Below are 89,719 nucleotides of genomic sequence, written 5' to 3'. Positions count from 1 at the left end.
ACTTTCTAATAAAATGAAAAGGGCTGCCAAATAACTGGCAGCCCTTTTCATGACATTTTTTAAAAGTCGCGTGTGTTATCAAAACGAGTGTTGGCAGGGTTGTCCGAAGTAAGCGGTGCATCAACTGGATTGCGAGTCCTTGTGCCGTCTAAACCAACTGTTGTTGCGTCATCATTCAATCCAACTCTGTTTTCGTCGCGCTCGACAACAACTAGAATCTTGCCTTCTTTTACATAGCCTTCATAGCGATCAGCTTCATCTTCCGGAATACCCATTCCGATCAGTGCTCCAGCTAAACCGCCAGCACCTGCGCCTACTGCCGCGCCGGTAAGTGTCGCAGCGATTGGCCCTGCAGCGACAATCGGTCCAATTCCAGGAATCGCTAGTGCTCCGATGCCTGCCAATAAGCCAGTTAGGCCGCCTAATACGCCGCCTGTTGCCGCTCCTGCAGCAAGACCTTCCTCAGTCTTTGTACCGGTAGCTTCGTTGACATCGTGAACCTCATCTTTGTTTTTACTGATAACAGAAATATCATCGGTTGAGTATCCCTGTCTCTTCAGGTCCTCAACAGCCTGGATTGCGTCTTGCTCATTATCATATACTCCAACAAGATGTTTCTCATGTTCAAACATAATAAAAGCCTCCTTTAGACGAGTAGTCCTTTTAAAAATACCCGTATACAGGAGGTGTAAACCTTATTTAGAAAAATTACTCGCCGTTGTAGTAAACGGAGACAGTTTATTGAAAACGGAGGACACTTCAGTCATAGCTCAAATTATTTGCCTGCCGCTGCAAGTGCGGCTGCAAATTGCTCGATAATGTCATCTGCATTTTCAATACCAACTGAAATCCTGACCAAACCATATGTAATGCCAAGCTCTGCCTGTGCCTCTGGAGGCAGTGCTCGATGGGAGGTTTTCAGGGGATGGGAGACTGTCGTTTCGACTCCCGCAAGTGTCGGCACAATTTTAATCCATCCGAGTGACTTGAAAAACTGGTCCGTATCCACGTGTTCTGCCAATTCAATCGTCACGATCGCACCAAAGCCTTTTTCACCTTCAGCAAAGGGGTAATATACTTTCGAGACATTTTGGTGTTCACTCAGACTGTTAGCGAGCAACCTTGCATTTTCAGATTGAGCCTTCATTCTTAACGCCAGAGTCTTCAATCCCCTGCAAGTCAGCCAAGCTTCAAATGGGCTGAGGTTCGCCCCAAGATTCACGATTCTGGCCCGTGCTTCTGCGATTAGTTCTTTTTTGCCAACGATGACACCTGAAGTGACATCACTGTGGCCGCCGATGTATTTCGTCGCGCTGTGGACAACCAGGTCGGCTCCGAGTAAAAACGGACGGACATGAAGCGGAGTAGCGAACGTATTATCAACCAGAACGGTGAGTTTTCTTTTTTTAGCCAGCGCGATAACTTCCTCTAACTTTTCAACACGGAGAAGCGGATTCGTGATGGACTCCGTGTAAAGAATCTTCGTATTGTGTTTGATTGCCTGTTCGACTTTGTCCAGGTCAGAAAACGATACAAATGTCGTCTCGACTCCAAAGCGTTCAATCTCGGCTTTCAGCATATGGAAGCTCCCGCCATATACATCGTCGGCTGCAACGATATGATCGCCATTCTTCACCAATGCCAGGACCCCCGCTAAAATGGCAGCCAGGCCTGAGGAAGCTGCTACTCCATCTTCCGCATGTTCAAGTGCCGCTACGGATTGACCCAGTTCATCCGTATTCGGGTTCCCAACCCTTGAATATAAATAGTTTCCTTCTCCCTGATAAAAGCCCTCAAGCTCATCAAGATCATTAAAAGTAAATGCAGACGTCTGATAAATTGGTGTCGCCTTGCTTTTGATTCCCTTTTGCTTCGTATGTATTGAATGAAGTACTTCTGTTTCAAATTTTTTTGCCATTTTGTCACCTGCTTTTAAAATATTAAAAAACCCCTCCACATCAGGAGAGGTTCTGTCGCATAGCCTCTCTTATCTTCAGAATACAATCTTAAGGACTTAGCGCTTTTCATTATGAACATGAAGGTTGCCGGGCTTCACTGGGCCTGTCCCTCCGCCGCTCTGGATAAGAGTTATTTCGGATTTAAAAATAGTTTTAATAGCTGCAGTATATCAATTTAGCCATGATATCGTCAATGAACTATTCGTGTATAAACTGCTCGAGCTCTTGTGTGTCAATCTTCGGGATCGCCGGCTTTTCGTCAATAACAGTTCACACGCCGGGAACTCAATCTTCCGGATCACTGTCAAGTAAGTCCCATGCGTAATTACGCCGATTGGCTTTCCGTGGCGGTCCCCCGTTTCCGTGATGATGACCGCCTGCAGTTTCTTGCCTCTTGTATGGTAGCGTTCAAATAATTCTTCAATATGATACAGAGACGCATCTTCATCAACAAAGGTCACAAAGTAATTTTTCCCTTTCGTTAACAGCTCTTTTACACGGACATCCTCAAAATGGACCACACTGTCGGTAAAATGCTTCGCCATCCACTGGATAATCTCCGTTGAAGTCAGTAAGGCAATATACTTATCATCTGTCATAAACAGGGAATCTTGTAAAATCGAACTTATTGATGACCTTTAGAACATCTTTAAGATACGCATCTTCGTAATAGTAGAACACCGGGCTAGTCGCAATCGATAAAGCTGTCTGCGGCTTTTCAAACTCCTTGCATATCTCCTCAATTCGTTCGACCACCTCAATGTGAGGCTCAGCAATATAATAATCCGCATTCACACGCTCATGGACAATCGCATTCCGAAGCTTCGCAAACTGGTGCAGCTCACTTTTATACTTGCGCACCAATGAATGATTTTTATAGCCGGAGTACAGAAGCTCGACAAAGGCATCGCTGTCTGTCCCCTTCACCATTTCTTTCAAAGCCTTATGAATCCTGTTAAAAGCTGTCTCAAATTTTCCGGACTGCTCCTTATGCTTTACGTCGTGCTTTTCTGAAGCTTTTGCGCCTGATTCCTGATTTTGATTGGTTGAATTCTTACCGCCATCATTCTTGCGATTTTTCCCGTTGCCGTTTTTGGATTGGTTAGAAAATGATTTGTCATTGCTGTTCCAATTTTTGGATGAGTTGCCATTTCCATTGCCAGCCTGTTGGAAAGATGACTTGCTTTTATGGTTTTTAGAAGAAAAATTAACTTTTTCTTTTTTTAATTGGTTGGACGGCTTCCCATTTCCGCTTCCTTTATTGCCATCATGTTTTTGATTATATTCATCAACCCGCATCAATCTGTCATCTTCTATCTCTTGCGGCTTAGAATTGGTTCTCCTATATGACTTTCTGTTATTTTTACCAGTCTGATGATTCTTCTTGTTTGTTGAACCAGACTGATTATTGGATTTATGTTTAACCTGGTTAGCCAAAATAGCCCCTCCGTAATTTCAAATAACTTCCCCTTCTCATTACCCCAATTACCGCTTTTATTAATCATGGATATATAATGTAAAAATACCAGATATACTTTATTTTTGATACAATAAGTATAGTACATACATTACTAATTCATAGAAGTTATTATTAATAGAAAAGGGTTGGATATTTGGTGCCTGCAAAGAAGAAAAAAAGAGTGGTCAAAGAAATCAAAAAACTTATGACGATAACGATCGGGGCAATTATCGCGGCATTCGGTCTTGATATGTTCCTTGTTCCTAATGCGATTCTTGACGGAGGGGTCATCGGGCTTTCGATCATCGCGGCGGAGCTTACTGACATCTCGATGAGTATTTACCTGATTTTGTTCAACTTGCCTTTCCTTTATATCGGGTATAAGAGGATGGGCTTGAAATTCACGCTTCGCACTTTATATGGAGTCATTATTTTATCCGGTGCGACTGCTTATTTACACCACTTTGAACCTGTGACGGATGATTTATTTTTAGCAACCATCATCGGAGCGGTTATCCTTGGTACAGGTGTTGGTTTGGTCATCCGGTCAGGCGGCGCACTGGATGGAACCGAGATCATCGCCATCCTTGTCAGCAAAAAGCGCCCAGTTTCTGTCGGGCAGATCGTCATGGTCATGAACTTGTTCATCTTCATCCTGGCAGCTCTGCTCGTGTTCAGCTGGGAAACGGCCATGTACTCCATCATCACCTATTTCATCGCCTTCAAGATGATTGACATTGTCGTCGAAGGGATGGAAGAGCTAAAATCAGTCACAATCATTTCCGACGTTCCTGAGGAAATCGCTGAAGCCTTGCTCAAGCAATTGGGCCGTGGCATGACCTATATCCAGGGCCAGGGTGTTTTTTCGAACGAACCAAAGAAAATCATCTACACCATCGTCAGCCGGATTGAATTATCCACACTCCGCTCAGTTGTCGATGATATCGATCCGAACGCGCTGGTCGCGATTGAGAATGTCGCCGACGTTTCGGGGAGTAACTTTGATAAGAGCGGCGGGCATTGATAAAGGGATAGAAACCTTGTGAATTAGCAGTTGGCCGAATAATCCTTGAATGTGGTCGAAAAAAATAAAAATCCGCCAATATATTTCTAAATGTGGTCGAAAAAACTTCAAATATGGTCGAATTATTCTAAAATATGGTCGATTATTTAATTTTTCGCCAATAAATTTTTGAATAGGCTCAATCTATGATTGATTTCATAGGAATTTATCCTGTTTTTGATATAAACAGCTATAAAAAGTGCCCTGGCGAAGAATCGCCGGGGCACTTTGCTGTAGTTTAATCAATCGGATTGTTGAATTTCTTTTCTTTCTGGCCGGTTGTGAATTCGACTAGTTCTTCGGGTGTGTTGTTGCCTTTTTTCTTGTTGTTGTTGCGCTGGGCGTTTCCGTTGCCGAGCTTTTGTCTACCCATTCTACCTCGCTCCTTTTGATGGATTCATGAAGTAGTATGGATTTTTTCCCCGGCGTTTATTCTTAGTTCAGGCGCTCGGCGCACCCTGGTTGCCTGCTCGTATGCATAGGCAAGCCTGATCAGCAAGGGTTCGCTGAAGGCAGAACCCGTGAAAGTGATACCGACTGGCTCTCCTTCTTTTGTAAAAGCAGTTGGGACCGTAACGGATGGATATCCTGCTTTTGAGCCGATTGTAGAGCCATCCATCGGGAATAGTACCGCATCGGCACCATACTCCTTCAACGCATAGTCAATTCCCTTCTCCCTCGCCATGTAAAGGTTATACTCCAGTTCTTCGAGGTACTCAGCTTCATTCAATGTTCCGCTTGTGGCTTCAGATTCCAACAGCACTTCCTGCCCGTACTTCAGCATTTTCTCTCCATGCTCATAATTGAATGCAATCACGTCAGCAAGCGTCCTGACAGGAACATTTGTGCCAACCCATTTAAATAAGCATTCAAATCAGCTTTGAATTCATAACTCAGAACCTTATAGCCCCATGTCGCCTTCGCTGCCGGGATTGCTGCTTCAACTACCTCGGCGCCAAGCTCTTCTAATTTTTCAACCGCTTTTTGAAAAATTTGCTCCTGTTCCTGAGTCCATTTTCCAATATACTCTTCCCTGGCAACAGCAATTTTCGTTCCTTTAAGTGCTTGACTATCGAAAAGAGAATCATGGTCGAATTCAGGTAAAGTTACCATCGTTGCCGGGTCTTGTGGATCTTTGCCAGCAATCGCTTCTAAAAGGTAAACCGCGTCTTTTACTGTTCTCGCCATCGGTCCAGCCGTGTCCTGCGTGTGGGCAATTGGAATGATGCCGCTGCGGCTGACCAGGCCAACTGTCGCTTGATGCCAACCAGTGAATTTTGTGAAGCAGGATTTAAAATCGAACCATCTGTTTCTGTTCCGACCGCTACTGCAGACAAATTGGCAGCAATTGCTGCGCCGGAACCTGCACTTGAGCCGCCGACATCAAATTTCCCTGGACCGTACGGATTCAGCACCTGGCCACCGCGGGAACTGTAGCCAATCTTCATGCCATTTGCCATGAAATTTGCCCACTCCGTCATATTCGTTTTGCCAAGAATGACCGCGCCTGCTTCCCTCAGCTTCGCAGCAACAAAGGAATCCTTCCGGGCAAAGGAGTCTTTCAATGCGAGCGATCCAGCACTTGTATGCATTTTATCGTTTGTATCAATATTGTCTTTTACAAGGACCGGAATGCCGTGTAAAGGGCCTCTTGGACCTTTCTGTTTTCGTTCTGCATCCAGGGCGGCCGCAATCTGCAGGGCATCTGGATTCAACTCAAGCACTGAATTCGTTATTTTATCAAAGGCAGCAATACGGGCCTGGTACATCAGGACAAGATCGTGCGAAGACAGCTCGGCCTTCTCCATTTTTTCCTGCATCAGATCAATTGTCGCTTCAGGCAGCCACTCTTCCATCAATTTATTTAGACGTGGATTTTTCAAGTTCAACAATTCCTTTCAAAAAGGCTATGTAATTTCGGCTGTTGATTTCAACAGCTGTAACAGAGCCTTCAAAAATAATCTACGGAATATATTCTGATTTTCATCCTAAAAAACCTTTAAATGCAGTAAAAAAGCTATAGGAAAAAGTCCTATAGCTTCGAAACAATTATTCTGGGTCAACAATTTTACCACCATAAAATTCTTTTTGCACTGGTGTAATATTAAGTGCATTGCAGAATCTTTTCAAATCGCGTTCTTCACGTTCGTTGACGATTGAGATGACGGTCCCTTCCGCGCCAAATCGGCCTGTGCGTCCGGAGCGGTGGACATATTGGTCCTGCTCTCTCGGGAAATCATAGTGGACAACGTGAGTAACACCTTTAATATCCAAGCCACGTGCTGCGACTTCGGTGACAAGCAGCATTTCGCTGTTGCCGTCCCGGAACTTGTTCAAATAACGCTGACGGTCCTGCTTGTCCAAATCACTGTGCAGCTGGCCGACGTTGATGTCCTTGAACTTCAGTTTTTCAGCAGCGATGGTCAGGTTTGCGATATCCTTGATGAAAACGAGTGACTTCGTTCCATCCAGGCGTGCAATCTTCTCAAGGACTTTGATTTTGTCACGCTGCTCGCTGACAAAGTAAATATGCTCTACTTTGGCAGCATCAATTGTTTCGTCCTTTTTCACATTGATAATCTCTGGATCTTTCGCCAATCTCTTGATTGACTTTTCAACCGTCTCCGGGAGAGTTGCTGAAAATAGCAGTAGCTGTCTTTGGTCAGCAAGTGTCGACTTTACAATACTTTTTACCGTTTCATTATGCTCCTGGGTTAGAAGCTGATCGCCTTCATCAAGGACGACTGTATGGACTTTGTGCATTTTCAGCTTTTTCTGCTTGATCAGTTCATTCGTCCGTCCGGGAGTTCCTACAATGATATGCGGGCTCTTTTTCAGCTTGTCAATCTGACGCTTTAGGTTCGCTCCGCCGATAAGGCTCGCCGATTTGATACCGCTGCCTTCTCCCCACTTCTGGATTTCGGAGAGGATCTGCATGACAAGCTCCTGTGACGAAGCGAGGATGACTGCCTGTGTATTCTGCATATTAGCGTCGATTTTATTTAAAACAGGAAGCAAGTACGCTAAAGTTTTTCCAGTACCTGTCGGAGATTCCCCTACGACATCTTTTCCTTCTATTATTAATGGAATCGCCGTCGTCTGGACAGAAGTCATTGCTTTGAATCCAGCCTTCTCCCAGGCTTGCTGCAGGAACGGTTTCAATTGTGCGATAATTAGTTGAGTTTCTGACATGATTTTCTCCTTCAGTTAAACATTCTAGTATTGATACTAGCTAAAACACGATTATAAGTCCAGTATTCCCCTGAAAAATGGAGTTTTGCACCTTTTATTATAGATTGTTTTTTGCCTGATTTGATTTTATTGGCGATTTTTATTTTTTTAATGGCGAAAATTTAATTTTATTGGCGGTTTTCACAACTTTATTGGCGAAAATTTTAATATATTGGCGATAATCCATTTTTATTGGCGAATTGGAAAAAAACACTGATTTTTACCAATTACAAAAAGACATCGAGCGAGAAACCGCCCGATGTCTTTAAATTCATTCTTATTTATGGATCCAAACTGCACCAGCAGAGTTATCTTTCGCTTCGCCGATGACCCGGAACTTCAATCCGTAGTTAGGCAGCTTTTTACCTGCATCCGGAATCAGTTCGTTGATGTACTTATTAGAGTCATCAAATGTTGTCACACCAGGAAGTCCTTCGTAGTCAAACACTCCGCGTGATGGAGAATCCACTGTCCAGGCAGGTGCCTTATCCAGTGAGAATGCTGCGTCAGAAATTTGATAACGCGTGCTGCTCTTTACAGAATCCTGGCCATTCAGCGTGCCCACGATTGCTTCTGGATGAGAGTCAACAACCCCGATGAAGCCTTCGCCCGGGTGGACGCCAACCCAGTTGTCTGTAAAGCTGTCGTCACCGTACCAAACAACCATACCAGTGTTGTACTTCACGCCGCGGCCGGCAATCAAGCTTTATCAGAGCCAGCGTAGTTCCTCCACTCAAGGTAGTAGTAGTGATCTTTGTCAAACAAGCCGTTTGTTGAGATAAAGCCATCAAGAGTCACTTGTTCAGCGCCTTCTGCATCGTCAGAGAAAGCAACTTCTCCGTCAACAGTCAAGCTTAGGTTGTCCATTGCAAAACCTTCTGGAGCAAGACCGCCGTCAGTTACATAATCAAAAGTCAGTTTCACTTTCTGTCCTGCGAACTGGCTTAGGTCATAAGACTTGTCTTCCCATTCGCCTTGAGTCGTTTCCATGCCGCCAGCAGTGTTTTCGTCTCCGATTACATCCAACTCAACTTCTGTACCATCTTCTGTTACTGCATTTACAAATACATAGTCATAATCGAATTCTACTTCGTACCATGCTTTGTAGTCGAAAGTAGCTGAAGTTGCCGCTGTCAGATCGAATACAGGTGTTTCCAATGCAGTGTGCAGGTCATCACCTTTTGTGCTGTAGTAGTACTTCTCACCGAAAGCTGGCTCAATGCTTGAACCTTTTTAGATGGTAGGTTCACTTTTACAATACCGTTATTCTTTGACTTCGTAACGCTCTGGTCGATGACTGCTGTCAGACCATTTTCGTCGATGTCTTCATAATCTACTTCCGTAATGTTAGCCCAGTTGCCGCCCATGATCTTCTGGAAGTATTCTTTGTTCTGTGGAGAGAAGCTCGTAGGCTCTGTCCCTGCTACTGCTCCATTCCAGCTGCCGCCGCTCATGATTGACCATGATGCAACTGGCTCGCCTTGTCCAGTGTACTGTGTGTCGTACTCATCTGGAAGGCCTAAGTCATGACCGAATTCGTGTGCAAATACGCCAACCGCTCCATCTTCAGGCTCGATTGTGTAGTCAAATGCTGCCATTTTGCCGCCCCAGTAATTAACCTCTGCAGTTGTATTGTCTACTGCATGAACTCCATCCAAGACCCAGCGGTGTGACCAGATTGCATCGTCACCTAAAGCTCCGCCGCCAGCTTCCTGGCCGACACCTGCATGAAGGACCATCAAGTGATCAACAAGACCGTCCGGCTCGTTTTGATCTCCATCGCCATCCAGATCATAAAGATCGAACTGGTCGAACTCGGAAAGATCTGTGCCATTAGCTACTGCTGCTGCTAATGCATCTTTTACAAAATCACGCGGTCCATCTTCACCATTATTATCATGACCGCCTTCAGGATTGTCATCACCGTAGTCAGCAGCATTGCCAGGTACAGTGACCCAATCAGTAACATGTCCGTCAACTGTGTAGCTGCCGCCAGACTGTTCTTCATAATACTGCTTGAATGTCTGTACCTTTTCGCCATTGAATATTGTAAACTCTTCGTCACCGAACAGAATTTTTTCATAATGCTCACGGCTGAAGTCATCTGAGTACATATAGCCTTCTTCTTGCTCAATGCTATTGTGCTTGAAGTCTGCGAATTCAGCCAAAAGAACAAGAACTTTGTCTTCCCTGACTGTACCATTGTAAGCAGCCTGTTTCGCAGGATCTACTTTCGCGTAGCCTGTTGGCTTGCCTGCTTTGAAGTTGTCATGCCCTTTTTCAAGCTGTTTAGTCAGCTTGTCCTTTTGCTTTGTCAAAAAGTCCTTTGACTTCTTGGCCATCTCATCCTCAGCAGTGTGCTTATCCGTCTTGCCCGCTTTAGTACCCTGCTTCTTCTTGATATATTCTGTTACCGCTTTGTTGACTTCTTCCGGAGAAGCGCCTTTCGCAATCAGGCCTCGCTCCTGTAGAGCCTTTGCCAGGCGATCCTGGTCAACGATGTGTAAATCGATTGGTGCAGACTCAGGAGCTGTTGCAGCTGCTACACTCTTAGGAGCTGCAGTTGGTCCAGCAAACGAACCTGCAAATAAAGTAGAAGCGAAGACAGCACTAGCTGCCACGCTAGAAAGAACCTTTAACGAACTTTTCTTCTTCAAAAAGATAACCCCCTGCTATTTTCCAAGTTTCGAATTTTCATATTTTCTGAAGACTCTGATTTGAATTGTAGCAACCTTTTAAAATATTGTAAATTTTTAAAATATAGTAATATTTATCTATAAAGTCAGCTGTTTTACGCCTGAAAAACTTAATTTTAAAAAGAAACTGCATCATTCATCCTGTTTTCATCTCAAATGTAAGAGTAAATGAAACTATTTTAATAAAGTTTTATATTGGGAAATTTTCTTCGTGTCTCTAAATTTGATTCGAATGGACTAGCAACAAATTAGTGATTTCTTAAAAATAATTAAGGAATTAATCTACGTTAATTGGTACTATTTACATTAAAGATTGAATTCCACTGCCTGTGGTAATGTACTATAGAACCTTTTCAAGGAGTGTTTGGACTATGAAAGAATTATTGAAAGAATTAATCCTGATTGACAGCTCCACGAAAGAAGGTGCCAATCAGGCGGTAGAGTTCTGCAAGCAATGGCTCATTGAGCATGAATTAAAACCGAATTTGATTGAAAACAATGGCTATAAAATGCTGGTCTGCGAGATTGGCGAGGGTGATAAAACAATCGTATTCAATGGACATGTTGATGTGGTCAGTGGTAAAAAAGAACAATTCATTCCTGTTGAAAAGAATGGCCGGATCTACGCGAGGGGCGCAGCTGATATGAAAGCGGGCGTTGCCGCGATGATGGTGGCGATGAAAAAATTGAAGAATCAAAAACTCGGAGTGAAAATCCAGCTTCAGATTGTTTCGGACGAAGAGATTGGCGGGATGAATTGTACCGGATACCTAGTCGAAAATGGCAACCGCGGTGATTTCGTCATCTGTTCTGAGCCGACGCAGCTAGGAATCGCACTACAGGCAAGGGGTGTTTTAAGAATCGAAGTCGAGGTTAGCGGAAAGTCGGCTCACGGCAGCAGGCCTTGGGAAGGTGAAAACGCGATCGTCAAAGCCTATCAAATTTATGAAAAGCTGCTTCAATTACCTTTTACAAAGGAAAGCTCGGATTTCTATCAATCACCATCTATCAATCTAGCGATCATCTCGGGCGGTGAAGTTTTCAACAAGGTACCTGATCATTGTGTCATGTCCCTTGATATCCGTTATCTTCCTGGACAAGATGCCGATGTGATTGTGAAGCAAATCGAAAGCATCTCGGATGGTAAAGTTACCGTCAGTCTTAAAGGAATCCCCGTAGCGACAAAGCGGGATGATCCATTCATCACCCAGCTGAAACCCGTTTTGGAAAAGCATATTGCTGGTGAAGCAGTGATTTTCGGCCAGCACGGTGCAGCAGACACCCAGTATTACGCAGCACACGGAATACCGGCAATCGAGTTCGGGCCAAGCGGGGCAAACTGGCATGGAGATGACGAATTCGTCGAACTGGAATCGCTGGAAAAGTATAAAGAGATTTTGATAGATTACGTTAAATCTTATTAAAAATTAAAAGACAGCCACTCGGCTGTCTTTTTAACTGCTAAAACGATATTTCTTTGTCCATGAGTAAATCAATAAACCTAAAACTAACAATATTTGCAGCAAAAAGACAACCGAATCCCAAAAACGGATGCTGGTGATTGGTTCAAAGAATCCCGGCAGCATGATTTGATTAATAGCAAATATCATTTGCGGGATGTAGTAGTAAGCAGTGATGATTAATGTAAGTAAAATGCCTGAAAGATAAAAACTGGCATATGTGCGAACGAATTTCTCTTCTCCGGCGAATGTTTCCGTTTCTGGCACCCTGAGAAAAGGCAGCCATTTCGCTAAGAAGTTACGCCCATTTTCCATCAGATTGTAGCAGCCAGTTTGGTTTTCAATGACATAGTACAGGTCGGTCTTCATGAACACAGCAGCCTGAAAGATTAGGCGGATGAATGTGTTCAGCACGACCAGCTTCAATATACCCATTGTCAGGCTATTTTCGGTCACAGAAATCTGGGATGCCAATGCCAGGAACAAAACGACGATATCAAAATACATCCCACCAAGGAATAGCTTATTTCTCTTTTCAGCAGGCAGTTTCCAAACCTGGGACATATCCGTTTCCAACACCACAAAAAACAGACGGTTCCCCACCTCTATTTTTGCAGGCAACCCTTCGGACCGGACGGCAAGCACATGGCCGAATTCGTGGAGGATTACAAGGACAAAGCTAATTACAAGCAAGGCCAGGACATTTTGGAACATCAGGTCAAATACAAAAATATCCGAGTAGCGCGGGAATAAATCTGGATTAAACAGGATTAACCCTGTACTTGCTATGAGTAAAAGAAAGTACAGCTTTGAACTGATTGAGTTGAAAAAGTAGTGGCCTAGGCTTTTTGGAATCCTGGTAAAGGTAGAGTTAGAATGATTCACATAACTTCTTTGGATAGGTATACCATCAATTTCTTTCACCAATTCAAGTTCTAAGAGTTGATTAATAAATCCCATCACGTCAATATCTTCATTCGGATACCAGTCATTCAAGGACTTTTCAATTTCCATGAGAGGAATTGCTTCGTTCAATAGCTCTATAGCCGTAATACAAACCTCTGGCATTTCGTAGAAATCTCCTGTAGCTTCATCCTCCACAATATAATGATGTTTATCTTTTCTCACTTTTAGGGGAAGCAATGATATTTCTGAAGCATAGGTAATTCCCATATAAGCCTCCAGTTTAAAGAAAGGAATCAGGCTATAAAGCTGATCCCTTTCTAATACTATTATAAAAGAATGCACCACCAGCAAGTAGTCTTTACTTTTTTTAGTTTGCGAATCTTCATCCTGTTACCTCCTCTCTATATTTATAATCTTCACTTGAAAGGGTAGTAGACCAATCGTAACTCTGATGATATTGAACCCATTTAGGGAAGATCTTTTTAAACAATTCTACTAATTGAGGATCAAATTGAGATCCCTGTCCATCTATTATTCTAGTGTATGCCTCATCAACAGTGAGTGCGTTCCGATAGGACCTTGATGATGTCATTGCATCAAAAGCATCTGCAATAGAAACAACCCGTGCTAAAAATGGTATTGAATCTCCCTTAAGACTTTCTGGATATCCCTTACCATCCACCTTTCATGATGGGACATTATAACAGCTATACTACTTTCTAGACCCTTCACTTTAAGGATTGCATCCGCACCAACCGAAGGATGTGTTTTGATTACATCAAACTCACTTTTCGAGAGCTTTCCTGGCTTCATTAAAATAGAGTCAGGTATATTAACCTTTCCAATATCATGCAATAAACAAGCGTAGTTAAATGCACTTAGTTCTTCTTGAGAGAACCTACCCGTCTCTCTGGCTAAAGTTTGAGCATAATGTGCTACCCGCTCACTATGTCCCCTCGTATATGGATCCTTTAATTCAATAGTAGCTATTACTCCCTTAACAATACCTTGCAACTGATAATCAAAGGATTCTTTAATGGCTTTTAGATAGCTTTGAAAGCGAATTAAAATTAAGTAAGCTATCCCACTCAATATTAATACCAACACGATAGGCCCAATTGTATTTTCGGAATCTAGATAAAATCCAAAAAAAGCATATTTAAAAATTAAAGTGCCGGTTACTACCCTAAAAAAACGTGTGTTAACAAAAAATGGAGTAAATAATACAGCTATGACTTCTACGGCGTTTCCACTTTGATATTCGAGATTACTTCTTGAATAAATGAAAATTTCACTTAATATTGATGTAAGAAAGTATCCAATTATAAAAACGTATTTAAATATGTAAATTTCTTCTTTCCTTTTCAATAAAATGTAAATCGGTAAAACAATAATTAGCCAAATATAGACCCAATAATTTCTTTCTCGTGGTAAGTTTAAGTCTATGTTCTTATAAAAGCTATGATAAAACACTTCATATATTAGATAGACTGTATAAAATAAAACCAAGAACCACTTCAATGCTCTTTGCTCTTCATAAATGAATGTTTGATTAAATTTCTCGTTATACATATTGGTACCTCTCGTTCGTTCAACTATGCTACCCTTGTTATCGCCCAATTTAATGCTAAATTAATAGCCTATAAACTCCTAATCAAAAAGATGAGTATTTATACCTATTAAACTTTCTACTAAAAGTGACATTTTACCCCATTATAAACCAAAAGGACTATTCAAAGAATAGTCCTTTTGGTTTATTTATTAGGTTTAAAGGTAGACTGGGAGTTTTACCTCCACAGTCGTACCCTTGTTTAGTTCGCTCTTTATCTCAAATTGTCCATTATGTTCTTCAATTATCTTCTTAGTCACCATCAAACCCAGACCATTACCGTTTTCCTTAGTTGTATAGAATGGTTCACCGACCTTCTGTAATTTGTCGGGTTCAATGCCACAACCTTCGTCCCGAATGGATACCGTGGCAATTCCATCTTTAACTTGAGATGTAATTTTTACTGTTCCTCCATCTGGCATTGATTCCATCGCATTCTTGATTAAATTAATGAATACCTGCTTTAATTGATTTTCGTCACATATTAAACCAGGACTATCGGCAAGATCCAACTCAATATTAATATTCATTCTATCGGCATGAGGTTCAATTACCACAAGAACATACTCAATTATTTCTCTCGAATTTTTCGTACTTTTCTCGGCGGTATTAGGCTTACCTAAAATCAAGAGGTTTGTGACGATCGAGTTTATCCTGTCAATTTCACTTAGCATAATAGGATAATAGTGATCGTCATCTTTGTCTTTCTCCTGCTGGAGCTGTGTGAAGCCCTTTAATGAGGATAACGGATTCTTTATCTCATGTGCAATAGCTGTTGCCATTTGGCCAATAACAGCTAATTTCTCCTTCTGCCTCAAGTCATCATGAATGGATGTTATTGCTGTTATATAGGATTGGAATCTTGATAACAGCACCCATGTTATTGATGAGATAAAAATAATAAGAGCAATTGGAAAAATTACATTATTGGAGTTGAACAAGATTCCATCCAGAAGATATTTAACAAAAAATCCAATTGACGTCACCAGGAAAAATCGTTTATTAACAAATATTGGCGAGAACAAAATAAAGTAGATCTCGAGAATATGCCCGCCTGTAAATTCCTTATCATTATCCCAGAAAATCATGGCATTATTAATAATATCGAGGAGCATGAAACTAAAAATATACATATATTTGATTTTTTCCGGTGTGCCTTTTCTTATGAAATAAATTGCAACAGGGAGCAATAACAAGAGAAGAAAGTGCATAACGAATCCCATACCGCCTTCAGGAAAACCAACCCTAGAGCCATTGTAATAAGGTAACAGGAAATAGTAAGCCATATCATATGCAAATAAAATAATATAAAAAGTCCACAAAAAGAACTTAACTGCTTTTACTTCTTCATATACTAAAACCGAATTTTTTTTGAGTGGATTCATTTGAATCTCCTTAAATCTTAAACTTGATAGCCTTATTATATCAGGATGTGTCATATCTTGTTACTTTTTGTCTCATAGTGCGGTAAATTTTCAATAAATATTTTTTATGTTGTTAAAGGAATTTTTTATGGAATGGGAAAGGACCAGGCTTCATCCGCCTGGTCCTTTGTTGTTAAGCTGTTTCGCTTAGATTGTATTCATTGAGGATTCCTTCGAGTTTGAGTGCGAGTCCCATGCTGCCTTGGATTTTAAGTTTTCCTGTCATGAAGGCGGCTGTTCCGTTGAGTTTGCCCATGATCATCTTCTTGAAGTTTTTGTCTGAAAGCTTCAGGGTGCAATCTGGAGTGCCTTCCATTCCTTCAACCACACGGACAGTTCCGTCAGAAATGAATAGCTGGAACGTACCGGTGTCGTCGCCTGAGATATCATACTGATAAACAACATTCATGCCTTGAATCGGCTCTGGCCTTTCTTTCATGACCCTTTCGATTTCCTGCCATACTTCTCTGACCGACTTGTTTTCCATTATCATGGCCCCCTATCAACCTATTTATTTCCATCATACCCGACAGAAGTCCCAGGGGCAATCAGAAAACGAACGTATTATCTGATAATCCCCTATATTTTACGGGTTGCTTTTTGCTTAACTGCCCGTACTCGCGAAAGCCTTCAAGCCTCTATTCCAAAATGCATAGGCAAGCACGCAGCAGACAATGAAAACCATCAGAAGAACGCAGTCAACATTGGAGCGGTCTTCGGGCAGCGGACGCAGCTGTTATTCCTTACGGTTTCACCGCATTCTATCCGGCGGCCTATTTTATTGACAAGTCAGGCTACAAGGAATTCGCGCTCTGGACGCCAGTTGCAGCGATTTGGCAACAGTATTGTAAAAAAAACACGGAACCTGATTTTACTCAGGCTCCCTGAACTAGGTTGTTATTAAACTTTAAATACGTGATTAATTCTTCTTGGGTTTCAAAGTGTCCGGTTGTGCCAAATTCATGGAATATATTCATCTTCCGCAGGATCCCGCCAAGGTCAAGGTCGTTGCCGACAAGGTAAAGATTCTGATCTCTCTCTTTCAGTTGTTCCTTTAGCTGCAGCAGAGGCAGTGCAGCGGAAGCATCAACAACCGTTACTTTTTCTATATCTATAACTATATCAGGACTGCTATCCGAACTAATTGTCTTGGTTATTAGCTCTGTAGCCCCAAAGTAAAGTGGTCCTTCCAGGCTATATACCTTTAAACCATTATCCGTTTTATTATTAATCTTGAAGCCTTCCTCACTCATCCGCTTCATGAAAATCAACGCGCTCATTACGATTCCGACACCAACCGCAACCATAAGGTCAATGGCCACTGTTAAAATCATTGTCACCAGCATGACTGCTGCATCCGTGCGAGGCTCATCCTTAAGGATTTTCAAGCTGTCATAATCGAACATTGTAATTCCTGTCATGATTAAAATCCCTGCTAGCACTGCAAGTGGAATTTCTTCTGCTAGCGGGCCAAAAACAAGCATGAACAGCAGCAAAGCTATACTGTGAACCATTGCTGATAAAGCAGTCTGGCCCCCGCTTCGTAAATTGACTACTGACCTGACTGTCGCCCCGGCACCCGGCATAGCACCGAATAATCCAGCCAGGTTGTTACCTAATCCCTGTCCAATTAACTCTTTATTGCTCTTGTGCTTAGTACCTGTCATATTATCCATGACAACCGATGTCAGCAAAGAGTCAATTGATCCAAGAACCGCAATGCTTAACGCTGCTGGAATCAACTGGATGATGACACCCAAATCAGCAATCGGCAGGTGAAGTTGCGGCAGGCCTTTCGGAATCTCCCCAATCCTTTTTGCGCTGTCAAAGAAAATAAAATCATTGATAAATGACAGTGTAAAATGAACGGCAGGAACCACTTTTCCCAAAAGGATTAACGTCACTGTTCCTAAAATCAGTGCCATCAAGCTTGGAGGGATAATCTTAATACATTTCATCGCAACCAGCATAAAGACAATCGTCAACAGCACGACTAAAAAGCTGCCCGTCACATACTGCAGCTGCCCCATGATAATGATGATGGCAATCCCGTTCATAAAACCGCTGACCACCGGCAAGGGAATAAATTTTAAATAATTGCCTGCATTAAGTAGCCCAAATACAATCTGAAATATCCCACCCATAATCGCGGCAATGAACGCATACTCCAGCCCCTGAGTCGCCACAATTCCAGTAAAGATTATTGTGATCGGACCAGTCGGACCCGTAACCTGCCCCTTCGTCCCGCCAAACAAAGCCGCAAAAAACCAGTGATGATGGCACCATACAAACCAATGATGGCCCCATCCGAATTACCCGTCGCCTGCATCCCAAAAGCCAACGCAAGCGGCAGCGCAACAACCGAAACCGTAATCCCGGCCAGCAACTCACGCTTCAGGGTTTAAAACATGTTTGATACGCCTTCTTTCTTATTAATATAAGAAATTATACGCCTGTTAAAATTGTTTCTGAATATGAAAATAGTAAAAAGAAATGAACTTTTTTCGAGGGGGTATAAAGAGGCTGACTGGTCACACACTCTGGACCAGCCAGAAACCATGCAAGCAAATGACTGTGGTATAACTTGCAGCTGCAAACAGTGTTATACCTTTAACCAACCTTGACTGTGGGACTTTTTTATACATTATAAACAACAATAAAGTAACAGATAGATAAAGCTTAAGTATTATGAATAGTCTAAGGTCTATTGAATAGATTCTCTCCATCAATGGGTTGGCTTCAGTAATTATTGAACGTTCGATCCCGGCAACGGTAAGGGCTGCGTCGACAAGGTTGAGAAGGGAAAGATAATAGAATAACAGGACCAAGTGTGCTTCACCTTCCTTTTTCATATTATTATTCCCACTCAACTCAACTCATAACACTATTTCTTGACCGGAAGAATCGTTGCAAGTATTTCCTTCATTGTATGACTTGCAGTGTCATAACTAAAATATTGATAGTCAATGTAATCTGTATATTTCTTGTAAAAGCTGCTTTCATTCTTTTTATGACTAAACTCCAAGTACTTCCTGTCTGACTTGTAAGGGAAAGGCTTGTTACAATCTAGAAAAGGAAACTCTTGATATACTGACGAGAGCGTCCGGATAACCCTTTTTTTGGTTTGGTGCTTTTCCGCTATGTTTATCAATAGATGAAAGTCTATATCATCCTTTAAAAAATGAATCAACTGAATAATATCGAGATGGTATTTTAAAGAGTCGAGATTATGACGCCATCCATGCAGAATAATCATGTAAAAGACATGAAGACTAGATAGCTCTTTAACAAACAGGTATTGAGCTGATGGCTTCGATGCCTGCCAGAATTCTTCAATATTGAATTGCGCCGTGGACTCCTTCAGTAAATACCAATGCAGTTCAACCACCAAAGGAATCTCTGATCCTGGAAGCTGTTTGCTATAACTGCAATGAAAATGTCCAGGAATTCTTTCCTCTTCAACTGTAAATCCTAGTTGTTTTACTAATTCCACAGCTGCTTCAATGTCATAATCCTTAACCAGTAGATCGATATCTGACGTCTTCCTTGCACCCAAGTTTCCGAAATAGGATTCAGCAAAGCCAACACCCTTTAGAGGAATGACTTCCATACCTCGCTCTTCGAATGCATTTAGAATCTGAGAGGTTTCGTGCTTAACAAATAAGTTAAGCTGCATGGTTTGAAAGTACTGCTCTTTTAGATATTGACAGAAAAAGTCTGGTACTTGTTCGAGCTTACCTTTGCTTTTCAATAGATGATAGACCTGAGGGGCGATTGAGTCTATATCCTGATTTTTTAAAAGCTGCTCATAATAGGCTTCATCACTTGGCAACTCGATTTTATTCTTATATAGTGCTGATACCAATTGATTCATCATTTTTCAAAACTCCATTCACTTAGATACCAAGTATAGATGTTCAGACTTTTTAGGCTTCAGTACAGATGAATTCAACTTTCTGTAAAGACCATTTTCTGAAATCAACTCCTCATGAGTGCCCGTCTGTACTAGTTCCCCTTCATCCAGCACAATAATTTGGTCAGCATTCTGGATTGTGGATAGCCTGTGGGCAATCACGATTGTCGTCTTTCCGCTCATTAAATGCTCGAGTGCTTGTTTTACCTCAGATTCAGTATGACTATCCAAAGCAGATGTCGCTTCATCCAGCAGCAGGATTGGTGCATCCTTTAAAATGGCCCTTGCAATGGCGATACGCTGCTTTTGACCGCCTGACAGTTTAACCCCCCGTTCACCGATCCCCGAATCATATCCTTGAGGGAGTCCCATTATGAAGTCATGGATGCAGGCCTGTCTTGCCGCCTCTATCATTTCTACCTCTGAAATACCTTCTCTAGCCAATGACAGGTTTTCACGAATGGAACCGGCAAATAGAAATGTCTCCTGTGGCACATGGGCAATGGAGCTTCTTAACTCAGATAGTGTCATTTCTTCAGTAGGAATTCCATCAATCAAAATTTTTCCTGATTGCGGCTGGTAAAAACCTTGAAGCAGATTGAACAACGTCGTCTTCCCGGCACCGCTTGGACCTACGAGAGCAATCATTTTCCCTGGTGGCATTTTCAAACTTAAGTTTGAAAAATCATTTTATTTTCATCGTAACTGAAAGTAATATTCTTAAACTCTAAAGATTTCATGTTTGATTTTACAGGCGAGTAAGCTGCTAGTTCTAAAGAAGCGACAGGTTTTTCGACCAATTCAATGATTCTCTCAATGGCAGTGATTGATCTCTGGAAACCTGCCCATTGTCCCGCCAGGCCAGTCAGCGGATAAACAAGATAGCCAACGAGATTGGTAAAAGTCAATAAAGAACCAACCGACATTTCTTTTTGGTAGACAAAATAAGCACCGAGCGACAGACAAGTCAGGAAAACAACAGAACTAATCAGGTACTCCGGAATAATACCAGCCTGCAGCTTCGCATTCTCAAGCTCTAATTTAAAATAATCATCGTTTTCACGAGTGAATTTTTCAAAGACCTTCTTTTCAAGAGTAAAAGATCGTATGACTTGGAAGCCCTGAAAAGTTTCACTTAAAGTATTATTGATCTGAGCAATCAAACTATGTAGCTTGCGCCCATTCCGTTTTAGCAGCAAGCCAAATCCCGCGCCCGCGACAATCGCTATCGGAGCGATCAGGATACTTATCATGGATAAAACCCAGTTTATTTGGAAGAGATAAATGAGGACAGCAATATAGGTTAGCGGCAGACGAATTAGATTAATCAAGCTGCTGCCAGTGACACCATCAATGCTATGAATGTCATTGGTAAAATACGAAAGTAGATCCCCGGAACGAAGATTAGAGGCAACACCTGCAGGCAGGTTGAGAATATGCTTAAATAAATATTCCTTCAAATCCTTTTTTAAGCCATTAGAAGCAATCGTTTCAAAATAAATATCACAGAAATTCGAAATGATATTCAGAACAGTTAGTCCAATCCCGATCGGAATCAGCCTCTTCAACTCCTCAAAATCACTGCGAATCGCCGCATCGGTAATGTTCCCGAAAAACCAGGCAAAAGCAATTGTAAAGAAAATATCGAAACCTAATAAAAAAAGGAGTGCCGAATAAGCCTTCCAATGTTTGAGAAAAAACGGCTTCAACATCGAAAAGGTTTTACGGATATCCTTCATTGAAAAGTATTGATTCGCAATCGTTATAAGCTGTTTAACTTTCGCCATAGCGTACTCCACATTTCTGCATAATGAGTTTTCCAGTTAAGATATTTTCGAAGGATTCCTGACAGGACAGGCAGGGCCATGATTAGATTTCCCCATAGTCTGGCAGAGGAGTTTTGCATGGAGATATCATGTCTTTCCTTTTTAATAGAAGAAAGCTTTCCAATGATTTGTTCAGGTGTAGCAGGCAAGTCATATCCCAGATTAGTGTCCCCTTTGAAAATGTAAAGGTTTGCTTCCTTGCGGATAAACCGATGAGCAATCAATTGTCCTTCACCTGTGTTGAATAATACAATATCTCCCTTCACCAAAGAACCAGGGCTGCATGGCACGAATATGCATACATCCCCTCTCTGGATCAGTGGAAACATACTGTTCCCATGGGCAGGCAGTTCAAGGTAGCCGTCCTTTTCAATCGCAACCTTTAAAAAGCGGATCGTTTCCTGATCAAACAGCATGACGAATCAGTCCGCACTTCTTCAAATCAACTAAGAATTTATCAATAGCATCTTTCTCACATTCCGCCCCGTACTCCTGATCAATAGCCATGTGCAAACTATCCACCGTCTGAGCCTCACCAAGCTTCAGCCAGCAGAATCCTCCAAGATCGTTCAGCCTCGTGACCGTATACTGATCAGTATCCAGAATAATCCACTCATCCTCAATCTGGGTAGCCTCAAAACTATTTTTTTGAATAAATTGAACCATTATGAAATCAGCTCCCAAAATGTAGGATCTTTACGAAAATACAGCTCATATACCGGGACCCTCTCAACCAAAGTCCGCAACAACCCCATTATCCGTTGCGTCTCAGCCGGATCATGGCTCCAGTAGAACACCTTATCCATTAGCGATAAAAGTGCATCAGGTTTCCGCACCTTTTCCAGTATGTTTCTATCTGCCTGGTGCAGGAGCTGGATGCCTGATAATGGTCTTGGCTGTTGATAACCTGTGGATTGTAATTCACTGCGGAAAGGTGAGTCGTAAATAGTAATCTCACCCTCAGAGATTTTAACTATTGTTGCTTCGTCCGATAAAAGATTACGAGGTTCGGACAGCCTCGCCGCCGTCGACTTCCCCGCTCCCGAATGGCCGGCAAAGATATGCGCCCTGCCATCCTCGATTACGCAGGATGAATGAATTAACAAGCCCCAGTTGTGATAGACGATGTAGGAGCTGTAGAGATTCATTAGGGCATGCTTTAAGGCTAGTTCGTCGTGGACGTGGATAGTAGCTGATGTGTAGTCTGGGGTGGATTCTATTAGGTAGTCGGATCTTCGGAAGGTGATTTTGTTCGCGTCCTTTTTGATAGAGACCTGATAATCGGTAAATGACTCACCATAACCAAATTTGATTTTCACTTTTATATTGGTTAATTGGTTTGTACTATTTATACTATTAAAAAGCTTTTGGATTTTTATATACTTAGCACTGGGAACCGAAATTTGGATGGTTTGTTCTCCTATCATACTTAGATATTTAATCATAACAATCTCCATTTTTATTAGTAAAACCTTTTTGGCGGATGAGAGACCTTAAGGCTTGTTTTTATGTTTCTTTTTTGGATCATAAGGATCATGTGGATATTTTTTTCCATCACTTTTGCCTTTATCATCTGCTACAGGGCCACGTCCTCTATTCCAGCTTTGCGACGTTTCAAATTGAATAGGCTGGTGGCTTAATACTACGGGGCGGATTTCTAATTTTTCATTTGACATATACTATCCCTCTCTTGTTCATTATATAGAACAATGAAATTAAAATAAAAGAGCAAAAAAACTGCCCACTTTTAGAAACTACTATTAGTTAGAATTATAAAACAGCATTTGTTCTTTTTAAAGAAAATCATTTCGACAAATTCCTCAAATCATTTTTAATTTAAGTTTCCCTTCTTAACCAGCGACCTATCTTTGAACTTTTATTATACAAATAACACCGGTGCACCACCCACCAGAATACAATAACTCCAATTGTATCTTTCAATAGATCCCCTATAGAAAATGATCGAAACGGTACATACAGTTGGTGTATTTCATCTGCTATTCCATAGGACAGAGCTATGACTGCTGCAGTAACCTCTTGCCATTTTTGCAACCTTCCAAAACTGAGGAAGACAATGACTATGCATAGGTACAAGACGCCAAATTGAAAAAGGTGGGCAAACTCCAAGCCAGCACCTATAATTAGAAAAACAGAATGGCTTAAGGAACTTGTAAAACCAACTAAACTCTCCGGATCAAAATAGCTTGATTGAATCCAGATAAAGGCCATATAGCCAATTGTTAAAAATATAAAAAACAATCTTTTAAGAATTAACAGCATGTGCACCTTCCTTTTACTTGGTTACTGCTCTTTTATTGTACAATTAAACCTCTCTAATATAAGCATTCTTTAAAACCTTAATCATAAACTCTTTGTTGGGATAGTCTATGACACGAAACTGATCAATTACCTTTTCAACATCATAATCAACTCTAATAATTACTGTTTGATAATTATTACTATGTAGTTCAACCATTGCATAAGATGCTTTATTTAATCCATCAAAAGGAAGACCCACGCTGCCTGTGTTGATAATACACTTCCCATTTGTATACCTAATATATGGCTTATGAATATGGGCGTATATATAGATTTCCGCCTCTTGAACCATTTGAGACTCTATAAGAGTCTCTTCAGATTCATCGGGGAGGACAACATCAAACAAACTTTGTGGAGTAGCATGATAAGCATGGATTCTCACACCTTCCAGCTCGATCTTCGATTCTGAGGGCAAGCTTTTAAGATAATCTATACTCTCTGTATCCAACTGAGTTATAGTCCAGTCTCTTTCCTTATTCATCATTTCGAGTGCCTGAGCAGGTACCTCTCCCTGTTGGACACCCCGAACGACCCACTCATCTGCATTTCCTTTAATAACCTCTGCATTTAGCTCTCTCACCAAATCAAGTGAACGCTGTGGCTCAGGTCCTCTGTAGCAAATATCCCCCAACACATAAACTTTATCGGCATTCCGCGCCTTTATATTCTGCAGTACAGCTTCAAGCGCCACCGCATTTCCGTGGATATCAGATATGAATGCAATTTTCATAGACATCTCCTCTCACACTTTTAAATTTTTCCACTAACGTTTTTCATATGGTATACGACCGCTTTTGTTCAGAATTAAAGACGTAAAATTTTTGACCCAAATAGTTTGTAATTGTGTAAAACCCGGAGCCAATCAAAACAGAAACTCCGTCTTTATAATGTAGAAACTTTAACAGTTCTTCTGATAAATATATTCCTAACCAATACGAAACGAAATAACAAATAAAGGTCACTCCAAAAAACTTGATAATACTGCTAGATACCATCCTCTTATCTCTAAAAGTGTAATTTTTATTCAAAAATAACTAAGTACCATCGCAAACGCGTTTCCAAAGAAGGTTGCTGGCCAGTATCCTATAGCGACGATATTTAATAGAAAATAAATACTTGTTAGCCCAACAATCGTATTAATTACTCCAACACAAACAAAAGTAAGGATTTCCCTTTTTTCTTTTACCATATTCATATCAAACACTAATGGATCTCATTGATTTTTTTCTGATAGCTTGAACTCCTGGCAAAATACCGACAGTGCAGACACTAAAATAATTAGATATTGAGTAATAAAGTAACGGTCCACTTCCCCACTCGGAAAAATGATAAAATAGCCAGCCATCCCTAGGATTGATATTAGAATCAGGTGATTGAAAACAGAAAAACCTTTTTCGACTTTTGAAATTAACAAAGCAATAAATCCTATTACAATAAAATATATTATATGGGTATTTAATAACTTTAAACCATTACCTACCAGTACCTTAATGTAATTTTCAAAACTGATACTTACAACTGTTTCAGCAGGTTTTTCGATAAATTGAATAAAACTTACTGTAAATAGCATTTTCCAACCATATCCACCGGCTAATTGATTAACAGTAAAATACACTAAAGCACTTATAAGTAAAAATCCAACAGCTTGATAGAACTTAAATCGAAATTCCTTTTGAGCAAACATACCAAAATAAATAATAAATAATGATGATAGGATCAGATTATCAGGTCTTACTAGTATCGATAAAATGAACAAGATCCCCGGCAAAATCCTTAAATTAGTTTTTAACAGAAAATAAAGCGCTAACGTTATCATAAATGCCGATAAGGCATCAGGCGTATTCCTTGCAGCCATAAAAATAAGTGGCTGGCATACCATTAATAGAGTTAGAAGGATTAAACCCATAGCCCCTGACCTTAACTTATAAAGAAAAAGAAATAATAATATTGATATTCCTAAAAAAGAAAGTACTGAAATTAAATTTATAGCTTTAACAATATCAATTCCCAATTCGTGAAGAGAATAAATTAATGCTATATAAAGAGGTTTTACCTTATAAAAGTTGAGCTGCTGTGTAAATGAGGAATAATCCTCAAACATCTTTCTACCAAATTCCCCACTGGTCAAATTATGAAATACTTCTTTAGGTAATGCCTTTTCAATTATGTCATATGTCTTCGCATGTACTTTTTGCGGATCATCCTCACTTAAGGAAAGTGTGACGGCTGTATATGGTATAAGATCGTAACTATAGTAGGGTTTTATGAAACTATATACCGACAAACAAATTATGAAGAAAAAATAAAAAAATGTGATTGCTATTTTTATATATGGTTTCCCTATGTTCATTTGGGTCCTCCTAGTGCCAATCAGGCTAATATTTTCTCTTTTTCTCTATTATCCTCACTGAAATCTCTTTCTACCTTTTTCCCATTGTATTCATCAACAAAATACACAGGTCTTCCTTTGGTTTCATTAAATACTTTTCCTAAATACTCACCTATAATTCCTAATGATAATAGTTGAATTCCACCTAGAAATAAAATAACAGTCATAAGGGAGGGATAACCAGCGACTATCTCACCATATAAAACTGTTTTTAAAATAATCCAAGCCATATAAAAAAAGGCACCAACCGAAACCATGAATCCCAAGATTGTGGATAGCCTTAAAGGGGCAATGGTAAAGGAGGTAATACCTTCAATTGCTAAATCTATCAATTTTAAATAGGTCACGGTCAAATAAGATTTCTTTTTTATTGAAACCAATCCAACTGAACATGCCTTTTGTATATCTGTGCGTTTCTCTAATTTGTTTAAGGGCTTCTATACATCTTCTATCCAGCAGACGGAAATCACCGGTATTTTCTTGCACTGGGATTTTCGTCACTTTGCCAAGCAGGTTATAATATGACTTTGAGGTCCATTTCTTCAACCAGGTTTCTCCTGTTCTACTTCTTCTCTTTGCATATACATCATCATATCCTTCTTCCCAAAATCTAACCATATCTTCTATGATCTCAGGAGGATCTTGAAGGTCAGCATCAATTATTACAACCGCTTGCCCTTTTGCATAATCAAGTCCAGCCAGCATCGCAGCTTCTTTCCCAAAGTTTCGGGAGAGGCTTATATAAGAAATTCTGTTATCTATTTCAGCAATACACTGTAATATTTGAAGCGTATTATCCGTGCTGCCATCATTGATAAATAGAAACTCAAATTGATATCGATGAATAGAATTTGCAACCTCATTTAAGCGTTCGTAAAGCTTATACAGTACCTCCTCTTCGTTATAGGAAGGTATTAGGATAGTTATTAGACCGTTCATCATTTCATCTCCAATTTTCAAATTTTACGACTTAACAATTGCTGACTTTCATTTCAATTTCCGAGGGGTAATCCAACCAGAACTGAACAATATAAAAAAGATAGCCAATAGTGGCCATCTTAGATTTTTAGAGCGTTTATTAAGTCTTTTTTACGAATTTCTTTTAAAATTAAGTACCCAATGACCGATAAAATTGTTACTAGACTAATTAATGTACTTATTTTTTGTAATAGAGTTCCATTGTAGTCTACAATTATTGTACCCTTCTGATAGTTTTTAAGATCTATTCTTAAAATATTATTTTCACCATCAGAAACATTTAAATTATCATGTTGATCTTGATATTCATACTTTGCAATATATCCCAAATAATTTATTAATGGTACTTCAATATAGGTATTCTCTTTATTGTTATTAGAAAAGTCAACTTCAATATGTGTACCTTCTTTGGTGAATGTTACTTTCATGTCAGTATTGTTAGAAGTGATAATTTCGCCTCTTTTATAAATTTCGTCTTTGTTTATGCCAGCAGGAAGATATTCACCAAGACCAATACTGTATTTATTAAGGTTTAATTCATATAAACCTTTAGCAACATAATAGCCATAAGCACCATAGGAAGCGAACATATTCAACCCACATGCAAGAATCGATAATACCATTACTATAATATAACCTTTAATCTTAGCTCTTTTAATAAGAAGAAATCTATTCAAGATAATTCCACTACCTATGGATAAAAAGGCAGTTGCAAATAGAAACAATCTCCAAGCAAACTGAATAGCACCTAATTGAGGAATAAAGTTCATAAGTGTTTCCCATGGAAAAAAACTAGTGGACGCTATTAGACAAAGAACGCCAACAAGCAGGCTAATATCAGCCATTTTAAAGAATTCTGTATCTAATCCTTTTACTTGCATTCGCAATAATAACAGACCTAAAAATACAATACCAATCCCTGAGGGACCTCCTAACCGAAATACCATATTAGGAAATTCAAAAAATAACTTGTGTATAGGAACCGTTGATTCCCAAATCCTAGAGGTAATTGTTTGGGTATTAACAATAAATGAAGTATTTGTGAGTTGTTGTATCATCGGCAATAGAAAAAAGGATACCGATAGAAATGTAATTATTGTCGCTAACCCCAGATATAAAAATCTGATAGGGCTCTTAAAAAATCTTCTATAGCTTATTAAAAAAATCAGCGCAGTTATACCAGTCATTAAAACAGTGCTGATTATATGAGATAAAAATAAGCCCGAAAAACCCAAACTCAATATATACCATTGTTTATAGTCATCAAAAATAATTCTAAAAATCCCTAAGACAATTATAGGAATAAAAATAAAAGCCAACACTTCACCAAGAGCAGCTCTTTCATATAAATCCAAGATTCTATAAGAAGATAAGGTGTAGAGTGTTGTTGATACCATTGCCGCATAATTGGATTTTGATATCTCTTTTACACACCAGTACATCGTCAAGAAAGTGCAGATAGTGCATATGAATAAAAAAACTTTGTATGAAGTTAACAACTTTAACCCTAGCAACGTCATTACTGCAGGAATATACAAAAACAAATCTGGGTAAAGTAGCCCATTAGCGTAGCCGTAACCATCAATATAGCCCGGATAAATTTTCACTGGGAACTCGCCTGTAACTAACCCATCCTTAATGGCTAATATTCTTGATAAATGAAATGTAAGATCATGGCCACGCGGCATTCCAGGAAGGAGCATAAGTATGGTACTGTAAATGCACACAAACGTCATAATTGTTAAAAATAAAGAAATTTTAGAGTGATTGTCTATATAATTTTCTATTTTTTGAATGATAGCCACCTGCGACCTCCTACCAATAGTAAGGTTTTCTAACCTGCAAAAGGCAAATGATTCTTTATTTTTGGAACAACTCTATTTATAGTTTCATGAATATATTTAAATTCCTTAGTTTTATAAAATAACGATAAATATATAATGCTTGGAACAATGATACTTATAATACCTTTTCCAATTAAAACGAAAAAGCTTCCTCCCACAAAAAGAAGATCAGATATTAAGGATGTCACGAAGCAGCCGACAACCGTTAGCAGCAAACATAAACTGTACATTTTAAAATAAGTCCTAACCGAAACTTTAAATACATTTTTATATACAATCTTGGGCTGGGTCCAAAAAATTGTCAGTAAAGTACTTAAAGTAGTTCCCATAAATATTCCTGCTAGCCCATAAAACTTAACTAAGATCAATGAGGAAATCAAATTAATCAACCCCTCAATTACTGGCGCATATTTATCTTGTGTAAACAAACCAGCTTTATTTTTGAAGGTAGCGATTGCTGTACGCATTCCAGTTAAGTAAAAGTTAATTAAAATAAAAATAAAAGATAGGCGATTCAAAATAAACTCCTCACCCAACCACCAACTTATAAACGGTTCTAATAAGTTATACAGAAATATTACACACAAGGAAATAAGCCAGAAATTAACTAGAAAAGAGACTTTGAAGATTGAATAGTTCTTATCTCTATCTTCAGTAGCAATCAAATTCCCCACACTCGCTCCAATGCCTCCTAGTATAGGAGTAACTAGAGAGGAAAGCTGTGAGGTAATCATTATATAGTTCGAATAAAGACCTACTGTAGCTAAACTAATAAATGAGGAAATCAATAGATTATCTGTACCAAATACCAAAAATCCCCCAATATTATGCAAGAACATAGCTTTTACATTTTTAATTAAATTTTCTTTAGTTTTTATATCCAAAGAATACTTTTCTTTTGTTTTAATATACGGATATCTTTTGTTTACTATCTTCCCGTTATAAATGGTTTGTATTATATGCAACGCTAATTCTATTACCAAATATAGTATAAAACTGTCTGTTACTATTAATATTCCAATCCTTGCAATCATTGTGATCACCTGGAACAAAAGATTTACTTTTGCAAGGATATACCCCCGTTGATCAGCATTAATCAACGACCATTTATGTGCATTCAAATAAGAAACGACATTTTTGGATACAAATAGGAAATAAATTAATCCCAAATTCTCAATATTTCCGCCATCCTTCATGAGTACACCTAAAAAGGGGAATAAACAAACACTCAAGATTATTACTATTAACGCAAGGAATCCATATGCTTTCTTGTACGCCTGGACTAGTGCTATGATTTTTGTCCTGTCACCATCCGCGAGAGGCTTATACAGATTATAAACAATACTTATCCCTATCCCACTCTCCACCAATGCCATTATCGATAGTACATTTGTCAATAAACCATTTATCCCAAGATATTCAATACCTAAGCTATCAATAAAAACCTTGCGAGATATAAAGCCTAATAAAACCAAAACTATTTGAGACAGGATTCCTATGGAAATATTTTTTATAGAATGTTCTGTTCTCATCTTTTAACTACCATCTCGCTCACACTACTTCCATAAATTTTGTGAAGTATAGCTTTCACACCTGCAATCTCCTCGATAACTTATTGATTAAAAGTTTATAAAAGATTGGATGACACTTAGCAACTGTCAATAAAATTTTTACATTCCTTGGAAACTCTTTTAACCTAATTAAGCTACTATAATAGGAATTCAATATATTGGTTACCGTTTTAAACTGTTTTCTGTATTTATTAAATTCAACATGACTTGAAATGTCATACATAATGACCAGTGCGCTATTTGCAAGTTTTAAACTAACTAACGATGTCAAATCCGGATAATATTTCTTCATGAACTTAAACATTTCATCGTATATCAAAACCGCATCGATTTTTATATTCTTCTTTGCACGGTCCATGGTACTTTCCTCTCTTTTTATATAATGATATTTAGGAGCACCAATACTGCAGACCTTTTTACTCTTATGGATCACTTTATAAGTAAAAGCAGTATCCTCGTAAACAATGCCTACAGGAAAACGTATATCTTCAAGCAGAGTTCTCTTAATCAATTTTGTCCAAACAACCTCATCATATAGTTCTCCCATCAGCATGGCTTTCATTGCTTCTGGCCGCGATTGTACGATCAGCGAATGAAAGCCATTTTTTTGTATTCTGTTTTTAAAATAAATAATACTGCTAATATTTGAAATATCACAGTCATTTTCCGTGCATATTTTATATAGTAGTTCATACATATCTGGCTCTATCCAATCATCACTATCCACAAATCCTATAAATTCGCCCTTTGCAAGATCAATCCCCATATTACGAGCAGATGCCTGCCCTCCATTCTCCTTATGGATGACAGAAACTCTTGAGTCCTTCCTAGCATATTCATCACAGATTCTCCCACAATTATCCGGTGAACCATCGTCAATTAATATCAATTCAAAGTCAGTGAATGTTTGAGCCAGGATAGAGTCTATACATTTATGTAAGTACTTCTCAACCTTATATACTGGAACAATGATACTTATTTTTGGATTCATATTTATTATCCCTTTCTGCTAATAAGAAAATTGTGTTACCTCTCTTTTTTGTATATCCTTTGATAAAACATCACTTAAGTAATCTCTAATTTCTTTATTTTCTAATAAAAGTTTAACCTTTGAATAAATTTCATCTTCATGTACATTGACGATATATCCATTCTCTCCATCAATAATTTGTTCAATTGCACCAATAAAATTAGTAGTCACAATGGGCTTAGACAAACATTTTGCTTCGGCTAACGTCAAGCAAAACCCTTCATGCCTGGATGTTTGTACATATATATCTGCTTGAGCCATATAAGGATAAGGGTTGTTTTTTGAACCTAGTAGGATAAAGTTTTCTTCGACTCCAAACTCTTTAATTAAACTCTCTAGGTTATCCCTGTATTTCCCTTCCCCTATGCAGTACCATCTAACATTGTAACCATTCTCTCTAAGCTTCGATAAAACCCTCACAGCTAAATCTTGCCCTTTCTCTTCAGACAGCCTGCCAACTGTTAAAATCTTCAAACCTTTATAGTTCGGATCAAAAGTTATTGCTTCTTTTGACATCTCTATAATCAATTCATCATCGATAATATTAGGAACGATTCTGGTCTTCCCTTCTGCAGATGGGATAAGTCTAACTAGCTGTTTTCTTGCTTCCTCTGATACCACTACTAATTCGTGGAATTTGCGGTATAATCTTTCATATAAATTCTTATTTATTTTATGATTGGATACATCAAAATGAATCCATGATATTTTTTTTTCCTGCTTGGACTTTGTTAGAAATATAATAATCAATAATGTCAGTAGGTCCCTGATAGCTATTGCCAAATCATATTTTGTGGATTCTGGAGGAATATTCTTCAAGACATGTTTATAGTAAAGATATCGATCATCAAGTTTCTTTGAAATAAAATAGGTAGTGATGAAACCGGGAATTCTTTGATACTCGCCTTTTACAAAATATTCATGAACCGTCTTTTTTGGTGGCTGCAAAATAACCGGCTTAACTGCACCGAACCAGGATGCTTCTTTAACCTTTATCCAGTCTGGTAAAAACGAAAGAAACTCTCCTTTTTTTTCTAATAGGAGGAGGGTTACGTCAAACTTTTCTTTGTCCAGAGTTGATAATAAAGAGAGGAAAGACTTCTCAACTCCCCCAATATTCATGCTACTTAACATGAAGAGAATCTTCTTCATCAGCTCACTCCTATATCCTCAAGTAGAATTTTATCCGTGGGTTAAATATCTAAATTCTGCGAGTTTGAACCGCTAACATTTTTCATTTTCAGATTATATATCAGTTCATTTTTTAATCTGGAATCCTTTAATATATCTTTTACGGCGTTGTAAATGCTGTTTGAATTAGCTTTCACAATTAAACCAGTTTCCCGATCGGTAATGTGTTCACTCACCCCTGCGAATTTAGTACTCACAATAGGAATATGGAAGCATTTAGCCTCTGCCAATGTTAAGCAGTATCCTTCATGCCTTGATGGCTGAACGTATAAGTCAGACTGCTGCATGAAAGTGTAAGGGTTGGATTCCGACCCCAATAATAGAAAGTCATCCTCAATACCATATTCCTTTATCATTTCTTCATACTCTTTTCTGGCACTTCCTTCCCCAATGCAGTACCAACGAATATGAAAGCCCTCACTTTTAAGTTGGGCTAAAACTGGTATTAATAAATCCTGCCCTTTTTCTTTACTAAGTCGTCCTACTGTTAAGATTCTAACCCCATTGAAATTATCCCGATATCCATTCCCTTCTTTTGCTAGAGCCACTATTTTTTCGGGATTCGTAACATTAGTAAACACTGCTGTTTTACTTTTTAGAGAAGGTACTAATGTTAGTAATTGATTTTTTCCTTCTTTTGAAACAGCATATACTTTATCAAATTTTTTATAATATTTAGAGGCAAATTTGATATTGAACCCAATTTTACTAACATCAAAATGAATCCATTGATACTTTTTACCTGCCTTAATTTTATTTACAATAACATAGCTTATGAATCCATAGGACCTGCATAAGCTATAGCGATATCGTACTCTTTTTTAGAAATCTCCCTATCATGTAAAAGGCTATCGAAAAGGAAGCTCCTCTCTTTGTTAATTGCTGAAATCAAAAAAAGCCACATTAAATGGATAGCCTTTAGGAAGTTCCAACTATTTAATAAATTCATTATTACCCTCTTGGGTGGATTATTAAGAATCTCTTTCATTTCACTGTAACCATCAAGGTACTCCACATTAACCTTGGGGGGATAGCATTTAAGAAGCCACCGAACTTCTCTAACATTAAAATTGTTATTTCGTACTTATCTTCTGGCATTACATCAATCATATTTAAAAGAGCTTTCTCAGTTCCACCTACATTCATGTTAATTACCATAAACAATACTTTTTTTCTTCATTTTTTCACCTACATCAACTGATAAGTCGATAAAATTTTTCTATTTCTTCCACATTTCCCTTCTTCTCTGTGGATAGGTATTCTTTTATTCCTTCTCTTAAATCCTGATTCTCAACTAACTTCATAATGCCTTCACATACTGCATCAGGATTCATTTCAACCACCAGACCGTTTTTTTGATCAATCATTTGGTTAAAAACAGCATCAAATTCAGTAGTAACAACTGGAGTATTGAGCATTCTTGCTTCTGCAATTGCTAACCCAAACCCTTCAAATCTGGAAGTTTGCACATAGATATCTGCCTCTTTTATATAAGGATACGGGTTTGCTTTTACACCCAATAATTTAAAGTCTTCACTTAGACCCTTTTGATGAATTAACTCTTTTACCTCTTCTTCTAACGGCCCTTTCCCTAAAGCATACCACCGGAAATTAATACCTTTATCCTTTAGCAGTTTGCAAGCTTCAATGGCAACATCATATCCTTTTTGATGCGCAAGCCTTCCAATGGTAAGAATTCTTATTCCCTTAAAACCATCCCTGTAAATATTCTGTTCCAGATTGGCCATTTTAGTTATAAGGTAAGGATTATTAATATCGTAAATCACCTTCATTTTGTTGGTGAACGTAGGAAAGGTTTCTAAAAAGATTTCTTTAGTTGAATCTGAAACTGCAACAATGCGGTCATATTGCTGATAATATTCTTTTTGAAACTCCTTTTCTTGTTCGTTTAATCTATAACTTACGTTCACCCACGCAAACTTTTTAACAGCTTTTACTTTTTCAGCAACATAAAACGTAGGAATACCTTGCGCATAACTGATTGCAATATCATATGATTTAGGATTTTCCTCGATTACCTGTGAAGCACTTTGCCAATATACTCTTGCTTTTTGAGCATTACTAAATTTTCTTCTCCTAATTTCATAAGTGTATCTTAACCTTGAAGATAACATGTCATATTTATAGTTTTTGGCTGAATACCAAATTGCTTTATTAAGGGGCATGCCTGTAAATTTTGTGTAATGCAATGGTTCCAGTATATTTACGTATGAAGGGACTAACTGTTGTAAAGCTCCTCCATGCCCGAATAACATTAAATCGATATTATATTTAGTTTGATCGATTAGTGACAATAAAGTTACCAGGCTCTTTTCTGCACCTGCACACTCAAGAGAATCAATTACAAAAAGCAAATCTTTTTTCACTTTTTCAATCACATCACTTCTCTTATTTTTTGAGGTTTTAGATTACTTTTTCTTTAACCTGTATTTGATGCTTTAGTTCTGTTGTTGATACACCTTTTGTATAGGGAAAATAGACAATCTCGACGCCTACTTGCTTGAATCTTTTCTCAACTTCACTGAACAAAGGGCTGCCCTTCCAGTCATCACCGACAAACATGGCATCAAATTCAAGGTTCTCCCAGGCCGAAAATTTATCGCGATTCACTTGGGGAACCACCATGTCTACATATTTAATTCCTTCTATAATTTCTGCACGATCTGCATATGGAATAACAGGTTTCCTATTCTTGTACTCCATTACCAGCTCATCTGTACTGACACCAACTATTAAGAATTCACATTGCTCTTTTGCTCTCTTTAAAATATTTAAATGACCTACATGAAACAGGTCGAAAACTCCTGTTGTATAACCGATTTTATGCTGCTTCATTCATTACTCTCCTTTCTTTGCCAAAACAGATTTCTTCCAAACGGGCAGCCAGTTTCTTTGCTGCATAGCCATCTTCATAGGATCCGATTTCTGATAAGAAGCTCTCAAGTTCTTTTCTAAAAACTGTCTCGTCAAAACTTTCGATTTTTCGCAAAAGATCTTGGTTGCTAAGAGCTTTAATAAACGGCAAATCCTCCAAGTCAAAATATAATCCCCGTTCATTCTGAATGTAATTTTCCAAATCAGGGACATATAAGAAGCAAGGTTTTTTAGTGACTGAGTAGTCGAATACCAAAGACGAATAATCTGAAATCAGGAAATCGGTGATAAGTAATAGTTCCTGGATGTCATCAAATTGGGTAACATCTATGACTTGATCATTAACTGTTATTTGATTTGACACTGACATAAGGTGAGGATGCAGTTTCACTAAGATTATCCACTCTCCTCCAAACCTTTTAGCCAATGTTTCCTTTACTTTTGTAAAATCGAGATTATAGACATCAATGTTTTTATCTTTTCTGAACGTTGGTGCATAGAGGGCAATATTGCAGGCTGCCGAAATATTAAGTTTGGAAAGTATGGATGATTTCAAGTCGTTATTTGCATAAGCAAGGATATCGTTTCTAGGTGTCCCATGCTTAAAAATCTCTCCATCATACCAAAAGGCTCGCTTAAAGATTTCGGTACTGTAATCACAGCCAGATAGCAATAGATCACATTTTTCCGAATCCTTTTTTGCCATTTGTACATAGTTAGAAGGAAGATTTTCCTCGGCATCTTTTTCGATCTGCTTTAAACGCAGTGAACTATGCCATGTCTGTATGTAGTATTGCTCTTTCCTTTTAATAAACAAGTCAGTAGTTCTGAAGTTTGTTATTAACACCTTGGATGTACAAAGCTCATAAAAATAGCGAAGCGACATAGTTTTCACTTTTCTTATCCCTTCAATATCCACCTTGGAATCTGGGTCATTGAACGCCCAAACCAGGTCGAAGTAGTCTTTCGGATAAGTTTTTAGGATATATTCCGTAATATACTTTGGATTGCAGCCATATTGGCTTCCGTAGTAACTAAACAGAAAAATTTTATTCTTCTTAATAGGTAAGTAGTTAAAAAGATAGATAATTACCAGTGAGATATACTTTTTAAGGACTTCCATAAAAATCTCCTAATTATGCATAGTAAAAAACCTTCTTTAAATTTGAAGAAGGTTTTTAAAATTCTTTTTGGGTTATTGGTACTGTCTGTAGTCCCGACGGTTCAGAAATGATTTCCAGTTGTCTCAGGACTTTCTTTACTGCAGAAAAAACAATATTCAATAAGGGGTGCACCAGAAACATTGTTAACTGCGTTTTAAGGAATTTATCATGATCTACAGCCTTTTTGAATTTTGTTGAATTCTTTCTGATATAATCCCTTATCTCTTTCCGATACGTCCCTCTTTTATCTTTTCTCCAGTTCATAATCAACAAGTTATAGTGAATCAAACTGGTTCTAAAAATTACCTTATAAGATTCATTAACCAGGTCTTGATACCTTTCTTCTATAAAATTGTGCCTTTCCTTTAAACCTTTCAGGATATCCAGGTTCCTCGGTGTATATGAAGCAACAATACTGTCGCTTCTTTGCAAATAGAAATACAATGGCTGATTTATAAGGACGAATTTTTTGACACGGTCCATCACTTGATGTGCCCAAAACACATCTTCAAATAAAACACCTTTTTTAAAAGGAATGCCTTGTAAGATACTGGATTTATAGAGCTTTCCCCAGGCAAAATTCTTAACTCGTTCATTCTTCACTAATTCATACATTGATGACTCTCTATTAAATATTACAGGTGTTCCCTTCGGACTGTACTGCTTGTGATCAAAGAGTAAATAGTCTTCATAGGCATAATAAAAGCAGATTGAACTACATCCGCTTTGTGTCTTTTACAGGTTGTAATTAACATCTCAATTGCATTTGCTTCTAACCAATCGTCACTATCCACAAACATCGTATAATTACCCGTAACATGTTGCATTCCTGTATTCCTTGCATCTGATAAACCGCCATTTTCTTTATGGATTACTTTGATTCGCGGGTCAGCAGCTGCATATTCTTCTGCGATACTTCCGCAGCGATCTGGGGAACCATCATTAACTAAAATAACTTCAATATTTTTATAAGTTTGTTTCAATATACTATCAATACATCTTTTCAGATATTTTTCTACTTTATAAATAGGAACGACTATACTTACTTTATCAGGCATTCTCTTTCCGCCTACCTTCGCATTTTTTATAGGAGTTGGACGAAAGTCGGCTGATTGACCACTCCTTATTTATTTGGATACTTTCTCATTCTGCCACTTGATAAATTCTATAAGCTGTTTATATTCCTGGATATTATCCTTTTTAATACCTGTTTTTTTCAGTTCTTCTGCAAATTCATAAAGTTCTTTATCATGGCGACCCTTTTCTGTACTATGACCGTTTATCAACAATGCTTTAAGGTCTACATCTAAAACATCCGATATCTTCTCCAGAATTTGTATGGAAGGATTTTTATGTACATCCCGTTCTATATTGCTTAAATATGACTTGGAAATCCCGGATCGATCAGCTAATTCAGAAAGGCTCAGCCCCTTTCTTCTTCTAAGTTCAGATAAATTTTTTCCAATCATGTGGGTTACCTCATTATTCTTGGATATTAAACTATTTTTCTTTCAACCTCTTTTACGTTAATAAAGTTTTTAATACAATTAATGACTCGTGACTGGTCTATTTCCTCCATATTGGATCCTGAAGGCAGGCAAATCCCGTTGGCGAATAATTGTTCTGAGACACTTTCTTTATCGCCATGTGTAAAATACTTGGCACCTTTGAACAAGGGCTGCATATGAAGCGGTTTCCAAACAGGCCTTGCTTCAATGTTTTCTGCAGCTAATTCCTCTATTAGTTCACTTACTTTAACATCTGCTTCTATTTCATCAATCGTCATTGCTGTCAGCCAGCGATTTGAATAGGTTTCATTTAACTCTGGCATGAATTGAATGCCAGGTAATGTTGATAACTCTTGTTGATACCTTTCAAAAACAGCTCTTCTAGCTTCGACTCTTTCTTCCAGAACCTCCAGCTGCGCTCTGCCAATTCCAGCTAAAATATTGCTCATTCGATAGTTATAACCGATTTTGCTGTGCTGATAATGAGGTGCTGGATCTCTTGCCTGTGTTGCCAGGAACCGAGCCTTATGGATTGCTTCGGCATCGTTTGACACGAGCATGCCACCACCAGAAGTGGTGATGATTTTATTGCCGTTAAAAGAAAATATTCCAAAGCATCCGAACGAGCCGCTCGGCTTTCCTTTGTAGGATGAACCGAGAGATTCTGCAGCATCTTCAATCATTGGTACCTCATATTGATCGCACAACAAAGTCAGCTCATCCATCTTGGCACTCTGACCATATAGATTAACAACAATCACTGCTTTAGGAAGCTTTCCGTTCAATGCTGCATCCATGAATGCTTTTTCTAAAGCCTGCGGAGACATATTCCATGTCTCTGGTTCCGAGTCGATAAACACTGGCTCGGCACCCAAGTACAAAATTGGGTTAGCACTTGCAATAAAAGTTAATGTCGAACAAAATACTGTATCTCCTTTTTCCACCCCTAATAAAGAAAGAGCCAGATGAATCGCTGCCGTTCCAGAACTGACAGCTGCAGCTTCATTGACTCCTGTATATGCGGCTATTTCCTTTTCAAACGTATCAACATTTGGACCAAGCGGGGCAATCCAATTTGTTATAAATGCTTCATTAATATACTTTATTTCATTCCCGCTCATATGAGGGGAGGAAAGGAAGATCCTTTTTTGAACAGTTGTATTAGCCATTTATACACCCCCAGTTACTTCTTTTATTTTTACGATCGCTGGTACACCAACTGCGGTACTGTTTGCTGGAATATAATGAATCACTGTCGCACCTGCTCCAACCATTGCCCACTCTCCAATTTCCATACCCGGGATGACAGTTGCACTCGCCCCAATCTGCGCTCCTTCTCTGACTGTGACATTCCCCGTCAAAGTGGCGTTCGGAGAGATATGGACGAAATTCTCAATTTTGCTATCATGCTCGACAACTGCGCATGTATTAATGATCGCGTGTGCTCCCAGTTGAGCATCTGAATTCACAACTGCACATGGCATTACCACACTTCCATGTCCAATCATGGATTGTCCGCTTACTTGTGCAGTCGGATGGATCAAAGTTGCATAGAACTCTTCGGGAAATCCCAGACTCTCTACAATTTTCTTTCTCACTGTGTTATTTCCAATTGCAACAAAAAATTTCACCTCTGGGAAATCCACAGCGATACTTTTGGCAGAACTCACTGGACCATACATGATCTGTTCATGAAAAAAATCAGCTTTAAATTTATCATCGAGGCAGCTAACTATTTCTGCATCTTCCATGGCTTTAATGACATCTCTAACGACTTTGCTATGTCCTCCCTGACCAATAATGGCAATTTTCATCCATGCCCCTCTTTTACAATAGATTTCGATCCTTTAAACGGCTCCATTGTCACATTGCCAGGCTGTGTGACTCCTTCGGATTGAATAACTTTATAGAACGTTCTCCATAATATTTTCAAATCCAGAAGGAAGGAACGATTTTCAACGTACCAAACATCTAATTTGAACTTTTCTTCCCAGGATAAGGTGTTTCGGCCGCTGATTTGAGCTAACCCGGTAATTCCTGGTCTAACAAGATGACGTTTTGCCTGTTCCTGAGTATAAAGCGGAAGGTATTCCATCAATAATGGCCTCGGCCCCACCAGACTAAGATCCCCTTTTAACACATTGATCAGCTGTGGCAATTCATCCAGGCTGTATTTTCTTAAAAATTGTCCTGCTGGAGTCAATCGAATTTTATCTGGAAGTAGCTTTCCTTTACGGTCCCGCATATCCGCCATTGTCCTGAATTTGTAGAGAAAAAAGGGCTTCTCCTTTAATCCTGGCCTCTTCTGTTTAAAAATGACTGGTGTTCCCAGTTTCATTTTTACAAATACAGCCGTGAACAAAATAATGGGTGATAATAAAACAAGGAGTAATATTGAACAACTTAAATCTAAGAGTCTTTTCATTTTTGCAACCCCTAGCAACGGTTAAGAATAATGTTTATTTTCTAAAACTAATGTGAGCTTCTCTTGGATTTCTGAAATCAATTCTTCAGTTTTGATGTCCTCAACTAATTGACCCCTAATATAAATTTCTTGCAACAATTCCTTAAAGCGTTGTTGCTGCGTTTCCTGTACACTCATTGCTTAATCCTCTTCTCATTCTTTTTTCGCATAAAAAGAATCCCCACTTATAGTTAAGTGCGGATTTCCTGGTACTGTTTGTGTTAAATTTTCTTCATACCCATTTGGATTTTTTGATTGCCATCTCCATGAATCTTCACACATTTCATGAAGGCCTTTTTCTGCTGCCCACCCCAATTCTTGCTTTGCTTTCGTTGGATCAGCGAAACAGATAGCAGCATCTCCTGCTCTTGGCTCGACAATTTTATAAGGAATAGGAACGCCAGCAGAACATTCAAAAGCTTCTACCATTTGTAGTACACTATATCCCTTTCCGGTACCAAGATTAAAAGACTCGACTCCAGTACTTGTAGATACTTTTTCAAGCGCCTTCAAGTGTCCTTTTGCAAGATCGACTACGTGAATGTAATCCCTAACACCGGTTCCATCAGCTGTTGGATAATGATTGCCAAAAACACTGAGTTCTGGCAGTTTACCAACTGCAACTTGAGTAATAAATGGCATTAAATTATTGGGAATTCCATTTGGATCCTCACCAATCATTCCGGATTCATGGGCTCCAATTGGGTTGAAATACCGCAATAAGGCGATGCTCCAGTTATGGTCAGATAGATATAAATCTGTTAATATTTCCTCAATCATTAACTTCGTCCGGCCATATGGGTTAAGAGCACTTAAAGGAAAGTCTTCTGAAATTGGAACTTTCTCTGGCATTCCATATACTGTTGCTGATGAACTGAAGACCAGTTTATTCACATCGTATTTTTTCATGATGTTCAATAGGTTGATTGTGCCGGTGATATTATTGTGGTAATACCTGAGCGGCAATCGAACAGACTCTCCAACAGCCTTAAGACCAGCGAAGTGGATGACAGCATCAATCTCATTTTCAATAAAAACCTTTTCAAGCTCTTGCTCATTCAATAAATCAACTTGGTAGAACTGAAAGCTTTTTCCGGTAATTTCACTGATTCTGTTTAAAGATTCTTTTTTGCTATTCATAAGGTTATCGACAACGATGATTTCATAGCCTGCATTTAGCAGTTCAACACAGGTATGGCTACCTATGTAGCCTGCACCGCCTGTTACAAGAATTGGCATAGCTTCACCTCCGTTTATGCATTTATTAAGCTGTAAACCTTTTGGACCTCATTTTCATTTCCATAATCCATTGACGTTGTATTTTTGATTAGCTCTTCTCTTAAAGTAGGATTATCGAGTAACTTTTGGAGTCCTTCAACAATGCCTTCAATTTTCATTGGAGTAATAAGTCCATCTACCCCATCCTTCACCTGACTTTTTGCCGTTGGAAAGTTGGTTATGACAACTGGTTTCCCAAGTATCTGTGCTTCTCGAATGGTTACTGCTTTCCCCTCATATCTTGAAGGCTGAACATATATATCGCATGCTTTTATATAAGGATAGGGATTCATTTTTTTTACCGAGTAGGAAAAAATGATTTTCCAGCCCTAACTCGGATATCAGCTTACGCAGCTCATTTTCCAGTGAGCCATATCCTACAACAAACCAGGCAATATCATATCCTTTATCGACTAATTGCTTACATGCCCTAATTGCATTGTCAAACCCTTTTGCATGAGAAAGCCGGCCAACAGACACTATAATGGTTTTGCCTAGTTTTTTTTTGATCTCATGCGCATTCTGAATTTCAGATTGCTGTCTTACAAAATCCTGAGAGAGGATATTTTCTATGACAATTGTCTTTTCTTTTAAATGTGGAAACTGGTTTACAAATGTGTTCGAACATTCCTCTGAAACTGCGACTATTTGATCAAGATTTTTCCACATTTTCATTTCCGTCTTTTTATCAATAAAAATATTCGAATAATCCGTATGGATCCATCCGACTTTTCTTTTCGCCTTTACTTTTTCCCCGATGAAATGATGCGGCCATAAGAAACCAATCGCAAGATCATACTCCTTTGATAATTCAGGCAAAAATGGACGTGTAAGTTCCCAGCCATATTGAATCGTTAAATAGCCCGGTTCCTCGACCTTCATCATTTTTCCTTTGATGCCACTTATATACTTAGCAAATATCCTTGAAACCGCAATAGAATATCGGCCATCTCGGATAATCTGTGAAATCGATTTTCTGAATGTACTATAAGCTGGATTCTCAGGAAGCAAATTAGGTCCTTCAGGCAATAACGAAAAGAACTCTCCTTCATGCTTAAAGAGCATTAAATCTACCGCGTATTCTTGATAGTCAATGCTATTCAACAACCCAATCAGACTTCGTTCTACCCCGCCAATTGCTAAATCAAATGAAGCAATCAATACCTTCTTCTTCATTTACCACTCCGCCCCAACAGTAAATTGCTATCCAACTCTGTAAAGCTTCATCCACTCTTCAATATTCTGTTGAATACTAAAGCCTTTTTCAGACAGCGCTTTAACTAAAGCTTCTTTTTCCGGCTTATGCAAATTGATCGCATTTCCTACTTCTTCTCCCCATTTCTCAGGATGCTCTTTCAGACTTAAATACCTTACTAAGCCAAGCCCCATATCTGTGCTAATCGGAACCGAATCAGACATGATACATGGAGTTCCGCTTATCTGGGCCTCAACTGTAACAATCCCGAAGCCCTCAAATATGGAAGGGAAAAGAAAAACATCGAAAGCCTTCATCAGTCTCGGAATATCAGAGCGTACTCCTAAAAAGCGAACATGTTTGGAAAGGCCCATATTCTCTGCTTCGTGTTCAATCTTCTCTTTTAAAGGACCATCCCCAACCAGCAGAGCAACATACCTTTTATCTTTATTCACCAGTTGTTTAAGAACTTGCAGAATAAAAGCCTGGTTTTTAGACTTTGAAAACTTTCCAACATGACCGATGATCTTAGCATCCTGATCGAGCCCCAGTTCTCTTATCACACTCGATTTAGTGATGGTCTCATCGAGATATTGGCCTAAATCAATTCCATTTTTCAGGATTGTTACTTTATTGTTATCAACTGCCTTTTGACCAAATAAAAAAGCTCCAGCTTCTTGGCTGCAGCTGCAATATTGAGTTGCTGAGATTTTGATAATTGACCGCAATCCCTTTAGCAGCAACTTTTGTTTAAAACTGTCATTCATTGGCCAGTTGTTGCTGTGAGAGTGGCAAATACGATGCGGAATTCCTGCGATTTTTGCTGCAAGGGCAGGAAATCCACTTTGGTAATCGGTATGCGAGTGAACGGCAATATAGGAATTTGCGACATGATCTCACTTAGTCTCTTAACATATGATATCGGGCCAGCAATTCCTAAGCTGGGAACGCTATAAATCTTTCCGCCTAATTTTCGGATTTCATTATCGTAATCTCCTTGGTCATTCCGATGGACAATAAAATCGAATTGAAGCTTGCTTCTATCCAAGTTTCGATAAACATTCATAAGCAATGTTTCCGCCCCGCCACGATCCATCACGCTGACGATATGCAAGACTCTATCTACCTTATTATATTTCAACTCTGATCTACCTCCTTTCCTTATGAAGATAAAAATGTAATATATTCACTTCTATATTGGATATTTAGAGTTACCACACTTTCATAATAGTAAAAAAGGAAGTAACAAACGATTATTCCTAAATAAACAAATCGCTGTTCTTTATCATGGAAAAGCTTTACAATCCACCCTACCAAGATTAGTTGATACAATTCAAAATAAATATTAAATCTCGCAAATATCCAATTCTGTGTTGATACAATCATAAATACTAAGCCAATAAGCGCCATATTAACAATATAATCACTTTCAGGAAATATTTCTCTTAACTTTTCTCTTCCGAAGAAGGCAATGATTAGAGGAGTCCCGAAGACTGCAACACGGATTACATTCGCTCCGCCTTCTTGGAAATCTTTATAGTGGCCATATTGTGTATCTTCTAAGCTGGAGAAAAGGATTGAGGAGAATTGATCAAACCCTATGACAATTACAACTGCAATGACTAATAACATTAGCGTTGCTCTCGACCAGGCTTTGTACCGAACCAAGAAATATATAGGCAGAAGAATGAGTGCACTTTCATGAAAAGTAGAAGCAAATAAGACGATCAAGGCGTATGCAAAGAAGTTTCCACTAATAAGAAACCGTGTAGCCATAAATATAATTGCAGCGGTAAGGCTTTGGCGAATTCCATTCATTGTAACTAAGTATAGTCCGCCTGTAATGTATACAAACGTGCTTAACTCAAAATGCCTTGAATACTTCGAAAACACCAAAATAATGAGTATATTTGTAATAATTGCAGCAGTGAAAATCAAAATCTGTGGATCGTCAGAGAAATTTTTCAACAACATTTGAAAAATCCAAAAGCCGATATTATCTTGATTTTTCACCTGTTCCCATGTAAAATCATTCACTTCAAATGCATGCTTATAAAAGTAAGTATCACCTATGTTGGAGCGAAGACCTGATACTAGTGCTAGTGATAATAGTGATCCTATAACATATATCTTTTGCAATGAGATCGTAGTCATTGAAGCTGTATTAAAAGCCGGTATGGCAAAATACCTTGCCAATAACGAGAAAATAAAGACAATTAAAAGATTTAACCAAAGAACTTCCATTTTAAATTCCTTTCAATTAAATCGTTCTTGTTTTTGTCTTAATAAAAAGAAACAAAATGATTCCTAATGGCACTGCAATTGTGGTTAAGGACTTGTTTGGGGCTTCTTTAATAAATTGAAAATTTTTATCTAGTAGACAACTTGAAACATAATGGACAGCCTGTCGAAACTTAAACTTGCCATTTACGAAAGGTAACTTCATAAGTTCTTTCCTGTAGAACGCAAATCCTTTTGGATTTTTCTGGTATTGCCTCAACATATTAAGTGACGAGCCATCTGGTAGGTATTCCACACAACATAATACCTCGTTCATTAATAGCAATGTATATTTTTGGTCCAGCTTATAATATTTGTAGGCAAGGCCTACATATTTCTCATTTTTAAAAATCGGATAAGGGAATTCTTTAGTTAAATCTGTTCTATAAACTAGCTTTTTATCCCCCGATACTCCATATTTATAATACAAATCAAACAGTGTAGAGGTCTTTAGGTTAGTCGGCAGCAAGGAACCGATTACTTTTCCATCAAAGTTAGAATCTAGTCCTATAATTCCACTGACATTTTGACTGCCATGTTTTTCCCACATCATTATAATTTTTTCTACTGCATCATCAGGCATATAATCATCAGAATCGATACAAACATTCAATTCAGTTTCGATTAGTTCATATGCTGTATTATGCGCTCCATGCATACCCTGGTTTTCTTGCCAAATATATTGAATTTCTATTAATCTTTCAGTCTGCCAAATACTAACTAAGTCCTTCGTATTATCAGTAGACCCATCATCAATGATTAACCAAATGAAGTCTTTATTGGTTTGTCTTATTAACGATTCATAGCAATTGCTCAGACAATATGCTCTATTGAATGTTGGCGTAAATACCGTTAACTTCTTCATTTATCACATCCCCTGTAACAGTAGAATAAAATTCTCTAAGATAATCAGAAGAATTCTTTATATCAAAGCCATTTTTCGAAATCAGTGAGTTTAAATTACTATTTCTAATAGAGTGTAGACCCGCTATTTCCTGCATCTTGTCAATCCATAATTTTTTATTGTTGAGAGATAGAGACTGAACTAAACCTATTCCCATGTCTATCTCTCTAGTTATTGAATCAGAGATAAGGCAAGGAAGCCCTGAAGCCTGAGCCTCAATTACTGAGACTGGAAACCCTTCAAAGAAAGAAGGGAACAGAAAAATGTCAAATGCCTGGAGAAGTTGTTCAACATCTGATCTGCTACCAAGAAACTCAACATTTTTAGTAAGTTGCATCTCTTCTACTTTCCGCTTAGTCTCCGGGAGCAGCGGACCGTCCCCAACTAACAAAAGAATGGCGTCTTCTCTATAAGACAGAAATTCTTTAAACACCTCTAATAAATAGGAATGATTCTTCGGCATTGAAAATCTGCCGACGTGACCGACTATGAACTGATTTTCCTTTATTTTTAATTCTGATCTGATCGATTCCCTTACCTTCAGAGAATATTTGAATTGTTCTAGATCAATTCCATTTTTCAAGAAGACCGTTCTATCAGATTTATTTCCAAATAGCCATTCTGCAGCTTCTTTAGAACATGATACAAAATCAGTAGCATACTTTGAAATCAATGTTCCGGCATACCATTTGTATATTCTAGCTGCTGCCCCGCCTTCACTCCTTGTACTATGACTGTGAGCTATCCTTACAGAAATTTCTGCTTTTTTAGCGGCACGTAATACAAATCCACTCATTTTATCCATATGCGAATGAACAATCTGGTAATGTGGATATTTCATAAAAAAGTCGGTCAATGCCTTAAGATACTTTAAATGTCCTACCTCTGTAATATACGGAACCCTGTACACATTCCCACCCAGTTGCATTATTTCCTCATCAAACACCCCTTCTTTACAGGTCAAAAAATCAAACTGGATTTTTGACCGATCGATGTTTCGATATAGATTCATCAGCAGTGTTTCTGCCCCGCCACGGTTCATGTTGACGACTACATGTAAAACTCTTAAAGGACTGCCCACTGCGATTCCTCCGTTTCTGCCATATATGGTTTGTAGATTGCACTCTTTTCTTGAAGTATTTTGTTTGTACTAAATTTATTTATAATCAGCCTTCGTCCATTGGATCCCATTACTGCCCTTTGTGCTGGATCCTTTGCCAGCAACTTCATCTTTTTTGCAAACATCCGTGGGTCAGACTCTTTGATTAACCAGCCTTCTTGCTGGTTTGTAATTAGCTCTCTGTGTCCTCTGTTTACTGTCGCGATAACTGGCAAGCCACATGACATGGCTTCCATAATATTTACAGGGAGTCCTTCTCGGAAACTGGATCCAACAGCTACATCAGAGATTTGCAGCAATTGTTCTATGTCCTTTCTGAATCCTAGAAAATGAACCTGATCTTCCACTCCTAGCTTTCTGGCCAATTTGCGGCAATCCTGTAATGAAGGTCCTTCTCCAGCTAATAACAGCTTAGCTTTTGGAACTTCATCTACTATTTGTGCCAGGGCTTGAATTAACAATTGCTGGTTCTTATTTTTATTGAATTCAGCTGCGTAAAACATTAAAAAATCGCCAACGTTGTAGCCATAGGCGATTCTTAATTCCTTTTTGTATTCTTTTTCAGCGGGTCTGAACTTTTCTGTATTTACTCCAACTCCATGGACATGTTCAATGCGGCCAGCCTTGAATTGATGATGAATAGCTCTATTGAAATCCTCTTCATTAATGGTAATCAGGCAGTCGGTAAACCTTGCCAGCCATTTTTCAATAGGATAATAGATTAGCCAGTTTATTGCTGGTGATCCTTTGCAGAAATGAAAACCATGAGCTGTGTACAATACTTTTGTTCCTTTTTCCCGTGCTGCCCTGGAAGCTAGTCTGGCCAGCACTCCGCCAACCGGTGTGTGGCTATGAATGATTTGATAGTCATTTTGGTCGATGATTGATTTTAATTGTTGATATGCCTTCGCGTTTTGCAGGCTGAATGGCGACCTTTGTATCGGCAAATCATATTTTTTATCAACAAAAGGGAGTTCCATATCACCTTTAGCAGCAACGTGGACCTCCCAACCTTGCTCTTTGAACCATTTCATGTAAGGCAAATGAAAGGCACTGAAATGATAATCAACGGTCGCACAAAGTAAAATCCGCTTTTTAGCTCCCATCTGTTTAACTCTGCCTAGCTTTTTCAAGATTTAAAATCGAAGAAAAGTAGTCTAGCAGATCGGAGCGCAAATCATCCCGCTGTAAAGCGAAATCAATCGTCGTTTTAATAAAGCCCATTTTTTCACCAACATCATATCTCGTGCCTTCAAATTCGTATGCATACACCGCTTCATATTCGTTCAAGCCGGCGATGGCATCCGTTAACTGGATTTCTCCTCCAGCACCCGGTTCTTGCTGATCCAGGATATCAAATATTCTTGGATTCAGAATATAGCGGCCCATGATAGCAAGGTTTGAAGGAGCCTCTTCTATCTTTGGTTTTTCTACTAAACTGCTGACACTGTAAAATCGGTCGCCAATACAGTTTCCATCTACAATCCCATATCTGGATACTTCAGTTGGATTCACTTTTTGCACTCCAAGAATCGAAGCATTATATCTTTCATACTGTTCCATCATTTGTTGGAGGCAAGGTTTTTCCGCCTGGACAATATCATCACCTAAGAGAACTGCAAAAGGTTCATTCCCAATAAACTTTCGTGCACACCAAATCGCATGGCCAAGTCCTTTTGGTTCTTTTTGGCGAATGTAATGGATATCAACGAGTTTTGAAGACTTTTGGACCTCAGTTAGTAACTCGAATTTCCCTTTTTCTAACAGGTTTTGTTCCAATTCAAAGGAGTGATCAAAATGGTCTTCAATCGCTCTTTTTCCTTTCCCAGTAACAATGATAATATCCTCAATTCCTGACTCAATTGCTTCTTCAACAATATATTGAATAGTTGGCTTATCAACAATCGGGAGCATTTCTTTTGGCATCGCTTTCGTTGCCGGCAAGAACCTCGTTCCCAGGCCAGCAGCCGGAATAATCGCTTTTTTGACTTTCATTTTTCTTCCACCCCTAAACTGACATTTTCATTAACGGAGAATCGGCAACCCTGTTGTTAGCTAATGCTAACAAACGAGCTCTCAATTCTTCTTTTTCCATACTTGAGAAGGTGCCGATAATCTCTTCTATCTCGGATATATATAACTCTGAAGTTTTTCCTACATATATTTTTGGATGCACTTGATGCTCTCCTACTTCATCATCCTTCAAAAGCTCTTCATATAGCTTTTCACCAGGTCTTGTTCCTGTATATTCTATTCCGATTTCTTCTATAGAATAACCTGATAGCTTAATCAAGTTTTTGGCCAGGTCTACTATTTTTACAGGTTCCCCCATATCAAGGACGAAAATTTCTCCTCCGTACGCCAGAGTTCCTGCTTGAATCACCAGCTTGATGCCTCTGGAATTGTCATGAAATAACGTACCATTTCTGGATGCGTCACAGTGACAGGACCGCCTTTTTCAATTTGCCTCTTGAAGAGAGGAATTACACTTCCCCGGCTGCCGAGAACATTGCCAAATCTGACCGCAACAAATTTTGTATTACTGCTCTCATCCATATGCTGTACGATCATCTCGGCCAGCCTCTTTGTTGCTCCCATCACACTTGTAGGATTTACAGCTTTGTCAGATGAAATCATCACGAATGTTTTCACTCCATGCCAGCTTGCAGCATTCGCTACGTTCAACGTGCCAATCATATTATTTTTTACTGCTTCCTCAGGATTGCGCTCCATTAAAGGCACATGTTTATGGGCGGCAGCATGATAGACAACATCCGGCAGGAATGTCTCCATCACGGACATCATTTTTTTGGCATCCTGGATTTCAGCAATGACAGGAATAAACTCTATAGATGAATCTCGAAAACTTTCTTTCAGTTCCAATTCAATTGAGTAAATGCTATTTTCACCGTGTCCTAAGAGAACTAATTTTTCAGGATTAAATTGAGCAATCTGCCGGCAGATTTCTGAACCAATCGACCCTCCAGCACCAGTTACAAGCACTACTTTGTTTGTGATATCCTCAGAAATTTTGTCATCGTTTAACACGATAGGATCTCTTCCCAGTAAATCTTCAACCTGGACATCACGAAATTGGTTCACAGAGAGCTTGCCGGTCATAAGATCCTCCAGCATTGGCAGGATTTGCGTCTTCGCATCCGTTTTTGCACATTCTTTAAAAATGCTATTCAGTTCCTTTCTGCTTAACGAAGGAATGGCAATGACAATGTTGTCTATTTTAAATTTTTTCACAATGGCATCTATTTTTCCAACTCCGCCCAGTACTGGTATGCCCATAATATCCAGATGATGCTTTTTGGTATCATCATCGATGAAACCAACAGGCTGGAGGTCAGATTCCTTACTTTTTAGCAACTGCCTTGCAACCATCGTTCCGGCAGAACCTGCACCAATAATTAGTGTCCTTTTGCTAAAAGTTAAACGACTCAAATATAGATCTCTGTAAATCCTCCAGCAAAACCTTGACCCGCCAATGATTAATACTAAAAGCAACCATGTTACCGACAACCGCCTTAGAAAGATTTCATTGAGAATGACTCCCTGGAATACAGCTGCCGTCAGGATTGAAGCTGTCGCCGTCTTCAGGATGATAATCAGTTCTCCGACACTTGCATATTCCCAGGCCTTTTTATAAAGCTTGAATTTAAATGAAAATAAATGATGGCTTAATAAGATGGCTGTGCACTAGTTAAATAAAAGAATGTTGAAGTATCAATTGTCCCACGTACTAGTAAATGACTAATGAAAATCGCCGTTAGCACAATGGCTGAATCAATAAGGATAAATAATGAAAGTCTTTGCCTATAGGTCATGCTTTTCCTCCCTCCTTTTTTAATCTAACCTCACGTTCCGCAGCTTAATAGCATAGTCGATCAGCTTTCTTATTTCTTTCAATTCCTCTTTGCTGGCGTCTTGCTTTATGTAGCGTACTGCTTTTTTTATCGATTTCGGAAACTTATCTATTTCTTTCATATGTATCCTCCTTAAAAATAAAGTCTTTACTTATTGGTTCTTTTCAGAAAACAAATAAGTAAAGACTTTATAATAAATACGGGGCATTCAACCCCCCCTCACATCACACTCCCGACGACCAGAGCGTCTAAGGTTTATTCAACCCACAGCATGACCGAGTGCCTCCTTTGATAACGGCTAGGAGACATCACCATAAAAAGAACATTAATTTCTCAATAGAGAACAAAAGTGGTAAAAAAAAAATTATTACTTCATCTCATTCAATATGACGCCGTAGATTTTTGCTTTAGCGAACTCAAGAGCCTTCTTTGCTTCCGTCGCTTTTTCAATAGCTGTTTTTCCTTCACCTATAACAAGTATTACACCATCACTTTTATTGGCTAACAACTTTGTATCCGTTACCTCCAGCACTGGAGGGGAATCGATCAGAATCACATCGTAATTCTCTAGTGCCTTTTGAAATAACTTCTCCATGGCTTCTGAACCGAGTAATTCAGCTGGGTTAGAATCTAGCTGGCCGCTTGTCAAAATAGCAAGGTTTCCGATTTCGGTTTGGTATGCTGCATCTTTAAGTTCTGCCTGGCCAGTTAGGACATCTGCCAATCCCTTATCATTCGGAATTTTAAATATAAAATGAATATGAGGATCCCTTAAATTTGCATCAACCAACAGTACGCTTTCCTTTTGCTGTGCCATAGAAACTGCAAGATTCGCGGCAGCAGTTGACTTTCCTTCACTTGAACTTGGTGAAGTTAAAAGCAATGTGCTTTTTTTGCCACCATTTAGGAACTGGACATTCGTGCGAAGTGTCCTGAATTGTTCAGCAATAATTGAATCCGGGTTTGAGTAAACTATCAAATTCCTTTTTTGCCTTGCTGCTGCTGCTCTACGTTTACTTTGGAACACCGGTATCACCTCGCGGAAAATCTATTTGATGAATACTTTGTTTTTGAATATTTTTTTTGCTCATTTTCGATATCCTTCCTAATACCGGAAGATCCAGAATATCCTCTACATCTTTTTTAGACCTAATCGTGTCATCCAATGAATCCAAGAAAAAAACAAATCCAATGCCTGCAAAAAGACCAAAGACCAATCCTATAATTCCCGCTTTATTCTCTTGCTCATTTATTGGGTTGGAATTTACTTTTGCGGGGGAATAAAGCCTTAAATCATTAAAGTTTAAAAGGCTGCTAATTTCTTTTTTAAACTCCTCCGCTGTTGTATTTGCAATATCAGCTGCTCTATTGGGATTGGTATCAATCACTTGTACATTTACAACCTTTGAACTATCAATAATTCCTACACTAATCTGATTAGCCAAAGACTCTGGACTTCGATTCAAATCCAGTTTCTCAACAACCTTCTCCAATACTACTGGATCTTTCAGTATCACCTGCAGCGTATTCATGTCAGCTTCTTTACCTATAATAATCCGGGCCGAAGATTGATATAGAAGAGTGATATCCTTTTCCCCATATAAATATCCAGCAATTGATGACAGGGCAGTAATAACGGCAATGATCCAAAGACGTTTTTTCATGACTAAGAAAATTTCTTTTATATTGATTTCTTTGGAAATCCCTTTTTTTGAATTATTCATTGCTCATTAACCCACCTTAAAACTTAGTTTGTTCTAGATAGAGAACATTAAGACCTAAAAAATATACGTTCTCAATTACTGATATTATATACCTATTTTAGTTCTGTATAAAGAACAAGTCAATACTTTTTGGGAATTATTTTCTCTTATGATGACATTAGCGCATTCTGTTGTTTTAGTAACCCACTAAAAACACCCGATGAATCGCTAGCGAGCTGTCCATACCTTCCACTTTGAATTACTTTTCCTTCTTCCATTACTATCACTTGATCTGCATTACGAATAGTAGATAAGCGGTGAGCTATTACGATGATCGTCATTTTTCCTTTAAGTTGCTCTAAGCTAGTTTGTATTTTCAATTCATTTTCTGTATCTAATGCACTGGTAGCTTCATCTAATATAAGAATGGATGGATTTTTCAGTATTGCCCTGGCAAGTACAAGTCTCTGCCTTTCTCCTCCAGAAAGCTTAATACCTCTATCACCTATTTCTGTATCAAGACCTTTTGGCAACTTTCTAACGAATTCCGCAGCTGCAGCAAACTCTAACGATTCCCATATTTGTTCTGTTGTTACTTTTGGATTAATCATTTTAAAATTCTCTCTAATACTCGCATTAAAAAGAAATGGATCCTGGGGAACATAGCTAATGGCCATTCTTAATGAACTTAGCATTTTATCTGTCAATAACTGATTATCAATGTGGATTTCTCCCTTTTCAGGTGAATGAAGGCCCATTAAAATATCAATTAATGTACTTTTCCCGGCTCCTGACTTTCCTACTATAGCTGTCATTTGATTAGCAGGTATCTTTAAACTGATATTTTGTAAAGCATACTTTGGAATGGTCTGATCATAACGATAAAACACCTCCATACATTGAATCCCTTTATTTAAAACTATAGGAGACACATTGGATCTCTCTACTTTATTTACTGTTTCTCTCGAGATATTGCATTCTAATTGCAGATCATTTAATGCCTTAAACGCTGGCAACGTTGAGGCTAATTGTTCGAGATTGGACTGAATGCCTAATATCCTTGGCCATAATCGGCTAAAGATGACAATAATCAATAGAAACTGTGACGGCTGTGAATTGAACATTTTTACGGAGAAATAAATAAATGTGGCAATTAGGATAGCAGATGATATTTTATAGAATAACTGTGATGATATCTTAATTTTTATATACTCTATCTGTTCTGCATACATGCTGTGAACAACCGAGCGAATCCAGTTAATCCTCGAATCTTCCAAAGTATTGCTTTTAATATCCTTTATCCCGTTTAGTTGATCCGTTATTCCTGCTAAATATTCTTGAGATATCAGTGAAGTTTTTTTTTCCAAGTAATTTTGACTCTTTTATAAACCTCCGCGAAAAAAATGATAAAAATAGGCCACTTAGGAGCACGAATATCGTCATCTTTGCAGATAACCAAATTGCAAAGCAGATTTGAATCAAACTAAAAATTATGGAAGTTAGCAGTTGTATAAATTGGTACACTCCCCCAGATACCCTTGCCAATTCAATAGTCATCACATTAATTAAATCTGACTTCTTTTTCTTGTGAAAAATCCCCAATTCGATCTCAACAATGCCTCATATGTTTCTATCCTTAATAACCCAATAAAACCATGGGCAATTTTCACATTTCTCATATTCAAGTTTTTATCAAACAGGTTTTGTCCAACAACCAATAAGACATAGGTCAGTAGAATTATAGGTAAACTTAAAGTCTCAGGTACAGAATGCAAGATATCGAAAAGCCCTTCTTTCCCAGAATCAAAATCCACTATCCCACTTAAGTTAATTAAGGGAACTAGTAATAATATGCTTATTCCCTCCAAAAAGCCAATTACAGCCATACCTATGATATTCCAATAGAGGATGCTTCCTGAAAAAGAAAATAATCGTCTTATATAATATAAAAAGGAATTCATTGAACATCCTCCTAAAACATTGCCTGCTTCCTTTTTCTTCTCAAAGCCCATAGAAATGGTCTCAAAGGAAAATACATAAAATGAAACGACTTCGGCAATGGGAAAAATTGAGCATCCTCAGGATAAGGGAATAAAAAACTAAGAATAAATAATACTTTTTGCTTGAAAGTCATTAATAGGAATAAATGATTTTTATGGTAATGAGCTATATTTTCTGGCAATGGTTCTACATGGAGATCAATCATTTGTTCAATGTAAAATAGAGCTCCATTAGCCAACTTCTTTGTTTTTTTGATTCGGTTATATCGTTTAATTCCAATGGAGTAAATGAATTTAATAAATCAGAAGCAAGCCGTAATGCCTGCCCTCCTACTGGAGTAAGTTGATATTGTTTCAGGAGCCTTTTAATGCAGTTCCAATCTAGATCAAGTTTAACCAACTTGTCGATGTCTATTAGCCATCGAAGCCTAGACCATCCATGACGGGCTCCATGTGAAGTCAAAAATACATATAAATCTTCATTACCCAATATATACACAGGAAAATCTGAGATTCTGCTTTGCTTCTTCCGAGTCCATAAATCTTCAAAAGGTTGATTCCATGATGGGCCTGGGTTTAACCTCCAATGTACTTCCACTTTTATTTTCTTTTGTGGATGAATGAAAGTGATATGATGATGCCTCCATTTCCAGTCATTTAGAACAGTCAAAATATAATCGTCTTTTATATACCCCCGTTTTAACAGAATATTCTCAGCTCGTTCTAAATCTCTAATTGGGATGAGAACATCAATATCTGAGGAAGTTCTTAAAGAAATATCCCCATATAAATGATCTCCAAGTACGGGCCCTTTCAGAAATAATGTTCTAATATTTTGATCCATGAAAAGTCTAGAAATACTTTCTGTTTCCCCAGCTAACATCAACATCTGGAAAACATTCTTTTGATAATATTGCTTTAATCGCCCTATTACCTTAGGGGGCACAACGTTACTCTTGATTACATTCATCTTTTTGTAAATAATGGGATAGACACGGTGGTGAAGAGTAAGTTGAATAAAATGCTCCCAATTAATATCAGCAAATCTCTCTTTTTCATTCAAGAGATTGTTTTCTTCGTATTTTGAATTTAAGAAAAAAAGCAGTAGCTGCAATTCTTTTGAAAAGTGCCTTTTTTCACTAGTAATCCCCATTTGTAAATTCCTCATATTCAATATTTTTTTTATTTGAGAACTTGCTTACTACTGTAAAACGGTTCATTTCTTCTGCCCCACTTACATAATAGCTACCACTTCTGAGCCATGCATGAGCAATCAACTTGCCCGTTTCATCCTTTGCGGTACCTAAATATAATGTACTGTTTATCCCACGCCTTTGAAGCATTTTCATACCTGCAATAGCTTTTACTAAACATTTGCTTTCCCACGGTGTATATCGACTTATGATATGTATTGCATTGGATATTTTTCTAACTGTCTCATAAACCGAAAACTCCTCTTGGAATGAAGATTCATCCATGTAAGTACCTAACATAGGAGAAACTTTTTTAAATGGAAAAAGCTTAAGAACACGAGCCCATGCCAAATGGATTATGGTCTCCATAAACAATAGTCTTTCGCTATTATTTAAATTGTATAATATGATAAATTTCCGCATTTCACCTCACCTATTTAATACTTCAATTAAACATTCTGAAGACAAATTGGTTAAAAACGAAATTAAATGGCTCTCACAATCTTTCTTTTCAACATCAAACTCTTCCATTAACATATAAATTAATCGTTCGATTGAAATCGGTTCTTTAATCATTTCCCAAATAACTCCTCCTATTTCCCCAAGATTATAATAATTCCCATTATCAATATTTAGCATCACTTTTTCTCCATCCATGTCACTCACAATATTTCCTGGCTTCTGAACAACCTTACTATCTAATAAAATCTTTTCCTTAGTCAACATTTAGACTCTCCCCCTCACTTATCTTCTTTAAGATCTTTTCTACTAATTCAGGTGCCGTAAAACTCGTTGAAGGACGATATATCTGGTACATACTAATTTGTTTTATAATCCTAGCTGATTCTGAAAAATGCCATTCGAGCAATCCTAGGCGCGAGATTAATGATTGTCGAAAAGTCTGGTTAAATAAAAGTCGAAACCTCTCTAGATTAACGACTGGCATTATAGAAACATTCTCTTCTTTCGTTTTGATAATCTCAAAAACCCCTGCAAGCGGTAAAGAACAATCACAGTAATTAGATTGAACTGGAACAGCAAATTTGTTCTCTCGTTCAAATAATGGTTTATAATTATTTGAATCCATTTCAAAGTTAAGTAAGCTTTCTTCCCAAAGCTTTTGTTGAGGATAAGTTGGATTTACATAATATACTCCGTTTTTGCTCATAGAAACTGGTATAATATCATCACTTAACATGTTAAATCCTCTATTAATAAAAGCAGAAGCAAGTGTTGATTTACCGGCACCCGAATGTCCTACGAAAGCATATGCTTTCCCGTAAATATCAATGGCACTACCATGCAAAGCAAAGATTTTTCTTTGCATCAAGATGACCCCGATACAGGTACCCAAAATATAAAGACGGATTTTATTTGGATCTGCATTTGGCTTGGGTGAAACAATTATCTTATGTCCATCCTTCACTAGAAACGTTGCTGTATCTCGTATTCGAAACATGATGGTGTTTCCCTCAACAAAAAATTTTCCATTATCCTTAGTTTTACTTGACCAAATTTGATTCAAATCTCCTTCTGTTATTACTACCTCATGTAATTCATTCCTATCTCCTGCGACCTTCAATTCCGGTAAGGTTATCATACTTTTTATTTTCAAACCAAATGCTTCATAATGAATGCTTGCATCAGTACCAATCATGTTTTCCACTCCATATTATGCAAGAAAAATTTTTAAAAATAGCCCTCATACATAAAAACTGCATAAGGGCCTTTTAGTCATTAAAAAAATTAAATATGACGAGAGATTTAACTATAGTGAACCATTTCGTCTTGGTCCGGTTGAACAGCATCAGGAGTTTTAATTCCTGGTCCAGCCATTGTCATAGTGACATTAAGTACTTCTAACTCTGGTTTTTGCCATTGCTTTTTCATTCTTTCACCTCCTCTCAAGAAATCTTTTTTAAGTACCGATAAAAGATTAGGCTTCTCATTAAAATCCTAAAATCGAAATCAAAAGCATATTCTGGGCTGGGTTCGTGCTTTATCTTAACTATGGCCCTCTTTAATACTGATTGATTTAGGTAGTACTCAGATATAGGATCCTCACTCATTGTTTCTAACTCCTCTATGAAAGTGTCCCAGTAAGATGACATGCGATAAACACCATCCGCTCCTTGAACCCCCCTGGATTTCATATTCATTCTTACTTTATCTGGTAATAAATCTTTTGTAGACCTTCTAACAAGTGCCCTATCCAACCCATTTCTAACAAATTGTTCTTCTGGTACTGAAAGACAAAACTTAATTACATTTAAATCATTAGTCGGATCTCGTTCCCAAACGGAGTAGCGCAAAGAGAGTTTAGCACCATATGTTCCTGTTAAACTCCAATAGTATAACTGCCTAAACTGTCTATCTCTGACTTCATATGCACTCGGACTTTCCGATAAGGTAACATCGATGCCGTGTTCTTTCAATTTCGAAAATACATTTGTGTCCTTAGCGAACTTAGGGTTAATAATCATCGGAAATTGAAATGACTCAGTAGGATTTATTAATTTGTTTAATGCAGGAAATGCTTTTTTTCGAGCAGCCACCATAATCTTTGATCGTTGCACACCAATGTTCCTACTATATTGGTTCAATTCTTGATAGAGATTTATCAATCGGAATTTTTTAAGTAGGTCTGCATAAAAATCTAAAACCGGTCCCCAAGATATAGTCCAATTCCCCCTCTGACCATTTAGCAGCACTCCAACTTTCTTCTCTTGTGCTTTTTCATACATCCCTCTTAGCCAAAAAGTATTCTCAAAGAATTTATAAGGCGTTTCCATAGTCTCCAACCAATCGTCAATTTCGGTAAATGGACTTCTTTCGCTAAAGCTATAGTAGTGATCATGAATATTGCCTACATGGTTTACAGTTGCCTTAACATAGGGACTTTCATCGGCTACTCTGCTTTTATGAGTCCAATCCTGGAACTTCTACGGGTACATAACTGTAGGTATTTAGCTTTTTATTCTCTTGTATTAATAGTTTTCCAGCAAAGCCTACTACTGAACCGGAATCCAATCCACCACTTAAGTGCGCTCCTACATTATGATGTGTTCTAATTCTTGATTTGACTGCCTTTTGGAACACATCTCGAAATGCTTCTTCATACTCTTCGTCTGATTTTAGTTTTAGTTCCTTGTTACCTTCCATAAGGTAACAATATCTAGATAAAATGACCTTTTCATCATTTACACTAATAGAGTGAGAAGGTGCCAACTGTTCTATTTGTTTATAAGTAGTGGAAGATGGATCAACAGATTCAAAGTTTACGGGTATCGCCAAAAACTCAGCCATCCACTGTTCATTCAATTCCTTCTTAACTCCTGGCAATGAAAGCAACGGCAAAATGGTAGTACAAAACGCAAATCTCTCATGGTCCTTGTAATAATACAAAGTTCTTGATCCGGAAAAATCTCTCGCTCCAAATAATTTCTGGTTTCTCTCATCCCAGATCATATAAGCGAAGTCCCCTACGAGGTGTTTTGGGGATTCTTCTCCCCATTTATAGTAAGCTAGCAAAATGAGCTGGCTATCTGGCATGTGCTTCTGTTTTGACCGCTCGACTTGTAGCTTTTCGAATAGTTCTTCTCTATTATCTATGATGGCATCTGCAGTGATGACGCATTGTCTTTCGGAATCATAGAAAGGCTGTTGCTCTCCGACGGATTCTGGTGTGATCCATTGCGCATGGTTTCCAATGAAGGCATTGTGTCTGTGCCAGACTTGGATATCATCTGCCGGGAACTTTTCAAGACTTTTCATTATGTTCCTTCCATGTTCGAAGGGAACTGGCTCTTTTTTTAAGTGAATGATTCCTGCAATTGCGCTCATCTTTTCCTCCTGGCATGGTGTAACTTAATAAAGAATTTGGACGTTCTTTATATAGAACATATAATTAAATTACCATCTATGATTTACAGTGTCAACAACCTTGGAAGAATTTATTTTCAAAGTATTTAAGTAGTCAGAATTCCTGTTTTCTCGACAAAAAAACAAGCCTATACCGACCTAGGCTTGTTTTAATCTTTTAGATAGCGGTTTCTTTCTCGTATTCCTCTAAAGCCAATACTACATCAAAGTAATCGACGGATTTCAATTGTTCATTGAACTCATGTCCTGATTTCCAAGTTTCTACTATATAGACCTCCATCACCTTCACCGCCCGTTCATCCCCACTCGCAGCATACTCCAAAGCATTCACACTCTCAAAAATCTTCACCATCAATTGTGCCACACGCTTGGAATGAAAAGTCTTATGATCATGTGATGCCTTTTGCAGAGACAACAACAGTTTCTCCAGCTGCTCTATTCCACCGCGCACCTGGTCTACATACTCACCTTCCATCCCAGCAACACGCTCTTTCATTTCCTCCAAAAACAACTCTCCAGCACCAAACTTCTCCATCAACCTCAATACCTCAAGCCCCAGGATATTCGCTGTCCCCTCCCATACGGTCAGCACTTGGGCATCCCTAAGCAACCTCGGCGTGACAAAGTCTTCAATATACCCATTCCCACCGTGCATTTCAATTGCTTCATGAGCAAAATGTACGGCTTGTTCTGCGGTTTCTTTTTTCAGCAGGGCGATGTAGAGCCTGTTCAGAACGATGTCTTTTTCTGATACTCCCGGCTCATTCCTCATGACTTTCTCAAACAACGGCAAGTACTTGAAAACGGTTCGGGTTTCGACTTCGAGCTTCGCTGCCATTTTTACAAGAGAATCCTTAATCATTGGGAAATCGGCCAACTTCTTGCCAAAGGCGTCGCGTTTCAATGCGTATTGTCGTGCTTCGCTGTAGGATCGGCGCATGATGCCGAGGGAGGCGACGGTGTTGCAGACGCGGGAGAGGTTCAGTGCTTCCATCATGTAATAGAAGCCTTTTGTTGGATCGCCAACTACATAAGCTTCTGCTCCGTCGAATTCGACTTCGGCGGATGGGACTGCGCGTACTCCGAGTTTATCTTTGAGTCTGCGAATTTTTATGCCGTTCAGCTTTCCGTCTTCTTTGCGCCATGGGACAGCGAAGAGTGTCAGACCTTTTGTGCCGGATGGGGCACCTTCTTTCCTTGCTAAAACCATGGCGACTCCGCACATTCCTGCGTTGGATGCGAAGTATTTTTCTCCATAAATTTTGTAGCCGTCCGCTATCTGGACTGCCTTCACTACGTTTGCTCCGACATCGGATCCGCCCTGGCGTTCGGTCAGGAAGGTGGCGCCTTCGTATAATGTTGTTTCTCCTGTTGATAAGACATGAGGCAGGAATTTTTCTTTTAGCTCTGGAGATGCGTATTGGTCTAATAAATATGCTGTTGCCATTGTCAGTGTTACCGGGCAGTAAAAGCCTGCCTCGGTCTGAGACAGCAGATAACCCTGGGCATAGGAATAAATATAATTTCCCCGGCGGCCTAGTTCTGGTATTTCTTTATGGACGTAGCGACAATGCCGGTATTATATGAATCTTCGACCGTTTTACGATAACCATCATTCACCCAGACTTCAGAGATGTCGTCTCCATAAGCATCGAACTTAATCAGCTTTGGCTGCCCTTCCCTGTCGGTAAACCTTGCCCTTTCTTCAATTTCATTGGCACATTTTTCACCGAACGCATTCAACTCCTTGTCCGCATACGCAAAAAATTCCTCATCCAATAATTCCTTCAGCAATGCCCTAAACTGCGGTTCTTCTTCGTAAAAATTCATCCTTGTAACCTCCCCTTAAATTCAGTCATCAGTCTTTCGATTTCTTCTTTGATTTCGACGAGCTCTGTTATTCTTTCATTCACTTCTGCAAGTTTCTCTTCTCCATACTGAATGGTCCGCTGCAGTTGTTTTTCGCCGGACCGGTCCTCGTCGAATAGCAGCACCATTTCTTTAATTTCCTCAAGCGAAAAACCGAATCGCTTTCCGCGGAGGACGAGTTTCATCTTTGCTACATCACTGCTGGAATACATCCGCCGTCCTCCTTCAGTGCGAGTAGGCCTCAACAATCCAAGCTCTTCATAATAACGGATGGTTCTGGTTGTAATCCCAAATTCCTCAGCCAGATCGGAAATAGAATTCATAAGTAAAACCTCTTTTTTACAGAATAATCAGTAAATAAATTATACCATTGACGTTAACGTAAAGAACAACTGTAAAAAGCCAGATTCGCAAATTGAATCTGGCTCAGTTTCTAACGTATACAAGCGGATCAACGCTGTTTGATTTTTCATAGTTCCACTGGCCTTCATGGATTTCGAAGTGGAGATGCTTGCCTCTGCTGTCACCGGTGTTGCCCATGTAGCCGAGCATTTCGCCTTTGCTGATGGATTGCCCGGTGGTGACAGTGCTTTTTTCCAGATGGGCGTAAAGGGTGGTGAATGTCTTGCCATTGATCTTATGGGTGATCAGGACGCAGTTGCCATATGTAGCCGAATAATAGGAGCGGATAACAGTTCCGGAAGCAGCAGCGACAACCACAGTGTCAGGCGATTCATCAGCGATGTCAATTCCGGCGTGGAGCTTGCCCCATCTTGGACCGTAACCAGAAGTCAGCTCGCCGCTAGTCGGCATGATGAATACGTCTTCCGGGTTCGCAGCGAGATACTCCTCACGATGATTCTGCTTTTCTTTTAAAATCGCAATCTCCTGAGATGCGAGATTGACATAGACCTCATACATGTCCATCAGCTTTGATTCGCTTTCCCGCTTTGTGTCCTGAACAGTATCAAGCAGACGTTGCTTTTCTTCCGCCTTCTTTTTCAATTGATCTTGCAAACTCTGCATTTCTTTTTGGTCCTTCTCGAGTGAAACAATCTCCTGCTGGAGGAAAATCTCTTGATCCTTCAATATTTGCAGGTCTGCCTGATGTTCTGCCACTAACTCTTTATCCGCTTTTATGATGGTACTTACGACAGTCGCCACCTCTAGCAATTGGGACAGATTTTTAGAATCAAAGATTATATCCACGTACATTCCCAACCCGTCCTGTGCCTGCATAGTCCGCAGCCGTTCCTTGATCCGCTTTTCGCGCTTGAAGATGATGTCAGTGAGCTCCTCGATTTCCGCTCTCAAATCTGCTACAGATTTCACTGAGCCATCGAGGACGCTTTGAAGGTCACGGATTTTCTGGTTGACCACTGCCACCTCATCGTCCAATGCCTTGAGTTCGAAGAGATATTTTTGCTCCGCCTCATCCATTGCGTCGATTTGCGCTTCTTTTTTGGTGAAATCCTGCTTAAGATTCAGTCGTTGCTGGCGGATGTCCGATAGTTCTGCTGATTCAGCGGGATGAATCCCTGCCATGACTAGTCCAATTGCGATTGCAGCCGCCCATCCTTTTTTCCTCATCTCACGCCCCCTACTTATTAATTCTATTAACTAGTATATAGGCACTTCAATACTAAAACTGTCGACTTCTGTTGTCGCTTTTCGTTTTTGCAGAAGGACAGTAGCTACTTTCACTTCCTGCTGTCATAAAGTAAATGGATGTTTGCGGAATTACTTTAAAGTGCTAAAATAATATGGAGAGGATGATCAAAATTGAGCAATGCTGCTTTGAAGTATCAGTCAAAACTGAATTTAAGAGAAACAGAAGTTGCGATTAAGAAGACGAAGGATTTTTTTGAAAGCAATCTTGCGGAGGCACTGGACCTGACTAGAGTGTCGGCCCCAATTTTTGTAAGAGGCGGGAAGGGAATCAATGATGACTTGGCTGGAAATGAACGGATTGTTTCCTTTGACGCACTTGATGTGGATAACGAAAGGATTGAAATTGTTCAATCTCTTGCCAAGTGGAAAAGGATGGCGTTGAAGCGGTATGGTTTTTCTCTAGGGGAAGGACTTTATACCGACATGAACGCAATCCGGCGTGATGAGACACTCGACAATCTTCATTCCCTTTATGTCGACCAATGGGACTGGGAAAAAGTAATCTCCCGAAAGCAGCGGAATGTGAATACACTGAAATCCACTGTTGAAAAAATTTACGATGTAATCAAAAGGACGGAAAGTTTTTTAGCAAAACTTTATCCCGTTTTGAATCCCATCCTGCCGAAAGAAATAAGCTTTATCACCTCACAGGAACTGGAGGATTCGTATCCTGATCTTTCACCAAAGGAGCGAGAGGATACAATCACAAAGAGGTACGGAGCAATCTTTATTACTCAAATAGGGCATGAGCTTCAATCAGGCCAAAAGCATGATTCCCGTTCACCTGATTATGATGATTGGAATCTCAATGGCGACCTGTTGCTCTGGTATCCACCTTTAGAGCAGGCAATCGAAATCACTTCAATGGGTGTCAGGGTTGATGAAAAAGTTTTATTAGAACAACTGAAGCTGGCCGGCCAGGAACAACGCACACAATTGGAGTATCATCAGGCGTTATTGAATAAAGAACTTCCTTACACCATCGGCGGCGGAATCGGGCAATCACGGCTGTGCATGTTTCTTCTGCAAAAAATCCATATTGGTGAGGTACAGGTATCTGTTTGGAATGAGGAAACGATGAAAGAGTGCCAGAAACGGAACATTCTTTTATTGTAAAAAAATCTAAGTCCCGACTCGGAAATTTTGCCATTAGAAAAAGCCACTTCAATTGATAGTGGCTTTTTCAAACTTATTTTTGGATTAAATAATCCACAAGCTTCGACTTTGGCTTCCCAAAGATTTCTTCTTCCAATCGGCGTCCAGTTGGTGTTGCCGCGAGTCCGCCTTCTGCTGTTTCCCGCAGTGCCGATGGCATTGTCTGGCCGATGGCGTACATCGCGCCGATGACTTCGTCGCATGGAATTCTGCTTGTTATGCCTGCCAGTGCCATATCGGCAGCAGTGATAGCGTTCGATGCACCCATCGCGTTTCTTTTTACACATGGAACTTCGACTAGTCCTGCAACTGGGTCGCAGACTAATCCAAGCATATTCTTCAACGTAATTGCGAAGGCATCTGATGACTGCTGCGGAGTTCCGCCAGCCATTTCAACGATTGCAGCCGCAGCCATTCCGGCAGCTGAACCTACCTCAGCCTGGCAACCGCCGGCTGCGCCGGAAATCGATGCGTTATTCGCTACGACAAAACCGAATGCCGCTGTTGTGAACAGATACTCGATCATCTCCATGCGTGTCGGGTTCAGCTTTTCTTTTACTGCAAAAAGTGTACCCGGAACGACGCCTGCTGATCCTGCTGTCGGCGTCGCGCAGATGATGCCCATTGCCGCATTTACTTCATTCGTGGCAACTGCCTTGCTGACGGCATCCAATAATAGATTGCCAGCCAGCGACTTTCCGCTGTCGATGTATTTTTGCAACAGGACTGCATCCCCGCCTGTTAGGCCGGTCTGGGATTTGACCCCATTCAAACCTCGCTCTACAGCACGTTCCATGACCTGCAGATTATTTTCCATCTGGGCAATGATCTCCTCGCGGGAACGTCCTGATACTTCTATCTCCTGCCGAATCATGATTTCGGCGATTTTCACCTGATTTTTTTCAGCTAATTCAACAAGCTCCGCAACATTACGAAACATGGCTAGCCCTCCTGATGTCACTCATATTTAGTCAACGAGACGGATGACCTGGTCAACGCCATCAAGGCAGTTAACTCGCATAAACGCCATTCTCGATTTTGTGGTCCATTTCAATGACCATTACTGCTGTGTCTCCCTTATCTTTTCGGGAGACTTCCATATGGCCGATGTTAATCTGATGCTTTGATAAAACGGTCGTCACGGCTGAAATCAGCCCGAATCTGTCATGATGGACGACCAGGATTGCCGGATTGCCACCGGACAGCTTCAACTTGAACGAATTGATTTCTGTAATCTCAACCGTTCCGCCCCCAATGGAAATCCCGACGATTTCAAGCTCCTTGCCTTGCCCATCATATAAATTTATTTTTACAGTGTTCGGATGCTCCATTACAGCATCTTCCGTATTGAATTCAACTTCAAGTCCAGATTCCTCTGCGATTTTCAAAGCATTGGGAATCCGTTCATCAAATGTATCAAAGTCCAAGATTCCAGCAACGAGTGCCAAATCGGTTCCATGGCCTTTATAAGTTTTTGCAAAAGAGCCGTACAGGGAGATGACGGCCTTTGTCGGCTGCTTCTCGAATAAAGTGCGCGCTATGCGGCCAATCCGCGCAGCCCCTGCTGTATGCGAACTCGAAGGCCCGATCATCACCGGACCAATAATATCAAATGCAGAACGATATTTCATGGTGCACTGCTCCTTTTACCATTCTATTGAAAGCGATTTCATATATTAATACTATTCAAGATTCCTAACCATTGTTATCTTACCACATTATCAATATAGTTTAATCATATATTTTTTGGAACTAAAAAGGGTTCCTATAAATGAGGACGGCTAGTTCACGGTAACTTTGTTCCTGCCAGAATTTTTCGATACGTACAATCCTTCGTCAGCACGGTTCAGCAAGGAATCAATATTGTCTCCGCTCTGGTAATCCGTGACCCCAAAGCTCGCCGTCAAACTGCCAGCTCCTTTGAAGCAATGATTTTCGACCATCTTCCGGAAGTGCTCCGCTTTTTCATAGGCCTGTCCACCGGTATTATCCGTAATCAGGATGAATTCCTCCCCGCCCCAGCGGCCGAACAGGTCACCATCTGTTAGATTGCCAGAGACGATGGCAGACAGCTCCTTCAAAACACAGTCACCGATTTTATGGCCAAAGTCATCGTTAACCTTTTTAAAAAGGTCGATATCGAAAAAGATAATTGAAAACGCCCTTCCATCTTCCGCAGCCTCGAGCCTTTCCTCGAGCCAGACATCAATCTGGTGCCGGTTCGCCACGCGGGTAAGGGAATCGATATAGGCGTGCTTTTTAAAGAAATCCCTCTCTGTAAAAGCTCGGAACATATTTTGCGCGTAAAATAGGACTAGTATATAAACGATATTTGCGGCATGGAATTGTGTCAGGGAATCGATTGATTCAGGGGTCATCTCCCCGCTATAAATCACTCCGATAGTTAGTGTAATCATGAAGATGAAGATTGAGTAATACAGTCCTTTTTTTTGTCCCTAGCACTAAAAAGAAAAACATGATGATCAAAGGGATCCAAACGATGAAATCCCCAAGTGACCCGCCTGTTATTGCCAGATCATTATGTACAACATCGAATAAAGTAAAGACATGATAAGCGCTCACTAAAAATAAGGTAACATATTCGCCAATACGGATAGCTCGGTTTAAGTAGACTAAAACCAGGCTGATCAAGAACCAAACGATCAGTGTGGTATTGATGACTGTATCAAAAAGCCTCTCATTATTCAGGAAGCTATTGATGACCAGGCTATCGTAATGATTGGGAGCAACCACATATAAACAACTCGTTTCAACTCATCAATCGTATCAAAGTTATGGAACATCTTTATCATCTCCCGGCGCCCCGCCTCAAGTTAGGCATGAATCATTCCTCTACCCATCCTTAATGCGCAAACTATCGCTCTATCTATCTTGATTATTTCTCGAAAGCAACTATTTTGAAACTGAGGTAAATCCCCCTAAAATTGGATATCCACTGTAAAAATACAGCTGTCCACCCTCTACTTCCATTTTACTAGAAAACTCTATTTTAGTATATTTCTAAATGCAAAAGAAGAAGCAAAAGTCCTGGTAAAGCCCTTGCTTCTTCATAAAATTTTATTCTGAGGTGCTCTACTCTTCAGACCAGTTCCAGTAAGACATGTCCCCAAGGTTGGCACCCTGGATTTGCTCGTTTTCTTTCAGCTTCCGCAATTCCTTCACCGGGCCAGTCACGACCGCCCCATAGATCTGGAATCCTTCTTTCATCAGATAATTGTATCGCTCCTCAAGATGGGAGAGTCCGAGGAAATTCTCGCGGTAGCTGGTTGACTCATTTTCGAGCAGGTTTTTCATTTGCTTCAGCATCAGTTTTTTATTTTCATCAGTTAGATTTTCGACAAGCAGATACTTGCTTTTTGAAGTGTAGCCTTCATGCGCATCACGCCGCCGGTGAACCCAAAAGATCCGACAGACATGGAATGAGTACTGACCACCAGCTTTCTTCATACTCCTTCAACTCCCCGGGATACAGTGGCATCCATAAAACATCAAGATCATACGGCTTCAAAAATTCCAGCATTTCCTCGGGTGTCATATACCTTTCGTTGAAAAGGAAAGCTCAGCAACCGTGCCCTCGTGGACCTTATCCAGTTTCGTCCAGACAGCTTTTTTCGCGCACGGTGAAGTGTCACCTTCACCTGATTTTCCGACAGCTCGAGCGCTTCCTCTATTTCCTGGTAACTGAACATTTCGACCATCCAGATACGCATTGCGGGCCACCTTGAAAAGCCAGGCCCTCACATCTTCATTCTGGTAAAAAGAATGTGAAATCGTCGCGCGTACAAAATTTTCCTGCACCTAATCCTCCGCCAGCTGATGCGAACTTGAAAGCTTCAGCAGAAAATAACAAAGGGGCTTCGCCTACTTTCTATATAAATTGTCGAGTTCATTCCTTCTGCCGTCATTCATACTGCTGCTCCTCATTTTTAAAATCTCATTACTAAAACGATGAACTATGTAAAATGTTACACTCTATATGAAAAGTTTTGTAAAAAAGTTTTAAAAATACTATTTTCACGTTGAATGCCTTGGCTTTCCTTTTTCAAAGTATGATACATTATATTAAGAAAAGCGAAAGCGCCTTGGTCAGCCCCGACAAGCGCTGGAGGGCCGACCGGTGAAGTCGTTCTTTGACTTCGGTGGGCGGACCGAAGCGTCTCGAGGGACCAGGCGCTGGAGCTGGACATTTCTCGAAGTGATTTTTATACTTATCTTATTTTTAAAGGAACTAAAGGAAGGGAGTTTTTTAAATGACAGAACAGAACAATGCTTTACCGCCAAAAACGTGTGAGATCGAGCGTCTGATCACAATGGAAGACGACATCAATAAAGTGTTAGATGGCAAGAAAACAGCGACTCGCCGTAACGGCCGTTATGCCGACGTGGGCGAAGTCATGGAGTTAAAAGGCAAGAAATTCGTCGTGGACAATGTTTATTCCCAATCTCTTGGAGAATTGACAGATGCAGATGCTCAGCGCGAGGGTTTTGAAAATGTCGAGGAGTACAAGCAGTCAATCCTGTCTTACCACCCGGGAATGCCATGGCTTCCGCAAATGCGCGTTTGGGTGCACGAATTCAGCCCTGTAGCAGAATAAAAAATGAATCTGGCATATCGAGCGATTATTTTTCTTCACGTTGCGAGCGTGATTATGTCGATTGGACCATTCTTCATTTTAATGCCAATTGTAAAAAAACTGCCTGATGCAGCGGGGAAAGAACTGGAGCATATCTGGCCACATTAAAATCAGCTGTCCGGCTGTCAAAGCACGCCGGCCATGTGCTGATTGGAACAGGAGTGCTGCTCGTCATCCTCGGGCCATGGACTTGGCAAACACCGTGGATCATCGCGACCTTAGCCTTGCTGTTCGCCTCGCTCTTTTTCCTGGCAAGGGCATTCTCTCCGACACTCAGGAAATTTGCCGAAGAAGGCGCAAATAAAATAGAACTCTCCGCAAAACTAAAGCGCACCATCTGGACCTACATCATCTTATTGATGTCGATGCTCTGGTTCATGGTAGTGAAACCGAATTTGTGGTGAATATGATGAAGCCCGGGCGGCGTTGCCCGGGCTTTTAAAATTGGCGGAATGAACGACTTGGTCGAAATAAATCGGAAAGTGGTCGAATTAAATCAAAATGTGTACGAATTAATCTGAAATGTCGTCGAATTATCGAGAAATGTGGTCGATATATTTAATTTTTCTCCAATAAAATTTAAAATCTGGTCGATCTTAACGAATTTCCGCTAAATCATAACGAAGAACTTCTTCATTTTACAAGAATACCCTCGTTTAAAAGAGATTCGGTATCCATAATTACCGCAAACTCCCCGTTCAGGTTCGCCATCGTCATTGCATGGATCAATTCTGCTTCGTAGACTTCTCCATTAATCCCTTTCCGGTCAAATGTTGCTGTCGCATCGGTAATGAGGATTGGATTAAACCGTAATTGCCAGCCATGCGGGTAGTCGTTTCAACACAGTGGTTCGTTGTCAATCCCGTAATGACAATATGCTCACTATTCATATCCACGAGAATTTGATGCAAATCAGTCCCGATGAAAGCACTGTTCACAGATTTAGTAATTACGATATCCTCCTTCAGCGGCTGGATAAAGTTCATGAACCCAATGTCTTCTTTCTTTTCACTAAAAAAGAAGGAACTCTTATTTTCAGAGATATGCCGCACGAAAATAATCGGCCGCCCCATTTCCCGCCAATGCCGGATCAGTTTATCAATGTTTTCTTCCGCATTGAGATTGTTCCTGTTCCCCCAGGCCGGGTTAAAAAAAGCCTTCTGTACATCAATCACAATCAGCGGATCATTTTTTGTTAACTTCATATCCTTCAACCCCTTATCATTTATAAGGTAATTTTAATGATAAAAGGATATAATTTACATAAAGTTTCTTCGTTATTTCAAATCAATCTCCTTAAAATTTACTGCATTTCAGACTACTTTCCTTAAAAACTAATATCGTTTTTTTAATCGGCTGTCTTCTGGATATAAAGTTAACAATCGTAAGAATGAGGAGATAAGGAACGACGAGGAATTTTCATCCTTTAAAATTACGAACGGGGTGTCAGTATGGACCAGGTGGATAAAAATATCCTTCACCATCTTCGGGAAGACGGCAGGATTTCAATGACTGAACTAGGCAGGCGAGTGGGGTGATCCGTCCCTGCGGTAAAGGAGCGAGTAAAACATCTCGAGGAAAATGGAACGATTCTTGGATATCGCGCGATTCTCAATCCCAAAAAAGTGAACAAGCAAGTGATGGCTTTTATCCTGTTCGATTCAAAGCGCTGCAAGGAGTTCCGCGAATTCTGCATTCAGCATCCAATGGTCGTCGAATGCCATCGTTTGGCTGGGCAATATAGCTATCTAGTAAAAATCCTCGCAGATTCGGTAGAAAACCTAGAGGATTTCATCGATGAATCAATGGCATACGGACATCCATCGACTTTAATCAATCTATCGTCACCTGTGGAATTCAAACATATTACATAAAAGTAAGGCTGCCTTCTTATTATTGGCAGCCTTCTAATCATTTCTTCGCTTCTACCAAAGCTTCCTCTTCCACTCTATCCATAAAATCGGTGACGACTTTTTTGTTGTTCTTCTCTCCACCCAATTTCAGCAAGGTCTTGCCCAGAAAGTTCAGCCCAGTATTCTGACCTTGATAAATGAATCTGGTTTCCTCCTCACCAACCTTAACCAGCGTGAACGCCGCTTCAACCTGAAATGCTTTGGCTAGCGTGAAACCGATTTTGTTGTGTTTTTTATCAGGAGTATTTTCGTACTCGAGGTCTTCAACGATATAGGTTTCGATTCGCTTGCCTTCTTTGTATTTCTGTTCGTATTTCGAGCCGACGACTCCTTCTTTCTTTTCTATTACCTTGTTCTCTACCACATTCGGCATGATCCTCTGGATGTTTTCCAGCTGAAATAATGTCCAGATTGTCTCGATATTGACCGGAATGTTCCGCTCTTCGTGCCACTTAATCATCTTCTGCACCCTCCATCCCAAATTCGAAGAAATCATCCATTTCTTCAATCAGTTCATTCAGCTCCTGCACCTGATTGACGAGTCCCTGTCTCTTTTTCAATAATATTTGTTCCAGATTTTCAAATGATTCATCATTCACCACGGTCAGCATTTCCTGGATGGTAAAATTGAATCGTCTCAGGTGCACCAATAACAGCGCAACCAAATAGGATCCGTTGTCATAATAGCGGTACTTATTATTCAGGTCGATGAATACAGGATCGAGCAGCTTGATCTCCGCATAATACCTGAGCGTCTCCTTGCTGAGTCCTGTCATTTTGGAAAATTCGCTTACCTTGTACATTTCGGCCCCCTTATAGAAACATCTTAAACTATGTAGTGCACTACAGGGTCAAATATTTTATGTAAAAAAAAGCCGGTGCATGAGTTCATACACCGGCTCTTTCCTTTAACAGCAATCTCTCTCATTCCCAGATAAAACGAACCCGTTCGCCTGCTGATCAAAATCGAGCGTTGATTCCTTTGCTTCGTTTTCGATTGATGGGTCGATTGCTACTCTGATTCCATTTGATTCAATAACTTCATCATCTGATTCCGGCTCATCCAGAGCCAGGCCTAATTTTGGGCTGCCTCAACTGATGCCGGCAAAAAACACACGGATGCCGGTTGCATTTTGCTCCTGCAGCATCTGCTTTAGGCTGTCACGAGCTTGATCGGTGATTTTCATGAAAATTTCCTCCTATCCTAAGCGCCTGGGAATAATCTTCCGAGCGCTGCTTTCATTTCGGGATTCACATTGATGACGCTGCGGATTCCCTTTGCCTTTGCTTCCGCTTCCTCGATGCTGTTGGCTTCTCCAAGCTTCAGCAATGTTCCTATCGCGACGGTGCCTGTTCTGTTTTTTCCGCCAGAGCAGTGGAAATAAACATTTTTTCCGGATTCATATGCGTCGATTACCTCGTCAATGGCTTGCTTCACAGACTCATCCTGGTTCTCAGCATTGTCGACGATTGGCTGGTGCTTCCGATTATAATCATAATGTTCTTCTGCGTTTTCTGCACGTAAATCATACACAACATCAATTTTTTCCTTCTTCAGCAATTCAGGTATGGCGTCTGCTCCGCCAATGTAAATTCGTTTTGGGATTAATTCCTGGTATTCACTCATCTATGAATCCACCTTTCAATGATTGATCAAGTCCTTCATTTTATCGTACCCAATTTTTTCTTCAGGCTGCCATGGAACAATACTTGTCTTCCCGGCGATCTCTTCACTGACTCTCTTGATCCAGACTTTTTCAGCATCGGCTCGACTCTGGAGAATCGGATCAGTGGTTTGCTGCGCATACAGGCTTTGATTGATCACCCACCATACCGGCTCAATCGACGCCCGTTTTAAATCATCGCGTAACCGCGTCGCTTCAAGAACAGGCGTGGCTTCTGGCAGGGTAACAATGACCACGCTTGTTTCCTCAGGATTGCGCAATTTCGGCAATAAGTTCTGGACACTTTCAGAGACCGTACCGTCGAGCGGGAAATTTCTTTATGATAGGACTCAGCAGAGTTCAGCAACAATAATGTATGTCCGGTTGGTGCTGTATCGATGACGACAATCTCATCCTTCGACTTCTCCACGATATCGGCAAATGCCTGGAATACGGCAATTTCTTCTGTACAAGGTGAATTTAGATCTTCTTCAAGGTATGCAAGGGCATCCTCGTCTAACTGGTCCTTATTTTGAGACAGGACTGTTTCTTTGTATGCCTGAACTTCCTTTTTCGGATCCAGGGAGCTGATGCTCAGGTTATTGTGGGCATCCTTCTGCTGGAATGTATAATCAAGATGAGCGGCTGGGTCGGTTGTCGTCAAATGGACCTTCAAGCCCTTTTCAGCCAGTCCAACAGCAATGGCGGATGCCATCGTCGTCTTGCCGACTCCGCCCTTCCCCATCGTAAAAATGATCCTCATATCCTTTTCTGCAAAATCATCAACGAGTTCCTGCAATGAATGCAATTTCGCTTCAGACAATTCCACTTCGCTTCTCTCAGCCGAATACGTCGCAGGCTTGAACATCTTGCGAAGATTGTCTACCCCGGTCAATGAAAAAGGAACAAAAGGTATTGAGAACATCCCAACCTGCTTCAGCTTTTGCGGCAAATCAAGAAGCGCTTTCCGCTGTCGATCATAGAATGCTTTTGAAATAGGATCTTCTTCTACGTGATTCTGCAGAAGCCCATTGATGATGACTACCTGATTTTCCATGCCGATTTCCTTCAGTTCAGATGAAGCTCTTTCTGCTTCAAGCATAGAAGAAGGTTCCGGCCGTGTAACAAGAAGAAGTGTTGTCATATTTGGGTCAGACAACGCTTTTACTGTGGAAGTGTACAGCTGCTTCTTTTCTCCAAGGCCTGACAACGGTCCGAGGCAGGATGCTCCGTGAGTGCTTTCCTCTAAAAAGCTGCTCCACGCGGTCGGAAGCTGCAGGAGCCTGAGAGTATGGCCTGTCGGAGCCGTATCGAACAGGATATGGTCATACTGGCTGATCAAATCCTGGTCGGTAAGCAAATTGGAGAACTCATCGAAAGCAGCAATTTCCACCGTACAAGCACCGGAAAGCTGTTCTTCCATCGTCGCGACCACACTTTCCGGCAATGCACTTCGATAAGGAGAAATCACTTTTTCCCGATATTGCCTTGCGGATTCCTCTGGATCGATATTGCAGGCTGAAAGATTCGCAACAGAAGGAACTTCGACTGGATCATTGCCGATTTCGATATCAAATACATCCTGCAGGTTTGATGCCGGATCTGTACTCACAATCAATACCTTCTTACCTGTATCCGCCAGCGCAACCGCTGTGGCACAGGCAGTGGATGTCTTTCCCACTCCGCCTTTTCCGGTAAAAAAGAGATAAGGCGTGTTGACTACAAATTTCGGATGGAAAGTTTGGAACATGGCTATTCTCCTTCCTTAAAGCAACGTATTGCGCGGTTTATCAGGCGTCAGTTCTTTGACTTCCACGCCAAGCCAGCTTGCAAATTCTTCATTGGAAGGGTAGCTGCCTGCTTTTTCGACCTTTCCGTCTACCAATACAAGCGGCAGTGCCTCCGGTCCTTTTTCATGCAATACCTGATTCACTTCTTTATGTTCAACAAATGCGGCTGGGTCATTGGCAAGATTATAGCGGCTGATAGGAAAGCCTTTTTTCTCCAGGATAAAAATCGCGGAGGCTACCCTGGTTAATTCCGGATCTACATTAGGTCCGCAGACTCCTGTAGGACAGCATAATGCCGGGTCAAAGATTTTAATTGTCTTCATAGCTATTCTCCTCCCTTTGAGCAACAGCCAAGAGTTTCCCCTTGGCTGTTGGTTCTTGTTTATTTTCCAGTCTCAGCAAATGTCTTGATGCGATCGCTGATTTGGTCGCGGACGCGCTGGAATACGGCCCACTTTTCTTCTTCTGTTCCTTCTGCCTTGGCAGGATCGTCAAATCCCCAGTGCTCACGTCTTACATGTGGAGGTGTCATTGGGCAGTGCTCATCAGCATGGCCACAGAGAGTTACAACCAGGTCTGCGTTGTTCAGGATTTGCGGGTCAATCACATCGGAAGTCTGGTTCGTGATATCGATGTCCACTTCCTTCATTGCTTTTACAGCGTTAGGATTCAAGCCGTGCGCTTCAAGACCCGCACTCTTCACTTCCCACTCGTCACCAAGATATTTTTTTGCCCATCCTTCAGCCATTTGGCTTCTGCAAGAGTTTCCAGTACATAAGAAGTAGATAGTTTTTTTAGACATAGTAGATTCGCTCCCTTGTTATTAGATAATGAGTAACCAAATATATAGACCTACCAAAGTGATGAATAGAGTGGGAATGGTTAAAATGATTCCTGTTTTAAAATAAGTGCCCCATGAAATCTTGACGCCTTTCTGGGAAAGGACGTGCAGCCACAGCAATGTTGCCAGTGAACCGATCGGGGTAATTTTCGGTCCGAGGTCGGAACCGATGACATTGGCATAAATCAGTGCTTCGCGGACAACTCCTGTTGTGTTAGTATCTGCAATTGCCAGGGCGTCAATCATGACTGTTGGCATATTGTTCATGACGGAAGAAAGAATCGCGGCGATGAAGCCCATGCCGATCGTTGCGACAAACAAGCCCTGGTCAGCCGCAGCCTGGATGACATCGGACAATATGTTCGTCAAGCCTGCGTTACGCAGGCCGTATACAACGACATACATGCCAATCGAGAAGAAAACAATCGCCCATGCGCACCTTTGACAACGGTGGCCGTTTGGACAGCCGGGCTCTTTCTTGCCATCAACAAGAAGAAGATCGCGACGACTCCAGCAATGAACGATACCGGGATTCCCAGGAATTCACTTGCAAAGTACCCGACAAGCAGCACTCCCAGTACAATCCATGATAAGCGGAACATCTTTTCATCCTTTATCGCTTCAACAGGCTTTTTCAAATCGGACATCTCGTAATTTTTCGGAATGCTCTTTCTGAAAAATAAATACAAGACCAAAATACTTGCACCCAATGAGAAGAAGTTCGGCACGATCATGCGGGATGCATATTCGACGAATCCAATATCAAAGAAGTCAGCAGATACGATATTCACCAGGTTGCTGACAACCAGTGGCAATGAAGTCGTATCGGCAATGAATCCACTCGCAATGATAAAAGGAAACACCATTTTTTCTTCAAATTTCAGGTTGCGCACCATCGCCAGAACGATTGGTGTCAAAATCAATGCAGCACCGTCATTCGCAAACAGCGCAGCAACAGCCGCACCAAGCAGTGACACGTACACGAACATCTTGACGCCGTTCCCCTTGGCAGCCCTCGCCATGTGCAGGGCGGACCATTCAAAGAACCCAATCTCATCTAAAATAAGTGAAATGATAATGATTGCGATAAATGCGAGTGTTGCATTCCAGACAATTCCGGTTACATCGATTACGTCCTGAAAATCAACAACACCGAAGATCAATGCCAGAATGGCTCCCCCCACAGCTGACCATCCGATCCCCAGGCCTTTCGGCTGCCAGATGACCAATGTCAGCGTCACGAGGAAAATCAATGAAGCTATAATCGGTAATGACAAATCCACACACCTCCGTTAATCACAAGAAATCCGTTTTCCTTGCTTTTCAAGTTCTGTTAATTTTTCTTCCTGGTTTGGAAGTGCATCCATGAGCAATTGAACAAATTCAAAATGCTCGTACTGCCGGTTCAGCGAATAAAATACCCACTGCCCCCTCCTGCTCTCTTTTACCAAACCTGCGTCCTTCAGCTTGCGGATATGCTGGCTGATCGCCGGCTGGCTGGCATCGAACATTGCTACAAACTCACAAACACAGCAATCGTGATCAGCGAGAATCCTCATCATCGTCAAACGCGTCTTATCGCCAAGCAGCTTTAAAATCGCAGCAGCCTGATCCATTTCAATACTATGCTTAATCAATTACTCTCCACCTCCAATTACGTTATCATCATATAATAATTTGCTTATATGTTCAAGAGTGATACTATGTAAAAATTATTAAGAAATTGTAAAGCTGCTTTATCTGCCTTATTTTGAGCAATTGTTTTGGTTATTATTTATCGTCCATCCAATACAATGCGCCCCGGGGTTCCCCGGAGCGCTAATGTTGATTTTTAATATGTGACCTTTTGTGGTGATTCCACCTTGTTTCGGGCATATAGAACCTGAATTATCTTGTAGAAATCCCAACTCAATTAAGGATTTTAAGCCAATGCACTCTTCAATTCATTGACTGTGAGCAGCTTGCCTGTGGAAACAACCTTTTCATCGATGACAAGCGCCGGCGTACTCATTACTTTGTATTTCATGATTTCCTTGATGTCTTCAACTTTTTCTACCTGTGCCTCTAGCTGTAGTTCTTCAACCGCAATGCGAGTGTTTTTTTCAAGCTCCTGGCATTTTTTGCAGCCTGTACCTAGTATTTTAATATTCATCATTATTTCCTCCTCATAATTATAGAATTGCGTTAAAACCATAGCCAATCAGGATGATTCCTGTGGCGACAACGCCGACGAATACAGCAATCAGCTTTGGTTTGATAATCTTCCTGAGCAAAATCATTTCCGGCAGGGACAGGGCGGTGATGGCCATCATGAAGGCCAGCGCTGTACCTGCTCCTACACCTTTGTTTAATAGTGCTTCGACAATAGGCAGAGAACCGACAGCATTAGAATAAAGCGGCACCCCTAAAATCGTCGCAATCGGAACCGCGAAGAAATTGCCTTCTCCGGCATATTTGACGAGCAAATCCTGCGGGGCATATCCATGGATGAACGCCCCAATGCCAATCCCGATCAAGAGATAGAGCCAAATCTTCTGTACTGTTTCAACTACATTCCGGGCAGCGAAAGTGGTTCTTTCCTTAAGCTCCTCCCGAGTGAACACTGCTTTGATTTTTTCGGCAAATGTTTTGTTATCGCCTCAGGCATATGAATCCTTTCCTCGCCAGCCGCGATTTCATAAACATATGACTCCACTTGCTTTTCCATTTTCAGCTTGCCAATGATGGCACCCGCAACAATTGCCAGAGTCATACCTGCAAGGACATAGATCAATGCTACTTTCCAGCCGAAAATTGAAAACAGCATGACCAGCGAGATTTCATTTACGATCGGCGATGAAATCAGGAACGTAAATGTGATGCCTAAAGGGATTCCTGCTTCGACAAAGCCGATAAATAAAGGTACCGTCGAACAGGAGCAGAACGGCGATAGCACTCCCAGAAAAGCAGCCATCACACTGGCTGCTCCCTTCCTTCTGCCTTCCAGCCATTCCTTTACTTTTTCAGGCGGGAAAAAGCTCCTGATGAATGAAATCGCGAAAATCATCACCGCGAGCAAAAACAAGATTTTCGTCGTGTCATAAATGAAAAAATGCAGTGCCCCGCCAAGTCTTGAGGACAGCTCCATGTTCATGACATCGACGACCAACCAATTGGCCAGTTCATTAAACATTTAGATCGCCTTCTTTATATACGGAATCAGAGGTGCCAGCTTTTCTTTATCCAGACTGTAGACAGTGAACTTACCTTCTCTTCTTGATTTGATGAGCTTCCCTTTTTCCATGATCTTCAAATGGTGGCTGATTGTTGAGGATGCTCCCGACAGTCCATCGACAATTTCACACATGCATAAATCCTCAACCCATAACAAAACCATGATTTTAAGTCGCGTCTCATCTCCAAGCGCCTTGAAAAATGCTGCTGTGATTTCGAGCGCTTCTCCTGCACTGAAAAGCGGAAATTCTTCATCTGCCTTGGAAATGATTCCTTGCATTGCCTCTGACGATTTTATTTCCCATCCTGTTCTGCAAGTCATTAAATGCACCTCCCACTTTTATCTTATAACTATTTTTCTAGTTTTGTAGTTTTGTTTTTGAACACTTTATGACATGTAAAAGCCGGCAGCGTTTTTTTTCACTGCCGGCAAGGGTATTGTCTCAATCATAAGAAATCAGGTTGTGCTTAATCGCATATTTAACAAGGCCGGATCTTTTCGTTGCCCCAATCTTCTCCATGATCCTTGTTTTATAGGTTTCCACCGTTTTGATGGATACGAACAATTCCTCACTGATTTCCCTCTGCGTATAGCCCAGGGCAATTAATTTCAATACCTCTGTCTCACGCTGGCTTAGGTGAGGTTTATCCGTTTCTGACGTTTCAACCTTCTCATCTGCCTGCTTGTAGAGATAAGGAATCAGGGTTGGATAAATATAATGCTCTCCATTTAACACGATTCTGATCGCGTTGATCAGTTCTGTATCGACCGCTCTTTTTAAAACATAGCCCTGCGCCCCGGCTGCCAGCCCTTCCTTCAGATAGGCTTCATCAGAAAACATCGTCAGCAGCAGAATCTTAACTTTACTGTTTGATTTCCGGATTTCTTTCGTTGTTTCAATCCCGTCCTTACCCGGCATGCTGATATCCATAACGATGATATCAGGCTCCATATCATTCAGTTTTCGAAAAGCTTCTTCGCCGGACTGAGCCTCTCCGATAATCTCGAAGTCACTTTCACTCATCAGGATCGTTTTCAAGCCTGCGCGAAACACAGGATGGTCATCGACTATGAATAATTTAGCTGACATTGACTTCACTCCTATCCGTTAAGAGAGGAACTTTTGCTAAAACTGTCGTTCCCTCGCCAATTGCAGATTCAATATGAAGCGTCCCATTCAAGAGCGCAATTCTTTCATGCATTCCAAGCAGGCCAAGGTGTTCTTTGGAAGGATCATTTCCCAGCACAGACTGGGTATCAAAACCAACACCATCGTCTTCAATGACCACCGAAACCTGCTGGCCAGATGAAAGGACAATAATGCTGACATTATCTGCTTTTGCGTATTTGGTGATATTTGTGAGCGATTCCTGTACAAGCCTGAATATCGCAGTTTCCAGTCCCGGATTCAAGGATTTAAAGGTACCGTTAATCACCAGGTCGGCATCGATATTCGTTGTCTTCCTGAATTCCTCGACATACCGTTCAATCGCTACCTTCAGCCCAAATTTATCAAGAATGCTAGGCCTGAGCTGCCACGCCATATGATGGACTTCTTCAATCGTTTGCCGCACCAGTGACCTGAGCTTTTGAATTGTTCTTTGTTTATGCTGAGCATCGCCTTCTTCAAGCAACTTCAATTCCACAAGCATCGATGAAAGTGAATGACTTGTTTCATCATGAAGTTCCCTTGCGATTCTCTTTCGCTCATCTTCTTGCACATGAATGATTTTTTCTAGCAACATCATGCGAACTTCTTCTTTTTTCTTGACCTCTTTCCATAGCTCCAGGTTCTCAATTGCTACAGAAAGCTGGGTTGCCAGCGAAGCAAGGATTTTAAGAAATGGTTCGTCAAGCTGTGAGGTACTGCAGATAATGATTTTCCCGATATCATTTCCTTTCCCTGTTTTCAGCTGGAAGGCATATACCTCCTTCTCCGACCTTGAGCATGTGTAAAGGTCTGGGCTGAAATGGGTGCAATGAATCGCACATGAAGAGGTATGACTAAAGTACCGCTCTTTCGTTTCCTTACAGTCAATTTCGATGAACGCACTTTTCAGGTCAAGTTCCTGGACCAATTGCTTTACAAAAGACTGGAGTGTTGCTTCCAACTGGACGTGATCCTTAAAGTTCTGTGACAAACTATTCAATAGAGTGAGCTCTTTGTTTCGATTATTTATTTTATTGATATATATTTCTTTGTCTTCTTCTGATTTTTGAAGAAAGTCGAGCATTTTATTGAATGAAGCTGTCAATTTCCCGATCTCATCTTTTGGATAGGTGCGTATTCTCTCAGTAAGATTTCCCGAATAAACCTTATTCGCCAGCTGGACAAGGTTTGAAATCGGGATCGTCAGAATCCTCGTCAAGCCGAAGACAATGACCCCTGATAAAAGCATGACTCCGATCATCGTGAAAATCATCTGGTTCGTTACCTTCATCAGTGCCTCATTAAGGGACTGCTCAGTCAATCCCGCCCGCACCGTCCCTCCTAAATCCGGAAATATCGGCGATGCGGAATCAAAAACCACTCCCTTGTCTGTATAAAGCTTCTTTGCATTTGTCTCCAGTATATCGCTATCCGTTTTCACCTGATTCGCTTCAAGTAAATCCAGGCTGATATTGCCTTTTTCATTGGAGTGCACAACCACTTCACCGTCTTTATTCAAGACAAAGATATATTCAATATCCTCATAACTGTTCATTGTGTCATTAATAAGGCTTTGCAGCGCGAAAATATTATGGGTCAGGAGAGGGTCCACACTTCTTGAGGCGATATCGCTGCTGATTGATTTGGCCCTGTCTTCAATTTGCATTGTCAATGTATTGGATATTGAAATCCGTACGACAATCAGACTGATGACTGTCACCATCAGGACAACGATCAAGACCATTCCATAGATTTTAAGCTCAATCGAAACACTCGATAAAAAATCGATTAACCTTTGCTTAAGCTTTTTCATAGGTCTTCACCCAACAGATATAAATCCTGTCTGATTACTTGATAGTCCTGCTGATTGATTGGGACATACCGATCGACACCCAATTCCTTCAACAGTTGCCTGCCCTCAGGGTGATTTTCCAGATTGAATAATATCTCAGAAAAGGCTTCAACTTTCTTCGAGTCGACTTTTTTTGAGGCCACAACCGGCGGCGTGCCTGCTTCATCTCCCGTTCCGATGACCCTGATGTGCGCACTCAATTCAGGTTCTGTTGCCAGCATCTGGTCAAACATGGCACCATCCACGGTTGCCCCATCGACAATCCCCAATTCAACCGCTTTTACCGAGTAGTCATGGCTATAAGTAAAATAGGTTTCACCAAAGAAACCTTCTGAAGTTTCCCCTTCCTTATTCAATTGGCTTAGCATACTCAGTCTGCCTGTGTAAGAATATGGATCAGTATAAGCGAATTTTTCCCCTTTCAAATCTTCCAGGGTCTCATACGTACTGTTCTGATTGACGATTGTGTAGGACTGATAAAAAGGTCTCCCGTTCACAACCGGCGCTGCTACATCCGCAATATATCCTTTTTCCAGACCGATGACATAAGAAAGAGAACAAATGAAGGCGAAATCCACTTCCCCTGTCCTCAGCATGCTATCTACTTCCTTATATGTCTGCCGCTGGACAATCTCAACCTTCTTGCCGATTTGGGATTCGATGTACTCTAGCAAATAATCATATTTTGATAGGGAAGCTTTAGGAGAGATGACAGAAGCAAGCGCAACAGTGATTTTTTCCTGGTGGGGATCGATTTCTTTGGATGGAGAAGCTTCCGCTTTATCAGTGTAAAGGGTGATATTTGATTGCTGTACTCCCTGCTGGCAGCCGCTGATCACCAATATAAATAAAATAGGAATCATATAAGCTCTGATTACCATGTTTTTAACCTCCATCAATGGTGTTGGATACGTTCGTATAAATTATATCGTGGCTACCTTGTAAAAGGAGGCTTCGTATGAAAACAACACAAAATAGACAAAAAAAACAGCCCCAAATTATGCGCTGCCGAAGTTTATGCATGATCGGTTTTAGCTTCTTTTTTCACTTCTTCTATTTCATCTGCTGCCAGTTCTTTCGTCGCTTTCTTGAATTCCTTTAACGTGTTGCCGACGGCCCTGCCGATTTCCGGCAATTTTTGGTCCAAAATCATCAGCGCCAGAACCAGGATGATGATCAATCCGGGGATACCGATATTCGAAAGCATTTTACTCACATCCTTTATACAGTCATGTTTCCTTCACATTCCTCACAGTACCCTGAGGAACTCAGATGCTGCTCACCACATTGGCTGCAGCCTTATATTTCCGATAAAATATGCTCTGCTCCTGATTCGCAAGGAATTGTTTTAGATCTATATCATCGTCGACTCTTTCCAATCCATTTCTCCTGCAAAGATCGATACATGACCCACATCCATTGCAGAGTATCGGCTCGAAAACAGCCTTGACGGTTTCGTCATCATCAGTGAATTTCAAAGCACCTGTTCCACAAACCCGGGAACATGCTCCACAGCCATTGCACGTTTCAGTGAACGCCAGCTGCATGGTCTGCAGGTTATCAGAAGTTTGATAGGAACTCAAATCGTTCTTACTTTTATCCAGAATCCGATGATAGACCGTGGCCTTGGGGCCTTTTTTTAAAGGAAATCCTCAGATTTTCTACTTCTTCCTCTTCGGGAATCAGCGGCGAAACAACCTTATTCGTCATTTTTTTCGAGAAAAAGTGATCAGGTCCCTGCGGGTATAGCTTCTTTCCATTTTATCGCTTTGGCTTTTGTCGTTAAAAGTAACCTCGACTTCTTGACTGCGCATGCTGTTAAAATTATGAATCGTTTTCTTTATTGAAGTCATAAGGCTAGCATCATATTTGCTGCACTGCCTGCATCTTTCTTCGCGGAACTGCACGTTCACGTGGCTGCTGTTTTGGAATGCGTGCATCAGCAAGGCTGTATCGAGCTGTGCCAAACACGCAAGCCTGATATGTGATTCATTGCTTCGATCATGATCGCAAGAAAAAGAGATAACTTCCCTGCTGGGCATTTCGGTGAAATAGGAAAGATATTTCTCATCATATAGGGCTTCGGATGGACAGACCGACGTGCATTTCATGCATTCTGAGCATGCATCCTCCATCACGCTAAGCCCATTCTCTAGAGAAATAGCAGAGACAGGACAAGCATCAGTGCATTTGCTGCAAGCCGAGAAGCGGTTCCTTGTGCGCACACAGCGCTGCGGGTCAACCTTCAGGCGCTTTGCTTCAAGCCATTTTGTCATAAGATGGTCCACTAATAACATTGCCCTGTCCCTCCAATCCACTTTTTAAAGCGAAGAATAATCCAGCTTGATAAACCTTTCGGTGAGATTGCCGAGATGTTTATAGATTGCCAGTTCAGCATGTTCCTGGATAGCGGCATTGAATTTCGGGATCCAATGGGTCAGGATCCGATACAAGAACTCTTTTTGCAGTTCGAGATACTCCAGATCCCCTGTCTCAATCAGTTTGAAATTCAGGTAATACATGAACTCAAACTGGATGCTGATATGATCTGCTGGTTTTGAATGCATCGCCTGGACACAAAGTCCGCCGCGCTGGTAAAACGATTCAATTGTTTGGGTGGACCTCCCCATGACCTCCCACTTATCCTCTAAATAGATAGATGAGTAAGGAGCCGCCAGGAGTTTAAATGGTCCAACAAACAGTCTGGCGTATTCAATTTCGTAATCTGTAAGACTCTGATTCTCATCCGCGAATATGCCGTTCATTTCATCACTTATTCCCAAAAGTTCTTCATCATCCGTTTCCTTTATTGTCTCTTTGAGAAGATGAACGAAAAGACTTAAATCTTCGCCAGGTTCTTTATACAACAACGACAGCAATCGGTATATCTCTGCCCGCTTTGAAATCAAAGAATCAGTCTGCATCGTGACCATTTAAACCACTCCCTTGCTTTTATCCTCTTACATAAAATACTCTTGGCTTTGTACCCTTTTCCGGTTTCAATACTTGGCTGCTATACTGAGCCAGCACCTTGTTGATATCGCTGTTCGGATCGTCCAAGTCTCCGAATGTACGTGCATCAGCCGGGCAGGATTCAACACAGTATGGTTTCAAATTATCTTTGATTCTATGGTCACAGAAAGTACATTTCTCAACGATTCCCTTGCTTCTGATGCCTTCATAAGTAAAGGCACGGTCAGCATTGTAGTAAGGCAGCTGCTGACCTGTTTTTTCCTGAAGTTCTTTACTGGTCGCTGTGCCGCCCTTGATGGCAGCTGCCGTTTCTTCCCAGCGGCGATGCGGTTTGTTTTTGTTGAAATTGATAACTCCGTATGGACAAGCATGCATACAGCTTTTACAGCCAATGCATTTATCCGGATCATGGAGTGTCAGTCCGTTTTCATCCTTGTACATCGCCTGTGTCGGACAAACCCTTACACAAGCTGCATCTTCACAGTGATTGCAGAGAGTCGGGACATATTTATAGTTTACGTTTGGAAAGCTTCCCTTCGTTTCATGGAAGTAATGAGCCCAAAACATTCCAGTATCGACGTTATTCTCATTCTTGCAGGCGATCGAACATCCAGCACAGCCTACGCATTTATGCAAATCTATTACCATTCCGTATTTAGTCATTTTTCACACCTCCAGCAGATTATATTTTCTCGATCTTAATTCGGGCCAGGCCGCCATGACGGGCAGTTGAACCGCTTAAATGTTCATAATCACTCGGAAGGATTTCGTTATTATTGCCTCCGCGGGCGATTTTCTTCTGGTAATCCATCGTTGCGATTCTTCCATACGCCCAGTGGCCCTGGCCGTAGCACTTGACCGCAACTCCTGGCCGTGTTCCTTCCCACTCTTTTACTGTGACTTCAATGGAGCCCTGTACTGACGTCACCTTGACCCTGTCACCTGACTTGACTCCATATTTCTTGCAATCTATCGGATTGACCTTGATTACGTCATCCCATTTTTCATCCCCTGGATCTGCATCCTTGAATTCCTGGTACCAGGTTGTATTGGCGGAGCGGCCTTCACGGTTAAGTCGTGAACGATGTTCCGTGAAGATAAGCGGGAATTCTTTTTCGTCACCATAACGAATCGGCTCTTCATAGTGTGGAACGAAAGCAAGATCGCCTCTTGCCTCATACTTCATCGCTTCCATGACTTTGTCGATGCTTGTGTTATGGCCTTTTGCATGCTCATCTAACAGGGCTTTCAATGTTTCACTGTAAAATTCGAATTTCGTTGATGCCGTTTCAAAGCCCTCTTCCCAATGCTTCTTATAAGGTGTCCGCTTCGCGTTCCAGACGCCCACGTCGACAAATTCCTGCCAGCTGCTGATTTGGTCGCCCTTCTTCTCTTCAGATGGGTGCCAGAGTTTTTTCGATAAAACTTCGTAGCAACTAAATTGAACTCTTTTTCATTCGTTGCCTTCTTACCTGTTTCCGGATCGGCAAATTCATTTCGGTAGTAGTCGTATAAATTGGAGAAACCTTTTTTCGCAAGGCTTTCTGCTATTAGCCAGCCAATTTCTGTTTCATCGACCTTGCAATCCCAAAGTGGTTCGACAACAGGCTGTTGAATGGAACCGTAAGCATTCATATTTTGCTTGCTCTTTATAACTCCCCATCTTTCGAAAAGCTGGTGGCAGGCAGGTAAAACAATGTCTGCATACTGGGTCATTTCCGCCGGGTTTACCGTGATGTGTACATAGAACGGTATTTTTTCCATCGCCTTTTCCCATCGCTGTGCTCCGGTACAAGAGAAGACGAAGTTATTCCAATACCCAATTGCCATCTTGATGTCGTAAGGATCCTCATTCAGGATACCGTCGGCCACATTGTTCGTGATTACGCCTTTGTGCAGTTCTCCTTTTGCAAATGCAGGGAACTGAATCCGGCCGCGCTGGTCGATTTTTTCGTTCTTTTTACCCTTCTTGGCTATCTCGTCAAGATATGCATCCAGTTCCGGTATATCTTGTAATGGAACTTTTTCACCGCGGTTCGTACCGCCGATATTCTCAATAGATCCTGCAAGGGCATTTAACGCATGCGCACCCATTGAAGTATAGCCGCCGCGAATCTGCATCGCAGAACCTGGTGCAAGCCATGAAATTGCTCTTGGCGCAGCTTCAGCGAAGTCCCTGGCAACACGGTAAATCTGCTCTGCCGGTACACCAGCAATTTCAGCAGCCCACTCAGGCGTGCGGTCCTTCAGTTCAAGATTCCACCATTTAACGATTCCGTACGTTTTGTTTTCTTCAAAAGCAGCTTCATCAACTGCTGATCCTTTTGCGAATAGATTTTCGCCGTCCTTGAAGTCACCGACAAATTCACGGTTCCAGATTCCTTCTTTTAAAATTACGTGGGCAATGGCAGAAACCAATGCTCCGTCCTGGCCTGGAATGACCGGCAGCCACTCATCGGCCTTGGAAGCTGTTGCGGAAAGACGAGGGTCAATGACTGCGACCTTTGCCTGATCCAGGACTTTCCCGAACATGCTGATGGCGTGTGGTACCTGTCTGTTTGATGATACTGGATCCGTGCTCCACATGAGGACATATCTTGTATGCTCTAAATCATAATCACGATAGTCCCAATATGCTTCCGTAATATATGGTCCCAATTTCTCTGCTTCGGCACAGATTGCGCTATGTGAAATATTGTTTGGTGACCCGAAAATGGTCGGCAATGCTTTATAAAAAATATCTGCAGCGCCGGTATAACGTCCTCTGAATAGCGCAAATTTATGTGTTTCATTGCTCTTGCGCAATTCCATCATCTTATCGGTAACTGCATCAATGGCCTCTTCCCAGCTGATTGGCACAAACTTAGGATCTTCATTGCGCCCTTTTTTGGGATTAGTACGCTTCATAGGAACCTTAACTCTATCTGGATCATATAGCTGTTGGATGGCCAGATGCGGTCTTGGACAGATCTTGCCGTGGTTACCTTTAGAGTTAGGATTTCCTCTTACCTTGATCGCCCTGCCGTTTTCGACATACACCTGGACAGGACACCATGATGTACATCCCTGGCAGGTCGATGCCATCCATTTCCCGCTTTCAGCTATTTGCCCTTTTTTGTCTGTTTCAGAAAATGCCGTCAGCATCGGCTTATTCGCTGACAAACCAGCAACAGTAGCACCGGTTACTGCAGTTGCTTTTATAAAACCTCTACGTGAAATTCCCATTTTGAAAGACCTCCTTTTTCAAATCGATTACAATCCAGCCAGCGGAATCTGGCCTGAATATAGGATGATATGCTTGAAGGCATAGCTTCCGATCAAGACAATAGCAGTAAAGGCCATTGCTGTATAAAAGTTCATTTTTATCTTTTTCAGTGTTGAATAGCCAGCAATCGCAAGCGGAATCACCAGTCCGATCGTTACAACCAAGATCCACCAATACACCCCGAAGTGGCTGATCAAATTCTGATAGGCAATGATTGCTTCTGTTCCAGCTGAGTTAATGCTGATTCTCCATGTCAGGATAAGCAATGCCTGAATCCCGACTAGCGAGACTAATAGTTTCGAATATGTGAAAACCTGAGCATCTGAGGATACAGCTGTTTCTGAGTACGCTTCCTTGCTCCTCGTAATGATCGACCTCATGAAAACTGCTTCAACAACCATCAGCACGCTGCTTCCGGACAGGATTGAGGAAACCAGGAACATGACCGGTATCAAGCCGTTTGCCCAGCCTGGAACTCCTAGTGACATAAGCAGAAGTCCATGGTAGATCCCTACAGCCAGTGCGAACACCGAACCAGCAATTACTAATCCTTTAAAAAGTCCCATTTGATAGGCATTTTGTTTATACTTCCATACCACCAAAAAGATTACGAAAGACAGCATGATGAATATCGTCTGAAGGAAACCTCCCCAAGATGTAACGGACGTAGGGTTGACATTGATGAATGTCGACAGCATCCGGAATGGCTTACCCAATTCAGTAAGAAGCGCGAACACTCCCAATCCAACTAATACCGGCGCAAGAATAAACCCTAGCCTCGTGACCTTTAATGATTTCTCCTTGAATACAAGACTGAAATAGGCTGCTAGCAGGAAAACTCCGATACCAACACCGCCAAGAAATAAATCAAGCGCGACACGATAATCCCAATATGCGTGAAAATCCATTTCCTTGACCTCCTTATCGATTAAATACATTAACTACACTCCTATCATCAGATATTTAGGGCAAAAAAATATCAGTAAATCCCCTAATCTTTTGTAGGGAATTTACTGACAGAGCATTTGCCTTATTCAAGTTTTACCATTTGACGCATTTTTCTGGCTCATCACACCAGATTCTTTCCTTTAATTCGATGAATGATACTTCAAGAGCAGAAGCTAAAGCAGCGATGAATCCATCACTTGGGAACACCTTGCCTGATTCAGTATCCTGAATGAACCTGCGAGTCGTCCTTGTCCTCATTGCCAATTCATCCTGTGACATTCCTCTTCCCTCTCTAATAAGCTGAATCACGAAGCCGTAATCCTTACAAGGATCCTTTAACATCCCAAATCCCCTCGACTTTCATATAAGTTAATAATTATATGGTAATAGATTGATATTAAGGATTGATTACAACTTTGTAAATTGACTGAGAAA

At 40.3% G+C, this 89,719-nt stretch carries 84 protein-coding genes, 19 pseudogenes and 1 riboswitch; of the genes and pseudogenes, 7 read left to right on the top strand and 96 right to left on the bottom strand.

Features of this window, described 5'->3' with window-relative positions; translation table 11 throughout:
- Positions 1–59: 59 nt before the first annotated feature.
- The 4 genes from JCM21738_RS03570 to JCM21738_RS25290 all read right to left on the bottom strand — a co-directional run bounded on the left by JCM21738_RS03570 (position 60) and on the right by JCM21738_RS25290 (position 3,395).
- Positions 60–632, bottom strand: coding sequence for a YflT domain-containing protein (locus JCM21738_RS03570; RefSeq protein ID WP_023625777.1), 573 nt, complete (start codon positions 630–632; stop codon positions 60–62).
- 143 nt (positions 633–775) lie between these two features.
- Positions 776–1,918: a trans-sulfuration enzyme family protein gene (locus JCM21738_RS03565; RefSeq protein ID WP_023625778.1), complete on the bottom strand. Its 1,143-nt coding sequence runs from the start codon at positions 1,916–1,918 to the stop codon at positions 776–778.
- Between the two features lie 66 nt (positions 1,919–1,984).
- A riboswitch (SAM riboswitch) is annotated at positions 1,985–2,088 on the bottom strand.
- Positions 2,089–2,128: 40 nt separating this feature from the next.
- Positions 2,129–2,557, bottom strand: coding sequence for a CBS domain-containing protein (locus JCM21738_RS25295; RefSeq protein ID WP_052019554.1), 429 nt, complete (start codon positions 2,555–2,557; stop codon positions 2,129–2,131).
- The gene (locus tag JCM21738_RS25290) at positions 2,547–3,395 is read right to left on the bottom strand and encodes a hypothetical protein (protein WP_052019553.1); all 849 of its coding nucleotides are present in this window, start codon (positions 3,393–3,395) and stop codon (positions 2,547–2,549) included. The genes JCM21738_RS25295 and JCM21738_RS25290 overlap by 11 nt, the downstream gene beginning before the upstream one ends.
- Before the next feature lie 179 nt (positions 3,396–3,574).
- Between JCM21738_RS25290 and JCM21738_RS03555 the strand changes: the two genes are divergently transcribed.
- Positions 3,575–4,441, top strand: a complete 867-nt coding sequence (locus JCM21738_RS03555) for a YitT family protein (RefSeq protein ID WP_232215873.1) — start codon at positions 3,575–3,577, stop codon at positions 4,439–4,441.
- A 277-nt stretch (positions 4,442–4,718) separates the two neighbouring features.
- Here the strand turns inward: JCM21738_RS03555 and ypzF are convergent, their stop codons facing one another.
- The 4 genes and pseudogenes from ypzF to JCM21738_RS03540 form a co-directional block, all read right to left on the bottom strand.
- Positions 4,719–4,853 (bottom strand): protein YpzF, encoded by a 135-nt coding sequence (gene ypzF / locus JCM21738_RS26570; protein ID WP_023625781.1) that lies wholly within the window; start codon positions 4,851–4,853, stop codon positions 4,719–4,721.
- A 24-nt stretch (positions 4,854–4,877) separates the two neighbouring features.
- Positions 4,878–6,363, bottom strand: a pseudogene (locus JCM21738_RS03550) (amidase family protein).
- A 166-nt stretch (positions 6,364–6,529) separates the two neighbouring features.
- Positions 6,530–7,672, bottom strand: a complete 1,143-nt coding sequence (locus JCM21738_RS03545) for a DEAD/DEAH box helicase (protein ID WP_023625784.1) — start codon at positions 7,670–7,672, stop codon at positions 6,530–6,532.
- Between the two features lie 316 nt (positions 7,673–7,988).
- Positions 7,989–10,368: pseudogene (locus JCM21738_RS03540) on the bottom strand (immune inhibitor A domain-containing protein).
- Positions 10,369–10,778: 410 nt separating this feature from the next.
- Here JCM21738_RS03540 and JCM21738_RS03535 point away from each other — a divergent pair.
- Positions 10,779–11,831: a M20 family metallopeptidase gene (locus tag JCM21738_RS03535; protein WP_023625786.1), complete on the top strand. Its 1,053-nt coding sequence runs from the start codon at positions 10,779–10,781 to the stop codon at positions 11,829–11,831.
- A gap of 30 nt (positions 11,832–11,861) precedes the next feature.
- On the opposite strand, the gene JCM21738_RS03530 is transcribed toward JCM21738_RS03535, so the two are convergent.
- From JCM21738_RS03530 to JCM21738_RS03280, 58 genes and pseudogenes are all read right to left on the bottom strand, one after another.
- Positions 11,862–13,040 carry a hypothetical protein gene (locus tag JCM21738_RS03530; RefSeq protein WP_023625787.1) on the bottom strand — a complete coding sequence of 393 codons (1,179 nt, stop codon included), beginning with the start codon at positions 13,038–13,040 and terminating at the stop codon, positions 11,862–11,864.
- Between the two features lie 115 nt (positions 13,041–13,155).
- A pseudogene (locus JCM21738_RS03525) lies at positions 13,156–14,345 on the bottom strand (HD-GYP domain-containing protein).
- A gap of 195 nt (positions 14,346–14,540) precedes the next feature.
- A complete protein-coding gene (locus JCM21738_RS03520) occupies positions 14,541–15,767 on the bottom strand; it encodes an ATP-binding protein (protein WP_023625789.1) in 1,227 nt (408 codons plus the stop codon).
- Between the two features lie 172 nt (positions 15,768–15,939).
- Entirely contained in the window at positions 15,940–16,293 is a 354-nt protein-coding gene (locus JCM21738_RS03515) for an SCP2 sterol-binding domain-containing protein (RefSeq protein ID WP_023625790.1), read from the bottom strand.
- Positions 16,294–16,681: 388 nt separating this feature from the next.
- Positions 16,682–17,059, bottom strand: coding sequence for a sodium-independent anion transporter (locus JCM21738_RS25280; RefSeq protein ID WP_243462882.1), 378 nt, complete (start codon positions 17,057–17,059; stop codon positions 16,682–16,684).
- A gap of 141 nt (positions 17,060–17,200) precedes the next feature.
- Positions 17,201–18,204: pseudogene (locus JCM21738_RS25275) on the bottom strand (SulP family inorganic anion transporter); the annotation flags it as partial.
- A gap of 133 nt (positions 18,205–18,337) precedes the next feature.
- A complete protein-coding gene (locus JCM21738_RS03505; protein WP_023625792.1) occupies positions 18,338–18,658 on the bottom strand; it encodes a DUF5658 family protein in 321 nt (106 codons plus the stop codon).
- A gap of 32 nt (positions 18,659–18,690) precedes the next feature.
- The gene (locus JCM21738_RS03500; protein WP_023625793.1) at positions 18,691–19,683 is read right to left on the bottom strand and encodes a nucleotidyltransferase domain-containing protein; all 993 of its coding nucleotides are present in this window, start codon (positions 19,681–19,683) and stop codon (positions 18,691–18,693) included.
- Positions 19,684–19,698: 15 nt separating this feature from the next.
- Positions 19,699–20,367 carry an ABC transporter ATP-binding protein gene (locus JCM21738_RS25270; protein ID WP_243462878.1) on the bottom strand — a complete coding sequence of 223 codons (669 nt, stop codon included), beginning with the start codon at positions 20,365–20,367 and terminating at the stop codon, positions 19,699–19,701.
- A 23-nt stretch (positions 20,368–20,390) separates the two neighbouring features.
- Positions 20,391–21,506 carry an ABC transporter transmembrane domain-containing protein gene (locus JCM21738_RS25265; RefSeq protein ID WP_243462877.1) on the bottom strand — a complete coding sequence of 372 codons (1,116 nt, stop codon included), beginning with the start codon at positions 21,504–21,506 and terminating at the stop codon, positions 20,391–20,393.
- Positions 21,482–21,961 (bottom strand): S24/S26 family peptidase, encoded by a 480-nt coding sequence (locus JCM21738_RS03490; protein ID WP_023625795.1) that lies wholly within the window; start codon positions 21,959–21,961, stop codon positions 21,482–21,484. The genes JCM21738_RS25265 and JCM21738_RS03490 overlap by 25 nt, the downstream gene beginning before the upstream one ends.
- Entirely contained in the window at positions 21,951–22,211 is a 261-nt protein-coding gene (locus JCM21738_RS03485) for a PqqD family protein (protein ID WP_023625796.1), read from the bottom strand. Before JCM21738_RS03485 ends, JCM21738_RS03490 begins: the two co-directional genes overlap by 11 nt.
- A complete protein-coding gene (locus tag JCM21738_RS03480) occupies positions 22,211–22,990 on the bottom strand; it encodes a hypothetical protein (protein ID WP_023625797.1) in 780 nt (259 codons plus the stop codon). The genes JCM21738_RS03485 and JCM21738_RS03480 overlap by 1 nt, the downstream gene beginning before the upstream one ends.
- A 48-nt stretch (positions 22,991–23,038) precedes the next feature.
- Positions 23,039–23,221 carry a hypothetical protein gene (locus JCM21738_RS03475; protein ID WP_023625798.1) on the bottom strand — a complete coding sequence of 61 codons (183 nt, stop codon included), beginning with the start codon at positions 23,219–23,221 and terminating at the stop codon, positions 23,039–23,041.
- Between the two features lie 160 nt (positions 23,222–23,381).
- Positions 23,382–23,825: a VanZ family protein gene (locus JCM21738_RS03470; protein WP_023625799.1), complete on the bottom strand. Its 444-nt coding sequence runs from the start codon at positions 23,823–23,825 to the stop codon at positions 23,382–23,384.
- A gap of 43 nt (positions 23,826–23,868) precedes the next feature.
- The gene (locus tag JCM21738_RS03465) at positions 23,869–24,594 is read right to left on the bottom strand and encodes a metallophosphoesterase family protein (RefSeq protein ID WP_023625800.1); all 726 of its coding nucleotides are present in this window, start codon (positions 24,592–24,594) and stop codon (positions 23,869–23,871) included.
- Positions 24,595–24,637: 43 nt separating this feature from the next.
- The gene (locus JCM21738_RS27020; protein ID WP_156916392.1) at positions 24,638–24,892 is read right to left on the bottom strand and encodes a GtrA family protein; all 255 of its coding nucleotides are present in this window, start codon (positions 24,890–24,892) and stop codon (positions 24,638–24,640) included.
- Positions 24,893–25,077: 185 nt separating this feature from the next.
- Positions 25,078–26,214 carry a glycosyltransferase family protein gene (locus JCM21738_RS03455; protein WP_035208887.1) on the bottom strand — a complete coding sequence of 379 codons (1,137 nt, stop codon included), beginning with the start codon at positions 26,212–26,214 and terminating at the stop codon, positions 25,078–25,080.
- 20 nt (positions 26,215–26,234) lie between these two features.
- Positions 26,235–27,192 (bottom strand): annotated as a pseudogene (locus JCM21738_RS03450) (glycosyltransferase family 2 protein).
- Between the two features lie 119 nt (positions 27,193–27,311).
- Positions 27,312–29,036 carry a putative glycosyltransferase family protein gene (locus JCM21738_RS03445; protein ID WP_023625803.1) on the bottom strand — a complete coding sequence of 575 codons (1,725 nt, stop codon included), beginning with the start codon at positions 29,034–29,036 and terminating at the stop codon, positions 27,312–27,314.
- Positions 29,037–29,065: 29 nt separating this feature from the next.
- Complete coding sequence (locus JCM21738_RS03440; RefSeq protein ID WP_023625804.1) at positions 29,066–30,607, bottom strand: lipopolysaccharide biosynthesis protein; 1,542 nt, start codon at positions 30,605–30,607, stop codon at positions 29,066–29,068.
- 55 nt (positions 30,608–30,662) lie between these two features.
- On the bottom strand, positions 30,663–31,637 hold the full coding sequence (locus JCM21738_RS03435) for a glycosyltransferase family 2 protein (RefSeq protein WP_023625805.1): 975 nt from the start codon (positions 31,635–31,637) through the stop codon (positions 30,663–30,665).
- A gap of 18 nt (positions 31,638–31,655) precedes the next feature.
- Positions 31,656–32,828, bottom strand: a complete 1,173-nt coding sequence (locus JCM21738_RS03430; RefSeq protein ID WP_035208885.1) for a glycosyltransferase — start codon at positions 32,826–32,828, stop codon at positions 31,656–31,658.
- 41 nt (positions 32,829–32,869) lie between these two features.
- The gene (locus JCM21738_RS25260) at positions 32,870–33,448 is read right to left on the bottom strand and encodes a glycosyltransferase (protein ID WP_243462876.1); all 579 of its coding nucleotides are present in this window, start codon (positions 33,446–33,448) and stop codon (positions 32,870–32,872) included.
- A gap of 191 nt (positions 33,449–33,639) precedes the next feature.
- Positions 33,640–33,816, bottom strand: a complete 177-nt coding sequence (locus tag JCM21738_RS25255; protein WP_243462875.1) for a hypothetical protein — start codon at positions 33,814–33,816, stop codon at positions 33,640–33,642.
- 35 nt (positions 33,817–33,851) lie between these two features.
- A complete protein-coding gene (locus JCM21738_RS25250) occupies positions 33,852–34,025 on the bottom strand; it encodes a hypothetical protein (RefSeq protein ID WP_243462874.1) in 174 nt (57 codons plus the stop codon).
- A gap of 35 nt (positions 34,026–34,060) precedes the next feature.
- On the bottom strand, positions 34,061–35,266 hold the full coding sequence (locus tag JCM21738_RS03420) for a glycosyltransferase (RefSeq protein ID WP_023625808.1): 1,206 nt from the start codon (positions 35,264–35,266) through the stop codon (positions 34,061–34,063).
- A gap of 25 nt (positions 35,267–35,291) precedes the next feature.
- Entirely contained in the window at positions 35,292–35,723 is a 432-nt protein-coding gene (locus tag JCM21738_RS03415; protein WP_023625809.1) for an FAD synthase family protein, read from the bottom strand.
- A complete protein-coding gene (locus JCM21738_RS03410) occupies positions 35,710–36,885 on the bottom strand; it encodes a CDP-glycerol glycerophosphotransferase family protein (RefSeq protein WP_023625810.1) in 1,176 nt (391 codons plus the stop codon). Before JCM21738_RS03410 ends, JCM21738_RS03415 begins: the two co-directional genes overlap by 14 nt.
- 55 nt (positions 36,886–36,940) lie before the next feature.
- The gene (locus JCM21738_RS25245) at positions 36,941–37,540 is read right to left on the bottom strand and encodes a hypothetical protein (RefSeq protein WP_243462873.1); all 600 of its coding nucleotides are present in this window, start codon (positions 37,538–37,540) and stop codon (positions 36,941–36,943) included.
- A gap of 20 nt (positions 37,541–37,560) precedes the next feature.
- Positions 37,561–37,983 carry a glycosyltransferase family 2 protein gene (locus JCM21738_RS25240; RefSeq protein ID WP_243462872.1) on the bottom strand — a complete coding sequence of 141 codons (423 nt, stop codon included), beginning with the start codon at positions 37,981–37,983 and terminating at the stop codon, positions 37,561–37,563.
- A 69-nt stretch (positions 37,984–38,052) separates the two neighbouring features.
- The gene (locus tag JCM21738_RS03400; RefSeq protein WP_023625812.1) at positions 38,053–38,394 is read right to left on the bottom strand and encodes a helix-turn-helix domain-containing protein; all 342 of its coding nucleotides are present in this window, start codon (positions 38,392–38,394) and stop codon (positions 38,053–38,055) included.
- Between the two features lie 26 nt (positions 38,395–38,420).
- The gene (locus JCM21738_RS03395) at positions 38,421–39,602 is read right to left on the bottom strand and encodes an aminotransferase class I/II-fold pyridoxal phosphate-dependent enzyme (RefSeq protein ID WP_023625813.1); all 1,182 of its coding nucleotides are present in this window, start codon (positions 39,600–39,602) and stop codon (positions 38,421–38,423) included.
- Positions 39,603–40,247, bottom strand: a complete 645-nt coding sequence (locus JCM21738_RS03390; protein WP_023625814.1) for an acetyltransferase — start codon at positions 40,245–40,247, stop codon at positions 39,603–39,605.
- The gene (locus JCM21738_RS03385) at positions 40,244–40,858 is read right to left on the bottom strand and encodes a sugar transferase (RefSeq protein WP_023625815.1); all 615 of its coding nucleotides are present in this window, start codon (positions 40,856–40,858) and stop codon (positions 40,244–40,246) included. Before JCM21738_RS03385 ends, JCM21738_RS03390 begins: the two co-directional genes overlap by 4 nt.
- A 21-nt stretch (positions 40,859–40,879) precedes the next feature.
- Complete coding sequence (locus tag JCM21738_RS24140) at positions 40,880–41,035, bottom strand: YwzD family small protein (RefSeq protein ID WP_023625816.1); 156 nt, start codon at positions 41,033–41,035, stop codon at positions 40,880–40,882.
- Positions 41,036–41,050: 15 nt separating this feature from the next.
- The gene (galE, locus tag JCM21738_RS03380) at positions 41,051–42,136 is read right to left on the bottom strand and encodes a UDP-glucose 4-epimerase GalE (protein ID WP_023625817.1); all 1,086 of its coding nucleotides are present in this window, start codon (positions 42,134–42,136) and stop codon (positions 41,051–41,053) included.
- 14 nt (positions 42,137–42,150) lie between these two features.
- Positions 42,151–43,351, bottom strand: a pseudogene (locus JCM21738_RS26565) (glycosyltransferase).
- A gap of 27 nt (positions 43,352–43,378) precedes the next feature.
- Positions 43,379–44,466: pseudogene (locus tag JCM21738_RS03370) on the bottom strand (glycosyltransferase family 1 protein).
- Positions 44,467–44,531: 65 nt separating this feature from the next.
- Positions 44,532–45,614 (bottom strand): EpsG family protein, encoded by a 1,083-nt coding sequence (locus tag JCM21738_RS03365; protein WP_023625820.1) that lies wholly within the window; start codon positions 45,612–45,614, stop codon positions 44,532–44,534.
- Between the two features lie 16 nt (positions 45,615–45,630).
- Entirely contained in the window at positions 45,631–46,515 is an 885-nt protein-coding gene (locus tag JCM21738_RS03360; RefSeq protein WP_023625821.1) for a glycosyltransferase family 2 protein, read from the bottom strand.
- Entirely contained in the window at positions 46,478–47,635 is a 1,158-nt protein-coding gene (locus tag JCM21738_RS03355; RefSeq protein WP_023625822.1) for a glycosyltransferase family 1 protein, read from the bottom strand. Before JCM21738_RS03355 ends, JCM21738_RS03360 begins: the two co-directional genes overlap by 38 nt.
- A complete protein-coding gene (locus tag JCM21738_RS03350; protein ID WP_023625823.1) occupies positions 47,620–48,780 on the bottom strand; it encodes a glycosyltransferase family 4 protein in 1,161 nt (386 codons plus the stop codon). Before JCM21738_RS03350 ends, JCM21738_RS03355 begins: the two co-directional genes overlap by 16 nt.
- Positions 48,781–48,784: 4 nt before the next feature.
- Positions 48,785–49,669 (bottom strand): UTP--glucose-1-phosphate uridylyltransferase GalU, encoded by an 885-nt coding sequence (gene galU / locus JCM21738_RS03345; RefSeq protein WP_023625824.1) that lies wholly within the window; start codon positions 49,667–49,669, stop codon positions 48,785–48,787.
- A 13-nt stretch (positions 49,670–49,682) separates the two neighbouring features.
- Positions 49,683–51,507, bottom strand: a pseudogene (locus JCM21738_RS03340) (polysaccharide biosynthesis protein).
- A 19-nt stretch (positions 51,508–51,526) separates the two neighbouring features.
- Positions 51,527–51,667, bottom strand: a complete 141-nt coding sequence (locus JCM21738_RS24695; RefSeq protein WP_023625826.1) for a hypothetical protein — start codon at positions 51,665–51,667, stop codon at positions 51,527–51,529.
- A gap of 246 nt (positions 51,668–51,913) precedes the next feature.
- A complete protein-coding gene (locus JCM21738_RS03335; protein WP_023625827.1) occupies positions 51,914–52,573 on the bottom strand; it encodes a CpsD/CapB family tyrosine-protein kinase in 660 nt (219 codons plus the stop codon).
- On the bottom strand, positions 52,560–53,270 hold the full coding sequence (locus JCM21738_RS03330; protein WP_023625828.1) for a YveK family protein: 711 nt from the start codon (positions 53,268–53,270) through the stop codon (positions 52,560–52,562). The genes JCM21738_RS03335 and JCM21738_RS03330 overlap by 14 nt, the downstream gene beginning before the upstream one ends.
- Positions 53,271–53,416: 146 nt before the next feature.
- Positions 53,417–55,210: pseudogene (locus tag JCM21738_RS03325) on the bottom strand (ABC transporter ATP-binding protein).
- An 11-nt stretch (positions 55,211–55,221) separates the two neighbouring features.
- A pseudogene (locus JCM21738_RS03320) lies at positions 55,222–56,402 on the bottom strand (nucleotidyltransferase domain-containing protein).
- Positions 56,389–56,865 (bottom strand): lasso peptide biosynthesis B2 protein, encoded by a 477-nt coding sequence (locus JCM21738_RS03315; protein ID WP_023625831.1) that lies wholly within the window; start codon positions 56,863–56,865, stop codon positions 56,389–56,391. Before JCM21738_RS03315 ends, JCM21738_RS03320 begins: the two are co-directional and overlap by 14 nt.
- A 6-nt stretch (positions 56,866–56,871) precedes the next feature.
- Entirely contained in the window at positions 56,872–57,168 is a 297-nt protein-coding gene (locus JCM21738_RS03310) for a lasso peptide biosynthesis PqqD family chaperone (RefSeq protein ID WP_023625832.1), read from the bottom strand.
- Positions 57,158–58,099 carry a phosphoenolpyruvate carboxykinase (ATP) gene (locus JCM21738_RS03305; protein ID WP_023625833.1) on the bottom strand — a complete coding sequence of 314 codons (942 nt, stop codon included), beginning with the start codon at positions 58,097–58,099 and terminating at the stop codon, positions 57,158–57,160. The genes JCM21738_RS03310 and JCM21738_RS03305 overlap by 11 nt, the downstream gene beginning before the upstream one ends.
- A 107-nt stretch (positions 58,100–58,206) precedes the next feature.
- The gene (locus tag JCM21738_RS23765) at positions 58,207–58,332 is read right to left on the bottom strand and encodes a paeninodin family lasso peptide (RefSeq protein WP_023625834.1); all 126 of its coding nucleotides are present in this window, start codon (positions 58,330–58,332) and stop codon (positions 58,207–58,209) included.
- 14 nt (positions 58,333–58,346) lie between these two features.
- Positions 58,347–60,285, bottom strand: a pseudogene (locus tag JCM21738_RS03295) (asparagine synthase-related protein).
- A gap of 196 nt (positions 60,286–60,481) precedes the next feature.
- Positions 60,482–62,154, bottom strand: a pseudogene (locus tag JCM21738_RS26560) (acyl-CoA dehydrogenase family protein).
- Positions 62,151–62,516: a MerR family transcriptional regulator gene (locus JCM21738_RS03285; RefSeq protein WP_023625837.1), complete on the bottom strand. Its 366-nt coding sequence runs from the start codon at positions 62,514–62,516 to the stop codon at positions 62,151–62,153. The pseudogene JCM21738_RS26560 and the gene JCM21738_RS03285 overlap by 4 nt, the downstream one beginning before the upstream one ends.
- 103 nt (positions 62,517–62,619) lie before the next feature.
- Positions 62,620–63,783, bottom strand: coding sequence for a murein hydrolase activator EnvC family protein (locus JCM21738_RS03280; RefSeq protein ID WP_023625838.1), 1,164 nt, complete (start codon positions 63,781–63,783; stop codon positions 62,620–62,622).
- Positions 63,784–63,990: 207 nt separating this feature from the next.
- On the opposite strand from JCM21738_RS03280, the gene asnA reads away from it, so the two are divergent.
- Entirely contained in the window at positions 63,991–64,980 is a 990-nt protein-coding gene (gene asnA, locus JCM21738_RS03275; protein WP_173401217.1) for an aspartate--ammonia ligase, read from the top strand.
- Positions 64,981–65,053: 73 nt separating this feature from the next.
- Here asnA and sdaAA read toward each other — a convergent pair whose 3' ends face one another.
- The 6 genes and pseudogenes from sdaAA to JCM21738_RS25220 form a co-directional block, all read right to left on the bottom strand.
- Complete coding sequence (gene sdaAA, locus JCM21738_RS03270) at positions 65,054–65,959, bottom strand: L-serine ammonia-lyase, iron-sulfur-dependent, subunit alpha (protein ID WP_023625840.1); 906 nt, start codon at positions 65,957–65,959, stop codon at positions 65,054–65,056.
- A gap of 27 nt (positions 65,960–65,986) precedes the next feature.
- Positions 65,987–66,650 (bottom strand): annotated as a pseudogene (gene sdaAB, locus JCM21738_RS03265) (L-serine ammonia-lyase, iron-sulfur-dependent subunit beta).
- A 150-nt stretch (positions 66,651–66,800) separates the two neighbouring features.
- Positions 66,801–67,397 (bottom strand): GGDEF domain-containing protein, encoded by a 597-nt coding sequence (locus JCM21738_RS03260; protein ID WP_052019552.1) that lies wholly within the window; start codon positions 67,395–67,397, stop codon positions 66,801–66,803.
- Between the two features lie 7 nt (positions 67,398–67,404).
- A complete protein-coding gene (locus tag JCM21738_RS03255) occupies positions 67,405–67,773 on the bottom strand; it encodes a hypothetical protein (RefSeq protein ID WP_035208882.1) in 369 nt (122 codons plus the stop codon).
- 339 nt (positions 67,774–68,112) lie between these two features.
- On the bottom strand, positions 68,113–68,487 hold the full coding sequence (locus JCM21738_RS03250; protein ID WP_052019551.1) for an anti sigma factor C-terminal domain-containing protein: 375 nt from the start codon (positions 68,485–68,487) through the stop codon (positions 68,113–68,115).
- 47 nt (positions 68,488–68,534) lie between these two features.
- Positions 68,535–68,729, bottom strand: a complete 195-nt coding sequence (locus JCM21738_RS25220; protein WP_232215909.1) for a sigma factor-like helix-turn-helix DNA-binding protein — start codon at positions 68,727–68,729, stop codon at positions 68,535–68,537.
- A gap of 428 nt (positions 68,730–69,157) precedes the next feature.
- Between JCM21738_RS25220 and JCM21738_RS24135 the strand changes: the two genes are divergently transcribed.
- The 3 genes and pseudogenes from JCM21738_RS24135 (at position 69,158) to JCM21738_RS22975 (ending at position 70,078) form a co-directional block, all read left to right on the top strand.
- Positions 69,158–69,331 (top strand): hypothetical protein, encoded by a 174-nt coding sequence (locus tag JCM21738_RS24135; RefSeq protein WP_156315498.1) that lies wholly within the window; start codon positions 69,158–69,160, stop codon positions 69,329–69,331.
- Positions 69,291–69,635 carry an ASCH domain-containing protein gene (locus JCM21738_RS03240; RefSeq protein ID WP_023625845.1) on the top strand — a complete coding sequence of 115 codons (345 nt, stop codon included), beginning with the start codon at positions 69,291–69,293 and terminating at the stop codon, positions 69,633–69,635. The genes JCM21738_RS24135 and JCM21738_RS03240 overlap by 41 nt, the downstream gene beginning before the upstream one ends.
- A gap of 3 nt (positions 69,636–69,638) precedes the next feature.
- Positions 69,639–70,078 (top strand): annotated as a pseudogene (locus JCM21738_RS22975) (hypothetical protein).
- Positions 70,079–70,307: 229 nt separating this feature from the next.
- Here JCM21738_RS22975 and JCM21738_RS03230 read toward each other — a convergent pair.
- Positions 70,308–70,879: pseudogene (locus JCM21738_RS03230) on the bottom strand (cysteine hydrolase family protein).
- Positions 70,880–71,125: 246 nt separating this feature from the next.
- Here JCM21738_RS03230 and JCM21738_RS03225 point away from each other — a divergent pair.
- Positions 71,126–71,548, top strand: a pseudogene (locus JCM21738_RS03225) (Lrp/AsnC family transcriptional regulator).
- Between the two features lie 37 nt (positions 71,549–71,585).
- Here JCM21738_RS03225 and JCM21738_RS03220 read toward each other — a convergent pair.
- The 23 genes and pseudogenes from JCM21738_RS03220 to JCM21738_RS03120 all read right to left on the bottom strand — a co-directional run bounded on the left by JCM21738_RS03220 (position 71,586) and on the right by JCM21738_RS03120 (position 89,626).
- Positions 71,586–72,047: a hypothetical protein gene (locus tag JCM21738_RS03220; RefSeq protein ID WP_023625849.1), complete on the bottom strand. Its 462-nt coding sequence runs from the start codon at positions 72,045–72,047 to the stop codon at positions 71,586–71,588.
- The gene (locus tag JCM21738_RS03215) at positions 72,040–72,390 is read right to left on the bottom strand and encodes a MerR family transcriptional regulator (RefSeq protein ID WP_023625850.1); all 351 of its coding nucleotides are present in this window, start codon (positions 72,388–72,390) and stop codon (positions 72,040–72,042) included. Before JCM21738_RS03215 ends, JCM21738_RS03220 begins: the two co-directional genes overlap by 8 nt.
- 401 nt (positions 72,391–72,791) lie before the next feature.
- The gene (locus JCM21738_RS03210) at positions 72,792–73,214 is read right to left on the bottom strand and encodes a protein-tyrosine phosphatase family protein (RefSeq protein ID WP_023625852.1); all 423 of its coding nucleotides are present in this window, start codon (positions 73,212–73,214) and stop codon (positions 72,792–72,794) included.
- 15 nt (positions 73,215–73,229) lie between these two features.
- Positions 73,230–75,001 (bottom strand): annotated as a pseudogene (gene arsA / locus JCM21738_RS03205) (arsenical pump-driving ATPase).
- Positions 75,002–75,016: 15 nt separating this feature from the next.
- Entirely contained in the window at positions 75,017–75,364 is a 348-nt protein-coding gene (arsD, locus tag JCM21738_RS03200; protein ID WP_023625854.1) for an arsenite efflux transporter metallochaperone ArsD, read from the bottom strand.
- Positions 75,365–75,423: 59 nt separating this feature from the next.
- Complete coding sequence (gene arsC / locus JCM21738_RS03195) at positions 75,424–75,843, bottom strand: arsenate reductase (thioredoxin) (RefSeq protein WP_031308062.1); 420 nt, start codon at positions 75,841–75,843, stop codon at positions 75,424–75,426.
- 21 nt (positions 75,844–75,864) lie between these two features.
- A pseudogene (locus tag JCM21738_RS03190) lies at positions 75,865–77,159 on the bottom strand (arsenic transporter).
- Between the two features lie 15 nt (positions 77,160–77,174).
- Positions 77,175–77,519, bottom strand: coding sequence for an ArsR/SmtB family transcription factor (locus JCM21738_RS03185; protein WP_023625857.1), 345 nt, complete (start codon positions 77,517–77,519; stop codon positions 77,175–77,177).
- 284 nt (positions 77,520–77,803) lie between these two features.
- Positions 77,804–78,034 carry a thioredoxin family protein gene (locus JCM21738_RS03180; protein ID WP_023625858.1) on the bottom strand — a complete coding sequence of 77 codons (231 nt, stop codon included), beginning with the start codon at positions 78,032–78,034 and terminating at the stop codon, positions 77,804–77,806.
- A 19-nt stretch (positions 78,035–78,053) separates the two neighbouring features.
- Positions 78,054–79,054: pseudogene (locus JCM21738_RS27635) on the bottom strand (permease).
- The gene (locus tag JCM21738_RS03170) at positions 79,055–79,417 is read right to left on the bottom strand and encodes an ArsR/SmtB family transcription factor (protein WP_023625860.1); all 363 of its coding nucleotides are present in this window, start codon (positions 79,415–79,417) and stop codon (positions 79,055–79,057) included.
- 121 nt (positions 79,418–79,538) lie between these two features.
- Complete coding sequence (locus JCM21738_RS03165; protein ID WP_023625861.1) at positions 79,539–80,186, bottom strand: response regulator transcription factor; 648 nt, start codon at positions 80,184–80,186, stop codon at positions 79,539–79,541.
- Positions 80,176–82,059 carry a histidine kinase gene (locus tag JCM21738_RS22170; protein ID WP_023625862.1) on the bottom strand — a complete coding sequence of 628 codons (1,884 nt, stop codon included), beginning with the start codon at positions 82,057–82,059 and terminating at the stop codon, positions 80,176–80,178. Before JCM21738_RS22170 ends, JCM21738_RS03165 begins: the two co-directional genes overlap by 11 nt.
- Positions 82,056–82,979, bottom strand: a complete 924-nt coding sequence (locus tag JCM21738_RS03155) for a substrate-binding domain-containing protein (RefSeq protein ID WP_023625863.1) — start codon at positions 82,977–82,979, stop codon at positions 82,056–82,058. Before JCM21738_RS03155 ends, JCM21738_RS22170 begins: the two co-directional genes overlap by 4 nt.
- A 134-nt stretch (positions 82,980–83,113) precedes the next feature.
- Positions 83,114–83,305, bottom strand: a complete 192-nt coding sequence (locus JCM21738_RS03150) for a twin-arginine translocase TatA/TatE family subunit (protein WP_035208877.1) — start codon at positions 83,303–83,305, stop codon at positions 83,114–83,116.
- A gap of 61 nt (positions 83,306–83,366) precedes the next feature.
- On the bottom strand, positions 83,367–83,681 hold the full coding sequence (locus JCM21738_RS22970) for an ATP-binding protein (RefSeq protein ID WP_081742029.1): 315 nt from the start codon (positions 83,679–83,681) through the stop codon (positions 83,367–83,369).
- Positions 83,682–83,804: 123 nt separating this feature from the next.
- Positions 83,805–84,395 (bottom strand): 4Fe-4S dicluster domain-containing protein, encoded by a 591-nt coding sequence (locus JCM21738_RS03145; protein ID WP_035208875.1) that lies wholly within the window; start codon positions 84,393–84,395, stop codon positions 83,805–83,807.
- 24 nt (positions 84,396–84,419) lie between these two features.
- Positions 84,420–85,031, bottom strand: a complete 612-nt coding sequence (locus tag JCM21738_RS22165) for a TorD/DmsD family molecular chaperone (RefSeq protein WP_023625867.1) — start codon at positions 85,029–85,031, stop codon at positions 84,420–84,422.
- 19 nt (positions 85,032–85,050) lie between these two features.
- The gene (locus JCM21738_RS03135) at positions 85,051–85,734 is read right to left on the bottom strand and encodes a 4Fe-4S dicluster domain-containing protein (protein WP_023625868.1); all 684 of its coding nucleotides are present in this window, start codon (positions 85,732–85,734) and stop codon (positions 85,051–85,053) included.
- A 19-nt stretch (positions 85,735–85,753) separates the two neighbouring features.
- A complete protein-coding gene (locus JCM21738_RS25215) occupies positions 85,754–86,419 on the bottom strand; it encodes a molybdopterin dinucleotide binding domain-containing protein (RefSeq protein WP_243462870.1) in 666 nt (221 codons plus the stop codon).
- On the bottom strand, positions 86,320–88,296 hold the full coding sequence (locus tag JCM21738_RS03130; protein WP_243462869.1) for a molybdopterin-dependent oxidoreductase: 1,977 nt from the start codon (positions 88,294–88,296) through the stop codon (positions 86,320–86,322). Before JCM21738_RS03130 ends, JCM21738_RS25215 begins: the two co-directional genes overlap by 100 nt.
- A 27-nt stretch (positions 88,297–88,323) precedes the next feature.
- Complete coding sequence (gene nrfD, locus JCM21738_RS03125) at positions 88,324–89,244, bottom strand: NrfD/PsrC family molybdoenzyme membrane anchor subunit (RefSeq protein ID WP_031308067.1); 921 nt, start codon at positions 89,242–89,244, stop codon at positions 88,324–88,326.
- A gap of 133 nt (positions 89,245–89,377) precedes the next feature.
- Complete coding sequence (locus JCM21738_RS03120) at positions 89,378–89,626, bottom strand: helix-turn-helix domain-containing protein (protein ID WP_023625871.1); 249 nt, start codon at positions 89,624–89,626, stop codon at positions 89,378–89,380.
- Positions 89,627–89,719 lie beyond the last annotated feature (93 nt).

Source organism: Mesobacillus boroniphilus JCM 21738 (assembly GCF_000517385.1).
Lineage (GTDB): Bacteria > Bacillota > Bacilli > Bacillales > Cytobacillaceae > Mesobacillus > Mesobacillus boroniphilus.
Note: the sequence above shows the minus strand (reverse complement) of the source record. Positions and strands in the feature narration are given on the sequence as shown.

Excerpts from the sequence above, each read along its gene's own strand:
- JCM21738_RS03570 (WP_023625777.1), bottom strand. The coding sequence starts at position 632 with ATGTTTGAACATGAGAAACATCTTGTTGGAGTATATGATAATGAGCAA.
- JCM21738_RS03565 (WP_023625778.1), bottom strand. The coding sequence starts at position 1,918 with ATGGCAAAAAAATTTGAAACAGAAGTACTTCATTCAATACATACGAAG.
- JCM21738_RS25295 (WP_052019554.1), bottom strand. The coding sequence starts at position 2,557 with ATGACAGATGATAAGTATATTGCCTTACTGACTTCAACGGAGATTATC.
- ypzF (WP_023625781.1), bottom strand. The coding sequence starts at position 4,853 with ATGGGTAGACAAAAGCTCGGCAACGGAAACGCCCAGCGCAACAACAAC.
- JCM21738_RS03545 (WP_023625784.1), bottom strand. The coding sequence starts at position 7,672 with ATGTCAGAAACTCAACTAATTATCGCACAATTGAAACCGTTCCTGCAG.
- JCM21738_RS03535 (WP_023625786.1), top strand. The coding sequence starts at position 10,779 with ATGAAAGAATTATTGAAAGAATTAATCCTGATTGACAGCTCCACGAAA.
- JCM21738_RS03530 (WP_023625787.1), bottom strand. The coding sequence starts at position 13,040 with ATGGGAATTACCTATGCTTCAGAAATATCATTGCTTCCCCTAAAAGTG.
- JCM21738_RS03520 (WP_023625789.1), bottom strand. The coding sequence starts at position 15,767 with ATGAATCCACTCAAAAAAAATTCGGTTTTAGTATATGAAGAAGTAAAA.
- JCM21738_RS03515 (WP_023625790.1), bottom strand. The coding sequence starts at position 16,293 with ATGGAAAACAAGTCGGTCAGAGAAGTATGGCAGGAAATCGAAAGGGTC.
- JCM21738_RS25280 (WP_243462882.1), bottom strand. The coding sequence starts at position 17,059 with ATGAGTGAGGAAGGCTTCAAGATTAATAATAAAACGGATAATGGTTTA.
- JCM21738_RS03505 (WP_023625792.1), bottom strand. The coding sequence starts at position 18,658 with ATGAAAAAGGAAGGTGAAGCACACTTGGTCCTGTTATTCTATTATCTT.
- JCM21738_RS03500 (WP_023625793.1), bottom strand. The coding sequence starts at position 19,683 with ATGATGAATCAATTGGTATCAGCACTATATAAGAATAAAATCGAGTTG.
- JCM21738_RS25270 (WP_243462878.1), bottom strand. The coding sequence starts at position 20,367 with ATGATTGCTCTCGTAGGTCCAAGCGGTGCCGGGAAGACGACGTTGTTC.
- JCM21738_RS25265 (WP_243462877.1), bottom strand. The coding sequence starts at position 21,506 with ATGGCGAAAGTTAAACAGCTTATAACGATTGCGAATCAATACTTTTCA.
- JCM21738_RS03490 (WP_023625795.1), bottom strand. The coding sequence starts at position 21,961 with ATGCTGTTTGATCAGGAAACGATCCGCTTTTTAAAGGTTGCGATTGAA.
- JCM21738_RS03485 (WP_023625796.1), bottom strand. The coding sequence starts at position 22,211 with ATGGTTCAATTTATTCAAAAAAATAGTTTTGAGGCTACCCAGATTGAG.
- JCM21738_RS03480 (WP_023625797.1), bottom strand. The coding sequence starts at position 22,990 with ATGATTAAATATCTAAGTATGATAGGAGAACAAACCATCCAAATTTCG.
- JCM21738_RS03475 (WP_023625798.1), bottom strand. The coding sequence starts at position 23,221 with ATGTCAAATGAAAAATTAGAAATCCGCCCCGTAGTATTAAGCCACCAG.
- JCM21738_RS03470 (WP_023625799.1), bottom strand. The coding sequence starts at position 23,825 with ATGCTGTTAATTCTTAAAAGATTGTTTTTTATATTTTTAACAATTGGC.
- JCM21738_RS03465 (WP_023625800.1), bottom strand. The coding sequence starts at position 24,594 with ATGAAAATTGCATTCATATCTGATATCCACGGAAATGCGGTGGCGCTT.
- JCM21738_RS03455 (WP_035208887.1), bottom strand. The coding sequence starts at position 26,214 with ATGAACATAGGGAAACCATATATAAAAATAGCAATCACATTTTTTTAT.
- JCM21738_RS03440 (WP_023625804.1), bottom strand. The coding sequence starts at position 30,607 with ATGAGAACAGAACATTCTATAAAAAATATTTCCATAGGAATCCTGTCT.
- JCM21738_RS03435 (WP_023625805.1), bottom strand. The coding sequence starts at position 31,637 with ATGAATCCAAAAATAAGTATCATTGTTCCAGTATATAAGGTTGAGAAG.
- JCM21738_RS03430 (WP_035208885.1), bottom strand. The coding sequence starts at position 32,828 with ATGAAGAAGATTCTCTTCATGTTAAGTAGCATGAATATTGGGGGAGTT.
- JCM21738_RS25255 (WP_243462875.1), bottom strand. The coding sequence starts at position 33,816 with ATGAATTTATTAAATAGTTGGAACTTCCTAAAGGCTATCCATTTAATG.
- JCM21738_RS25250 (WP_243462874.1), bottom strand. The coding sequence starts at position 34,025 with ATGGTAATTAACATGAATGTAGGTGGAACTGAGAAAGCTCTTTTAAAT.
- JCM21738_RS03415 (WP_023625809.1), bottom strand. The coding sequence starts at position 35,723 with ATGAAGCAGCATAAAATCGGTTATACAACAGGAGTTTTCGACCTGTTT.
- JCM21738_RS03410 (WP_023625810.1), bottom strand. The coding sequence starts at position 36,885 with ATGGAAGTCCTTAAAAAGTATATCTCACTGGTAATTATCTATCTTTTT.
- JCM21738_RS25245 (WP_243462873.1), bottom strand. The coding sequence starts at position 37,540 with ATGTATGAATTAGTGAAGAATGAACGAGTTAAGAATTTTGCCTGGGGA.
- JCM21738_RS25240 (WP_243462872.1), bottom strand. The coding sequence starts at position 37,983 with ATGCCTGATAAAGTAAGTATAGTCGTTCCTATTTATAAAGTAGAAAAA.
- JCM21738_RS03400 (WP_023625812.1), bottom strand. The coding sequence starts at position 38,394 with ATGATTGGAAAAAATTTATCTGAACTTAGAAGAAGAAAGGGGCTGAGC.
- JCM21738_RS03395 (WP_023625813.1), bottom strand. The coding sequence starts at position 39,602 with ATGGCTAATACAACTGTTCAAAAAAGGATCTTCCTTTCCTCCCCTCAT.
- JCM21738_RS03390 (WP_023625814.1), bottom strand. The coding sequence starts at position 40,247 with ATGAAAATTGCCATTATTGGTCAGGGAGGACATAGCAAAGTCGTTAGA.
- JCM21738_RS03385 (WP_023625815.1), bottom strand. The coding sequence starts at position 40,858 with ATGAAAAGACTCTTAGATTTAAGTTGTTCAATATTACTCCTTGTTTTA.
- JCM21738_RS24140 (WP_023625816.1), bottom strand. The coding sequence starts at position 41,035 with ATGAGTGTACAGGAAACGCAGCAACAACGCTTTAAGGAATTGTTGCAA.
- galE (WP_023625817.1), bottom strand. The coding sequence starts at position 42,136 with ATGCCAATTCTTGTAACAGGCGGTGCAGGCTACATAGGTAGCCATACC.
- JCM21738_RS03365 (WP_023625820.1), bottom strand. The coding sequence starts at position 45,614 with ATGGAAGTTCTTTGGTTAAATCTTTTAATTGTCTTTATTTTCTCGTTA.
- JCM21738_RS03360 (WP_023625821.1), bottom strand. The coding sequence starts at position 46,515 with ATGAAGAAGTTAACGGTATTTACGCCAACATTCAATAGAGCATATTGT.
- JCM21738_RS03350 (WP_023625823.1), bottom strand. The coding sequence starts at position 48,780 with ATGGGAGCTAAAAAGCGGATTTTACTTTGTGCGACCGTTGATTATCAT.
- galU (WP_023625824.1), bottom strand. The coding sequence starts at position 49,669 with ATGAAAGTCAAAAAAGCGATTATTCCGGCTGCTGGCCTGGGAACGAGG.
- JCM21738_RS24695 (WP_023625826.1), bottom strand. The coding sequence starts at position 51,667 with ATGAAAGAAATAGATAAGTTTCCGAAATCGATAAAAAAAGCAGTACGC.
- JCM21738_RS03330 (WP_023625828.1), bottom strand. The coding sequence starts at position 53,270 with ATGAATAATTCAAAAAAAGGGATTTCCAAAGAAATCAATATAAAAGAA.
- JCM21738_RS03315 (WP_023625831.1), bottom strand. The coding sequence starts at position 56,865 with ATGCGGAAATTTATCATATTATACAATTTAAATAATAGCGAAAGACTA.
- JCM21738_RS03310 (WP_023625832.1), bottom strand. The coding sequence starts at position 57,168 with ATGTTGACTAAGGAAAAGATTTTATTAGATAGTAAGGTTGTTCAGAAG.
- JCM21738_RS03305 (WP_023625833.1), bottom strand. The coding sequence starts at position 58,099 with ATGATTGGTACTGATGCAAGCATTCATTATGAAGCATTTGGTTTGAAA.
- JCM21738_RS23765 (WP_023625834.1), bottom strand. The coding sequence starts at position 58,332 with ATGAAAAAGCAATGGCAAAAACCAGAGTTAGAAGTACTTAATGTCACT.
- JCM21738_RS03285 (WP_023625837.1), bottom strand. The coding sequence starts at position 62,516 with ATGAATTCTATTTCCGATCTGGCTGAGGAATTTGGGATTACAACCAGA.
- JCM21738_RS03280 (WP_023625838.1), bottom strand. The coding sequence starts at position 63,783 with ATGAGGAAAAAAGGATGGGCGGCTGCAATCGCAATTGGACTAGTCATG.
- sdaAA (WP_023625840.1), bottom strand. The coding sequence starts at position 65,959 with ATGTTTCGTAATGTTGCGGAGCTTGTTGAATTAGCTGAAAAAAATCAG.
- JCM21738_RS03260 (WP_052019552.1), bottom strand. The coding sequence starts at position 67,397 with ATGACCCCTGAATCAATCGATTCCCTGACACAATTCCATGCCGCAAAT.
- JCM21738_RS03250 (WP_052019551.1), bottom strand. The coding sequence starts at position 68,487 with ATGAAGAAAGCTGGTGGTCAGTACTCATTCCATGTCTGTCGGATCTTT.
- JCM21738_RS25220 (WP_232215909.1), bottom strand. The coding sequence starts at position 68,729 with ATGTTCAGTTACCAGGAAATAGAGGAAGCGCTCGAGCTGTCGGAAAAT.
- JCM21738_RS03240 (WP_023625845.1), top strand. The coding sequence starts at position 69,291 with ATGACAGAACAGAACAATGCTTTACCGCCAAAAACGTGTGAGATCGAG.
- JCM21738_RS03220 (WP_023625849.1), bottom strand. The coding sequence starts at position 72,047 with ATGATTAAGTGGCACGAAGAGCGGAACATTCCGGTCAATATCGAGACA.
- JCM21738_RS03215 (WP_023625850.1), bottom strand. The coding sequence starts at position 72,390 with ATGTACAAGGTAAGCGAATTTTCCAAAATGACAGGACTCAGCAAGGAG.
- JCM21738_RS03210 (WP_023625852.1), bottom strand. The coding sequence starts at position 73,214 with ATGAGTGAATACCAGGAATTAATCCCAAAACGAATTTACATTGGCGGA.
- arsD (WP_023625854.1), bottom strand. The coding sequence starts at position 75,364 with ATGAAGACAATTAAAATCTTTGACCCGGCATTATGCTGTCCTACAGGA.
- arsC (WP_031308062.1), bottom strand. The coding sequence starts at position 75,843 with ATGTCTAAAAAAACTATCTACTTCTTATGTACTGGAAACTCTTGCAGA.
- JCM21738_RS03180 (WP_023625858.1), bottom strand. The coding sequence starts at position 78,034 with ATGAATATTAAAATACTAGGTACAGGCTGCAAAAAATGCCAGGAGCTT.
- JCM21738_RS03170 (WP_023625860.1), bottom strand. The coding sequence starts at position 79,417 with ATGACTTGCAGAACAGGATGGGAAATAAAATCGTCAGAGGCAATGCAA.
- JCM21738_RS03165 (WP_023625861.1), bottom strand. The coding sequence starts at position 80,186 with ATGTCAGCTAAATTATTCATAGTCGATGACCATCCTGTGTTTCGCGCA.
- JCM21738_RS22170 (WP_023625862.1), bottom strand. The coding sequence starts at position 82,059 with ATGAAAAAGCTTAAGCAAAGGTTAATCGATTTTTTATCGAGTGTTTCG.
- JCM21738_RS03155 (WP_023625863.1), bottom strand. The coding sequence starts at position 82,979 with ATGGTAATCAGAGCTTATATGATTCCTATTTTATTTATATTGGTGATC.
- JCM21738_RS03150 (WP_035208877.1), bottom strand. The coding sequence starts at position 83,305 with ATGCTTTCGAATATCGGTATCCCCGGATTGATCATCATCCTGGTTCTG.
- JCM21738_RS03145 (WP_035208875.1), bottom strand. The coding sequence starts at position 84,395 with ATGTTATTAGTGGACCATCTTATGACAAAATGGCTTGAAGCAAAGCGC.
- JCM21738_RS22165 (WP_023625867.1), bottom strand. The coding sequence starts at position 85,031 with ATGGTCACGATGCAGACTGATTCTTTGATTTCAAAGCGGGCAGAGATA.
- JCM21738_RS03135 (WP_023625868.1), bottom strand. The coding sequence starts at position 85,734 with ATGACTAAATACGGAATGGTAATAGATTTGCATAAATGCGTAGGCTGT.
- JCM21738_RS03130 (WP_243462869.1), bottom strand. The coding sequence starts at position 88,296 with ATGGGAATTTCACGTAGAGGTTTTATAAAAGCAACTGCAGTAACCGGT.
- nrfD (WP_031308067.1), bottom strand. The coding sequence starts at position 89,244 with ATGGATTTTCACGCATATTGGGATTATCGTGTCGCGCTTGATTTATTT.
- JCM21738_RS03120 (WP_023625871.1), bottom strand. The coding sequence starts at position 89,626 with ATGTTAAAGGATCCTTGTAAGGATTACGGCTTCGTGATTCAGCTTATT.